Origin of the sequence: Actinomadura scrupuli (assembly GCF_050971785.1) — a bacterium.
GTDB classification, from domain to species: Bacteria; Actinomycetota; Actinomycetes; order Streptosporangiales; family Streptosporangiaceae; genus Actinomadura_E; species Actinomadura_E scrupuli.
On the sequence record NZ_JBPCCU010000010.1, the window covers coordinates 1 to 110,542 of the forward strand.

Here is a 110,542-nt window from a genome sequence, read left to right on the forward strand (position 1 = left end):
CTGGTCGATGAACCGCCTCAAACCCCGCTCGACACCCAACCGGACCCCGGCCGCCACCCCACCCTGCAACCGGCGCTCGAACTCCGGCACACCCCGCCGCACCTCCTCCACGATCTCCCCGGCCACCTGCACCAACTCACACCGCAACGCACCCGCCAGCTCCTGCGGAAGAACCCACCGATGAACAGCCGTCTGGCCCACAGCAACCTTCCGGATCTCGAAGAGCCCCGAATCTGAACCTGACATTTGTTCCAGAGGTTACGGGCGCCCCGGTCCCCCGTCAACGACCTCAGCCCGAGGAGTCGACGACCAGCACTTATGTCGGGACAAATAGTTGGTTAGCTCTAGGATGAGGACGTGGAGCCGCCCGTTCAGGCCCAGGTGTGGCGCCGCCTCTCGTATCGCAGCCCCCGGCACACCGCCTGGTCGGGCGGGCCAACGACGCGAACGTGCCCGGGCACCGGCGTCTGGAGGACCGGTCGCCATCCTCGCCGAGCTGCCGTGCTACATGCGGGCAAGGCGGCTGGCGCCCGGATCACCCCTCCTGGATCTGTGGCCTCACCGGCCCCAGGTGGGTTCGCTCCCCATCGTGGTCGAGGATGCACAGGATCTCAGCCGCGCCGTCGTGCGCGCCGAAGGCGTGCGGCACCATCGTCGAGAACTCCGCCGCCTCGCCGGCCTCAACCCGGATCGTCCGCTCGCCGAGCCGTAGCACCACGGTGCCGGACAGCACGGTGAACCAGTCCCTGCCGGGGTGCACGCGCAGCTCCGTGGGGACCGTCCGGGTCACCCGCAGCTTCGCGACCGTCATGCCGTGTGGTGCACCGTCTCGCGACAGCAGCCAGGTGGTGATGCCACGCACCTCATCGCGGTGCGGGCGGATCACCACTTTGTCGTCGTTGTCCGACTCCACCAGCTGATCGAGGGTGGTGCCCAGCGCTCGGGCGATCGGTGTCAGCTGGTCGAGCGCGATCCGCCGGTGGCCGGTCTCGATCCGGCTCAGGGTCGACGGACTCAGGTAACTGCGGGCCGCCAGTTCGTCCAGCGACCAGCCGCGCGCCACCCGCAGTCCCCGGATCCGCTGCCGGACCAAGGTGTCCAGCTCCCTGTCTTGCTTCATACGCAAGATGCTATGCCAAATACGCAAGGACTGGGTAGCGTCAGCGTCATGACCCATTCCCCGCTTGCCGAAATCCTCGACCTCGACGCCGACGTCCTGCACGAGCACCACCGTGACCTGATCACCTGGGTCAGCTCCCTGACCGCCGACCGGCCGCTCATCATCGACCTGGGCGCGGGCACCGGCACCGGCGCCGTGGCGCTGGCCCGGCAGCTACCGGACGCCCAGGTGGTCGCGGTGGACATCTCCGAGCCGATGCTCGAACACCTCCAGACCAAGGCCCAGGCGCTCGGCGTCGCCGACCGGATCCGCACCGTCCAGGCCGACCTGGACCAGCCCTGGCCGGCCCTCGGCCCCGCCGACCTGGTGTGGGCGTCCGCCTCGCTGCACCACCTGGCCGACCCCGACCGCGTACTCACCCAGGTCCTCACGACGCTTCGACCGGGCGGTGTGCTCGCAGTCACCGAGCTGGACTCGTTCCCGCGCTTTCTCCCGGACGAAGCCGGGGCCGCTCTGGAGGAGCGCTGCAATGCGGCTCTCGCCGAGATCCGGGCCGAGGCGGGAATGCACATCGGCGAAGACTGGGGCGTCCGTATGACCAAGGTCGGCTTCACCGTCGAGGCGGAACGGCGCTTCGACATCGCCCTGCGAGCCCCGCTGCCCGCAGCCACCGGCCGCTATGCCCAGGTCTGCCTGCAGCGCATGCGGCACGGGCTCGACGGCCGCCTCGGCGCCACCGACCTCGCGGCTCTCGACACGGTCACGGCAGGCGTACTCGGCCGCGACGACCTCACGGTCCGAGCCGCCCGGACGGTCTGGCTGGCCCGGCGCCCCCACACGAGCTGATCATCCACTGAACCCGGCTGCCGCTGGTGCTCGTTGCCGGCGGTCAAAAGTCGATGAGCTCGACGGTCACGGTCGCGACGTCACCCACGTCGAGGGCTTCGGCCATGCGGACGGCGCGCTTGACCGGCAGCACGTAGCCGCCACGCGCGCTGTCCGGGAAGATCGAGGTCTTCCACGAGCTGCCGCCGATCGTTACCCGAACCCGCACCGAACCGAAGCCGCGATGTTGTCCGCCGACCAGGTCACGGATCTCCTCCGATGCCACGACGGGCAGGCTGACGAAGGTCCAGGTGTCGGCGCGCCGGGCATCCCAGATCCACAGCTCGGCCTCGAAGACCACCACCATGGACTCAGCATCACACAGGGCACTGACAGTCCCTGGTGATCTACGACCGCGTGCGCTCTCCGCCGCGAGGAGCGCCTGCCGAACGCACTGACCTGCCGCTGTGAGCGCGAACGCCGGCTCCCTGACGGCCGATAAAATCGTCGTGTCGGGGGGTGCGGAAGGTGGTCGCCGGACTCCCCATGATTCGGCCCCGGCCCTGATGAAGTCCGATGGATCTCGTCTGACACTTCTGTGATCGGAGGGACGCGATGGGAGACCAGGAGACCCGAGCGGCGCTGGACCGGCACTTGGCGGCGTCTGCCGCCGGAGACCAGGACACCGAGCACGAGATTTATCACGACGACGTCGTCACCGACTATCCCCAGTCGGGTGAGCGCATCCACGGCCGCCGCAACCTACAGGCGCTGCGCTCACACCACCCGGCCAAGCTCGACTTCACCATCCGCCGGATTCTCGGCGGCGGAGATCTCTGGATCACCGAATATGTCATCGACTACGACGGAAGACCAACGTCCACTATTAGCATCATGGAATTCCACGACGGCAAGGTCGCCCACGAGACCCAGTACTTCGCGGATCCGTTCACTGCCCCGGCCTGGCGCGCCGAATGGGTGGAGTCGATGCCCCGCTGACGCCTGCTTTGCGATCCACTCGCGTACCAGATCAGGACGGCATAGATCCTCATCGCAGGAGTGGTGACGGAGAAGTCGAGCGCCGGGGCATCGTCAGGCGTGTCGTCGTGTGCTCCTATGAACCTCTTACCCCAGCGGGAGGTTCGCTGCGGGCCTGGCTAGGGAGCAGCGATGTTGCAGACCTTGGTGGGTGTGATCGTCGGCGGGACTCTCACCATTCTCAGCCAACTGATGGTCGGCGTTCTTCAGGCGAAGGAACAGCGGCGCAAGGAGCGAAGCACGGCAATTGCGATCCTGCGAGTGCAACAGTTCCACTTTTATGCCGCACAGCACCTGCTCAAAGAGTCACTGGAGACGGGGCGCTGGTGGACGCGCGAGCTTGTTTCGTTCTCCCTGCCGACCGACCACGAACTGACCGCTTTGACGATGCTGCTGCCCATCCACGCCTGGCGCAGCTATACGGCGGCGGTGCGGCGGCTCACTGGCTGTGCACACCTGCGCGAGACGGCCGGTAATGGTGCCGAACCGATCGATACCGCGATGCTGCAACGGCTCATGGGCACCTTCGTCACTCTGGACTACGCCAGGCGGACACTGGGACCGGTGAGCGGTGTCAGCGCGAACGAGGTCGGGCTGGGGACGGTCGCCCTGTCCCCCGGTCAGATCGATGAGGCCCTGCGGTTGTACGCCAGTAACCAGGTGCCGTTGGAGGAATGGTCCAGCAGGCGGGCGAGCACCCAGAGCCGGCAGGCGCGGGGCTAGGCGATGCCGTTCTGGTGCGCGTAGATGACGGCGTGGATGCGGTCACGTAGGCCGAGTTTGGTGAGGATGCGGCTGACGTGGGTCTTCGTGGTGCCCTCGGTGATCAGCAGGGCGTCGGCGATCTCGGCGTTGGACATGCCCTGGGCGATGAGAACGAGGACCTGGTGCTCGCGCGGGGTGAGTGCGGTCGGGATCCCGGGACCGGCGACGCGCGGGGCGGTGCCGACGAAGTGGCGGATCAGCCGGCGGGTGACGGTGGGGGCCGCGACGTTCTGCCCGTCCGCGACCGCTCGGACGGCGGCGGCGAGGTCGGCGGCCAGGGTGTCCTTGAGGAGGAATCCGGCGGCACCCGCGTGCAGGCCCGCGTAGATGTACTCGTCCAGGTCGAAGGTCGTCAGGATGATGACGTGCGGCGGGTCGTCGGGTCCCGATCGTGCGCGTAGCCGCCGGGTCGCCTCGATACCGTCGATGCCCGGCATCCGGACGTCCATGAGGATCACGTCCGGTGCGGTCTGGGCGGTGACGGCCAGAACGTCCAGGCCGTCGGCGGCCTCGCCGGCCACCTCGATGTCGCCGGTCTCCTCGAGGATCATGCGGAAGCCGGTGCGGACCAGGGTCTGATCGTCGGCGATCACCACCCGGATCATGCGGGCGCCGCCAGCGGAAGCTCGGTGGTCACTTCGAAACCGCCGTGCTCGGCGGGGCCCGCGTGGACGGTTCCGCCGAGCGCGGCGACCCGTTCGGTGATGCCGCGCAGGCCGTTGCCGTACACCGGGGTCCGGACCGTGGTGCCCGTGTCGTGCACGCGGATCCTCACCCGGTCGCCGGCGAAGTCCAGTCCGACGCTGCAGGAGCAGCCGGGTTCCGCGTGCTTCAGCGTGTTGGTCAGCGCTTCCTGGACGATCCGGTAGACCGACAGTTCGATGCCCGCGGGGAGTGTCGCCGGATCCCCCGTCACGTCGAAGGCGACCGGCCTGCCGCTGGCCCGGACGCCGTCGATCAGCTCGGGCAGCGCGGCGAGGCTGGGCTGTGGGGCCAGTTGTCCGCCGGGGCTGACCAGCCCGAGCAGGCGGCGCATCTCGGCGAGCGAGGCCCGCCCGGTGGTGATCACGTTGCGGAGGGCGGTCTCGCTGCGCTCGGGGTGACGGTGCAGCGCCGCCTGCGCGCCCTGGGCCTGGATGACCATCACCGACAGGCCGTGTGCGACCACGTCGTGGAGTTCGCGGGTGATCCGTCCCCGTTCGGTGGCGACGGCGAGGGCGGTGCGCTGCTCCTGTTCGCGTTCGAGATCCGCGGCCCTGGCCTGGAGCACGGCCAGGTGCGCACGCCGTGTCCTGGCGTTGTCGCCGGCCGCCCAGGCGATGCCGGCCACCAGCGCCGGGATCGCCATGTCCGACAGCCCTCCCCGGAGCGCGTCCTTCCAGACCGCGGCGCCCTGCGCCTCCCCTTCCTTCGTGTTCCCTATGTTCCCGACGTCGCCCTCCTTACGCGGCCCGAGGTCGTGGCGGGCGGCGTTCAGCGGCTCGATCATGGCGATGACGCCCAGCCCGGCCTCGATGGTGAGCAAGAGTGCGATCGACAGCCGCCGCGAGGCCAGGGAACCCGCCACCGTGTAGATGACGACCAGGACGAGCAGGTCAAGGGGAAGCAGGGGCAGTTCGTGGCCGAGTCCTGACCCCGGTTTCAACGGAGTGGTGAGCTGGGATGCGGGCCAGCCGGACAGGTGTGAGGCCGTCCCGGCCACGGCGAGGACGAGGGCCGTCAGCGGCCGGTCTCGTCGGACGAACGCGGCGGCGGCCAGCAACCCGGCGGCCAGCCACCAGAGGCCGATGTGCAGCCGCCATTGGTCCGCGCTGCCGAGATAGCCGACCATCTTGTCGTGGATCGCGGTGTGCGGGAAGGGATCGGCGCCGAGGAGCACGCTCGCCATGGCCAGTGCGGCGACCAGCGCGAGGTCGAGCACAAAGGTTCGTAGCCGGGGGTGCATGGCTGCAGGGTAATCGGGCCCAGGCCGGGACGGATCTGTCGGAAGATGTACGCCGGGGTCTGTCTCGTGCCAGATGTGGCGGGCGCCGTCCGCCGCGCAGCCTGTGGTGCATGAAAATTCTCGCAGTGGCGCCCCTGGTCCTGGCCTTGGCGCTCGCCGGATGCTCCTCCGGCAAGGGGGATCCGTCCCCGTCGGCCTCCGCCGGCACACCCGGCACCCAGGAACTGCTGACGCTGGGGCGGCAGATGGCCCAGTGCGCCCGCACGCACGGGTACCCGAACTTCCCCGATCCGACGATCGACAACAGCGGCGACCTCAGGTTCAACCCGCCCGGCGGCGGTGACGAGATGAAACGGACCTTCGGCGCGCTGGAGAGCGTCCCGGAATGCAAGACGGTCCTGGACCGCATGGTGTCGACCTCCAAGAGGCGGGAGAAGGACGATCCGCAGAATCCCGGGCCGAAGGACGTTCCGGCACTGAAGAGGTTCGCCCAGTGTCTGCGCCAGCACGGCCTGCCGGAGTGGCCGGATCCCAAGGCAGACGGGTCGTTCCCGCTCCAGGGGACGCCGGTGCAAGCCGAGGGCAAATCTCAGCGCATGCTCCAGGCGACCGATGCCTGCAAGCAGTACTGGAGTAAACGGATCGCGGTCTCATGAGGGTGAGGGCCGGGGCCGTGGTGGTGGCCGGCGTGCTGGTCGCCGCCGGGTCCGCCGGGGCTTGGAAGGCGACGCGGCGGGATCCGCAGCGGAGCTCCGGTACCCCCTCGGTGAGGGTGACCTGGGCCCCCGTCGGCCGCGGCGACATCGTCGCCCGGATCCCGCTGTCGGGGACGCTCGGCTACGACGGGAGCTTCTCGGTCACGAACCAGCTGCCTCCGGGAGTGGTCACGTCCGCGCCGAAGCCGGGCGCGGTGATCAGACGCGGGCAGCGGCTGTTCTCCGTCGGCGGCACGCCGGCGCTCCTGCTCTACGGATCGGTGCCCGCCTACCGGGCGTTCACCTGGGGCATGGCCGCCGGCCCGGACGTCCTGGAGCTGGAGCGCAATCTCTCCGCGCTGGGGTTCGCGCCGGGCGCCGTCGACCGCCGCTTCTCCGGCGCCACCGCGGCCGCGATACGGCGATGGCAGGCCGCGCGCGGCCTGCCGCTCGCCGCGCGGACCGGAGAGCTCGGGCTCGGCGAGACGGTGTTCCTGCCCGGGCCGGTACGGGTCTCCCAGGTGGTCACCGGCGCGGGCGCCTCGGCGGGACCCGGCACCCGGGTGCTGGCCGGGACGTCCACCGCCAAGGTCGTCCAGGTCGCGGTGACGACCGACCGGCGCGCGCAGGTACACGCCGGCGACAAGGTACAGGTCACGGTGTTCGGCTCCGATCGTCCCGTCGAGGGGCGCGTCCAGACCGTGGGGGCGGTCGCCACGACGGCCCAGTCCCCTCAGAACGGTCCGCCCGGCCCGGCGACGGTGACGGTCACGATCCGGCTGGTCAGGCCGCCCCGATCGCTCGCCGACCTCGACCAGCTGCCGGTGCAGGTCGCCGTGGAGAGCTCACGGCGCAGGAACGTCCTGACGATCCCGGTGACGGCGCTGCTGGCCCGGCCCGGAGGCGGATACCAGGTGGCCGTGCTGGACGGCGCGGCACGGCGGCTCGTCCCGGTCACTCCCGGCCTCTACGACGATGCCGGCGGCACCGTCGAGGTGACCGGGGTCGCCGAGGGCGCTCAGGTCGAGGTGCCGGTCTCATGAGCGCGGTGGTGCTGCGGTTCGACGGCGTCGTGAAGACCTATCCGGGAACACCGCCCGTGGAGTCCCTGCACGGGATCGACCTCGAGATCCGTTCCGGGGAGATGGTCGCCGTCGTCGGCCCGTCGGGGTCGGGCAAGACGACCCTGCTCAACCTGGCCGCGGGGCTCGACCGCCCGACGGCCGGCTCGGTCTCGCTGGCCGGGGAACGGATCGAGACGCTCTCGGACCGGCGGCTGTCCGGCCTGCGCGCCCACGCGATCGGAGTGGTCTTCCAGCAGTTCTTCCTGCTCGACCACCTCACGGCCGCCGCCAACGTGGCGGCCGGACTGCTGTATCGGGGCCTGCCGCCGCGGCAGCGCCGGGCGGCGGCCCAGGACGCCCTGGAAAGAGTGGGGTTGTCCCATCGCGTCCACCATCCGGCACGGCACCTGTCCGGTGGAGAACGGCAACGGGTCGCGATCGCCCGCGCACTGGTCGGGCGGCCCGCTCTCGTCCTGGCCGATGAGCCCACCGGCAACCTCGACTCGGCCACCGGCGACCAGATCCTCACCCTCCTGCGCGATCTCAACACCGAGGGGGTCACCCTGTTGATCACCACTCACGATCCGCACGTCGCGTCCGCCTGCTCCCGCCGTGTCGAGATCCACGACGGTCTGATCCGGCACCCCGGCGGAGTCGCCGCTGTCTCCGCGGAGAGGCCGGCATGAGGGCGCGGCTGCGGGGAGCCGATCTGGTGCCGCTGGCGACCATCGGGCTGCGGAGCAGGCGACTGCGGACGGCTCTGTCGATGCTCGGGATCGCGATCGGGATCGCCGCCGTCATCGCGGTGCTGGGCATCACCCGCTCCAGCCAGTCGGAACTGCTGACCCGTATCGACCGGCTCGGCACCAACCTGCTGACGGTGGCGGACGGAAACGACCGCGGCGGCATCGAGGTGCCGTTGCCGCCGACCGCCAGGACGAGCATCGCCCGCACCGACGGCGTACAGCAGGTCGCGGCCACCGCCGAACTGCCGGACCTGGGAGTCTTCCGCAGCGATCTCATCCCGGACCGCCAGACCGGAGGGATCGAGGTCCGGGCGGCCGAGACGGCGTTGCTCGGAACGCTGGACGGGCGGCTCGCATCCGGGACCTTCCTGACCGAAGCGACGGCACGGTATCCGGTGGTCGTGCTCGGGCACGCGGCCGCGGAGGGACTCGGCATATCCCGGCTGGACGCGCCGACCCGCGTCTGGCTGGGCGAGCGCTGGTTCACCGTCGCCGGGATCCTGCAGCCGCTGGAGCTCGCACCGGAGATCGACCGGGCGGCGCTCATCGGAATCCCGGTCGCCGGCGAGTTCGGGTACGCCGGGCATCCGACCCGTCTCTACCTGCGGGCCGACACCCGCCAGGTGAACGCGACCTCGGAGCTGCTGGCCCGAGCCGTCAACCCCGAGGCACCGGAGACCGTCGAGGTCACCCGGCCGTCCGACGTGCTGGAGTCCCGCCTGCTCGTGGCCGACTCGACGACCTCCCTGCTCCTCGGCCTCGGCGCGGTCGCGCTGCTCGTGGGCGGTATCGGGATCGCCAACGTCATGGTCATCTCGGTACTGGAGCGCCGCGGCGAGATCGGGCTGCGCCGGGCTCTCGGCGCCACCCGCCAGCACATCGCCGCGCAGTTCCTCCTGGAATCTCTCCTGCTGTCCGCGCTCGGTGGCCTCCTCGGAATGCTCCTGGGCATCCTCATCACACTCGGGACCGCCGCCCAGCGACACTGGCCTCCGCAGATCCCGGCCACGGCGATCGTCATGGGTCCCGCGGCCGCCGTCCTCATCGGCGCCCTCGCCGGCCTCTACCCCGCCGCCCGCGCCGCACGTCTCTCCCCCACCGACGCCCTCCGCTCCGTCTAGAGGTGCCATCACCTGAGATCGGTACGGGCACCGTCGCGGTCACCGGTGCGAGGTGTGGCTGCGAACGAAGTCTTCCACGACCTTCGCGCACAGCTCTTCGTCCAGCGGTTCGGAGGTGATGAGGCGGCGGTACACCAGCGGCCCCGTCAGTTGAGCCAGCGCGATCCCGATGTCCAGGCCCGGCAGCGAGCCTGCCTCGACGGCCTCCTGCAGCACGGCTCTTATGGGTGCCTGCCGGTCCGCGACGAACTGGGCCGTCACCGTGGCGATCTCGGGTTCCAGGCGGGCCGCGTCCAGCAGTGCCGGTACGGCGTGCGCCCATGGTTCGACCTCCATCTGCCGTGCCAGTTCACCGAGGACGGATGTCAGGCGCTGGGAGAGCGTCCCGGCGACCGTCGTCTGCGGCACGGGTGGTGGCAGGAGGTGCCGCAAGCCCGCCAGGACCAGTGCTTGGCGGGTGGGCCAGTGCCGGTAGACGGTGGCGCGCGCGACGCCGGACCGGGCCATCACTGCTTCCACCGTGACTCCCCGGACGCCCTTTTCGACCAGCAACGATGCCACCGCGTCCAGCACTCGGGCTCGGCTCCGCGTCACCCGTGGGTCTGTCTCACCGATTGTCGACGCCATAACGAGATGCTAGCATCTCGTAACAAGACATTACTGTCTCGTAACGTGTCGGGGCGTGGGAGGGAGGCATGGCGTGACCGAGCGACTCGCGCGGCGCCTCACCGGGACCCCCGTTCGTGCCCTCACCCTCGCCCTGGTGGCCGTCGCGTTCCAGGTGGTCATGGTCTCCGCGAACGTGTGGCCTGCCGCGCGTATCGAGCCGCGTGACGTACCGGTCGTCGTGGCCGGTCCGGAGCCGGCGACATCGACCTTCGCCCAGCGGCTGGAGGGCCGGTCTCCCGGGGCCTTCGAGGTGGAACGGCTTCCCAACGAACAGGCCGCACGGCAGGCGCTGGCCGATCGCCTCGCGTACGGCGCTTATGTCGTCGGACCGGCGGGCCATCACCTGCTCATCGCCACGGGCGCAAGCCCCGCGGTCGCACAGACGCTGGCCGATGCGGGCCGGCAGTTGTCCGGGCGGCCGGTGGCCCTGCCGCTGGATGTGGCGCCTTCCGCCCGTCATGATCCGAGGGGAACCGGAGACGCCGCTCTCGTCCTGGCCCTGGTCCTTTCGGGGATCGGCGGAGCCGCCTTGCTGAGTTTCGGTGTGCGGTCCGCGCTGTGGCGAACGGCCGGCCTGCTGGTGTTCGCGGCCGGCTCCGGCCTGACCTCGGCGCTGATCGCCGACTCCGCGCTGTCGGTGCTGCCGGGCTCCTTTCCGGCCGTGGCCGGGGCGATCGCGCTGTCCACCTTCGCGGTGTCGGTGAGCGTCGCGGGGCTCACCGCCGCCATCCCGCGAGCCGGGCTCGGCCTTGGGGCCGCGGTGATGATGTTGCTGGCCAACCCATGGTCCGGTGCCGCCTCGGCAGCGGAGATGCTGCCACGGCCGTGGGGAACGGTCGGCCAGGGCCTTCCGGCAGGGGCGGCCGCGACGCTGCTGCGGTCGGTGACGTTCTTCGATGGGGCCGGTGCCGGTGCGCCGCTTGCGGTCCTGCTCATCTGGATCAGCTACGGCCTGGTCCTGCTCGCCGCGGAACAACGACTCCGCCGGGCGTCCTCGGCGACCGTACCGAAGCCGGCGCCCAGGCACGCCAAGCCGGCTCATAGGCTGCCCGCCACTCTCTTCGGCACCCGGTACGGCCCGTCGCGGTGATCGTCAATGGTCGCTGCCCGGCCGGCCGCTCGCGCATGCCCGCCGCCACCCGGCGACGGCCGGCGGATCGAGCGACTCCCGGCGAGCGCTTGTGCCGTACGGGCGGGGGCTCCCCCACCACTGTGCCTTCCTGATCAATCGATTCATCGGGCGTTCGGCCTGCCCTGCGAGGGCACCTGGGCGCCACCGGCCGTCTCGCCGCGACGGTCCGGTGCGCTCAGGGTGAAGAGCCGCAGATGGATCAGCGGTGGTTCGCCATCACCGAAGCCGCCGCGTGCCCACACCGCATGTACGGTCAGGCGCACCAGCCTGCGTGCCGCGAAGAAGCACAGACCGGCCAGCGGCAGCTCGCCCAGCAGGGCGGTCGCGACGCTCAGCGCGAACTCCTTCGACCCCCACGACAGCAGCACATCGAACCACGCGTCACAGGTCAGCAACGTCCCCGTGATGATCACACCGATGATCGCCACCTGCAGTCGCCGCCAGATGGCCAGCAGTGTCGCGGTGAGGGTCATGAGCAATGCGACGTCGAAGCCGGCCCACGTGACCGACCACAGCTCTGCCGTGTGGTGCCGGGGGAGCTCGAACGCCAAGAAGAAGGTCCACGGGATCAGCCATGCGCAGCATCCCAAAATGAGGATCATGACGATCTGGCGTCGCCGGAGATTCACCGGATCCTCCAGCGGATCTTCCCTGCTCAGCTCTGACAGGGCATGCAGGAGTGCCGTCCGTTCCTCGGGCCGCATACCCTGTAGATCCTCCATGCTCCACTCCATCGGCCTGCCGCCGTTCACTTGGCCGCCCCTTGAACTCCAACGGTCGATCGGTGACCGTTCCAGCGCGTGCGCGCCCATCGGCGGTTCGCGAGAGAGGGGTGGGCAGCACAGAGCGCTGTGGTCGAACGACGGTCGTGAAGTGGGCGTGATCGCCCGATTGCCGTCATTGCGAATGGCGGCGTTTCACCGCTGAGGGGCGGACGGAGTGACGACGAAGACCGACGGTGCCTCGCGACCGTACGCGCCGTGTCCGCCGTGTTCTGATGCCGTCTTCGCCGGCACAGGCGCCGATGGTCGTTGGTGACGCCGTGTGCCCGCGGCGAGCATTATCAGACCGTAGCTGGTCCAGATGAGCAGAACCGCAAGCGGCCTGCCGGCACCCGCCCCGTCGAAGAATGCCACCGACCGCAACAGCGTGACGGCCGCGCCCGCAGGCATGTCCTGGCCGATCGTCCCCCACGGCCGCGGCAACATCTCCGCCGCCGAGGTGGCACCCGACCACGGATTGGCCAGGAGCATCATCACGGCGGCGCCCAAGCCGAACCCGGCCCGGGGAATCGCGGCGCCAAGTCCCGAGACACTCGCCGAAACCGTGAGTGTGACCAGCGCGATCGTGCCGGCCAGGGCCAAGAACGAGCCGGGTAGTACCGACAGCGCGGACTGCATGATCGCAGCCGACGTCACGCCGGCACCGGCGGCGAACACCAACAGCCCGACCGTCCGCCACAACGCGGACTTGACATGAAAGCCCAACAGGATGGCACCGGCTATCCCCGAAAGGATCAAAGCCAGGACGAGCACGCTCCCCCCGGCCCCCCTCGGGTCGTGGCGGGCGGCAGGCGCCACATCCTCGGGGGCGGCCACGGGTTGCTTCGACAGCTGTTGCGCCATTTGGCGCAACAACTGCGCGATCACGGGGCTGGCGCCAGAGGCGAGGAGCACATGGGGCCCCGTCGGCGCGACGACGACCGCACCGTAAGCATCGCGATCGGACAACGCCTGCCGCGCGGCCTGCTCGTCCGGCACGCGCTTCACCACGAACGCTCCCGGGGACTGGGCTTCCACCCGTCGCGCGACGGACTCCGCCGCCGGGTCCGGGCCGGCCACGACCAATGGAACATATCGTGGTTCGATCCTGGCGGCCGGCCATACGTTCGCGGTGACCATGACCGCCTGGAACGCGACCGCCATCAGGGCAAGAAGAAGAGCACGGTGGGGGGTTTTCACAAAGAGCTCCGCAAAGTCGGATGTTCATCCATAAGAATCCGTGGGCGCCAAAACAACGGTCGACGGTTATGCCATGGACCTCAAGAAAAGTGATCTTTCGTGGTCGCGCGGGCTGCCGAGATCAGCCGGGCTTACGTCATCCGCCCCGCCCTACCGCCACTTCCGACCCGCCTGGAATCTCAAACTCGCCCTTCTCGGGCATGTAAGTCCTTTCATTAGATCGCCCGATCTCACCACCAGGCGCTGCAGAGGCCGGCAGGCCTTGACCGCCACGCTCACGCTCACGAGACGATAGCGTCTCCTTACGAGATAATACTGTCTCGTTAGACCCTCTACAAGTGGAAGTCGGCTTCGTGATCGGCGGGCGCATACGGCGTGCAGTCCTGGGTGTGGCTGCGGTCACGTACCAGGATTCAGCGAGGCGGGCTGCGGCCGCCCCGGCCGCCCCAGGCTTGCGTGCCCGGCGGGGGCGGTCAGGGGCAGCCGCATGATGAAGCCGGCGCCGCCGATCGCGGCCTGCTGGACGTCCAGGGTGCCGTGATGGGCGGTGGCTATGTCGCGGGCGATGGCCAGGCCCAGGCCGGTGCCTCCGCGGTCGCGGCTGCGGGCGTCATCGAGGCGGACGAACCGCTGGAAGATTCGTTCCCGGTCGGCCGGCGGCACTCCCCCACCGTCGTCGCTCACCGTGAGTTCGGCGTGCGATCCTGCGCGGCGCAGCCCGACCTGTACCTGACTGGTGGCGTGCCGTTGCGCATTGTCCAGCAGGTTCGTCAGCACCCGGGCGATCTGCTCCGGTACGGCATCGACGACGATCCGCTCCGGCAGGTCCAAGACCGCCGGGTGGCGATCGTCGCGCCGGCCAGTCTCGGTACGGACCAGGCCGGCCAGATCGACCTCCTGGGTGGCCTTGGGCGCGGTGGCGCCCAACCGGGCGAGCAGGAGCAGGTCGGTCATGATGCCCTGGACCCGATCCAGATCGTCCAGCGCATGCCGGACCAGGTCGGACAGGTCGGTGTCGTGGGGATACATGTGGGCGTCCTCCAGGCGCACGCGCAGGCCGGTCAGCGGGGTGCGCAACTCGTGCGAGGCGTCGGAGGCGAACTGGCGTTGCCGCTTGAGCGCTTGTTCGGTGGAGGCTTTGGCCTCCTCGAGCCGTCCGAGTGTGTGGTTGATCGTGCGCACCAGTTGGGCGACCTCACCGCGGCCGGGGGGCTGCGGGATGCGGGTGCTCAGATCTCTGACGTTGATCGCGGCCAACTGCGCGCGCAGGAGAGGGATGGTGCCCAGTGTGCGCCCGGCCATCTTCCACGTCGCCGCGGTGGCCAGGAGGATCAGCAGCCCGATCTGGGCGGTCCAGAGCAGAAGGAAGACCCCGGACGACGCCATCGGCGGGACCATCCGGCCGGCGTAGACCACCGGGGAAGCAGGGGACGGTGAAACCCGGACGGCGGCCAGACGCAGACACGCTCGGCCGGCGCCCGTGGCGCACACCTCGACGTCTGCCTGAGCTTGGGCGGGCGAGGGCCGCACCTGGCTCAGGGGTCCTCGCCCGCGTGCCGCGGGCGAGGCGGCGATGACACGCTGATCCGCACCCACCACCTGGATCAGGTCGATGCCGGGAACGTGCGGCTCGACGGTGCCGGGCAGATTCCGCAACCGGGCCGCGGTGGCGGTGAGCCGGGCCTGGTCGCGTACTCCTGACCAGCCGGGCGTGGCCGAGGCCCGCGATGCGGCCGATGCCCCCACCAGGCCGAGCGGCACCAGCACGGCGAACGCCCCGAGCATGGCCATGACGGTAAGCCGGCTCCGCGTCGAGCCGAGGCGGAGCCGTCGCGATGGCAAGCCCGCTCTCACGGCGTCACCTCACCGCTCGTCAAGCCGCCGTGGGCGCCATTCGGGTGCGCCGGCCCGCTGGTCAGTGCCGCCGGACGAGGTAAGCGGGCGGTGGCCCGCCGGTGGCGGAACTCCTCCTCGTCGATCTCGTCGCGCGCGAGCATGACGAGCAACTGCCGCTCCTGCGGCGAGCAGGCCCGCCCCGGGACCGACGTCCGCCGGTACAGGAAGACTCCGGCCAGCGCCGCAGCGATGGCCGCACAGAACAAGAGCTCGCTGACGATCAAGGACATGGTTCTCCCTCCCGTCCGGTGGCGGATCGGGCAGTTGGTATTGAACGATACTATCGTGGATGATACTATCGTGAATGTGACGGAGTTAGACGAGGCAAGGTCGAGCTGACGGGGAGTTGGACGATGTTGGACGTCTATGAGGCGGTCACGAGCCGACGGGCGGTGCGGGGCTTCACCGATCGGCCTGTCCCGAGGGAGATGCTGGAGCGCGTGCTGTCCGCCGCGGCCTGGTCGCCGTCCGGATCGAACCTCCAGCCATGGCACGCCTACGTGCTGACCGGCGAGCCGCTGGCCGAGCTCAAGAAGCGCGCCGGTGAGCGCGTGGCCGCCGGTGACCCCTGGGACGAGCGGGAGTACGAGATGTACCCGTCCGCACTCAAGTCGCCGTACCACGAGCGCCGATCCGCCTTCGGCCAGGAGCGCTACAGCGCACTGGGTATTCCGCGGGAGGACTGGGAGGCGCGCCAGAGGGCCGCCGCCGCGAACTGGGACTGTTTCGGCGCGCCCGCCGCCCTGTTCTGCTACATCGACCGCGACATGGGCCTGCCCCAATGGGCCGACGTCGGCATGTTCCTGCAGACCGTCATGCTCCTGCTCCGCGCCGAAGGGCTGCACAGTTGCCCGCAGATGGCGTGGTCGGTGTATCGCAAGACCGTCGCGGAGATCCTGTCACCGCCGGACGAGCTCATCTTCTACTGCGGCATGTCGATCGGGTTCGAGGACGTCACGGCGGATCACGTGCGTACGGGCCGGGCGCCCCTCGCCGAGACGGTCACGTTCGTCGACGGCTAGCACGCGGGAGCAGGTCACCAACACCGAATGAGTCGTCGTCATCACCGGAGCGCGACGGCGGCAAGTTCATGCCTTGAGAGGAAACGCAGTGACATACAACGTTGGTTACATCGTCGGAAGCCTTTCCCTGAAGTCGATCAACAGGGCGCTCGCTCTGACCCTGAGCCGTCTCGCGCCGCCGGAACTCCGCCTCACCGAGATCCCCATCGGCGAACTGCCCCTGTACAGCCACGACCACGACCCGAACTACCCCGCCGTGGCCCAAGAGTTCAAGGACGCGATCAAAGCCTCCGACGCCCTCCTGTTCGTCACCCCCGAGTACAACCGGTCCATCCCCGGCGCGCTGAAGAACGCCATCGACTGGGCGACCCGGCCCTATGGATCCAACGTGCTGGACGGCAAGCCGGCCGCGGTCATCGGAACCTCACCCGGCGCGATCTCTACCGCGGTCGCACAACAGCACCTCAAGACCATCCTGTCCTTCACCAACTCCCCGGTGCTGGGCCGGCCCGAGGCCTACATCCAGTTCACCAAGGGACTGATCAACGACGAGGGCGACATCCAGGTGGCGTCCACCGCCGAGTTCCTGACCGGGTACCTGCGGGCCTTCACGGCACACATCCGCCGCCACCACGACGTCCCGGATCTGTAGACCACACCGGGGGTGAACGCGCGTCATCGCCGGTGTCGCGCCCAGTCGCCTGCCCACGCGGCAGGCAACCGGCGCGCTTACGCCTCGCCGCCTGCGGGATGGGCGAAGCGGGTCAACAGATCCGTCAACTGCTCGGCCTCGCCGGGCCCCAGCTCGGCGACCAGACGCTCAGCCTGCGGCACCGCCGCCGCATGGGCGGCATCGAAAAGCTCGACGCCCTGAGGTGTGATCTCCACTGCCCGCACCCGCCGGTCCCCTGGAACGGTCTTGCGTACGACCAGTCCCCGGCGCTCGAGGTCGTCCACGACCCGCATGATGGCCGCCTTGTCCGTTCCCGTCGCCGCCGCCAAGTCCCGCTGCACCGTGGGCCCGTGGTCGACCAGCACGATCAGCACGGCGAAATGCCGCAACTCGATGCCGAGCGGCCGGAGCGCCTCCCCCGCCGCCGCCGCCGCGCGCCAGTGCGCCCGGCGCAGCAGCAGGCCGAGAGCGAAAGGAGAGGCGTCCCCGCGGCGGTCGGTCGCACGCGAGACGGTGCTGCTGTGCGGAACGTCGCCGGTCATGAAACGATATTACCAGGCATCATTTCACTCGACATAGTATCGCGTGAAACCAATGCGGGCTCGGACCTCACCGCGCAGGCCGGCCCCGCGCGATCGACCGATCGCGCGGGGCGGCCCCTCCAAGCCTCGAGACCCCTTGAGGAGCACATCGGCGCGGCCTTGTGGCGTGGCGACCCCACGGCCTTCATGACGCGGGCTATCGGCGGATGACCCCCGGGTCGGGTTCGAGGCTGATGGAGTCCAGGTTGACGTTGCCGTTGTCGCCGGAGCCGAACACGAAGTTCAGCGGGGTGGCCTTGCTGAGGGAGAGGCTGACCTGGTGCTCCGACCAGGCGTCCCAGTTCTGCAGGGCAGGTAGCCGGAGCTGGACGGACTGCGTCCCGCTGGCGAGGGTCATGGTCTGGGTCGCACCCATGCCGTTGGCGTAGCGGAGGCGGACGGTGTACAGGCCGTCCACGGCGACCGGGGCGGTGAACCGCACGCCGCTGTCCTTGGTCTTCAGGCAGGCCACGAAGCCCGTGCCGGTGTAACCGGTGTGGTCGGTGCGCAGGCACGCGCCGCTGATGAGCTGCGCGGACTCCGCCTCGATCCTACGGGGCCCGGCGGTGAGCCCCCCGCTGACGGCCAGCAGGTCGGCAGCGACGTCCGGGGCGATCTGCTCGGCCTCGACCATGGCTGTGAACCGGTTGAGGGCTTCGCGCATCCCCGCCGGGTCGTTCGCGACCACCGCGGCGATCGCGGCTTTGACCTCGGAGGCGAGCCTGCCGGACAGGGCCGGGTCGATGGCCCCCTCGTCGGTCGCCAGCCGTACCTTCAGCGCGAGGGAGAAGAGCCCCGCCGGTGCACCGAGCCGGGTGGCGAGCAGGTCGTCGATGGCGGTGCGGGCTTTCGCGGTCACCTCGGCGAGAGGGAGACCGTAGACCGCCAGCCGTACGTCCTGGAGGGAAAGGAGGCGGCCGGTCTCGTCGCCCTGGCGGAGCGCGGTCTCAGCCTTGGTGATCTTGGGCTGGAGGAGCGCCATCGCCGACGACGTCACATCTCCGGACTTCCGCAGCTCCCGGACGAGCCCGAGCAGTGAGCGCGTCTGCGCCACCCGGACCGACCTGCTGCGCTCGCCGCCGGGTGCGCCCACCGCGACCCCGAAGTCCTGGTCGGGCACCTGGGACGCGGGCAGTCTCCACTCGACGATCCGGGTTCCGCCGCCCGCGACGCGGATGCGCTGGACTTCGCCGGCGGCGTGGCCGTCGAGGAACACCTGGCCCTGGAGCTCGGCCACGGTGCTGCCCGTGTTGGTGAGCGGAGCCTTCACGACGAGCTGCTGGGTGGCCGGGTCCAGTACGGCTTCGGGGGTGCCGAAGTCCGCGCGAGGCGGGGCGTACCGGGGCAGGTCACCGCGCTCCTCGGCGGTCGCGGGCCTGATCCTGACCGCCTGGCCGCCGGCGGCGACCAGCGACATGGACAACCGGGTGGACGATCTGACCAGCGTCTTGCTGATCTCGATGGGCAGCGGGTCGCCCTTCCAGGTGGTCCCCTGGGCGTCGGCGTAGGTCTCCGCCACGAAGGTGCCGTCGGGCAGGAACGACAGCGGCACCTGGAGGGTCCGGTCGTTCTCGTCGGTGATCGCGCCGAGGTACCAGGTGTCGCCGCTCCGCCGGGCCGTCGTGGTGTAGTCCCCGATGACGCTGTCCAGGACGCGGGTCTCGTCCCAGGTGGCGGGCATGTCCTTGAGGAAGGCGAATCCGGGGTGGGCGGCGTAGTTCTCGGGGGTGTCCGCGAGCATCTGCATCGGGCTGAAGAACGTCGGATACAGCGCGAGCTGCGCGGCCGAGGTGGTCTGGACCCGGGTTCCGAGCTTGCCCGGATCCCAGGTGACGTTCAGGACGCCGGGCGTGTAGTCGGCGGGCCCGCCCATGAACCGGGTGAAGGGCAGGATCGTGGCCTGCGCGGGCGGGTTGCCGTTGGCGCCCATGTAGTTCTGCTGCTCCATGCCCGCGACGCCCTCGCCGGTCATCATGTTCGGGTAGGTGCGTCCCAGGCCGGTGGGCTTGATCGCCTCATGCGCGTCGACCGTGATGTGGTGCCGCGCCGCCGCGTCGATCACCCGCTGGTAATGGCGGACGGCCTCCTGGTCGTAGTGGCTGCGGTTGACCCCGCCGAGCAGGAACTTCGTGGCATAGCCGGTCTTGATCGCGTGGATGCCGAGCTCCTCGTACCGCGAGAAGATCTTCTCCATGTTCCGGTCGTAGTAGTCGACGTCGCCCCTGGTCTCGTTGTGCGCGATGTACCCGACGCCGTTGTCCGCGGCGTACTTGAGCACCTCGGGAAGGTCGAAGTCGGCCTGCGGGGTCAGGAAGTCCTGGCCCGCCCATTCACCGCCGGACTTGGTGTTCCAGCCCTCGGCCAGCACGAACTTCGCGCCCGCCTGCTTGGCCAGGTCGATGTACTGCTTGAGCCGCGCGGTGGTCGCGCCGTGCTTCGGCCCGGCGGTCCAGGTGGTCTGCCGGCGCTGGAGCTCCCACCAGACGCCGACGTACGTCGCGGGCTTGATCCAGGAGGTGTCGTCGCAGATCGCGCAGGGGTCGTTGAGGTTCTCGATCAGATGGGATTCGCCCAGGTCGCCGGGGCGCTCACCCACGGTCAGAGTGCGCCAGGGCGTGGAGAACTCGCCGTTCAGCCTGGCCTTGGTGCCGTCGGGGAGGCCGATCAGGTCGCTGGAGAACGTGCCGGGCCGTCCCGGCACCGACTTCAGCGTCATGCTGGGGTAGTCGGTCAGGTCGGCCTCGTGCACCACCACGTAGGAGTCGGCGGCGGGCGAGGCGGTGATGGGCGTCTGGGCGGTGGGGACCGCGGACAGGGGCAGGTCGCGATAGTGCTGCTCGTCGGCGGTCCAGGTCTTGCCCGCGGCGATCGACCAGCTCCGCGCGGCGGGATCGAGGGCGAACTCGGTCTGCTCGGCGGTGACGGTGTAGGCGTCAAGACCGGGCTGCTGGGGGAAGTGGTAGCGGAAGCCGACCCCGTCGTCGAAGACCCGGAACACCAGGTCGAGCTTGAACCCCGTGTCGGCTTGGACCGCGTGGACGGTGAGCTCGCTCGCGTGGTTCCTGACCTTGCTCGACGTCCCCCAGACGGGCTTCCACGTCTCGTCGATCGTGCGCCGCCCGACGGACTCGATGCTCATGCCCTGCGTGAGGCTGGTCCGTCCGGCGAGATCCACGCCGAGCCCGGAGGCTCCGACGAGGGTCTTGCCGTGCTTCGTCACGCTGTAGGTGAGACGCCCGTCCACGGTGGAGACCGTGGCCCGCAGATCACCGTCCGGCGACTCGACGACCTGGGCGCCCTTCCCGGCGACCTCGGCGAGGCCGCTGGGAACCGGCTGCTCCGCCCGGGCCGGCGCCGCCACGATCCCTCCGGAGACCAGGACTGCCGCCGTCATCATGAGCAGTCCCGCCCGTCTGCTTCTCCACGCGGCGTTGTTACGTTCCATATGTGCCTCTTCTACGGGGGGTGGTGATCAATCTCGACCTGTGCCGTGACCGTAGAGGCCAGGAAAGACTCTGGTCAACACTCTTAATTAGATCTAATTAGAGTGTTCAATGTTAAAATTCGATACACTCCGCCGGTGTCCCCCACACCGAACCAGCGGATCGAACGCAGCAGGCGCGTGATCCTCGACGCGCTGAACCAGTCCTTCCCCACGACCCGGCAGGAGCTGAGCCGCCGGACCGGCCTCGCACCGAGCACTGTGGCAGGGATCGTCCGGAGCCTGGTGGCCGATGGGCTGGTGCACGAGCACGAGCCCGCCGACCACGTCGGACGCGGCAGACCATCGTCACGGCTGTCGCCGCGCCGCCCTCCGGGGCATCTCGTCGGGATCGACTTCGGGCACACGCACATCTCGGTGGCACTCGCCTCGACCGCGCAGCGGATCATCGCCGAGGGCCGGGTGCCTCTCGACGTGGACGCCTCGGCGAGCAACGCGCTCGACCAGGCGGCGATCCTGGTCGCTGACCTGCTGGACCGGGCGGGAGTCCCGGCCGGTTCGGTGCGGCGCACGGCAGCGGGAATCCCGGGGCCGATCAACCTGGCGACCGGCCAGATCCAGTCGGCCACGATCCTCGCGGGCTGGGCGGGGGTCAGGCCGCAGCGGGAGCTGACCGCCCGGCTCGGCGGGGAGGTCGTGATCGCGAACGACGCGGATCTCGCCGCGCTGGCCGAGCACACGCACGGGGCCGGGCGCAACGTGTCCGACCTGATCTATGTCAAGGCGTCCCATGGCATCGGGGCAGGGCTGATCCTCGCCGGAAGGCGGTACACCGGAGCGTACGGAGCGTCCGGAGAGATCGGGCACACGCTGGTCCAGGAGGGCGGGACGCAGTGCCGGTGCGGGCAGCGCGGCTGCCTCGAGTCGGTGGTGTCGATCGGCGAGGTGTGGAGGCAGCTCATCGCGGCGGGCCTGCCGCCTGCCGAACGGCCCGCCGACCTCTCCCTCGAAGCCCTGGTCGGCAATCCGGTCGTGGCCCGGATCGTCGCCGACGCGGGACGTCGGCTCGGACGGGTCCTGTCCGACCTGTGCAATGCCCTGGACCCCGCGATGCTCGTCATCGGCGGCGAACTCGTGACCGGAGGAGAGCCCCTCCTGGAGGGGATTCGTGAATCCCTGCACCGCTTCGCCCAACCCGCGATCAGCGACCGCGTCCAGGTCCGCTCCTCCTCTCTGGGCACCCGCGCGGCCCTGGTAGGAGCCCTGACCCTCGCCGCGACGGAGTCCAGCCCCTGACAAATCGTCCGGCGGCCCGGGTGAACCCGTCGGCCGGGTGTTGCGGCGGCGTACGGCGGCTCCGCGTGGTGACCGGCCGGCTATCCGGGCTCCTGCCGGAGAGCGTCGAACGGGACGGGCGGCGGTGGTGTGCCGAGCAGCCGCCGCGTCGTCTCCAGGCCCCAGCCGTCCAGCTCGGCGATGCGGTCCGAGGAAACCCGCAAGCCCCCGTAGTTCTCCATCGTCGCCGCCCACTCCTCACGTCTCTCGACCTCCGGCCGGACGATGAGGCAGTCGGGATCGTTCACCCAGAACCGCCCGTGCTGCCATGCTCTCCCGATCGTCGTCAGCGTCGCCGCGTGCTGCGATGGGCGTGAGAAGTCACCGGACTCCGGTTCGTAGCGGAGCCCGATGTCGGGTGAGACGCGCATGGCGTCGACGAGCCCGACACTGGGCAGGATCGGGGCGCCGGAGCCGATCAGGTGGCTGTGCGGGCCGATCGCCTCCCGGATCAGCGCGAGTCCCTGCCGGTAGGCGGTGACCGCCTGGACGTGGCCGGCGTGCCGTCTGCCCTCCAGCGCGCCGGCGTAGAGGAAGTCGGCTTTGAAGTAGTCGAAGCCGTAGGACCGGAGCCTGGCGAAGACGTCCCGCAGGTAGGCGGCGGCCGCGGGGTGGGTGGTATCGAGCGCGTACAGGTCCTGGCCCCAGTTGTGGCCGGCGTCGGCACCGCCCACCAGCCATGCGGGGCGCGTACGGGCCAGCTCGCTGCGGGCTCCCACCAGGAAGGGGGCGATCCAGATGCCGGGGCGCCGTCCGGCGTCACGGACGCGCGCGCAGAGCCCGGTGAGATCACCGAATCGATCGGACCGGGCCGTCCAGTCACCGATCTCGGCCTGCCAGCCGTCGTCGATCTGTACGACGTCGACGGGGAGGTCCAGCGTGGCGATGGCCTCGAGGTTCTCGATCACGTCGGGTCCGGTGACGTCGCCGAAGTAGTGGTACCAGGAACACCACGCCGTCGGTGCCGGCCGCGGCGGGCTCGTCCCGGCACGTGCGGCGAAGCGGTCCGCCCAGCCTGCCAGGGACTCCCCCAGCGAACCCTCGTGGCTGGACTGTTCCACCGGCCCGTCGGCGGTGATCACCAGCCGCCGCTCTCCGGTGAGCACGGCCCGGATGGACGGTATCTCCGTGAGGCCGTCCACCGGTGTGAACAGCCGTACGGCTTCGCCGGTGCCGGGATCGACCGCCAGGAGCCCCTCCCCCTGGAAGCCGCGGGCAGGCGCCGGGCGACCGGGCCGGTAGCACATCGTGCCCAGTACGGCCTGTGACGGGCGGTGCCCGGTGCCGGTGACCGGGTAGGTGGCCGACGGGCTCCAGCTCTGCCAGCCGTGCTCGTACACCCGGCCGCGGTCCGGATCGACCATGATCTCGATCATCCCTTGGTCGCCCCTCCGGTGAGCCCCTTCACGAAGTGCCTCTGCAGGGCCAGGTAGAAGACCAGCACCGGCACGGTGGCGAGGAACATGAGTGCGAAGACGGCGCCGAAGTCGGACTGGTGCTGGCCGATGGCCCGGTAGATGCCGGTCGTCACGGTGGTGCCCTGGCTGGGCCCGAGGATGACCAGCGGGTCGATGAAGTCGTTCCAGATCCAGACGCCCAGGAAGATCAGCACACTGGCCGTGGCCGGGCGCAGTAGCGGAAAGACGATCCGCCAGAAGACTCTCATCCGGCCGGCCCCGTCGATGGCGGCGGCCTCTTCGAGCTCCAGGGGGATGGAGCGGACGAACCCGGTGAAGACGAAGACGCCGAAGGGGATGTAGTAGCCGACGTTGAACAGCACCAGCCCCTGGACGGTGGTCATCAGGTGTACGGCGCGCAGCACCTGGGTGATGGGGATCAGGATGACCTGGGGCGGGATCATCAATCCGGACAGCAGGAGCACCGTGAGCAACTGGGCGGCTCTCCCCCGGGCCCGTGCGAGGTAGTGACCGAGCATCGCCGACAGCACGGTGAGGATGATGATCGACGCGGCCGTGACGATGACGCTGTTGGTGAGGCTGACCCAGAACAGCCGGTCGGGCCGGCTCAGCACCGCGGACAGGTTGTCCAGCGTCGGCGGGATCGGCAGCCCGGCGGGCGAGCCCGCGATCTTCGGGCCCGGCTTGATCACGTTGACGCAGAGCACGTAGAGCGGCACCGCGAAGACGGCGGCGATCGCCAGGGCCACCAGCGGGCGCAGCCAGGGCAGCCGGTTCACAGGTCCACCTCCCGCCGCTGCAGGATGCGCAGCGCGACCGCCGACACCACTGCCACGATCGCCAGCATGACGATGGCCATTGCGGATGCGTAACCCTGCCGGTCGGCGACGACGCCGGTCTGCAGCACGTTGAAGGCGATCGTCGCGGTGGTTCCGGTGCCGGGGCCACCGTTGGTGATCACCTGTACGTGATCAAAGATCTTGAAGCCGGAGATCAGCATCATGACGGTGTTGATGGTCAGCGCGGGCGCCAGCAGCGGCCAGGTGATCTTCTGGAACCGGCGGAAGGGGCCGGCCCCGTCGATGGCCGCCGCCTCGTGCAGTTGCTGCGGTACGCCCTGGAGCCCGGCGAGATAGACGACCACGCAGAAGCCGAGCATCTGCCAGCACACGATGATGCCGAGTGAGTAGACGGCGTAACGGGGGTCCGACAACCAGCCTGGCGGGTGGCGCACGCCGATCCCGCGCAGCGCCTGGTTGATCAGGCCGTCGTCGGCCATCAGACGGGTCCAGATGATGCTGACCACGACCGAGCTGAGCACGATCGGCACGAAGAAGACGCTGCGCAGCGCGTTGTAGAACCAGCCGCGCCGGTCCAGTAGGAGGGCGATTCCCAGTCCCAGCACGTTGGGGATGATCACGACCATGAGCGTGAGGACGGTGGTCACCCGCAGCGACAGCAGGAATTCGGGGTCCTCCACCAGCAGCCGGTAGTTGCGCAGGCCGACGTAGCGCAGCGGCGGGCTGAACGGGTTGTAGTTCGTCAGGCTGTAGCCGAAGCCGATGGCGATCGGCGCCAGCACGAAGCACACGTAGACGGTGAGCCCGGGAGCACCGAAGGCCGCGAAATGCAGGAGCCGAGGGGTCCATGACCGGCGCCGTCCTCGTCGCACGGCAGGCCGGGAGGACGCCCGGCCGAAGCGCGCCTCCGAGGAGTGCTTCGGCCGGGTGGCTTCGGCGGCCGGCCCGGCCCCGACCGGGCCGGACCCCCCGGTCAAGAGTTCTTCTGCCATTCCGCGTCGAGGCTCCTGGTCACCGCCGCCGGGCTCTTGCCGGTCAGCAGATCCTGCATCGAGGAGTCCCACTTGGGCACCACTCCGGGGAGCATGCCGTCGTCACCGGCCTCGAATCCGAAGGCCGGCACGACCGCCTTGGCCGCCTCGGCCCGCCGGAACTGGTCGTAGCCGTCCTTGTAGACGGGACCGACATCGGCCGGTGGGGTGTAGCCCCTGACCGCCGGGATCAGCCCGTCGGCCTTGGTGGAGACGTCGAGGTTGCTCTTGTCGAGCTGGAAGGCGAGCGCGAACCTCTTGGCCGCGTCGAGGTTCTTCGCCTTCGCGCTGACCAGCAGCCCACCGCCGGTGAAGGCCGGTACGACCTGCCCGCCGCCGTCGGAGGGCCAGAAGAACTGGCCGATCGGGAACGATGGCTTGGTCTTGGGGTCGTCGGCCGCGGCGGCGAACCAGTTGCCCATCGGGTACATCGCGCCCTTGCCGCCAAGGAACGCCGCCTGGGTGGCGGGATAGTCGTGGGCGATGTTCCGCTTGTCGATGTAGCCCTTGGCCGCCAGATCGGCGAGCTTCTGCGCGGCCCTGGTGTACTCGGGGCCGGAGAACTTCACCTTCCCGGCCCGCCGGTCGTGCATCCAGCCGGCATTCCTCGCGTACACCTCGGTGCCGAGGATGCCGGCGAAGGCCGGGCCGAGCGCGTCGTGCCCACCGCCGGTGACGAAGGGAGTGATCCCCTTGGCCTTGAGCGCGGCGGCGTCGGCGAGCAGTTCGGTGTAGTTCTTCGGCGGCCCGGAGAGCCCTGCCTTGGCGAAGAGATCCTTGTTGTAGTAGACGACCGGGATGGTCTGGGTGTTGGCGGGCAACTGGTAGACCTTTCCCCCGACGGCACCGTTGGCGGGATACAGGAAGTCCTTCAGCTCGTCCGGCCGCCAGGGGTACAGGTTGCCCGACTCGGCGAAGCCCGCCGGCGAGACCGCGATGAGCACGTCGGGGAACTGTCCCGAGGTGAGCAGCTGCTTGGCGTAGGCGGTGCGGTCCTGGGTGGGGGACACCAGTTTCTTCACGGAGATGTCGGGATACTTGTCGGTCACCCGCTTGATCGCCGCGTCCCAGTACTGCGGAGTGAGGTTGGGAGTCTCGAACGTCAGAAAGGTGATCTGCTTCTTGCCCGTCGCGCCGTCTCCGGAACCGGCGGTGTCCTCGACCGAGCACGCGGCCGGTCCGAGGCAGGCGAGGAACGCGATGGCCACCACGGCCAGTCTTCTTCTCATGACGATGCACCTCTCGGTTGTGATGACCGCCACATCCACTGGTGGAGTCATTAGATCCGATGTATACGGGCCCGTCAATGCATATTCCGCCACTTTGGTTCCATTGCAGGTCCAGACATTGGATGTATGAACCGAGCGCTAGAGGTGTGCATACTGTGCGGCATACATCCGATGTCCGGGGGAGAACGCCATGGCCGTCACGGACGAAGCGATCGAGCAGATCAAACAGATGATCGTCTCCGGCCGGCTCCGGCCCGGCCAGCGACTGCCCAAAGAAGCCGACCTCGCCGCCCAGCTCGGCCTCTCACGCAACTCACTGCGCGAAGCGGTCAAGGCCCTGTCCCTCATACGCGTCCTGGACGTACGCCAAGGCGACGGCACCTACGTCACCAGCCTCGAACCCGCCCTCCTGCTCGACGCCCTCAGCTTCGTCGTCGACGTCCACCACGACTCCTCCGTCCTGGAGTTCTTCCAGGTCCGCCGCATCCTCGAACCCGAAGCCGTCGCCATGGCCACCACCCGCATCACCGACACCCAGATCGAGGCACTGCGCACCCACCTCACCCAGGTCACCGCCGAATCCACCACCGACGAACTCGTCACCAACGACCTGGAATTCCACCGCACCATCACCGAAGCATCCGGCAACACCGTCCTGTGCTCACTACTGGAAAGCCTCGCAGGACCCACCATGCGCGGCCGGATCTGGCGCGGCCTCACCCAAGAAGGCGCCTGGCAACGCACCCACACCGAACACCGCGCCATCCTCGACGCCATCGCCGACCGCCGGCCCGACGTCGCCCGCGCCTGGACCACCGTCCACATCGCCGGCGTCGAACAATGGCTCCACAACGCACTCTGACCCCACCACGGCCTCACCCGGCCGCTCCACGGCCCGCCGGGTGACCCCATCCGACGTTGATCTCGTCGATGGCCAGCTTCCGGTAGTGGTTCGGCACGCTCTGCGCGGCCCAGGTGGTGGTGACCTCCAGCTTGATGTAGCGGGTACGGGCCGTGTCCAGGTCGATGAAGCGCACGCCGCGGGCGCTCTCCAGGACGCCGGCCTTGACCGGCGCGCCCCAGGTCACCCCGTCGTCGCTGAGGGAGACGCTGTAGTCCTTGATCCGGGCGGAGTCCTCCTTACGGCCGAACGTCTCGCGGTTGTGCGTGGGCGAGTTCTCCCGCTGGTTGAGGGCGAGATAGCGCACCCTCCCCGGACGCCCGAGGTCGAGGGTGATCGACACCGGCAGTGTGGCGTCGTTGTCCCACCAGGTGAGGTGGCTGCCGTCGGTCAGGTCGCTCGCCGGATGGCCCTCGGCGGAGACGGTCGCCGAGGAGCCGACCGTCCGGGACGGGTAGATCCCCTCGCGGCCGGCCGTCTGGACCCGCAGAACGGTGTCGTACGGATCCCAACCGGTGATGCCGGTGACGGTGAGGTACCCGCCCTGCTGCGTGAACGCCAGCCGTCGGCCGGTGCGCACGTCGCTCACCCGCGACACCTTGTGGCCGTTGTCGCGGATCCGCAGGACGTCCGTGGACGGCCTGGTGGTGACGTGAACGTACTGCGTACCCGGCCTGGTCCTGCTGACGGTGACCACTCCGAAGGCACCGTCGTTCCACCAGCCCGGTTGCAGGCCGCCGTACATGTAGCCGCCGCCCTCGGTCAGGTGGATCGACTCCCAGATCTTGGGGAGGTAGCCCGCCATGAAGTCGTTGAAGGCCTCCTGGTTCGGCGGGAACCGCCCGTTGACCATGGCGGTCTCGTCCATCAGGGACTTGATCGAGGAGCCGGCGTTGGTGATGTAGCGCCCGACGTTGAGCGGGTAGTCGACGAGGCGGTCCTTCCCGTCGTACCACCAGGTCCCGCCGGTCGGGAGCTTGTAGTCCCCCTCGGTGATCCGCGGCATCGGGGTCCACACGGCGGCCGGGTAGTCGTACGCCGGGTTCATGCCGGTCTTCTGCTCATGGCTGACCGTGTCCATGATCGGCGTGTCCTCGTTGTTGTTGGACAGCAGCATGTCCGGGCGCTCCCGGCGGATCCGCTCGTACAGGCCGTTCTGCTCCCAGTACTCGTTGTCGTTGTCGATCCAGAACCCCGACAGCCCGGGGTACGCGCGCATGACCTCCGCGAAATTGTCGTAGGAGAACTCGCCGAACCCCGGGCGCGTGGTGAGGTCGACCTCCTTGCCCTTGTAGGCGGAGTACGCGGCCGAGTCGAGCCACTCGTGGCCGCCCTCGCCGTGCCACTGCGGGTCGTCGGTCATGTAGAGGATGACGTGCAGGCCCTCGGCCCTGGCCGCCTTGATCAACTCGCCCAGGAAGTCGCGGTGGGTGCTGCAACTTCCCGGGATCGCCGACGGCCAGGGCCGGGAGTAACCGAGGCGGCTGTGGAAGCTCGCCAGCACGAGGTAGGAGGCGTGCAGTTTCCGTGCCTCGCCCACCCAGTAGCCGGGGTCCCAGCCGCCGTCGGTCACGGCCTTCTCCCACGAGGCGCAGTCGGTGTACCCGGGGCTGGTGCGCATGCCCCAGTGCAGGAAGAGTCCCGCCGTGGAGTTGCGCAGCCAGATCTGGCGAGGGTGGAACAGGTCCGCCCGCGCGGGCGAGATCACGCCCATGCCGAGGACCAGGGACAGAGCCGCCAGACAGGCGGTGAACGCCTTTCGCATCGCTTCTCGCTCCAGGGTCGGTGAGCAGTGCCGGGGTCATCTGACGGAGGCCGTGCGGCTACTGGGGCCGGGCGCGGATCAGCCGGGTCTCCCCAGGGCGGAGGGTCGCGCTGTAGGAGCCGCTGACGGTGCCGACGTTCCTTCCCGACCACAGGTCTGTCACGTTGGCGCTGCCGGAGAACCCGACCTGCGACCAGGTGACGCTCACCGTCTGGTTGCCGGAGGTGCCGGTGTTGAACAGTGCCACGACGTAGTCGCCGTTGCCCTCGCGCTTGCGCCAGACCTGCCGGGCACCGCTGTTGACGATGCGGCCGGCCGCCACGCCGTCCTGGTCGACGCCGATGAGCCGGTCGTTGGTGAGCATCGCCTTGTCGGTGGAGGTGAGGGCAGTCAGGTCGGTGCCGAGCAGGAGCGGCGAGGCGGCCATCGCCCACAGCGTGAACATCGAGCGGCGCTGGTCGGCGGTGAGCCCGACCTGGTCGCCGTTGCCGACCTGCAGGGAGTCCAGGTCGTTCCAGCCGCCCGGTCCCGCGTACTGCTGCCAGGCCGCGGCCGAGCCGAACCTGCCGGCCACGTGCGACCAGTCGGTCAGCGGGTAGCCGCTGCCGTTCTCGCCGGAGCCGCAGTAGCACTCGACGTCACCCTGGGTGCGCCAGCTGTTGGCGAGCCGCCGCCAGGTGGCGGCCTCGGCGATCGGCAGGTTGTTGGAGAGCGCGTAGGTGATCGGCCGTCCGGTGGCCCGCAGCGCCTTGTCCCAGGCCTGGACGTCGGGAATGTCCGCGCTGCCCACTCCGTCGATCTTGAGGTAGTCGATCCCCCAGGAGGCGAACTGCCGGGCCCAGGAGTCGATGAACTCCTGGGCGCCCGGCTTGGAGTAGTCGACGTAGTACATGTTGCGGCAGTTGTAGTTCTTCTCGGTCCTAGTCGTGTCGGCGATGTCCTTGGCGTGGTATGAGGTGCCCTCGATCGGGGTGTTCTTCGTGACCGCGTTCTTGGCGATGCCGGGCGTCACGTAGAAGCCGAACTTCAGGCCCTTGGAGTGGACGTAGCTTGCGAGCGCCTTGATACCGGAGGGGAACTTGGCCGAGTCGACCGCCCACCGTCCGTAGGAGTCGACGACGAAGCCGTTCGAGTCGCACTTCTGGTAGAAGTCGTCGAGGTTGACGTGGACGAAGCCGTGGGAGTCGAGCCCGTTGCTCACCAGGGCGTCGGCCTGTGCCTTGATCTTGGCCTCGGTGGGCCATCTGCGGACGAAGCTCCAGCTGCTCCAGCCCATGGCGGGCCGGATCGCCTGGCCGTTGTCCGAGGCGTGGGCGGTACCGGCCACCTTCGAGGCAGGCATCACCGACGCGGTCGCCACCAGCAGGGTCGCCGCCAGGGCCAGGACGGCCGGCCGGGCCCTCACCGGGCACCCGAGCAGGACTGGATGGAGCCGGTAGCGCTGACGCGGAGGGCGCCACCCGGGGTGTTGGCACTGGAGGCCACGCAGTAGCCGGTGACGTTCCGGAAGATCAGGTCGGCGGGGCTGTCGCTGCCGCGCTGCGTGGTGAAGTGGTCGAAGTAGTCGCCATTGTCTCTGGGCACGCCGGTGCTCATCGTGTCGTTCCCTCCAGGGACGGTCAGGTTGACGTTGGTGAAGGTGACGCCGTTGACGGAAGTCTTCGCCCTGCGTTTCTACGCGTAGCCGGAGCCGAGCCAGAGCTCGTCGATGAGCAGCTTCTTGGCGAACTTGGTGGCGGAGGAAGCCGCCCAGGTGCTGTCGACCTCGAGTCGTACGTAGCGGGTGGAGGCGATGCCGAGGTCGATGAAACGCACGCCGCGAGCGCTGGCCATGGTCCCGGTCTTGACGGTGGTCCAAGTGCTGCCGTCGGTGCTGGTCAGGACCTTGTACGCCTTGATGCGCGCGGAATCCTCGGTGCTCGACCGGGCGTAGCTCACCGACCATTCGCGCTGGTTGACGCCCAGGTAGGCGACCTTCTTCGCCGAGCCGAGGTCGAGCGTGATCGTGACGGGCAGGGTGGTGTTGTTGTCCCACCACTTGAGGTGGCCGCCGTCGACGAGGTTGCTCGCCGGGTAACCGCTCTTGGCGGCGCTCGCGGTCGCCGTTACGCCGGAGTGAATGCCGGTACGCCCGGAGGTCACCACCTTGAGGACCGTGTCGTAGGAGTCCCAGCCGGTGATGCCCGTGATGGTGAACGAGCCGCCGGACTGGGTGACGTCGAGTGCGGCGCCGGTGCGCAGGTTGGTCACCCCGGAGACGTGATAACCGTTGTCACGGACTTTCAGCGTGCTGCCCGCCGGCTTGGTGAGCACATGGACGTAGTGCAGGTTCGGATCGGTCTTGCTGATCGTGGTGACGCCGTACGCCCCGTCGTTCCAGGAGCCGGGCTGCAGGCCGCCGTACATGTAGCCGCCGCCCTCGGTCCCGTTGATCGAGCTCCAGATCGGGGCGAGGTAGCCGTTCAGGAAGTTGTTGTACGACGCCTGGTTGGCCGGGAGAACGCCGTTGACCTGCGCGGTCTCGGCCATCAGCGACTTGATCGAGGAGCCGGCGTTGGTCACCAGACGCCCGACGTTGAGCGCCTTGTCGACCGGGGAGTTCGACCCGTCGTACCACCATGCGCCGGTCGAGGGGAGCTTGTAGCAGGCCTCGGTGAGCCGGGGCGCGGGCGACCAGGTCGCCGCCGGGTAGTCGTAGGGCGGGGTCATACCGGTCTTCTGCTCGTTGCTGACCGTGTCCATGATCGGCGTGTCCTCGTTGTTGTTGGACAGCAGCATGTCGGGGCGCTCTGAGCGGATCCGCTCGTAGAGGCCGTGGTCGATCCAGTACTGGCTGTCGTTGTCGATCCAGAACCCGGCGAGGTCAGGGTAGTTACGCATGACCTCCACGAAGTTGTCGTAGGAGTACTCGCCGAAGCCGTCGCTGGTGGTGAGATCGACGCTGCGGCGCTTGTAGTCCGAGTAGGCGGACGAGTCGAGCCATTCGTGGCCGCCCTCGTCGTGCCATTGCGGGTCGTTGGTCATGTAGAGGATGACCTTCAAACCCTTGGCCTTGGCGGCCCTGGTCAGCTCGCCGAGGTAGTCGCGCTTGGTGGAGCAGCTTCCGGGGATCTTCGATGGCCAGGCCCGGGCGTAGCCGAGACGGCTGTGGAACGACGCCAGTACGAGGTACCGGGCGTGCAGCTTCTGCGCTTCGGCGACCCAGTAGTCGGCGCTCCATCCGCCGCCGGTGACGTCGTTCTCCCATGCGCCGCAGCTGGTGTGGGCAGGGTTGGTGCGCAGGCCCCAATGCAGGAACAGGCCGGAGGTGGAGGCCCGCAGCCAGTCCTGGCGCGGGTGGGTCAGCTCGGCGCGGGCGGGGGTGACGGGGGTGGTGAGGGTGAGGGCCAGTGCCGCCAGAGCGGCGGCGCAGAGACCAGGTGTTCGTCGTGGCATGGCGGGTTCTTCCTGGAGGGGCTAGGCGGCCGGTGTGCCGGTGGTGGTGCCACTGACCGGGATCCGCCACAGCCGCGACGTGTCCGAGGCCAGGCCGCTGATCGTGGTCGAGGTTCCGGTGACGATCGCCGTGCCGCCGCTGTAGACGTCGTAGCCGTCGACCGCGTTCTTCGCGGCGTAGCCCGAGCCCCCCTCGGACGACGCCGTCACCGGTCTGTTCTGGCTCAGCAGACTTGGCGCCGCCCCTTGCGCCGGTACGGCTCCGGCCGGCAGCCCGGCGCTCAACGCGCCGCCGCAGACCACAGAACGGGTGCTCTTCATGATCCTCCTTGGCCTTGGGCCGCGGGGTGGATGGCGGCAAAGGTTGGATCTATGCCCAGGAATGTAACATCGCCGTTTCGCGTGTCAATGGGTTGTTGGAATTTGGTGAATTGCCGCTGGAGGGGTGTTTCTTCACGGAAAAGGCCCTCGCAAGAGCGGTCGTCACTTCAACATTGATCGCCGATACGTCGGACGTATGAGTCGGACGCGATCCCGGCGTTGTACCTGCCCTTGGCCATCAAGCGAGTACGTCGGCTCGCGTGGGGTGAGGGCGGTCAGGCGGTGAACGTGGCAGCCGTCGGCCAGTAGCCGCCCGACCTCGTCAGGGTCGGGGGCGGTGCCGCCCGCGGCGAACCGGGCCGGCGCGTCGGCGAACTCGGCCACGTCGGCGACCCGGTCCTTGGGCAGGTAGCCCGGTGTTGACGAGGGGTCAGGTCGTGGCCAGCAGTAGGCTCTCTCCGCTCGACGGACAGAGGCCGTCGGCGCGATCGGTGAAGTAGCGGTGGGCGAGCGAGGCTCCCGACACGTGTCGGGAGTCTTCGAAACCGGCTTCGCGGGCCAGCGCCAGCATTTCCTGCGGGGTGTAGAAGCTGATGAACGGCGTTCCGGATGCTTGCGCACCTTCCTTGCTCGCCCGGAGGCCGGAGCGATCGGCGTCATCGACGAGTTCGAGCGGCAGCAGGAAGCTCATGGCGAGCGTCGAGCCGGGTGCGAGCCCGGCGATCTGACGCAGGGTGGCCGCGTTGGCGTCTTTGGTGAGGTACATGGAGACGCCGGTGGAGACGATGACCGCGGGCCGGTCGGGATCGAAGCCGGCAGCGGCCAGCTGCTTCAGCCAGTCTTCGCTCGCCTCGAAGTCGACCGGCACCAGGTGCAGCCGGTCCGGGATGCCGTAGCCGAGTTCGACCAGGCGACGGCGCTTCCAGGCCTGCGGGCCGGGCCGGTCGACCTCGAAGACCTGTAGGCGGGCGGCGAGCTCCGGCTTGCGCTGGGCGAAGGTGTCCAGGCCTGCTCCCAGGATGACGTACTGGGTGATGCCGCGGTCGGCCTGATCGGCGATCAGATCCTCGATGAAACGAGCGCGGGCGACGATGGCGGCCCGGAATCCGCTGGTGGCCTGCGGGTCCATGTCCGGGCGGTCGCGCCAGCCGTCCTCGGGGGCCGCCAGCCGCATGCCGAGCTCGTCCTCGACCACGTAGGGCGGCGTGTCGACCAGGAGGTGCATCGCCCGCCAGAGGGCGGTCCGCACCGCGGTGCCGTCCGGTGCCTCGCGCCGCTCGCCCGCCATGGGCGCTCCCCTTTCGTTGCGGTTCACTTCGAGGCGGGAGCCTGGAGGCTCCACAGACGCCCGTCCGGGTCGCGGACGGTCATCTCCTTGGTCCCGTAGTGGGTGTCCTCGAACGGCGTGACCACCTCGACGGCAGGATCGGGACGGAACGCATCCGCGTCCGGCACCTTCAGCGCGATCCGCGTCTGGGGCTCTCGATCCTCGGGGATCTCGGCGATGAAGACGTACGGCCCGTCGCCGTTGCGGAGCTGGCCGGAGTTGTGGTCCGTCGCGAACTCCAGCTCGTAGCCCAGCGCCTGGAAGAACTTCGCCGCCTTACCCCAGTTGTGGGTCTCCAGGAACACCGCGTCGATTCCTTCGGTCGCCATGTCAGGTCTCCTCCTCCGTCGATTGCCGATCTTGCGTATGAGCGTCATCGAGGTAGGCACGCAGCGCTTCGGCGACCAACGCCGACAACGACATGCCCGACTCGATGGCGCGGTACTTGACCTGCTTGATCAGTCCGATCGGCAGGTACACGTTGAACTGCTTGACGTCCTCATCACCCACAGGGGCGATGCTAGCATCCTAGTAAGCTAGTGCATAGGTCGACCTGGTCACTGCAGGTGGCCGGCGAGCCGCGCAGGAATGCGCTCCGACGCAGAGGTGAATAACGGCCCGCCGGGGGTAAAGGGCCGTGGGAAGTCCCGTCTGGGGAGACGGATGCTCCGGTGAGGGCGGAAGGTCCGTGGCGTCGTGGGGACGTCACGGACCTTCCGCATGTGGGCCGGGAGGCCGGGAGGCTGCGAATTCGACCAGCGCGTCGGCACTGACGCAGCCTGAATGGGGTGCCGCCGTGGGCATGGTCTCGCTCGGTCAACGCCACCACGGTCATGCCTGGCGTGAGCGGTGCCGTACTCGGCTACAGGTCGGGTTGCCGCCTCGTCTCGGATCGGGCGAGCTCCCGTTGAGCCTCCGCGTGGTGAGTGCGGCTGGCGACCGTGTAGGGGTGGTCGGGGCCGAGAATACGGATGCGGGTCTGCAGAACGGTGCGGATCTCCTGCTCGGCCTCTTCGTATCTGCCCAGACCTCTCAGGGCGTTGGCGAGATGGTCGCGGCTGATCAGGGTGTCGGGGTGGTCCGGACCGAGAAGCCGGGTCCGGATCCGGACGACCATCTGGTGCTCTGCCATGGCTTCCTGGAACCTCCCGAGGCAGCGCAGGGCGTGCGCCCGGTTGTCGCGGCTGAACAGTGTGTAGGGGTGCTCGGGTCCCAGAACGCGGAGGCAGATCTCCAGTACGGCCCGATGCTCCGATTCCGCTTCGGTGTAGCGGCCGAGATCGCGTAGCACGTTCGCGCGATTGTCGCGGCTGATCAGGGTGTCGGGGTGGTCCGGGCCGAGAAGCCGGGTCCGGGCTCGGACGACCGCCTGATGCGCCGCCTCGGCCTCCTCGAATCTGCCAAGGCGCCGCAGAGCGCGAGCGAGGTTGTTGCGGCTTGTCAGTTCGGCAGGGTGCTCGTCTCCATCGTCGGTCCGGGGCTGGGAGGCGGTGCGCCAGGCGGTTTCGGCGAGTTCGAACCGGCCCTGGTCGTAGGCGGTGGCGGCGATGTTGTCGGCGTCGCCGGGTGGGCAGGCCTCCAGCGCCGTGCGCAGGACGTCCTCGGGGACCTGGTCGCCGGGCAGGGCGCGCTTCTGGATCGTATCGACGAGGTAGTCGAATACGTGAACATGGTGGTCATCGTGGGGTTGGAGCAGGGCGGTGGTGGCGCGGCGAGCGCCGGTGGCCCACTGCCACGCCTCGTCCAGGGGCTCGGGCCGCAGCCGGAGCCCGCCTCGCTCGGCGAGATAGTGCTCATGTACCTGTTCGAGCAGGCCGCGCGGCAGTGGCGAGGTATATCCGGCGCAGCGCAGGTCGACGGCCGCGGTGATGAGGGCTGCGGCCCGGGGATGGCTGGGTGCGTGCGGATCGGTGTTGGGGCTCCACGCGTTCTCCCAGTCGCGCAGTAGTTCGGGGCCGGCTGCGATGTACTCGGCGATGCCGTACTCCCCCGCGAAGTTCAGCGCGTCGGCGACGCGCGGATCCCAGTCCCGGGTACGGGCGCGTTCGCGTTCGGCCGCACTGAACATCCGTGCCAGTGGAATACGGTGAGCCTGCTCCAGAGTCTCCTGCGCGTCCTTGCGCGCTTGGCGTTGGTCCCTGCCGCCCTCGCCGGTGAAGCGGTGTTCCTCTGCCGATCGCAAGGTCGCCAGGATGATTCGGTGATGGTGGTCACCGCCGAGCAGCCGGCCGATGTCGGCCCGGCTCAACCCGCCCTCCAAGTAGATCTCCAGATCGTTCAACCACACCACGCAGCGGCGTGTGGCGGTGGCTCGCCCGATCGCGGCCGCGAGTACCTCACGGTTCTTCGGGGCGATCAGGGTGTGGTCCGGCAACATGGTGCGCATCGCCTCGTAGGCGGCGCGTGACTTACCCGCTGTGGAGTCGCCGACCACGAGCACGAATCCGCTGACCTCGAGACGGCGGCGCAGCTCGTCGTCGACGTCGCGGGGAATATAGGCCGGGACCCGGTCCTGCAGGCGCTCGGACACCGGAACCGACGGCGCCACGATCGCGGCCGGGTGCACCCCGAGGACGATGGGGTCCGCCAGCTCACGCACTTTGGGGAGAGCACCGTCCGGCAGGACGAGGCAGCCTTCCTGGATTTTCAGCGTCTCCTCATCACGGCGTTGAGCCAGGCGCTTGTACCGCTCCTGCCATACGGCCGCCACCGCAACGACCACCGCCGCCACGAACCCGGCGGACGCGACCACCCACGGATTGGTGATCTTGAAGGCGACCGGCAGGCCCGGGACGGTGGCCAGCAAAGCCAAGCCGACGACGACCAAGAGCGGTCGGCTCTCCCTCCACCTGCCCGCTCGCATCCGCATACCTCTCATTTCGGCCCGGAACCAGCCTTCCACCGAACACACACCAGCCATGCTCGCTCGGCAAAAGAGGGACGAAGCCATCATCGGCCTCCAGTCTGCGGTGCGCGGGATGAGCGCGGCGGAGGTCGGCACGATCCGCTGGGCGATGGCGCCGACGACTGGTGGAGAGGTCTCACTTCCATATGCAGGTAAATACCTGCATAATGGATCCATGACCGCACAGCAGGACGTCATCGACCTGGTGTTCAAGGCGTTGGCCGACCCCACCCGGCGCCTGCTACTCGACCGACTCCGCCAGCAGAACGGGCAGACGCTCACCGAGCTCTGCAGCAGCCTCGGGATGGCTCGCCAGTCGGCGACCCAGCATCTCGACCTGCTGGCGCAGGCCGACCTCGTCGTCGTCGTACGACGCGGGCGGGAGCGCCTGCACTACCTCAATCCCGCCCCGATCCACGAGATCGGGGAGCGCTGGATCGCGGCGTACGACACGCCACGACTGGCGGCCCTGAGCGCCATCCGAGACCGAGCAGAGGAATACGCCATGACCGAGACCACCACCACCATTCCGGCGTACGTCTACGTCACCTACATCCAGGCCACCGCCGAGCAGGTGTGGAAGGCGCTCACCGACGCCGACCTGACCGCGCAGTACTGGCACCACGCCAACGTGTCCGACTGGCAGGCCGGCTCGCCCTGGGAGCACCGCCGGATCGACGACTCAGGCGCTGTCGACGTCGTCGGCACCGTGCTCGAGGTGGAGGCACCGACCCGGCTCACCGTCACCTTCGAGACCTCCCCGCACGAGGAGCGGGTCAACGGGCCGTCGGTCGTCACCTTCCTGATCGAGCCGCACGCCGACATCGTCCGGCTGACCGTGACCCACGAGAACCTGCCCGACGCGGAGATGCTGAACCGCATATCGAGCGGCTGGCCGGCGGTGCTCGCCAACCTCAAGTCGCTGCTGGAGACCGGCACGGCGATGCCGACGGCGCTCTGGGAGATCCCGTCGGCATAGGGGTCTCCCGAGCCTGCGTGATCACGAATGAACCAATCATGGAAGAGGACGCACATGAGCGGCTTGCTGCTTGAGAACAAGAATGCCGTGATCTATGGCGGCGGTGGCGCTATCGGCGGCGCCATCGCACGGGTGTTCGCCCGGGAAGGCGCGAGGGTCTTCATCGCCGGGCGGACGCAGGCGAAGCTCGACGCCGTGGCGCGTGACATCGCCGCCGCGGGCGGAACTGTCGAGACCGCGCAAGTTGACGTTCGCGACCAACAGGCGGTCGAAAAGCACGCCGATGCGGTCGCGGCGACGGCGGGCGGCATCGACATCGCCCTCAACGCCGTGAGCGTCATGCACGACCAGGGGACTTTGCTGGCGGTCCTCTCGCTGGAGGAGTTCATGCGGCCGATCGATGGTTTTCTGCGGACGCTGTTCATCACGAGCAAGGCTGTGGCACGGCACATGGGCGGCGAGCGTCCTGGCGTCATCCTGACTTTGTCCGAGCCGGGTGCCAAGCTGGCCGTAGGCGGCATCCTGGGGCACGGCGTGAGCTCGGCCGGCAAGGAGGCGTTCTCACGGCTTCTGGCCGCGGAGCTGGCACCCGGCAACATCCGGGTCGTCGGCATCCGTCCACACGCCGTCATCGATGCGCCGACAGCGGGTTCCTACACCAAGGACCTCTTCGAACCATCCGCGACAGCGGCCGGGCAGTCGGTCCAGGAATTCCTCGAAAGCGGGGGGATGGTGCAGGGGACGCTGCTGAAAAGGCTGCCCACGCTCTCTGAGATAGCAGAGACGGCCGCGTTCCTGGCTTCAGATCGCGCTGGAGCCATGACCGGAACGGTTGCCAATCTGTCCGGCGGTGCACTTGTGGACTGAGTTTCGGCTTGAGATGTGACTTCCTGGCAAGTGGCAGATACTGACCCACCAGCAATGCCTCGGCTATCAGTCAGTGGGTGCGGGGGCTCTGCGCGCCAGGACGAGGCGGCCACGCGCGCTGTCGTCCTGGCGTCGGCCCAGGTCCGTCAAGGGGACCGTCGTCACGGTGAATCCGGCCGCCGTCAGGTCGTCGCGGACCGCGCTCAGCGGGCAGGTGCGGTAGTACATGACGAACGGAGGACGCCACACGGCATTGCGGACCCGCATGGCCAGGTCGAAGCCGAGCAGCGCCCAGTACGAGGCCGACGTGAAGGACGGCGGCGCACCGACCGGGAAGGCGAAGAGCCCGCCGGGCCGCAGTGCGCGGTACACCCCGGCGAACAGCGCGGGCCGTTCAGCGGGCAGGAAGTGTCCGAGCGCTCCGAAGCTGACCGCGAGATCGAAGGACTCAGCGAAGGGCAGGGCCCGGACATCGGCCCGTACCCACTCGGCGTCCGGCTGTGCTCTGCGCGCCTGCGCGAGCATGCCGGCGCTGAAGTCGACGCCCGTGACCCGTCCCTGGCACAGGGGCTTGAGCATCCGCGTGCCCGCGCCGGTGCCGCAGCACACGTCCAGTCCGTGGCCGAACGGCCCGAGCGGTCGCAGCGCGTCCGCGGTCGCGGCAAGAACGCTGTCGGGGGTGCGAAAAGGTGTGTGGTCGAACTTCGGCGCGAGCAGGTCGTAGCCGCGCTCGACCGACGAGAGCGCCTGGATCGCCAGTTCACGCAGAGACGGACCTTGAGGCGAGAACACCGGCCAAGGCTACTTCTCGGACGCCAGAGGAGTTGTCGGTTCCGGGATCGCGCATCCCAGTGCGAGCACCGTATAGCGGACTCCTGGTGCTCACGCTACGCGGCGTCGGAGCTGAGGATGCCGGCCACTGAACGTCGGGCGCCGAGCTTGGCGGGGACGGCGGTGAACGCGGCAACGGCGAGCAGGGTGCCCAGCAGCACCGCGAGCAGTTGCCACAGCGGTGGCAGGGTGAGCTGCTCCTGCGTCACGGCGCGGTACAGGAAGAGGCCGGCAGGCAGGCCGATCGCCGTACCCAGCAGCGCGGGGAGCAGTTGCGCGGCTGAGAGGCCGGCACTGATCTGCTGCGGCGTTGCACCGAACGCCCGTGCGAGCGCCGTGGTGTGGCGCGCGTCGGTCACCGTCGCCCAGGTCATGAAGACCGTGTTGACGGCGGCCAGGACGAGCAGCATGACCGTGATGGTGGTCATCACCTGGTCGATCCGTTCGGCCCGCAGGTTGTGTATCCCGGCGGTGTACCGGCTGGTGACGGTGGCGCTGGTGAGGATCGTCACGAGACCGGTGACGGTGACCGCCGTACTGAGCGTGTGCAGGATCGCGCGGGGCGGCCGGCGCGCGATCAGCCGCAGGCCGAGGAGCAGCGGCACCGGCAACCGCGCCGAGACGGCGATCAGCCGGGCGCCGCGCCGGGGCGGGCGGGCCGGGTCGTTGAGCGCGCTGACGGTGGTGGTGCCGGCCGCCCGGAAGGCGGGGACGAGCGTCGCGGCGACCGCGACGGCCAGCGCCGCCGCCACGACGATCCCGACCGTCTGCGGGGTGAGGTTCGGTGCGCCCGGTGCGCCGACCAGGCCGGCCCCTGCGCCGGTGAACCGCGGCGCGAGCACCCGGCCGGTCGCTAGCCCGATCACCGCCGCGAGCGATGCCAGGGCCAGGTGTTCGACGAGGAGGACGGCCGCGACGAGCCCGGGGGTGCCGCCGACGGCTTTGAGAAGGCCGACTCGGCGGGTCTGTTCGACCATCCGCCGGCCGGCGAGCACGGCCAGTGCGGCGACCGCGAGAAGGGCGAGCAGCCAGCCGCCGACCTGCAGGGCCGCCTGCTCGGTCCGTACGACGCCGGTGTCCGCGTGCTGGATGGTCTGCCATGAGAGGAGGAACGGCGCGGCGACTCCCGGTCCGGGCCTGGTGTCGTGCGCGGCGGCGAACGCGGATGCGGCGGCTGGATCCGTCAGCCTGAGGTTGACGAGATAGACGACCGGTTCGCTCGCTTTGATCAGTGTGTGGGTGTCGGCCGCGGTGAGCCAGGCCAGGCCGATGTCGAAGGCCCCCGCGCCCGGTGTGACGGGGGCGAAGCAGAGAATATGGCACAGGCTGCTGGGATAGGCGGGCAGCGCGGCGGTGACCGCGGTCCCGGCGACCCGGAACGTCCGGCCGCCCAGGCCGACCTGGTCACCGACATGGACGCCGAGCGCATCGGCGAACCCGCGTTCCAGGACGACCCCGCCGTCGCGTACCCAACTGCCCTGCGTCACCTTCGGCTGGTCGATCGGGGCTGCGGCCTGATCTCGGCCCGCCACCTGTATCACCCTGGAGTGGCCACGCGCCTGGAGGGTGGTGTTGACGAGCGGGTACGGTCCGCTGTGGCCGGTGACACCGGGGGTGCGGACCAGCGCGTCGACGTCGGCCCGGTCGATCGGCCGGCCGTCTTCGCGCAGGAAGCCCGCCACGACATCCGGTCCGGCCGTCGCTTCCCGGGTCTGCCGGTACGGGTGGTCGGTCACGCCGTGCAGGGCGAGCCCCACGGTCAGCGTGGTGGTGGTCACGGCGATGACCAGCAGCACCAAGGCGGCCTCCAGCGGGCGGCGGCGCAGATCGCGGCCCGCGAGGCGGAGGATGAGAGTGATGCGTCCCACGGCGCTCAGCCCTCCGGCCCGGTAAGGACGTCGAGCCGGCCGCCGGGACCGCCGGACAGCACGGTCTGATCCACGAGGGCCCCGTCGCGCATCGAGATCAGCCGGTCGGCGATGGCCGCGATCCGGGCGTCATGGGTGACGATGACCAGCGTCTGTCCGGCCTGGTGCAGGCTGCCGAACAGCCTCAGCACCTCGACCGTCGCGGCGCTGTCGAGGTTGCCGGTGGGCTCGTCGGCGAGGACCACGAGCGGTTCGTTGCTCAAAGCGCGGGCGATCGCGACCCGCTGACGCTGACCTCCGGACAGCGCCGAGGGCAGGAACCCCGCCCGGTCCGCCAGACCCACCCGTTCGAGCAGGCTCAGGGCGAGTGCACGCGCCGCCCGTGCCGAGCGGCCGGCCAGCAGCGCGGGTACCTCGACATTCTCCACGGCCGTGAGCTCATCCATGAGATGGAACGCCTGGAAGACGAAGCCGACGCTGTCGCGCCGCAGCCGGGCCAGCGCCCGCTCGCCCATCCGATCGATCCGCTGTCCGGCCAGGTGGATCTCCCCGGCCGTGGGCCGCTCCAGCCCGCCGAGCAGGTGCAGCAACGTGGACTTGCCACAGCCGCTGGGACCCATCACGGCCACCGTCTCGCCTGGAACCACCTCCAGATCGATCTCGTCGACCGCATGCACCAATCCCGCACCTCTGCCGAACGACTTGCGCAGCCTGCGAGTGCGCAGCACTGACGTGTCGGTCATGAGTCATCCCTTCGTCCGATCCAGGTCCGTTCGCACGCCTCCAGCCACCGCAGGTCCGCCTCGAGCCGCAGTACGAGACCCTCCAACAGCAGCGCGGAGACGGAGCCCTCCGGTTCGCCCAGCGCGGCGCGCTGGGCGTCACGCAACCGGCGCAGCAGCTCCCGGCGCTGCGCGTCCACCAGGGCGACCGGATCGGCCAGGCGGGCAGCCTCGGCGGCCACCAGCTTGAGGTGAAACTCCGTCGGGGCGAGCCGGGGCCATGCCACCTCCGCCAGCCAGGCGGCGACCCGACGCTGCCCGTCGGGAGTGAGCGCGTACACCTTGCGGTCCGGCCGGTCCGGCAGGCCGTCCGACTGTGCCCAGCCCACCAGGCCGGCCTTCTCCAATCGGGTCAGCGTGACGTAGATCTGCCCGGCGTTCATCGCTTCCCCGACCGGCCCGAGCGCCTCCCGTAGCCGCGCCCGCAACTGGTAACCGTGCGAAGGCTCCTTGGCCAGCAACGCCAGCACCACGTCCTGCATCCCAACCCCTAACCGTTATCCATATAGATAACGGTTAGTCCCTACGCTGTCAACAGTACGGCGGCCCAGAGCGGCGATTCTCGGAACCCTTGATCAATCCGGCGGAAGGTCGCATCCTCGGCTCCCTGCCATCTCCCCCACGGCCACGGGGACCCACTCCGGGCACCTTTCCGCGTCATGGCCGTATTACCCGAAGATCTCCTCGACGGGAGCGGCCCGCCCAAAGCCCGGATGAGCTTCAGATCTGGGCAGACGGTGCGCTGATACCGATCGCACCGGACAGATCGGCTCCACGGAGATCGGCGCCGGCAAGGTCCGTTCCGGTGAGGTCCGCACCTTTCAGATCGGCGTTCTTCAGGCTGGCACCGTCGAAGGTCACCTTGGACAGGTCACAACCGGCCAGAGTGGCGCCGTCGAGGTTGGACCCGGCGAAACAGAATCCGCTCAGGTTCTGCCCGGCCAGTTCCGCGCCGCGCAGATCGACCTTCTCCAGCTCGATGCCGGTACCCGGAAGGATCATCGAGCGCCGGCTCAGGACGGCCATGGCCCCGCCCACGTCATCGCGGAGCCCGCCCGTGTAGCGCTCGCGTTCGGCATCCACCTCCTGAAGCGACCGGACCGGCGGCCACGGAGCCTGCTGCCTCACGAAGGAGGCCAACAACGCCCCGACATGACCGCGGTAGTGCGGTGCGGTCGAGGCGATCTGCTCCATGGCGTACACACCGCCGTGCCGCACGGCCACCTGATCACTCGACAACTGCTCGCAGGCCTTGGTGAACAGGTCGATGAACTGCCCCTCCCGATGGACCAGGATCTGACGTCTGGTCATCACCGCGCCCACCGCAAGCCCGCCCAGCGCGACCAGCGCGGCCAGGCCCTGCAGCAGGGTCCCTCGTACGTCATTGATCGCCTTGAGCCGATCGACGGCCGACACCGAAGACGCACCTCGACCGAGATCGTCGTTGACGATCCACGCGGGAGCGAAGCCCACGCACACGACCAGGACAACGATCACCACAGCAACGATCAGGACCATCAGCCCACCGAACCGTCTCATGTCCGAATGATGGCGCAACCGTCCAACCCCGAGCCCGACTGACGCGGCATATGTCGCCGATTGGCGTACGGGATCATCTACACCGCGGACGCGACCGAGAACGTCCCGGCTTTTCGGTACTGACCTTTCACGTTTCAATCCGCGTGCCGACGGGTCGCAAGGCTGAGTTCGGCGGTCAGCTCCGCCACCCTCGCGGCTCCCGCGGCCGCATCGGGTGCGCCGAGCATGGCCTTGACCAGCGCGGACGCAACGATCACGCCGTCAGCGAAGCCGGCCACCTGGGCAGCCTGGGCGGCGTTGGAGATCCCGATTCCGACGCAGACGGGGAGTTCGGTGGTCGCCCTGATACGCCGCACCAGCGAGCCGGCGGCCGTACTGACAGCCTCCCGGACGCCGGTGACTCCCATCAGCGAGGAGGCGTAGACGAACCCTGTTCCTGCTGCGGTGAGCTCGCGTAGTCGCTCGTCGGTGGTACTCGGCGCGGCCACGAAGATGGTGGCGAGGCCATGCCTGGCCGCGCTCTCGCGCCACAGCGCGGACTCCTGCACGGGCAGGTCCGGCAAGATACATCCTGCGCCGCCCGCCTCGGCCAGCTCGCTGCTGAAGCGCTCGACGCCGTACTTGTCGATCGGGTTCCAGTAGGACATGACCAGGACGGGCTTGCCGGTGGCCTGGTACGCCTCCCGCACGGTGCGGATGAGGTCGGCGATCCGGACGCCGCCACGCAGGGCGATGTCGGCGGCGGCCTGGATCACCGGGCCGTCGAGTACCGGGTCGCTGTGCGGCAAGCCGACCTCGACGATGTCGGCTCCGCTGTTCAGCATCGCCTGGATGGCGGCGATGCCCTCGTTGACGGTCGGGAAGCCGGCCGTCATGTACGTGATGAGCGCGGCGCGGTTCTCTTGCCTCGCCCGGGCCAGTGCGCCGGCCAGAAGCCGCAGGTTCCCGCTCACCTCTGGGCTCCCACTGCCCTGGCCGCGCCGGCGTCCCGGATGACGCCCTCGGTCGACGCGAGCAGCCGGAAGGCCCGCAGCGCAGCGCCGTCGGTGACCGGACGGCATTCGCCGCCGCCGGTCCCGTGGAGGTATGCCCTGCACTTACCGCCGAACGCACCGAAGTATTTCTCCCCGTCAGAGGATTCGCCCGGCAGCGCCGGGAAGAAGAATTCGCCGTTCATCGCACCTGCGCTCCTGGCACGGGACACGCCCGGCCTGAGGTGGCTGGAAAGGAAGGTCGAGTAAGCCTCGTCGTCCCGAATTCGAGGCGAACGACGGAATCGAGCAGAGCGATCCCGCTCAGATACCCCGCACGGCACAGGGGACGCCGAACCACCGCATCCCGTTCACCTGACCAGCCTCGGCACCCAACGCATACCGCACCCTGCGCCCGAGCACACGCCGCGCGGGGGCCCGGCAACCGCGCGGCCGGCACCCGGGAGCGAGACGGATGGCGATGGACACAGCTGGATGCTACCCAACGGCCAGAGGCCGGTCACGGTGAGGCCGTGGACACCGACCATTCGGTCACCGGGACAGCCCTGGGCCGCCTGGTTCTTCACCTGTCTGCGTGCGGGGCCATCGCGGGTAGTTCCACGGTGATGCGGATCCCGCCGGCGGGGCGCGGGGTGAGGGTGAGTGTTCCGTCGTGGGCCTGGGTGATGGTTTTGACGATTGTCAGGCCGAGGCCGACGCCTGAGTGGTCGGTGTGTATGCGCCCGGTGCCGCGCTGGAACGGTTCGGTGAGCGTCGAGGCCAGCTGTGGGGTGAGCTTCTCACCGGTGTTCTCGACAGTGAGCAGCACCGTCTTGGGGCGGACACTCGTATTGACCCACACGGTGCCCTGTTCAGGCAGGTTGTGGACGATCGCGTTCTGCACGAGGTTCATGGTCAACTGCAGCAGGAGCGCTTGCGATCCGATCGTGGGGGTGATGTCGCCGGAGGTCTCGAGGGTGACGCCATGCTTTTCCGCGAGGGGGAGGAGTGTTTCGGTGGCTTCTTCCGCCAGGAGGGACAGGTCGACGTATTCGCGGGTGAAGGACCGCTGGTCAGCGCGGCTGAGCAGGAGCAGTGCCTCGGTGAGGTCGATCGCTCGGGTGTTGACGGCGTGGAGGCGGTCGATGACTTCGCCGGCGTCGCGTGTCGGATCGGTGCGGGCCACGTCGAGAAGTGTCTTCGAGATCGCGAGCGGGGTGCGCAGTTCGTGGGAGGCGTTGGCTGCGAATCTCTGCTGTTCGGCGACGAGTGCTTCGAGCCGTGCGAGCATGGCGTCGAAGGCGTCGGCGAGTTCGCGGAACTCGTCCTTGCGGCCCGGTAGCCGGATCCGGTGGGAGAGCGATCCGTTCGTGGCCATGCGGGTGGCGCCTGTGATGCGGGGCAGGGGGGCGAGCATGCGGCCGGCGAGGATCCAGCCTCCCAGCAGCCCAAACACCAGCAGGAACACCAGCACCCCGGCCGTCGCCGGGGCGTAGGCGCGCAGGATGACGGAGCGGAGAGGCACGAATTCACCGGGGCGGCTCGAAATGACCCTGAAGTCGCGCAGGAGGAACACCCACACGGTGGCGAGCAGCAAGGCGCCCGCGACCATGAGGAATCCGGCGTAGCTGAGGGTGAGTTTGAGGCGAACGCTCAACCCAGGTGCTCTATCCACGCTCCCCTCCCTCGCGTCCGGCCTCTGGTCGCGTGTCGATGCGGTACCCGACGCCGGCGACGGTGGCGATGATCCAAGGTTCGCCGAGCCGTTTGCGCAGTGCCGAGACGGTGATGCGCACGGCGTTGGTGAACGGGTCGGCGTTCTCGTCCCACGCCCGTTCCAGCAGCTCTTCGGCGCTGACGACCCCGCCTTCGGCAGCGACGAGGACCTCGAGCACGGCGAACTGCTTCCGGGTGAGCGCGACGTAGCGGCCGTCGCGGTAGACCTCGCGGCGGAACGGATCCAGACGCAGACCTGCGATCTCCCGCACGGGAGGTCTGCTGTGGAAGCGCCGGCGGTCGAGCGCCCTGAGCCGCATGACGAGCTCTCGAAGCTCGAACGGTTTGGTGAGGTAGTCGTCGGCGCCGAGTTCGAACCCGGTGGCCTTGTCGTCGAGCCGGTCGGCCGCGGTGAGCATGAGGATCGGCATGCCGCTGCCGGAGGCGACGATGTGTTCGGCGATCTCGTCACCGGACGGTCCGGGGACGTCACGGTCGAGGACGGCGATGTCGTAGGTGCCGATGCTCAGAAGTTCCAGAGCGGTGTCGCCGTCACCGGCGATGTCGGCGGCGATCGCTTCCAGGCGTAGGCCGTCGCGGACGGCTTCTGCCAGATAGGGTTCGTCCTCGACGATCAACACACGCATGCTCTCGATGCTATGAGCCGTCGCATATCGTCGGCATATCGAAAACCGCATACGTGCTGGCAACACCAGGCCGCCTTGACTGGCGGTATGACTCGAATCCCGCCGTCAGCACGAATAGGGACCCGCCGGAATCGCCGGCCCCTTGTCGTCGGTCTGATAGTCGTCATAACAGTGATCACCGCAGCGCTCGTCTATCAGATGCCGAACTTCTCGTCCTCCGCCTCCTCCGGGTCACCCGCGTCCTCCGCGTCCTCCGCGGCCGAATCGCCCATCGGCACTCCTCCTGGCGACCACAAGCGTGCAGGCCGCAGGGGTGCCCATGGCGAGGCTGACGGTGCCCTCCCTGACGGCGTGACGGTGTTCGACGACGGGTATCCCGCCGTCGCCAAGCTCGACCCCGATCTGCTTCAGGCCCTGCAGGAAGCGGCGACGGATGCCGCTGACGACGGCGTCAAAATCTACGTCAACAGCGGCTGGCGCTCCCCCGAGCGCCAGAATCAGCTTCTTCGTGAGGCGGTCTCGACGTACGGCTCGAAAGAGGAAGCAGCCCGATGGGTGGCCACAGCGGACACGTCTCCTCACGTGTCAGGAGACGCGATCGACATCGGGCACTCCAATGCCACGGCGTGGCTGTCCGAACACGGCACCGAGTACGGGCTGTGCCAGATCTACCGGAACGAACCCTGGCACTACGAACTGCGCACCAGTGCGATCGATCACGGTTGCCCGCGCATGTATGCCGACCCGACCCAGGACCCGAGGATGCAGCAGTGACCAAAACTTTCAGTACGGGCAACGCCGACAGTGAGCAAGGACGGCCGATGGCGCAGGTGGACACGGCGGAGACCGGGCAGGACGGCATCCGCCGGGACACCGGCTCCGGGAACTGGCGCGCGGGCATTCGCCGGGCGATCCGCAGCGGCTCCCGGCCGGAGCCCTGGAAGCGCGGCCCGATGCTCGCTGCGCTGGCGCTGCTGCTCGGCCTGCTCATGCTGCTGCACGCGAAGATCCCGAACCGCATCGGGAACCTCGGCAGCCTGGCGGAGACCTTCCTGCCGTGGTTCGGCCTGTTCATCCCGGCGCTGCTGGCCGGGGCGCTGTGGCGCCGCTCCGCCTCCGCGGTCGTCGCGCTGCTGGTGCCGGTCATCGTGTGGCTGAACCTTTTCGGCGCGCTGCTCGGCGACAAGTCCCACCCGGGCGGCGACCTCACGGTGGCCAGCCACAACGTCGGCGCCGGCAACCCCGACCCGGCCGGCGCCGCCCGCGACCTGGCCGCCTCCGGCGCGGACGTGCTGGCCCTGCAGGAGATCACCGAGCAGGCCCGGGGCACGTACGAGAATGGGCTGGCGAAGGCGTACCCGTACCACACGGTGCAGGGCACAGTCGGGCTGTGGAGCAAGCTGCCGCTGTCGGACACCCAGCCGGTCGACATCAAGACGGACGCCGGGCCGCTGGGGGACACCAAACCGGCCGACATCAAAATGACCTACAACCGGGCGCTGCGCACCACGGTGGCCACGGACCAGGGTCCGCTGGCAATCTACGTCGCCCACCTGGGGTCCGCCCGGGTGAATCCCAGGGCGGGCTTTTGGACGGACTCGCGGGACAGAAACGCGCAGGCGCTCGGCAAGGCCATCGCCGCCGAGCAGAACGAGCGGGTGGTGCTGCTCGGCGACCTGAACGGCACCATGGACGACCGCGCGTTCGCCGACCTCACCTCTCGGCTGCGCTCGGCCCAGAACGCGGCCGGGGACGGCTTCGGCTTCACCTGGCCGGCGTCCTTCCCGGTGGCGCGGATCGACCAGATCCTGGTCCGCGGCGTGGAGCCGGAGAGCTCGTGGGTGCTGCCGGCCACCGGCAGCGACCACCTGCCGGTGGCGGCGAGAATCAGCTGGTGAACACCACGCCGCACCGGAAGGGAGCCCCGCCCGGCCCCGCGGCAAGACCATCGGCGGTGCCGGCGGCGCCGACGAGAGAGTGCGGCGAACCCACCCGAGGGTTCCCCGCACTCCGACTCGAGCAATGGTCAGACTCCGGCCTCTTCCCCGACCACGGCCCGTGCAGCCGGAGTCGCCTTCGGTGCCCGGCGTCCGGGCATCCACCAGTTGGCCTTGCCGCACAGTTCCATCACCGCGGGGACGAGGATCATCCGGACGATGGTGGCGTCGATGAACACTGCGACGGCCATGCCCAGACCTATCTGCTTGACCGCGACGTCGGAGCCGAGCAGGGAGGTCGCGAAGACGGCGATCATGATGGCGGCCGCGGCCGTGATCACCTTGGCGGTCCGCGCCAGCCCGCGAGTGACGGCCATCCGGGTGTCGCCGGTGCGCTCGTACTCCTCACGGACTCGCGAGATCAGGAAGACCTCGTAGTCCATGGACAGGCCGAACAGGATCGGGAACATCATCATCGGCACCCAGGTCGTGATCGGCATGGCGGTGGGGAAACCGAGGGCCGAGCCGAACCATCCCCACTGCACGATCGCGACCAGCACGCCGTAGGCGGCGCCGATCGACAGCAGGTTCATCACGGCGGCCTGCAGCGCGATCGTGACCGACCGGACCAGCGCGATCAACAGCACCAGGGACATCGCGATGACGACCGCGATCATCAGGGGAAGGCGCGAGCCGACGTCCTCGGCGAAGTCGATCGTGGCGGCGTTCGGGCCGCCGACGTAGACCTGTTCTCCGCCGGGTGCCTTGGGCAGCACGTCGTCGCGGAGCTCGTGCACCAGGTCCGCGGTCGCCTCATCCTGGTATCCGGTCTTGGGGAAGGCCATGAAGATGGCGGCCCGCTCGTCCTTGCTGACCCGAGGCCGCGTGACGTAGGCGATGCCCTCGGTCCTGTTGACCGCTTCGACGACGGGACGCAGATCGGCGTCCTTGGAGTCGACCTCGGTGGCGAAGATCAGGGGTGCGCCGTAGCCGGGACCGAAGCCCTCGGAGACGATTTCGTATGAGGTGTAGCTGCTCCTGTCGTGCGGCTGGACACTGGCGTCGGGCAGGCTCAGCCGCATCGACAGCGCGGGGGCGGCCAGTACCAGCAGGCCCGCGCCCGCCAGCACCGCGGCGACCAGCGGCCTGCGCTGCACCACGCCGGCCCAGCGCTCGGCGGGGGTGCGGCGCTCCCGGGACGGTGCGTCGCCGGGCTCGTGCCGGCGGTGCGTGCGACGGGGCAGGCGCAGCGCGCTGATCTTACGGCCCGTGAAGCCCAGGAACGCCGGCAGCAGGGTCACCGCGGCGACCATCGTCACCAGCACGGTCACCGCCGCGCCGATGGCCACGCCGGTCATCAGCCTCTGCCCCATGGCGACCAGGCCCAGCAGCGCGATCACGACGGTCGTGCCGGCGAACAGCACCGCGTGGCCCGCGGTGGTGATGGCCTTGACCGTGGCGCTCTCGGGCTCGTCACCGTCCTGCAGGCTCTCCTTGTAGCGCGTCACGATGAACAGTGCGTAGTCGATGCCGACACCGAGCCCGATCATCGCGGAGACGAGCGCCGTGAAGTCCGGCGAGGGGACCACGTACCCCACGAGCTTCATCAGGGCGATGCCACCGATGATCCCCATCAGCGCGGTCACGATCGGCAGGCCTACCGCCACCAGTGACCCGAAGGCGATGAACAAGATCACCGCTGCCGCCAGGACGCCGACGCTCTCGGTCGGACCCGGCTTGGGCGTCTCGGCCTTGGCCGCGATATCCCCGCCCAGCCCCAGCGTCACGCCGTCACCAGAGGCTTTCTTGACCCCGGCCACCAGGGGCGCGACCTCGGTCTTCTTCACCGTCCTGTCAGTCAGCGGGATCGTCGTCCGGGCGATATGACGATCCGCCGTCACCAGATCCTTGTCCTCATATGGCGAGGTCAGCGGGCCGGTGAGGGGTGAGGCGGCGAGATCGGCGATGACCTTCTCGATCTTTTGCCGGGCAGCGGGATCATCGATCCCCTTTTCCGCCTTGATCGCGAGAGTCAGCGTGTCCCCTTGCTGCTCGGGGAAGTGCTTCTCGATCAGTGCCTGCGCCTCGGCGGACCCGGAGTCTCCGCCGGAGAAGTCGTTGTCGGAGGCGGCACCGTAGCCGAAGCCGACGAACGCCACTGCGATCACACCGACGATCCAGACCAGGAGCACCAGGCGGCGGCGCCGGTAACAGAACCGGGCCAGTCCCGCCAAAGCTCCATCTGCCGGCCGCCGTCCGGCGGAGCCCTCGGGCGAAGCGGGGTTCGATGCCCTCATATCCCTCTCCTTCGTATATCTGTCTTTCCGATGGCTGGGATCATGTCCGCGGGGAGCACCGGGGGGCATCCAGCGGACGCATGCACATCGCGCTGCCACCGATGGGGCATCCGGTTGCCGCGGGCACCGTAGATTCCGCGAAAGTACTGCCGGGGCGGTAGGCGGCCACTCGTCCGTGGGCAGGATTCGCCCGCAGCGCCACCCGGCTAGGGTGCGCACATGAGCACAGATCGGGCCGGCGTCAGAGACTGGGCGATCGCCGCCTGCGTGGCGGCGATCCAACTGGTCGCCGGGCTGACCGGACATCACCCCGGCACGGATCTCGACCTACTCGGCTATGCGCTGATGGCGATCAGCGGCCTGGCGCTGGCCGGGTCCCGCCGTGCTCCGGTTCCCGTTCTGGCCGTCACCGGGCTGTGCTCGGTGAGCTGGCAGGCGGCCGGTTTCGAGGTGCCCGCCGTCGCGTTCCTGTTCGCGGTATACGCCGCCGTCCGGGCTGGACACCGCAAGATCACGGCGGCGGCGAGCGTGACCCTGCTGGTCACTCTCCCGCTCGCGGTGCTGGCCTCCCCACTCGACAGGACTGTGAGCGAGGCGCTCGCGCAGACCCGAGACACCCTCGGGCTGGCCTGGCTGATCGCCGCCGCCGCCGCGGGTGAAGCGCTGCGGCAGGCCGAGAAGCGTGCCGACGAAGCCGAACGCACCCGGGAGGAGACCGCGCGACACCGTGCCAGCGAGGAGCGGCTGCACATCGCGCGGGAACTGCACGATTCGCTCACCCACCAGATCTCGGTCATCAAGGTCCAGGCCGAAGTCGCCGTGCACCTGGCCCGCAGGCGCGGAGAACAGGTGCCGGATTCCCTGCTGGCGATTCTGGAGGCGGGCCGCGAGGCGACCCGGGAACTGCGATCGACCCTGGAGGCGCTGCGCGACGACGACAACACCCCGCCGCGTGGGCTCGACCAGATCCCCCACCTGGTGGAACGCGCCCGTGCGACCGGCCTGGACGCGACGCTGACGATCGATGGGCAACGACACGACGTGCCGACCGCGGTGGACCGGACCGCCTACCGGATCGTTCAGGAGTCGCTCACCAACATCGCCCGTCACGCCGCCGCCGCCACGGCGTCGGTCCGGATCGGCTACCGTCCTGACGCCCTCGCCATCCGGGTCGATGACGACGGAAAGGCCACGCCCGACACCGCCCCGATACCCGGCGTCGGGCTCGTCGGGATGCGCGAACGAGTCACCGCCCTCGGCGGTCGCCTGCGCGCGGAACCGCGAACCGAGGGCGGCTTCACCGTCCAAGCCGAACTCCCGATGGTCCCAACGCCGTGATCCGGGTCCTGCTGGTCGACGACCAGCCGCTCCTACGCAGCGGATTCCGCGCACTCCTGGACATCGAAGACGACATCCAGGTGGTGGCCGAGGCCGCCGACGGGAAGGAGGGCCTGGCACTTGCCAGGCAACACCTGCCCGACGTCGCCCTCATCGACGTTCAGATGCCCGTCGTCGACGGCATCGAGGCGACCCGGCTCATCGCCGCGGACCCGGCCCTGGCCCGGGTGCACGTCATCATCCTGACCAACTACGGCTTCGACGAATACGTCTTCGACGCGCTGCGCGCCGGCGCCGCCGGATTCCTCGTCAAGGACATCCAGCCAGAGGATCTCCTGCACGCCGTACGCGTCGCCGCGCGCGGCGACGCCCTGCTCGCACCGTCGATCACCCGCAAACTGATCGACCGGTTCGTCGCCCAGCCGCTCCACCCACGCGCAGGCACGGAACTGAAAGGGCTGACCAACCGCGAACGCGAGGCCGTCGCCCTGGTCGCCCAGGGCCTCTCCAACAGCGAGATCGCCGACCGTATGGTGATCAGCCCCCTGACCGTGAAGACCCACATCAACCGGGCCATGGCCAAGCTCTACGCCCGCGACCGCGCCCAACTCGTGGTCCTGGCCTACGAATCCGGCCTGGTAGCCCCACCCAACCGCTGACATCGACGGCCCGCGGCCCCGCCCGTGCGATTGACGCCGGGCGCCGAGGCCGACGGCGACTTCGTGACATCGATCTGCCTTTTGGCGAGCCGGCCGCGATGGACCCCCGGAGCGAGCCGACACCCACCGTCAATGCCTGGATCCGCGAGACGCATGAGTACGACGCCGTCCTCGACCTGACCCACGCGATGGACGACGCCCTCGAACCCGCCCAAGATTCCGGCGACCACCTGCACCATTTAGATCTGTAGTAGATAGTCTGCTAGCCAACCATCTACTGCAGTCGGTCTCGACGACGGCTCCACCGCGAAGGGAACCACCTCCATGACGGGAACGAACTTTGACCAGACGGTCCGCACGATGCTGGACGGCAGGAACTTCGCCACCGTCGCGACCGTCGGACCGGGCGGCGCGCCCCACTCCTCGGTGGTGTGGGTCGAGCGGGAGGGCGACACCGTCCTGTTCTCCACCACCGCGGGCCGCCAGAAGGCCCGCAACCTCACCAGGGACCCGAGAGTCAGCGTCTCGCTCTTCGACCTCGAGAACCCCTACTCCTCCGTCGAGATCCGCGGTACGGCCGAACTGATCACCGACGAGGACAGGCTGCTACCGCACCGCCTCTCGCACAAGTACCTCGGCGAAGACCCGCCTCTGGCCGAACCGGACGAGATCCGGCTCATCGTGCGCGTGACGCCGACGAAGATCCTCCGGTTCGCGGCCTGACCGCCCGCCGGCGCCCACTTCGCGCACCTGTCCAGCGCGAACCCAGACGGTTGACCCGCGAGTTCTTCGGCCGGTCCCCCGCCGGCATCGGCCCCGGCAGGTTCGCCGCAGCGCTCGGCGGCATCGAGGGCATCCACGGAGTGGACCCGCTACCGCTCAGCCGGTCGCCCGGCCCCCGCCTGAGCCGCCGAACCCGGGACTCCGGGCGCACCGCCCGGGCCGGCGTCCAGGCGCTCGTAGCAGTCGTAGTTGCGCTGAGCGGTGATCCTGCCGTCGTGGATCTCCAGGAAGGTCGCGATGTGCGCCCGCAGCACATGCCCTGCCGGGAGCGGCCCGTACGGCACGGCCAGGGTGCCAGACCAGACGACCTCCATTGCCACCTGGTCGCCGGCGGCGACCGCGTTGAGCACGTCGAAGCGCTGGTCGCTCACGCCCTTCCCGCCCTTGACCGCCGCCTCCAGGATGGCACTCAGATCACGAACGACCCCGTCGGGGAACAACGCGTTCGGCAGCTCGTGGTGGACCAGGCCGGGAGCGAGGAAACGCGCGAGATCCTGGCCGGTGGCGCCTTCGGAGACGGCACGGTGGTAGCGCAGAGCAAGATCGACATTGAGACGTTCTCTGGCGTCCGACATAAACACAACCATAGTTGCACAACCTTGGTTGTCAAGTGCAGACTGGGGACATGCCCGCACCCGATCCGCCCACGGGGTCCCCCGCCGACCTCGACACCGGGAGCCTCGCCCTGTTCGCCGGCCTCGCCGCCGCCGACGAGGTCCAGCGGGAGCTCGACCGCCAGGGGTTCACGGGCCTGCGGTTCTCACACGGCTATGTCTTCCAGCATCTGATCGACGCCGAGCCCACCATCGGAGAGCTCGCCGGCAAGCTGGCGATGACACAGCAGGGCGCCTCCAAGGCCGTCGCGGAGCTGCAGAATCTCGGCTACCTGGAACGCGCCGCCGACCCTCGCGACGCTCGCGTCCGCAAGGTCCGCCTGACCTCCCGCGGACGGGACGCGGTCGCGGCCGCCCGCCGGTCCCGGGCCGCCCTCGACGAGCGTCTTGCCGGCCGGTACGGACCCGAACGCCTGGCGGCGATCCGGGCCGTGCTCGTCGACCTCATCGACGACCTGGGCGGGACCGACGCCATCCGCCGCAGAGAGGTCCGCGCCCCTCGATGACCCCGTGACCTCATGAATATCGGACGCTCGTCGTTCCACGCGGCGAAGCCGACCCCGCGATGAGGGCACCGGCCGACACGGCGCCCAGGCCGACCGGCATTCTCGAACGCCTGGTCTTCATCGCGACGGTGTGCTGCGGCGGCGCCGCGTGGGTCACGGGGTCCGGCTGTGCATGAGCACCGCCGCCACGATCGCCGCCGGATCGTCCCTCGCCGATATCGCCCGGCCAGCACGTCCGCGCACCGTGGCCGGCGATCCTCCCCACGCCATGAGGCGCTGATCGTGCGATCGGTCAGCGGGGCCGGGGCCGGACCAGGAGCGCCACCACGGCCGCGACGAGGGCCACGACACCCGCGACGAGCAGCGCATTCTGCCAGGCGTCCACGAGGACGGTCATCAAGCCACGGACCGAGGCGCCCGGGAACCCCGGGCCGGGTTCGGACGTCACCGAAGAGACACGGGACGACACCATCGAGCCGAGTACCGAGCTCGCGAGAATCCCGCCGAGAGCCAGCGCCGCCTGCTGGAAGCCCGCCGCGACCGCGGGCAACTCCTGTGCGGCATCGCCGATGGCCGCGAAGGCGCCGGCCACCGCGACCAAGCCCAGCCCGAGGCCGAGAACCGCCAGGCACACCAGCACGAACGCAGGAGTGAGGCTCCCGGCGTCGACCAGGGCGAACCCGAATGCCGGCACCGCGATGAGCAGCGCTCCGGCGACCAGCGGTGGCCGAGCCCCGAACTGCCGGGTGAGCGCGGCGGACGCGATCGAAGCCAGCAGGAACGTGGCCCCCATCGGCAGCAGGCGAACCCCCATGCCGGTCAGGTTCATGCCATCGACCGTCTGGAGATGCGCGTTCGCGAAGGTGAGCGTGCCGAAGCCGGTGAAGAACCCGAGCAACGTCACCAGCCCGGCCGCTACGGTCCGCGATGCGAACAACGCCGGCTGTACCAGCACCGAGACGAGCACGAAGGCCACGCCCAGACCCGCCGCGGCGACCAGGGGAAGCAGCGTCAGGGGAGTCGACCAGCCGTCCGCGATCTCGTTGGCCAGCCCGAAGGACAGCAGGAACAACGTCACCGTGAGCAGCGCGACCCCCACCACGTCCAGCGGCCGTGGGATCCCCGTGCGGCGAGAGTCACGCATCCCCACCGCCCCGAACACCAGGGTCAGCAGCGCCGGCAGGACCAGACCGTAGAAAGGTATGCGCCAGCTCTCCCGCTCCGCCAGCAGCGCCAGGATGAGGGGCCCGCCCCCCATGGAGAGGGCGAGCGCGGCACCCCAGGCGCCGAACGCCCAGGGCAGGCCGCCGACCGGGAAGAGATCTCGCAGCGCCCCGAGCCCGGCGGACAGCAGGGCGGCGGCGGCCAGCCCCTGCAGTGCCCGAAGCCCGATGAGCATGGTGGTGCCGGTGGACAGCCCCATCAGCGGCAGGGTGATCATGAGCCCCGCCGCGCCGATCAGGAACACCTTCTTGCGCCCGACCAGGTCCGCGATCCGGCCGGCCGGGATCAGACCTGTCAGCAGGGCCACCGAGTAGGCGTTGAGGACCCATTCCAGCGAATCGAAGCCGGAATGGAAGCTGGCCCGGAGTATGGGAAGGGACGGGGTGAGCGCGTTCGAGGCGAGCCCGACGGTCAGCGCGCCGAGCACGACCGCGACCAGCGCCAGAGCCGGAATCCCTCCGGTCGCCGGGCGACCCATGACCGGAGGCCCGGGAAACGGAGGAGGCCCCGGCCGGAACCCGGGCGGCGGCCCCTGGAGCGGCGGCCCCTGGAGCGGCGGCCAGCCTGCGGGGACTCCGAAGCGATCCATGCCACCCGGCGTCATACGATCTGCCATCCGTGGTCCTCCATCGAAGATCCGCCTTCGCATCGGGAGCCATCCAGATCTTCCGCTGGTCCCCGGCGAGGTTCGGTACGCCGGTCAGGTACCCGACGATGATCGGCCGTCCACCAGGATGCCAGGTTGGCGGAGTCCGGAGTCGAGCGAAGGGACCAAGCCCACAGAAATAGGTGCGTGAGATCTTGGTGCCCTGCCGGGGCCGGCGAAACCCGATCTTTTGATTCGCCGGTGTCACCCGTGGTCGGGCCCGTCGCGCGATCGCGGGCAGCCGGATCGCGCTGGTCCTCTACGCGCGACCGCTATCCGGGCTTGTCGACGACGGCCGGTGCGAGGAGGGAGAAGGGGCCTTCCCCACGATGGCAAACAGCTGAGTTGGCGACAGGGACCACCGTCGCCGGAAAACCGTTTGAGCCTTCCTTCCGCGTTCCGTAGGTTGCCTGCGGCCCCGTCGCAGTGAGGACAGAGGACGAACCGCGTGACCCCGCCTGCTCTTTAGACCTGACACCTTCCGCTCTCCTTCAAGCCGACCCTCCGGTCGGCTCTGCCGGGCTGCCCGTGCGCGCCCGGTCGTACGGCGTTTGAGGCCGCGCGCAATCGGCCTCGTGTCAGGTCAGAGAGATCATGTCTTCACAACCTCATACCGTGCTGCCGTGGATCGTTCGTCGGACCAGGCTGCCTCTGCTGTCGCTGCGGTGCGTGGACTGCCGGTCGGAGTCGGCCACCACCGGCGAGGGCAGGTTCCGCGTCAACGCCAGCGGCAACCTGCTGGACGTGTGGCTGCTGGTCCGCTGCGTGTCCTGCGATCGGACGAGCGAGCTCACCGTGCACGAGCGAGCGCCGGTCAGATCCTTCGATCCGGCCGAGCTCGACGGCTATCACGCCAACGATCCGGAGCTGGTGGCGTCCAGGCTGTTGGATCCGCTGCTCGCCCGGCGCAACCGCTTCACCCTGAACTGGAAGGAGGCCTGGCGGCTGGACACCCCGTCGGCATGGCGCGCCGAGGCATGGCCGGTCAAGGTGCAGGTCGTCTTCGAGGATCCGGTGCCGGTGCGCCCAGAGCAGCTCATCGCCCAGGGACTCGGCCTCAGCAGGAACGAGGTGCTGCGCCGGATCAAGTGCGACATTTCGCTGCGCCGTCCGACGAGCACCGGGTTCACCTTCACCATGATGGCCGGGGACTAGCGGGGATGTAGCCGCGGCGCGCGATCCCCTCAAGCATCCGTGCGAGACAGGCCTCATCCGGGGGCGGCTCCGGCATGGAGTCGCCCCCGGCGGCCACGGTGTGCGCGACACGGGTCGCCCCCCGCCTCCCGCGCTCGTAGTGCCAACGCCGACTCGGTTCGCGGAAGACCCAGCGGACCCGACACGGATTGTGGGGTCGCATGTCCCTGTCAGGGGCTCTGGCGCCGATCGCCGGATACATCGTGCCCCAATGGGTTTCGAACTGCGCGAACATCGGCGACACCGCGGTGACGCAGTTCCGCCAGGTAGGTCATCCACTGCTGGGCGCCCTCACCGCCGGTGCCGGCCCACTCCCCCAGGACATCACGTTCACCGTGGCAGTTGATGCCCAGCGCGATGTAGATCGGCCGGTTGGTCACCAGACCTTCCCGGATCTTCAGACAGTCCCCCGAGGCGGTGTCGTACCGGATGGTTGATGGCCCGGGCGCGGTCGGAGCGGTACGGGCCATCGGGGAGGGTCAGGAGGTCTGCAGAACGGCTTCTATCTCCAGGGTGATCTGGACCTTCTCGCCGAGGGCTACGCCGCCGCCGGGGATGGGGCCGTTGTAGCTGACGCCGAAGTCCGTGCGGTTGATCTCGCCGATGGCGGTGAAGCCGGCGCGGCCGCCCTTGGCGGGATCGGGCGCGAACGGGTCGGGGCCGAAGCCGTTGGCCTCCAGCTTCAGGGAGACGGGGCGAGTCACTCCTTTGAGGGTCAGTTCCCCGTCGAGGATGTGGTCGTCGCCGTCGCGGCGGACGCCGGTGGAGCGGTAGGTCATGGTGGGGTAGGTCTCGACCTCGAAGAAGTCGGCCGAGCGGATGTGGTCGTCGCGCTGCTGGTTGTTGGTGTCGATCGAGGTGAGGTCGATCGTCGCGGTCACGCTGGAGTCCAGCGGGTCGGCTCCGGTGACGATCTGGCCTTCGAAGGAGCCGAAGCGGCCCCGGGCCTTGCTGACCATCAGATGACGGACGGCGAAACCGACCTCCGAGTGCACCGGATCGATGGTCCAGGTGCCGGCGACATAGCCCGGGATCTCGACAACCTGCGCTGTCATGGTGTCTCCTTGGTTCCGATAGGTAAGGCGGTTCTCTTCGATGTTCTGGTTCCGTTGAGGAACCACTCTCATCCTGGGGTGACCGCCTCCACCGGCACAAGAAGGCACTTTTTTCTTCCTAGGTCACCTGGAGAGAACCATGGGCACCGAGCTGGCCGACTGCCGGGCACGCGAGAACCTCGACCGCATCGGGGACAAGTGGTCCCTGTATGTGATCTCGCTGCTCGCCGAGGGGACCAAGCGGTTCGGCGAGCTCAAGCGCGAGGCCGACGGGATCAGCCAGCGGATGCTCACCGTCACCCTGCGCGGGCTGGAACGGGACGGGATCGTGACCCGCACCATGTACCCGGTGATGCCGCCGCGCGTCGAGTACGCCCTCACCGACCTGGGCCGGGACCTGCTGGGGGCCGTGGCTCCCTTCATCGCCTGGCTGAACGCGCACGTGCCGGAGATCGAGGCGGCACGCCAGGAGTACGACACCCGGGCCGAGCAGGAGGCCGCCGCCTTCAAGTAACGTTCCCGATCGACCTACGCGGGTTTCGGGCAGTTCTGCGAACCCGACCAGGCCGCCCCTGAAGCGCTCGGCTTCCAAGGGTGGTCATTCGGCCAGGGCGCCGCCGACGAAGGTTCGTTCCGGCGGGGACGCCACGAGTTCGACCATGGTGCCGGTGCGGAAGTCCTCGCCGAGGACGCGCGTGATCGCGTCTGTGAGGGCGGCGCCGAGACGCGCGGTGATCTGGGCGGCGTCGGGGCGGTCGAAGACGCCGGCGCGGACGCCCAACATCACCGAGGCGTTCGTTTCCACGGCCTTGCCGCCCTGCGCGAAGCGGCCCGCGGGGACTCCGGCCAGGCGGATGCTCACGAGGTCGCGGGCCCATTCGCCGTAGACGTCGACGATCGCCTCGGTCAGGGCGGTGACGAGCTCGGGTTCCTCGCCGGCCAGTCTGTCCTCTGGAAGGTGGACGGTCAGATGCGGCACAGTGGACCTCGTTCCCTTTGACTCCAAAGGCTTTGAAGTCAAAGGTACCTGGGAGGTGTCGTCGATGTCCACGGAAGCGGACGGTCCGGCCGTCGACGAGGCCGTCCGCACCCTGCTGCTGCTCATGCCACGGCTCGTCGGCCGCGCCAAGCGCCTGCCCATGCCACCTGTGCTCCGGGGTCTGGATCTCGCGCCGCGCCATCTCGCGCTGCTGGCCCACCTGGAGTACGACGGTCCCGCCGGCGTCAACGAGCTCGCCGCCCGGTTGGAGGTGGCCCCGACGACCGTCAGCCTCATGGTCAGCGAACTGACGCGGCCGGGCGTCCTGGAACGCACCGTCGATCCCGCCGACCGCCGCCGCCGCATCATCGCCATCGCCCCTGACTTCGCCGCACCGATCGGCGAATGGCTGTCCGGCAGCGCCTCCGCCTGGGAACGCGTCATGGGCGACCTCGATCCAGCCGAACGCGCTACGGTCATCACCGCCCTGCGCGCCTACGAGACCGCCTTGGAGCAGGCGGGCGGTCCGCCCGAGCGAGGACTGGGTGGCCGGCACGACCGGGGATCTGTTGAAACAAGCGGAACCGAGCGCCCTGCAGAAACCGGGTGAACTCATCGAGCAGTGGCCGAGTTCGTCCCTCACGCTTCGGCGAGCGCGGCGCCGGTCTCGGCGTCGGCGATCTCGGCGGGCGCCCGGTCGCGGTCCAGCAGGGCGACGGTGCGGTCGATGGCCAAGACGTAGGCGGGGTGGGTTTGGTGATCGACTCACATATCCGCCTGGACTGCATGGATGAGATTTCGGCAGGCGCAGGGCTGGCCGCCCGTCCGGCGACGATGGGCCTGATGGTGCCGTGGGATACCGACGGGACCTTGCGCGCGCTACGTGCCGTCACCGGCGCTGGACCCATGGACCATACGGCGGCGCCCCAGGACGCCTCCTACTCCCGCGTAGGAGCACTACGACACCACCTACCTCCAGCAGGGCAAACCCGAACTCGACCAGGCCTCCTGCACGGGACCCTTGCCGTCGACGTGCTGAGCGGCGAAGTCGACTCGGCCCGCTGCCTCGGCCATGTTTCCCGCCTCGTCGACGACCTCGCCCCGTGCCGTTATCACCCGGAGTACGCGCGTTCCTCGACCGCAGCAGACCTTCACTCACGGCGACCAGCCGATACCCGACTACCTGACTGAAGGCTCGTGCGGCTCTGCTCGAGCTCCTACGACGCAGCGGGTGTCCGTCACAGAACCTCCACAGGATCCGCACTTCTCCCCCACCGATCGCGCGGTTCACGGCTGTATCCAGTTCTTGGACGGATTTGGAGGAAGCCCATGCGCGTGAAGATGATCCTGCCTGCTCTTACCGAGGCCACGTCCCCGTTCTTCCGGCCGATCAAGTACTCGCTGTTCCCGCCCCTTGGGCTGGCCACCCTGGCCGGCTACCTGGATCCCGGTGACGAGGTGACGATCAGCGACGAGCACGTACGCAAGGTCGACACCTGCGACGAACCCGACCTGGTGGTGATCCAGGTCTACATCACCTCCGCCCGCCGTGCCTACGAGCTGGCCGATCACTACCGGCGCAAGGGTGCGTACGTCTGCCTCGGTGGGTTGCACGTGACCTCGCTGCCCCAGGAGGCCGCGGCGCATGCCGACACGATCTTCTGTGGCCCCGGCGAGGACACCTGGCCACGGTTTCTGGCCGATCTTCGAGCGGGACGGCCGGCGCCTCGCTACGACTCCGCCGAGCGCACGCTCGCCGCGCTCCCCCCGATCCGCCGCGACCTGATCGATCGGCATCTCTATCTGGTGCCGAACTCGATCGTGGTCTCCCGCGGCTGCCCGCATGTCTGCGACTTCTGCTACAAGGAGGCGTTCTTCGAAGGGGGCAAGTCCTTCTACACCCAGACCGTCGACGCCGCGTTGGCGGAGATCGACCGGCTACCGGGACGCCATCTGTACTTCCTCGACGACCACCTGTTCGGCAACGCCCGGTTCGCCTCCGCGCTCTTCGACGGTATGCGTGGAATGGGACGGCTCTGGCAGGCCGCCGGTACGGTGCAGGCGGTACTGCGGCCCGGGCTGCTGGAGAAGGCGGCCGAGTCCGGGCTGCGCAGCCTCTTCGTCGGCTTCGAGACGGTCAACGCCGGCAACCTCACCGAACAGCGCAAGTGGCAGAACCTCGACCGCGACTACGACGCGGTCATTCGCCGGCTGCACGACAACGGAGTGATGGTCAACGGCAGTTTCGTCTTCGGAATGGACCAGGACGACACCAGCGTGTTCGACCGCACCGTCGAATGGGCGATCGGCAACGGCGTCGAGACCGCCACCTTCCACGTTCTCACCCCCTATCCCGGCACCCGCCTGTATGAACGCATGGCGAAGGCGGACCGGCTCCTGCACAGCGACTGGGACCACTACGACACCCGAAACGTCGTCTTCAAACCCGCCCGGATGACCGCTCGCGAACTCGAGGACGGCTACTGGCGCGCCTACCGTGACTTCTACCGCTGGGGCTCCATCGCGCGCGGGGCCGCCACCAAGCCAACGCTGCGGGGCAAGCTGCGTCACGCCGCGTACGCGGGCGGCTGGAAGAAGTTCGAGCCGGCCTGGAACCTGGTCATCCGGGCGAAGAAGGCAGGCCGCGCTCTTCCCGCCCTCGAAGCGATCCTCGCCGGCTTCGGTACCCGGCCGCCTCACGGCGAGCACCCTCGGCGCGGTTGGCGGAAGCGGCAGTCCTGAAGGTCGCTGAGCGCTGAGGTCCGCGCCGACGTGTAGCGGATGCCGGTGGTGGATGCGGGGTTGGGGATGACCCGGCTGGAGTGGCTGGTCACCCCCGGCCCTGGACGCTTCGGCGACCTCGGTGAAGACCGCGATCGACGCCCACTCCGCCGCTCGAGACGGTTCCGTCGGCGTCGTGGGTGAGGACGGCGACGGAACGCTGACCGTTGATCATCGCTGGTGTGCCGTGGGCGCGGGCCGGTCACGGCATCACGACGAGTCGCCTGCCTTTGAGGTCGGTTCGCTGCCAGGCGGTCTCGATGTCGCTCAGCGGGACCTTCTCCAGGTCGAAGGTGAGCTCGCCGGACCGCGTCCACGCCACGATCTGCTGGTACGCCTCGTCCATGGTCTGCGGGTCGAGCCCCTTGGCCGCGCCGTAGATCTCCACGCCGGAAGTGCGCAGGCTCGACCCGGCGAGGGCGAGCTCAGCGCCGGCCGACTCGCCGATCTGGACCACCCGGGTCGGCTTGCCGAACGCGAACGACCGCGGCACCAGTGCGCGCAGCAGGATCTCGCTGGGCCTGCCCCACAGGTAGTCCACTACGACGTCGTAGCCGTCTCCCCTGGCGTCGAGGTACGCCTGCGCCAGCGCCTCGTCGGAGACCGCGGTGTTGATCACCGTGTCGGCCCCGATGGCCTGTACCTCGCGCAACTGGTCGTCGTCGCGGCCGGTGGCGACGATCCGGCCGGCGCCCAGCAGCCGGGCCACCTTGACCGCGAGCCGCCCGGCCACCCCGGTGGCGCCCTGCACCAGCACCGTCTCCCCGGCAACGAACCCCGCGGCCGCTTTCATCGACATTGCGGTGATGGCCGAGGCCATCACGGTCGCCACGGCCGGGTCGATGCCGTCAGGGATCGGCACGTAGGAGCCCTGGGGCACCACGGCCTTCTCGGCGAGCGCGCCGTAGGGCAGGCGGATGTTACCGAACCCGACGAGCGTGCCGTCTGGGAGGGCGCCGATGCCGTCGAAGGCAGGAATCGCCGGAAACCGGCCGATGTACTTCTCGCCGGCGTAGTGTGTACCGGCCGCGATCGCCTTGTCGACGTTCTCCACGGCGACCGCCTTGACGTTGATGATCACCTCGCTGTCGCCGGCCACCGGATCGGGGAAGTCCTCATAGCGTGGGATGCCGCCGGCCTCGTGGAGCACTGCCGCCTTCACCCCGGCTCCTGACCGAACAAGCGGGCGATCCGCGTCTGCCACGCCACCAGCACGCGAGGCGGACGGGCCGGAGAGTGGTTGAACCCGTGGTGGTGTGAACGGTGGTGCGTGAGCGAGTGCCGCCACTCATGGCCGTGGCGGCCCTGGCCCTGGTGGCCGGCCGGCCGCTCGGTGTGCGCGGGAATCCCCGGAATACGATGGGTCGCCCAGTGCAGCAGGTCGCGGAGCGAGTGCCGGTGTCTCATCGTTGCCTCTCCTGGTGCATAAGTCTCTATCACTGATAGAGGACTCTATCAGTGATAGAGGCCTGAGGGGAGGTGCCGGAATTGGCTCTGGACAAGCAGCGGATCGTCACCGAGGCCGTCGCGCTACTGGACGCCGAGGGTCTCGACGGCGTGACCACGCGCAAACTGGCCGCCCGGCTCGGCGTACAGTCGCCGACCCTTTACTGGCACATCCCGAACAAGGCGGCGCTGGTCACCGCGATCGCCGAGGCGATTCTTGAGCAGCAGTTCCCCGAGCTGGCGTCGCCCGCGCCGGAGGAGTGCTGGCAGGACTGGCTGATCGGCCTGGCCGAGCGGCTGCGGCACGCGTTGCTGGCCCACCCGGACGGAGCCCGGATCATCGCGGCCTCCCAACTGTCCCTCAAGATGGCCGCCATCTCCGAACTGGCGATGAGCACACTGGTGGGGCGGGGCATTCCTTTGCGGCAGGCTCGCCTGATCGTGTTGACGGTGTTGCGCTTCACTGTCGGCTACGTCCTGGAGGAACAGGTCGGCCCCCCCGACGCGGACGCCCTGGACGGCTTCGACATGGCCGCGTACGCCAAGGCGTACCCCACCGTGACGGCCGGTGTGGTCGAGTACTTCCAACCCGGCCGCACCGTCGACGATCTGTTCCGCGATTGTCTGGAACAGATCATCCATGGTCCTGCCGCGCAGTCCGGCCCCACGGCTCGGCCGCGGCCTGGCCCTGGCTGAGCTCGCCGAACAACTGCGCGCCACGGGCGTACGCCTGCAGTTCCTCACCGGCGAGCTCCAAGGCAGCCACGATCCGTCCGGCGTGGTGTTCACCGTGCCGGCCGCCGGCATGCTCCCGGGCTCCTCGACCGAAGTCGCCGGGGTCTGGGCCACGCCTGGCCTGGCCTGGCCTGGCCTGGCCTGGCCTGGCAGCAGCTGATCGTTGGTCAGAGGCGTAGGTAGGCCATGAGGGCCTTGCCGCGGGGAGAGAGGCGGTAGCCGGTCTCCAGGCTTTCGGTCAGACCCAGGGCCTTGAGGCGGGAGACATCGGCCTTGAACGGGAGCTTGTCGCGGTCCAGGCGTGCGGCCAGGTCCACGGCGCGCACGCCGGGGTATTCCTCGATGAGGCGAAGGACGTCGCGAGTCCAGGGAGCGCGGCGGCTGCGGGCGTCGATGGCGTCCAGGGCGGCTTTGAGCTCGGCCAGTTCCTGGTCGGTCAGGTCAGCGTTTCCGGCCAGTTCTGCCTCGGGGTCGGGACCGCCGAGGTGCAGCATGACGCGGTGGTAGCCGCCCTCCTTGGTGCTCTTGGACAGGGCGGTGAGCAGGGCCGCGCGGCCTTTGAAGCCGGAACCGAGGGCGTCCTCCTCGGTGATCTCCTCGGGGGTGACGGCCGTGACCGAGTCGATGACGATGACGCCCGCCCAGGTGCGCTGGGTGCTCCCCGCGCGGACCGGGGGCTTGGCCCACACCCGGAACACCCGGTCGATCCGCCCGCCCGCGATCCCCTCGAGGACCTCCCGCCGAAACAGCATCGTTCTCCCTGAGTGATACGCCTCTCCCTTCCGCAATCTTCTCTGGAAGAACCTAAGAATGACCACCCGGAGGGGAACAAGCCTGCGCCGTCGCCGCGAAACTGTCGTGTTGTCGGATCGCTGACGACCGGCGTCCCGGAAATTTCTGCGAAGAAATCCGGGAGGCGGTGTCGGATCGGGGCGGTGGTGTTCGTAGCGGTGGTGAGGCCGCCCACAAGGGGCGGCGCCAAGGCAGAGGAACCGCGATCATGAAGCTGACGACCGTGACTCAGGTCAGCATCGATGGAGTGATGCAGGGAAACGGCGGCGCGTCGGATGAGGACCGCAGGAACGGATTCGAGCGCGGCGGATGGGCCCTGGGGAAGGGCGACAACGAGACCCACGCGTTCATCAACCAGACCTACCAGCGCGCCGAGGCGTTCCTGTTCGGGCGGCGGACCTACGAGCTGTTCGCCGGCTCGTGGGGGACCTTGACGGTCCAGGATGCCCCTGGCTGGGAGGGCGTCGTGGAAGCGTTGAACACACGGCCCAAGTACGTGGCGTCGACCACGCTCACCGATCCGGCGTGGTCGGACACGACCGTCCTGTCCGGAGACCTCGCGGCCGCCGTCCGAGAGCTGAAGGCCGAGCCGGGGGGTGAGCTGCAGGTGCACGGCAGTGGCATCCTGACCCGGTGGCTGCTGGGCAACGATCTGGTCGACGAGATGACTCTGTTCACCGTCCCGGTGGTCGTCGGCCAGGGCGCGCGGCTGTTCCCCGACGCGGGCCCGGATCTCGCGCTCGACCTGGTCGAGTCGCGCGTCGACTCCAAGGGGGTCACGATCCAGGTCTACCGGCCGGCCGGGCGCCCGCAGTATGCGCCCACGGTTTGAAGTCCCTGACCACCGACCACGCTGTCTTTGACACCACAGGAGATGATCCGAGATGCAGTATCTGGTTTCCGTGATCGATGACAAGAGCAATCCCGGCAGCACGGACAGGCAGCCTGCCATCAGCGCGTTCAACGAACGACTGATCGCCGAGGGCCACTGGGTTTTCGCGGGCGGACTCGCGGACACCGACGCGGCCACGGTCATCGACAACCGGGGCGAGCAGGCGGTGTTCAGCGACGGGCCTTTCGTGGAGTCGAAGGAGTACCTCGCCGGCGTCTGGGTGTGGGAGGCCCCCGATCTGGATGTGGCGCTCAAGCTCGCCGCCGAGGCGTCGAAGGTCTGCGATCGGAAGATCGAGGTGCGTCCGTTCCAGTGAGCGGCATCGACGTCGAGAAGGCGATCACCCGGGCCCACCGCGAGGAGTGGGCGCGGGTGATCGCCGCCCTGACCAGACGGTTCGGTGACCTCGACATCGCCGAAGACGCGGCTGCCGAGGCGTACGCGACCGCCGTCGAGCGGTGGCCGGCCGACGGCATACCTCCCAACCCCGGCGCCTGGCTGACCGTCACCGCCAACCGCAAGGCCATCGACCGAATCCGGCGCGAGAACAAGCGCGAGGCCAAGCACAAGGAGGCCCGGATGGTGTACGACGACGACCCGCCCGAACCTGTCGGCGCCATCGACGACGACCGGCTCCGGCTGATCTTCACCTGCTGTCACCCGGCGCTGGCGATGGAGACCCGGGTGGCGCTGACGCTGCGCATGGTCGGCGGCCTGACCGTGCCCGAGATCGCCCGTGCCTTCCTGGTGCAGGAGACCGCCATGGGCCAGCGGATCACCCGCGCGAAAGCCAAGATCAAGGCGGCCCACATCCCCTACCGAGTGCCGTCCGAGCAGGATCTCCCAGCGCGCGTATCCGGCGTACTCGCCGTCCTCTACCTCGTCTTCAACGAGGGCTACCTGGCGACCGGCTCCGACACCGATCCCCTGCGCCACGACCTGACCACCGAGGCCATCCGGCTCACCCGCCTGATCCATGCCCTCATGCCGGACAACGGCGAGGTGGCCGGACTGCTGGCGCTGATGCTCCTCACCGAGGCCCGCCGCACCGCCCGGGTCTCGGCCGGCGGCGAACTCGTCACCCTCGACCAGCAGGACCGCGGAGCCTGGGACGCCGCGTTGATCGCCGAAGGTCATCGGCTGGTACGCGAACGCCTCGCCTCCGGTGCGGCTCCGGGCCGCTACCAGATCCTCGCAGCGATCAACGCCGTCCACACCTCCGCCCCCGACGTACGCGACACCGACTGGTCGCAAGTCGTCGCCCTCTACGACCAGCTCCTCCGCCTCGACCCCTCACCGATCGTCGCGCTCAACCGGGCCATCGCGGTCGCCGAACTCGACGGCCCACAGGTGGCGCTGGCAGCAGTCGACCGTCTTGCGGACAAGCTGGCCGGCTACCACGCCTACCACGCGACCCGCGCCGACCTACTGCGCAGACTCGGCCACAGCCAGCAGTCACGCGCCGCCTACGACAAAGCCATCGAACTGGCCGGCAACACCGCCGAGACCGCCTACCTGACCCGCCGCCGCGACCAACTGCGATAGCGCCCCACAGCTCCCAATCCAAATCTCGCGCAGCGGCGGCCGACCCAGGGCGCCCTGCCGATGCATTCCGCAACCTGTCGCGCCAGCGACGGGTCCGCTTCGTCCGAGCTTCGAATACCAGGTCGCGAGTACGCATTTCGCGACGCCGAGCGCGCAGACGATGCCCCGGTAATGGCAGTCAGATCGGCCTAATACCTGCATGAGGTCGTTCAACTTCTGACGGTCAGCAAAGCACTGTCATCGGCGTGTGCTGTCCTGGCCGCATCCGCGCTGCTCACCGCGTGGCTGCGGGCACTGGTCGGGTCACTGGTCGAGACTGTTGCGGTAGCGCGTCCACATGCGCCGGATCCACTCGCCGGCTTCGGGGTGCGGTTCGGTGTCGATCCGGAAGGTCGGGGCCGACTCCACGAGGTGCAGCAGCGTCCAGGCCAGGCCGTAACAGTCGTCGACGCCGAAGCAGCCGACCAGCAGGCGTGCCTCCTCGTCGCTGACCGGCGAGGTGATCCGGCCGAGCCGTCGCTCCCGTTCCTCGATGTCCTCCTGGCTGATCACGTCCTCGGCGGGGAAGGGCCCGAGCTCGAACAGATCACGCACTGTCGGCCGGATCGCCGGCTCCATGGCGGTCCGGCCTGGCCGGCCCACGCTCGTCCAGTCGGTGGGAGCGGCCGCGACAAGGTCACCGGCCTCGTAGCGTTCGAGCCGGTGCAGGATCTCGGCGAGGTCGTACACCGGGAAGCACACCTGCATCAGCCGCAGACCGAACTCCGACTCGCGGGTCTCCTCCCGCATGGCGACGTCGTACGGCTTGACCGAGACGGCCCAGGCGTCCGGTGCGGCCCAATGCGTCATCCGCACGTAGAACGCGTCGCGGGGGCCCGCCTTCGCGATCGCGGTCAGGAAGGCCAGCCCGCTGTCAACCGGAAAGTCGACGAACGCCCAGCCTCTGCGCGACTCGACGTAAACGGCCATGTGCGGCAGAAGGTCCACCCAGCCCGCGTTGCTCTCACCGGCGTCCTGGCAACTCGTCAAGGTCGTGAACCCGTTGCGCCACAGCGCCTCCACCACCGGCGCGAGCTGCTCGTCGATCTCGGCGCACATACCGCCGACACGAACCGTCCGGACCGGATGAATGTTGTCCGTCTTAGCCACCCGGCGAGGGTACTCGGCAAGGAGCCACCAACCCTCAATCGAGCCGCCGACGCAGACCCGGCCAAAGACGGGTCAGCGGCGCAGCGCCGTACTCGGCGTACTCACTTCGGCACGAGTGCGCGTCGCTGATGCGGCCACGATCACCACCGGAAGATCACCAACCAGTCGTCGCTCTGATCGCGGCATGAAGCACGTTCACGAGCCGATCGTCATAAAGTCGTCCGAAGGGTGCAGACCGGGCTGCCGACCTCCTGACGGGGCATCATGCCCGATCTGGGGCAGGATGGCGGGTGCTTGAGTGCCCTTGATCCTGGTTCAGGTGGCAGTGAAGATCACTGGGCGTTCCGCAGTGGCGGCTCGATCGTAGAACGCCCGAACATCGACGAAGTTGTCCCAGGTGTACTCGAAATCCCCGTTATCGTGCGCGCCGTTGTAGCCAGGGCCATCGATAGCCTCAAACCGGTGGCGTAGCCACGTCCGGTCTACACCCCGCAGGGCGTCGGCCACATCCCGCACCTCCGCGGCGCTTGCGTACACGACGTAGTAGTCATCGTGCAGGTGCCGCCCACCGAGCACCGCGTGCGACAAGGGATACACACCACCGTCTGGGTCGCGCGTGCCATCGGTCAAGCAGCGGTGGATGACGTCCCAGGCCTTGTCAGTGTCGACCTTCAACGCGTCGTCGTCCCAGGACTCCTCGATTTCTTCGAGGAGTTCGGCCACCGCGTCGCTGTCGCCGTCTGCCGCTAGCAGCGAGCGCTCCTGCTCCGATGTGATGGCGAAGTGCACCCCCAACATGCCGGCAATCGTACGGGTGCAGTGGGAGTTTCAAGGAAGATCTCGAGCGGCCGGTCCGGTAGGGCGACCCGTAAGATTCCGGACGTGTCCGATCTTGCAGCACGGTTCACCCAGCTCGCTTCCGAGTACGACTCCCGAAAGAGAGCGGCGACCGCACTCGTCGAGCGCTGGGATTGGTACACCTGGCCGGGCCTTGATCTTCCTCCATTGCGCTTCGAACGGGACCTGCTCAAGGCTGGCCGCCGACTGGAGGCCCGACCGCCGGTCGATCGGGATGTACTGCGCATCGGGTTCGACGCCGAGGGCCGCGCGGTGGTGACCGAGGAGTACAGCGGCTTTCTGCACGGTCGTCTGTACTACGAGACGTTCGTCCGCCACGACGGCGACGTGGTCGAGGCGGCGCACTTCGATACCGACGGGCCCATATACCTGCACGAGTACCGCTTCGTGGACGGGTTGATGCGCTCGGCCGACATGGCCGCACGGCGCGGTTCGGGGCGGGAGGCGTACGCATATACCGAGGGGAGGATCAGCCGCATCGAGATCGAACACGACGGCCGGGCGCATTCGGTGCTGACGGCCGAGCACGACGACCGCGGCCTGGTCCGTGTCGTCGAGGTCACGGGCAGCCGGTCCGAGGTGCGCTATGAGCGGCCGCCGGCCGGATTCGATCTCGACGCGGCGTGCCGCACCCTCCAGGACGCATTGCTCACGCTGATCCCGGACGCCGTGGCGCGCCTGGTGGTAGACGGCCCCGCCGCCTGTGTCGCACTGAGCTACCACCGATCGAAGGACGCGCTGTCCTTCGAGGTCCACGCGGCCACGCAGGACGAGCGCGCCGCCCTGGCGGCGATCGACGCCCAGGCCGCATGGTCGCCAGAGGACTTCGATGCCGGCACCCACCTCGACATCGACGACGCGGCATTGCTGCGGCTGGTAGGACAGGAGCTCGCCCTGCTCGACGCCGGCGACGTCGATGCCGCCGCCGGATCCGAGGTCTGCCGGCGACTGTCGTGCGCGGTGGCGGGTCGGCTCAACCTCCGCGACTGGTCAGAGACACTGCCGGTCGCCGACGACTTCGTGGTGTACGCGGTGGACCTTGAGCTGGTCGACCTGGAACGAAACCTCGCCGATTGCCTGCCGCCGGACCGGCTCGCCCGGCTACGCGAGCGCGGCCTACTGTGATGGCTGCCGCCGAGGGCCCGATCTTTCCCCAGTACTATGGGGGACCCCCACCTCGACATCGAGGGTGTGCCTGACCCGAACACCTCCCCTGGATCAACCCCGACCCATCCGGCCTGACGAACGGCCCGATGTCAGCGGCTTCACCGATCAGAAATCCTCCGCCACGTCGTCAGTTCTGGTAGCCCCTCGCCACCCGCGGAAGGATTGACGACCATGACCGACGCCAGACTGCTAGGCGCCGACAAGGCCGCGTTCATTGCGGCGGCCCGCTCAAATGACACAGCACAGTTCGCGCTCATCACGGAGCGCTACCGGCGTGAGCTGCAGGTGCACTGCTACCGGATGCTCGCGAACTACGAGGACGCCCAGGACATGACGCAGGAGACGTTCCTGCGGGCGTGGTACAAGCGGGAGTCGTTCAAGGGCCATGCTGCGCTGCGGACCTGGCTGTACCGGATCGCGACGAACGCCTGCCTCGACTTCCTGGAGAAGCGCAACGACCGCACACCCGTGCCTGCCGAGCTGCCGGACCCCGGCTCCGAGGTGCTGTACCTGCAGCCCTACCCGGACCGGATGCTCCCGGAGGACCCGCAGGAATCGGTGGTGGCGCGGGAGACGATCGAGCTGGCGTTCATCGTCGCCGTCCAGCACCTGCCGCCGCGGCAGCGGGCGGTGTTCATCCTGCGCGACGTCCTCGGCTGGCCGGCGTCGAAGGCCGCCGACGCCCTCGAGCTGACCGTCGCATCGGTGACCAGCGCACTACAGCGGGCGCGCGTGACGATGCGCGAGCAGCTGCCCGACCGCCGCCTCGACTGGCGGAGCCCCGCCACCCACGAGCTGTCGAATGACGAGCGCGGCGTGGTGAAGTTGTACATCGACGCCCATGAGCGCAACGACCTCGACGGGCTGATGTCCCTGCTGCGCGACGACCTGCGCTTCGCGATGCTGCCCGAGCCGGGAACCTCGGTCATCACGGCCAAGGACGCGGTGGACGGCTGGGTCTCCGGTGGGCTCTTCCAGCGCGGCCACGACGACTGGCGCTGTATCACCACGACGGTCAACCACATGCCTGCCGCCGTGCTGTACCTCCGCACCCCCGACGACCCGGAGTACCGGCTATTTACCATCGCCGTCCTGCACATCGTCGACGGGAAGATCGCCGAGCTCACCGGATTCGACGCCTCCGACAAACCATGGCTGGGCCTGCCCCCGACACTGTCATCAGACAAAAGCCCCATCGTCGACGAGTCCAGCGCACGGGCCGGCGTCACCGAAGTCACCGCGGAATGAGCACCCCGACCAGCTGAACACCAACGCGGCAACGCGAACACCACCGCCCCGCCGGCGTTGCCGGCGGGGCATCTTCATGCCCGAAGAACATCGTCACGATCAACGACGTCGTCGCCCTCATCTCCAGCAAGTCGGTCGACAGCTCACTCGGAACGCGAGGAAGGGCCCGGGAAAGGTTCCCTCATAGCCGAGGGTCACGGTGAGCACGCCAGGAAGGACTTCGACCTGGCCTCACGAGCCGAGCATCTGGCCCGTGCTCATCGCCTCGTCTCGTATCGGGACAGCACTATGCCGCCGGGAAACGTCCGCGTCTCCACCAGGTTCAGGTTCACCCAGCTGTCCAGGGCCGTAAAGAACGGCGTGCCGCCGCCTACCAGGACCGGGTGGGTGACCAGCACGTACTCGTCGATCAGCCCGGCCCGCATAGCCGCCGCGGCAAGTGTGGCGCCGATGATGTCCATGGGGCCGCCGTCCCCGGCCTTGAGCCGGGTGATCTCGGCGACCGCGTCGCCGGTGACCAGACGGGTGTTCCAGTCGACCGTGCTGGTCGTCGAGGAGAACACCACCTTCGGCATGTCCCGCCAGCGGCGGGCGAACTCGATCTCCGCCGGCGTGGCGCCAGGCTGCTGATCGGCGGTCGGCCAGTGGGAGCTCATCGTCTCCCACAGTTTGCGCCCGTACAGCGCCAGGCCGGTCGCCCCCACCCGGTCGGACCACCACTGGAACAGTTCGTCGCTCGGTACGCTCCAGCCGAGGTCGTCGCCGGGCGCGGCGATGTAGCCGTCCAGGCTCAGGTTCATGCCGAAGATCAGTTTCCGCATCGTGCCAGCCTTCCGTGAGTCGATCTCACACGTACAGACGGGCACGGCGCGGAAACCTAATCGGTGCGCGATCTGCGTCCGCAGGTAGTCCTCGCGTTCCGGACTCAGCACGGCGTACTCGGCGTGCTCGAGCACCACCGACCGCAGCCGCGACCACCTCGCCAACGCACTGAGAGGTCGGGGCAGATACGAAGAGGCCGAGCAGGAGAGCCGCACCGTTCTGCAGACCCGCATCCGTATCCTCGGCCCCGACCACCCCGACACGGTCGCCAGCCGCACTCACCACGCAGAGGCTCAACAGGCGCTCGCCCAGTCCGAAACGAGGCGGCAATCCGACAGGTAAGTGAGTACAGCCCGTGGTTCGAGTTCTCCCCAGTACGGAGCCGCTCGCGGATGTGGTCGACCTTGGATGCAGCTGATCGCGGTCTCAGCCGAGGCCGGGGACACCGGGGGTGGTTGGGCTGTCGTCGGTTCGATCGAGCCATTCGGTCAGCAGGGCGCGCTCGGCGTCGGTGAGGATCGTCAACTTCGGCGCGACGGCCCGGAACGCGACAGCCGCCTCAGCCACGCTGTCCGCGGGAAGCGTCGGCACGTCGGTGAGGATCGATCGCATCACCGCCTCGTACATCGCATCCGCAAGGTTGGGATCGCGGTGCTGCGGCGGGGTGGAGAGCAAGGTGAGCACGGCACCGGTACCGGCGGCGTGGATGAGTTCGACGGCGCGCCGTTCGGGGACGCGAAGCCGGCCGATCGCGGCGACGCGGTGCACCCGGGCGCGCAGAACCTCCAGGCCGGCGGCCGCCGCCGGTGAACGAGCCCCGCGGCTGGGGTCGGTGAGGAGACCGAAGAGCGCTGCGTTGGCAAGACCGAAGCCGATATGCACGTCCCACCCCGCCCGAAGATCTGCAACCGGGTCGCCACTGTCCTCGGCGAGGGTCTTCCCGGCGACGTAGGTGGCGAAGACGTGTTCGGCAACGGCGTCGAGCAGTGCGTCCTTGTCCTCGAAGAACCGATAGATGGTCGGCGCCTGCATGCCGGCCGCCTGCGCGACCGCACGGGTGGTGACCGCGCTCGCGCCCTGCTCACGCAGGAGTTGCGCCGCGCACTCCACGATGCTCGCGCGCGTCTTGAGCCTACTGGCGCTATCCGGCCGGGCCTCTGCCACGTTTCCAATGATAACGCACACTTGCTATCTTGGTTGCTAACGCTGTTAGCATGCCTATCGTTCCAATGTTAGCGCGAGAGGACTGAACGTGATCATCATTACCGGCGGTACCGGCCAGCTCGGCTCCCAGATCGTTGATCGGCTGCTCGATCGAATCCCGGCGGACCGGGTCGGCGTGAGCGTCCGCGACACCGACCGCGCCGGCGACCTGGCCGCACGCGGGGTGCGCGTGCGGCGCGGCGACTTCACCGACCCGGGCTCCCTCGCCGATGCGTTCGAGGGCGCAAGGCAGGTGCTCATCGTCTCGACGGACCAGACGGGCGAAGCAGCGGTTGCCCAGCACGTCGCGGCGATCGACGCCGCTCGCGATGCCGGGGCCAAACGCATCCTCTACACCAGCCACCAGGGCGCCGCCGAGGATTCGGTCTTCGCGCCGATGCCCGACCACGCCGCCACCGAGCGCTACCTGTCCAAGACGGGCACACCGTTCACGGCGCTGCGGAACGGGTTCTACGCCAGCACCGTCCGGCACCTGCTCGGCCGGGCGCTCGAGACCGGCGAACTCGTCGCACCGGCCGATGGGCCCGTGTCCTGGACGGCGCACGCCGACCTCGCCGAAGCGGCAGCGATCACCCTCGCCGACGAGGGCCGGTTCGATGGGCCGACCCCGCCGCTGACCGCACCGGAGGCGCTCGACCTCGCAGACATCGCCGCCATCGTCACCGACCTCACCGGACGCACCATCCGCCGCGTCGTCGCCGACGACGCCGAGTGGACGGCCACAATGATCGGACACGGCGTACCCGCAGATCAGGCAACCATGCTGCTCGGCATGTTCCATGCAGCACGCCGAGAGGAGTTCTCCACCACCGGACGAGAGCTCGAAAACCTCCTCCAGCGCAAAGCCACACCCGTCCGCTCGATCCTGGCGGAATTCGTCACCCAGCCGTGAACTCACCCCCTTCCCGATGCGACCGCCCAATAGGGGCGGCCACACCGCACTCATTCGGCAAGAGCGTGCATTCGTTCCGTAAGATCGAGAAAGCGGTAGTTGGCTCCCTCGACCAGCGAGTAGAGGACTTCCCGGTAGCGGGAGTCGTTGGACCTGCGGTATTCGGGCACCTGCCGCTCTATCTCCTGCACCGCTTCCAGCGAGACCTCGGGGATGTGCTCGCGGAGAACGCCGACCAGACCTTCCACGACGCCGGGATCCAGTTCAAAGCGCACACGGGTCTCCTTATCCGCTGCCTTGTTGCTGAGGACCTGGTGCTGAGGAAGATCCGTCACGCCGCCTGTCTCGTGCGGCGGCAGTGACTCGGCGGGGCGGTGCGTCGCGAGTTTCCCGGCCCGACCGGCGCCGATGCGGGGAGAAAGGGCCGCGTGTTCGGCGCGGGTGAGTGGCCTGGTCTCTGGGGGCCTAGTGCTGGCCTGCCTCCTGGTCCGCGTCGCTTGCGCCCGCAGTGGCGGGGGCGCTCGGATGGTGGGGTCGACGTCTGGGACGAGGAAGCGGGATGAGGTGGTTGCGGAGGTTGCGCAACGCCACTGCGATCGTCCGGTGCAGGCGGGCGATGGGGTTGGCGGATGGTCCACAGACGTCCGCGCGGCAGCGCAGAGGTGGTCGGGGTGGTGGGGATGCTCGTCTACTACGGCGGGGTCATGAGCGCGATCGCCTGGGTGAGGGACGTCAGATCGAGGTGGCCCGAGGGCGGGCGGGTTGCGATGTGGCCGACGTAGCCGTCGGGCCGGATCAGGATCAGCGTGTCGGAGGTGATGCCGTAGGCATCCAGGCCAAGCCGCTCGGCCGATCGCGGGTTGCCGGGGTGGGCCTGATGCCGGTGCAGGGCTGCACCGCGTGATGGCCATGCGACCTGCTGAGACGCGGTGGCCGCTTCTCGCCCGAAGGCCAGCAGCGTGAAGTGCGGGCCGCGTGTCAGGTCGAAGATGCGGCCGTCCAGGGCCGTTCCGTCAGGAGCTCGATCACCTGCTCGGAGGGTCAGGGTCGTCGCGGAGCCTGCGGACAATGGCCCGTCGGCGTAGGTCAGGGCGAGCTGTCGCTCCTCGTCGCCGCGCTTGAACGCTGTCGGCCGGACGCGCTTGGCGCCGTTGTACAGCTCAGAGGATCGTCCCAGGACGCGGGCGGCGATCGGGCGGCGCTCGCCCTCGTAGGTGTCCAGAAGCGCACCCGGCGCTCCGGCGAGGACCTGGGCGAGTTTCCATCCCAGGTTGTAGCCGTCCTGGATGCCGGTGTTCAGGCCTTGTGCTCCGGCGGGGGTGTGCACGTGCGCGGCGTCCCCGGCGAGCAGGACTCTGCCGCGCCGGTATCCCTCAACAAGCCGGACGTTAGGTCGGAATACCGACGCCCATCGCACCGACCGCAGCCGGACCCGCTTGCCGACGATCTTCGCGAACAGGTTCTGCAACGCGGGTTCGGCCAGGTCGATCGGATCACGCCGCCTGACCTTGATCATGATCTGGAAGTCGTCGCCGTCCGGCAACGGGCAGGCGGTGGCGACCCGGCCGTTGAGCCGGGGGAAGACGTGCCACCGGTCGCGGGACAGGTGGTCGATCTGTCCGTCCACGATGATCAGCCGATCGGTGTCGTTCGTGGAGCCCTCGAAGGCCAGGCCGGCGGAATTGCGGACGATGCTGCCGCCTCCGTCGGTGCCGACGAGATACCGGGCTCGTAGCCGCGCGCCGTCGGCCAGGATCGCCGACGCCGATTCTGCGTCCTGGACGATCCCGGTGACTTCGGTACCGAAGTCGATCCTCACTCCGGCGTCCTCGACCGCCCGCCGCAGGATCGCGGTCGTGGCGTACTGCGGAAGCATCAGGGCGTTCGGGTACGGGACTGCCGGTCCGGGTTCCGCCGTTGTGACCGGCCGCCAGGTCGCGGTCCACGGCCCGAGGTGCAGGCCGATCGGTGGATAGGCGCCGCCCGCCGCCTGAGCGGCGGCCAGGACGCCCAGGTCGTCGAAGACCTCCAGGGTCCGGGGCTGGACCCCTTTGGCACGCGATCCGGGGAAGGTCCCGTCGTCGCGTTCCAGCAGCCGTACCGGGACGCCGCGGCGGGCCAGGTCGAGGGTGAGCGTCAGCCCTGACGGGCCGGCGCCCACCACCAATACCTCGGCGGCGCCGTCTCCGCGTGCTGCGCCCATGGTCTACTCCCTCGCTGGCGGTTATAGAGGAATCCGGGCCGACGGACGGCTCCGGACCGGGCGCGATCAGAGGGCGGCGCGGGGGTCGCGCTTGGCGAGCCGGTCGAGGAGGAGATCGACCTCGGCGCGTTCGGTGCCGGTCAGCGATCGTCCGGGCGTGCGCTGGGCGGGGCCGGTCAGGAGGCCGCGGCGGTGCATCACGTACTTGCGTACGGCGAGGCCGACGCCGGCCTGCTGCTGCTCGTAGCGGATGAGCGGCAGATGGGCGTCGAACAGGTCGTGGGCCTCATCGGTGCGACCCTCGGCGGTGAGAGCGACGACGTCGACGAGGAGCTCGGGGTAGCAGTAGCCGGTCATGGCGCCGTCGGCGCCACGCTGCATCTCGAAGTCCAGGAACAGGCCGCCGTTCCCGCACATGATCGACAGGCGTGGCATGTCACCGGCCTCGTGCGCGGCACGCAGCGCGCTGATCTTCTCCAGGCCGGGCCAGTCCTCGTGCTTGAGCATGACGACCGTCGGGACCGTCGCCGCGATGCGGCGCAGGACCGGCACCGACATGACGACGGAGAAGGTGAGGGGGTAGTCCTGGACGACGATCGGCACGTCGGGGCCGAGCCCTTCGCCGACCTGGCTGTAGTAGCCGATGATCTGGTCGTCGGTGCGCAGGGTGTGGGGCGGGCTGACCATGACCCCGGACGCGCCCAGCGCCATGACGTCACCGGTCAGCGCCTGCATCGACCCCAGTCCCGGCGCCGACACCCCGACCACGATCGGCAGGCGGGTCCGTGCGAGGACCGTCTCAACGATCGTGATGGATTCGGCGTGGGTGAGTTTGGGGGCCTCACCCATCTGCCCGAGCAGGGTGAGGCCGTCGACGCCGACCTGCTCGTAGAAGTCGACGAGGCGCCGCAGGGAGTCCAGGTCGAGCGCGCCGTCGGGGTGGAACGGCGTGGGCGCGATCGCGTACACACCGCGGGTGGTTCGGGCGATGGGCTTCATGGCCGTCCTTCTGCGTCCGTCTGCAGGTCAGATGCTGGGGATCAGTCCTCCGTCGACGCGGATCACCGACCCCGTCACGTAGGAAGCGGGCGCTCCGGCGAGGAAGGCGACCACGGCGGCGTATTCGGTGGGCTCGCCGTAGCGGCGCAGCGGGATGGCAGCGGCGCTGGCCTCAGCGACCTCTTGCCTGCTGCGGCCTTCGCTTTCGGCCTTGCCGACGTCCAGGGCGTGGACGCGGGCGGTGGCGATCCGGCCGGGCACGACGACGTTGCAGGTGATCCCGGCGTCGCCGACTTCGTTCGCGAGGGTCTTGGACCAGGCGAGCAGCCCGGCGCGCAGCGTGTTGGACAGGGCCAGCGCGGGGATCGGCGTCACGACGCCGGAGCTCGCGCTGGTGACCACCCGGCCCCAGCCGCGGTCGCGCATCCCCGGAACGATCCGGTCGGTGGTGGCGATGACCGACAGCAGCATGGACTGGAAGTGGCCGACCCACACCTCAGAAGGGGTGCCGAGAGCGAGGGCGCGGGGCGGCCCGCCGGTGTTGTTCACCAGGATGTCGACCGGCCCCAGCTCGTTCTCGATCTGGGTGACGGCCGGCTCGACCCGGTCGAGGTCGGCAAGGTCCCAGCCCAGCGCCAGGGCGGTTCCACCGGCTTTGCGGATCCGGTCGGCGGTGGCCTGGGCTGCTTCTTCCCGCAGGTCCGCGACCGCGATCAGGGCGCCTTCGGCGGCCAGCCGCTCCGCGATCGCACCGCCCAGCCCGCCGCCCGCGCCGTGCACGAGCGCGACCCGCCCGCCGATCTGTAGATCCATCGCTGACCTCCTCGGGGCCGTCCCAGCGACGGCCGATATGTCGTCGGCCTCTCACTGAACCTGCCGAAGCCGCCCGAGCGCCAAGACCAATTGCCCGCCCTCCCCATAGGCGCTGCCTATCCGAGAGGTCGGATAGGCGGCGCCTATGGAGGGAGGTGGCGAAGCGTCTTGGACAGCTCGACGGCATCCTCGCCACCCTCAAGAGGTCACGTTGGATAAGAGCGGGAACTGGTGATGACGGTGATTCCGGACATGATGAGGGCCGCTGCGCTGGCTGAGCCCGGACGGCTGCGCGTCGTCGAGCTACCGGTCCCGGCGCCGGCCCCTGAGGAGGTGCTGGTGCGGGTGCATCGGGCGTCGCTATGCGGCACCGATCTGAAGATCCGCAGCCACGCGTTCTTCACCTGCGGGCCGCCGCAGGAGGATTTCGTGCCGGGCCACGAGTACGCCGGCGTCGTGGCAGCGGTCGGGGCGTCGGTGACGGAGTTCGCGGTCGGGGACCGGGTGGTCACCGAAGCGCACCGCGGCTGCATGCGCTGCGCGAACTGCCTGCGCGGCGGCTACACCGACTGCCTCAACTTCGGGAACCGCGGCAAGGGCCACCGGGTCCAGGGGATGACGGTCAACGGTGGGTTCGCCGACTACGCCCTGAACCACGTCTCGACCCTTCACCGGCTGCCCGATGCGGTCGGCTTCGACGATGCCGTCGTGCTGACGACGGTCGGCACCGTCATGCACGCCCTGGACGTCCTGGGCAGCCTGCTGGTCGGCGCGAAGATCGCCATCGTGGGGCCGGGCCCGATCGGGCTGCTGGCCGTCCAGGTCGCCCGGCAGGTCGGAGCGGAGTTCATCGCCCTGTCCGGAACACGGGAGTCCCGGCTCGCGCTCGGCAAGGCGTTCGGCGCCGACCTCGTGGTGAACGTCCACCACGACGACCTGACAACACGGGTACGGGAGGCGACCGGTGGGCTCGGCGTCGACGCCGTCCTGGAATGCTCGGGAGCGCCGACTGCCGTGGACGAGGCGCTGCGGATCGTCCAGCGTGGCGGCGCGATCGTGCTCGCCGGGTTCTTCGCCCAGCCGGTGACCGCCGACCTCAACCACGCCGTCATGAACGGCATCACCCTGCACACCGTGCGCGGCGAAGGAGCCGGCTCCGTCGCCCGCGCCGTCTCCCTGGCCGGGCAGGGCCGCCTGACCACCAGCCCGCTGATCACCCACCACTTCCCGCTGGAGAAGGTGACCGAGGCGTTCGACACCTACGCCGAACGGCGCGGCGAGGCCATCAAGGTGATGCTCGACATCGCCGGACCCGGCCCGACGGGCCCACAGTGACCGGCGTCGGAACGGGAAGCGAGGATCCCGGCAGCGTCGAACCGGGAGACGTCCTCGCGGCGGAACACGCCGCCGTCGCCGCGATGGCGGACATCGCCGGCCAGCTGGTGGACTCCCTGCCGGCGGCGGCGGTCGCCCGCGCGGTGATGGTCCCGTTCGGTGACCCCGCCGTCCAGGCCGAAAGGGTCCGCTGGTTCTACACCCCCACCGACCACGGCGGCCTTCCGATCGGCGTACTGCCGCCGCGCTGCCAGGGTCTGGTCATGCGACTGCTGGCCAGCGGACTGACCCCCGCCGCCTACGCCACCGCCTGCACCGTCATCGGCCTGGAGAACGTCCTGGACCAGCTGGAGGGCTGGCGGGTCGACTGGGGGCGGGAACGCGGCCGTGATCCCGGCCTGTACTGGGTCCGGATCTTCGGTACGCCGGGTGACCCGTTGTGGGGGTGGCGGGTCGGCGGCCACCACCTGTCGGTGAACCTCCTCATCCACCGAGACCGGATCGCGGCCGCGACACCGTCATTCCTCGGCGCCGACCCCGCCACCTCACCGCTGCTCTCCGGAACGCTCCGTCCCTTAGGCGGCACCGAAGACCTCGCCCGCACCCTCATGACCTCCCTCCCCGCACCGCAACGCGCCACGGCGCTGCTGCATCCCCGCGCGGTCTCCGACATCGTCTCGGGCAACCGGCCCCGCATTCAGGGCGGCGAACAAATGATCCACATGCAAGATCTGTTCCGCGGACCGCTCCCGCCACCGCGCCTGTCGGCGCTCGTCGACCACATCGACGAAATCGCCGAGCAGGGCTCCGGCTACACCGCCGCCGACCACCAGACCATGGCCCTCCCGGTCGAGCCGTCCGGGGCCAGCGCCCGCGACCTGACCGCCGACCAGCGACGCTTGCTGCGCGACCTGATCGCGGCCTACACCGACCGGTCCCCGGCACCGATCGCCGCCGCCTACCGCCGCCACTACCTCGACGACGATCAACTCGACCAGGTTCATTTCGGGTGGGCCGGCAGCAGCACGCCGGGCGAGCCCCACTACTACCGGCTCACCGGGCCGCGGCTGCTAGTCGAATACGACAACACCCAGCGCGGCGCCAACCACGCCCACTCGGTGTGGCGCGACCCCGACGGCGACTTCGGGCTCGATCTGATCGCCTCCCACCGGACCTCCCTGCCGCACTGACCGGCCGGCCCAGCAGACCAACCGGCCCAGCCGACCTAGCAGGTCACGGCTCCGGACGGCAGGCCCATGCTGCTCGTCAACGGCAGGTTGGCCGCTTTCAGCTCCTCGATGAACCGTTCGGTCAGCTGTGTGGTCGAGCCGCGCGCGAACGCCACCAGTTCCCGGAACAGCGGCGGGTTCAGGGCGCGCACGTGCGGGTTCCAGCCGGGCGGCACGGCGTTGGCGGGGACCAGCGCCAGCCCAACGCCCTCGACGGCCAGGTTCAGCGACGCCGCCACCTGCGCCACCCTGGCGACCGTGCGCGGCGTGAAGCCGAGGGAGCGGGCGGCCCAATCCAGGACCTCCGACATCCCCTGCTCCGGTTCGAAGTGGATCCAGTTCGCTGCTGCGAGCTCGCTCGCCTGGGCGGAGGCGCCAGAGCGGTAGGGGCCGCGGCCGGCGACGACCATGCTCTCGAACCCGAGCGAGACGACGGTTCCGTCCCAGTGGATCGGTCGCGGGCCGATCGCCAGGTCGCCGTGTCCCGTGCGGGCCGCGATCTCAAGGTCGCGGCGGTGGGAGTAGTCGTGCAGCCGGAGCACGGTGGCGGGGTAGGCCTGGTGCCAGCGGGCGATGCCGGCGGGCAGGACGCCGGAGGCCACCGACCGGACGGTGAGGATGCGCAGCTCCCCGACCAGGCCGTTGACGACGTCGGCCACGGCCTGGCGGGCGGCGGCGACCTCGGCGAGCGCGGCGGCGGCACGCGGCAGGAACGCCCGACCGGCGGCGGTGAGCACGACGCCGTGCCGTCCCCGTTCCAGGAGCGTCGCGCCGACCTCCCGTTCCAGCGCCCGGATCTGCTGCGACAGCGACGGCTGGGCGACCAGGAGCCGGTCGGCGGCGGCGCTGAACGAGCCGTGCTCACAGATCGCGATGAAGTACTCCAGCTGACGCAGACGCATCCGGGGCCCACTACGTTCGCGGGACGGGGACGTCAATGTTGCGGCCGTCCTGGTCGAAACGGCGCTGCCAGATCTTGAGCCGCAGGTCGTCTCCGGAGATCCGGGCGCCCGCGTTCAGCGTCGCCGTCACCCTGATCAGGTAGGACCCGCCAGCGGGAAGGTACCGGTCGCCCCGGTCGACGATGAGCCGTCCCGACGGACCCAGGCGGGCGATGACCTCGCTGGAGGTCTTCGGAGTGCAGTAGGGCTTCTCGACCACGCCGCGGGTGGCGCAGGCCGTCCGGTCGGCGTCGGGGAGCTTGGTCGACGGCAGGAACAGATCCCCTGGATAGGGCGGCCCGAGGAACGCGGGTTTGGTGCCGGTGTTGGTCAGCACGTAGTCGACGGACGCGGAGATCTGGCCCGACGGCGATGCGGTGGCCGACGCGCTCGCCATCGCGATGCGGTAGGTGAAGCCGTCGGAGCTGGTCAGGGAGACCGGTGATCCGGTGACCGGCATCGGCTGCGCGGGGAGGTCGTCGCTGGCCGCCGCGCTGGTGGAGCGGTTTTTGGCGAGGACGTTCTTGGCGATGAGGCTCGTTGCCAGGGTGAGTGCACCGATGGTCAGGGCGGCCGCCGCGATGAGCACGCGGCCCCGCCCTCTTGCAGGGACCTTGCGGTGTGTGCCCGAGGTCCGGGCTGAACCGGGTGGGGCGTTCATGGAACCCTCCTTACGGGGTGGGGGGCGGTTCGTGAGACGAAGCCGTCAGCGACCCTGCTTGAGCCGCCGCGGCAGTATGCGACCGTGCCGAACTCTTCTCGGCGAAGACGCTGGTACAGGCAGGATGTCCACGACGGCCGCCCTCACCGGGGGCGGTTCGACGGTGACGGCGCACGGACGGGCCCGGAGGCCTTCGTGCGGGTTAGGCGGGTGCGGCGAGGGCCAGGAACTGTTTGATCCCGGTGGTGGTGCCGTCCCGGTCGATGGCGGCGATGTAGCCGTCGGGCCGAACCAGCACCAGCGTCGGGCCGGTGATGCCGTAGATCTTTTTGAAGCCGGGGCCGGGGTCGGGAACCGCAAGCGTCTCCAGGGACTCGGCGCTCGACGGCCACAGCTCCACCGCGTCCGCCCCGGCGCCGCTTCCGGAGACGGTGATCAAGGTGAAGTGGGGTCCTCGGAACACCTCGTGGAGTCGTCCGGGCCGGCCCTCGGCGTCGATGTAGTGGGCGTCGGGGGCGCGGTCGCCCGCGCGCAGCCCGGTCTCGGGCTCGTCGGCCGCGGCGGCGAGAGGTCCACCGGCGTAGCTGAGGGTGAGCTGGCGTTCCTCGTCGCCGCGCGTGGTTCCGGCGAGCGGCCGGTTGCTCATGGCGGCGTAGATCTCGCTCGACAGGCCCAGAACGCGGGCGGCGACGGGCTGCCGTTCGTCCTGGTAGGTGTCCAGGAGGCTGTCGGGGGCTCCGGCGAGGACGTGGGCGAGTTTCCAGCCGAGGTTGTAGGCGTCCTGGATACCGGTGTTCATGCCCTGGCCGCCGGTGGGCGGGTGCACGTGGGCGGCGTCGCCGATGAGCAGGATACGGCCGAGCCGGTACTTCTCGGCGAGCCGGATGTTGGGCCGCCAGACCGACGACCAGTGGATCTGGTGGATCTTCACCTTGGCCTTGCCGATGAAGTCCTTGACCAGCTTCTCCACGGCGGTCTGATCCAGGTCGGCCTTCTCCTCGGGGCGGAGTTTCAGCATCAGCTGGAACGTGCCGCCCGGCAGCGGGCACAGGGCCATGAACCGGCCCGCGTGCCGCGGCCAGATGTGCCACCGGTCGCGGCTGAGCCCGTCCAGGGTGACGTCGGCGACGATCATCCGGTCGTTCTCATCCGTCGTGCCGGGGAAGTCGATCCCGCTGCCGGTCCGCACCGTGCTGGCGCCGCCGTCCGCGCCGACCATGTACCGGGCCCGGATCTCCTCGACCCGGCCGCCGGGGTGCTCCACCGTCGCGACCACGCCGTCCGGGCCGTCGGTGAAGGCGGTGAGACGGGTATTGAACTCGACGTCGCCGCCGAGTGCGGCCAGGCGGCGGCGGAGCGCCGCGTCGGTTTCGTACTGGGCCACCAGCAGCGTGTTGGGGTGCGGGATGTCCTCGGTGACGTCATGCGTTTTGATCATTGTCTTGGGGACGGTGAGGGGCCCGACGTGCAGGCCCAGCTTCGGGTAGAGGGTGCTGTGCCGCTCGATCTCGGCGAGCACTCCGAGATCGTCGAGGACCTCCAGGGTCCGCGGCTGCACCGCCTTGGCCCGCGACCCCTCGAACCCGCCGGCCGCGGCGCTGATCACGCGGTAGTTCACCCCGCGCCGCTGGAGGTCGCAGGCCAGGGTCAGGCCGGCGGGCCCTGCGCCCACAACCAGGACGTCGATGCCGGTGTTCTTCATCTTCTCTCCTCCGATCCACTCCTAATTTCGACTACATCGTATCCGAAACTAGCCAGGCCTGCGGAAACGGGCGATCACGGCCACTTGATCCAGGCGCGGACGCCGCGGCCCATGACGAGTTCGAGGTCGCCGCCGGTGAGCCAGGGCAGTTCCTCGGTGAAGCTGGTGACGCACTGCCGCCAGGTGCACCTCATCCGGGTGACGTCGGTGCCCCAGAACATCCGCTCGGACCCGAAGGCCTCGAAGGTTCGGCGGAGCAGGTCGTGGGTGCTGGCGAAGGGGTAGGGGTCGGTCGCCATGCTCGGCACCCCGGTCGCCTTGACAGCGATGTTTGGGTGCTTGCCCAGGTCCAGGAGGGCGTCGAAGTGGTCGCCGGCTTCGGGGAGGGTGAAGAACGGCAGGACCGCGAGGTGGTCGATGAGCAGCCGCATCCGTGGGTAGCGGACCGCGATCCCGCCGAGCAGCGGCAGGTGCTCGGGGAAGACCATCAGGGCGACCGGCATCTCGCGTTCGTCGGCGGACTGCCACAGCCAGTCCAGCCCGCCCGTGGTCAGCGCCGCGATGAGGTCGGGTGAGGCGAGCACGAACCGCAGGCCGAGCATCCCCGGCCTGGCCAGCAGCGCCTCCACCGCCGCCGGGTCGGGGGCGGTGGTGAGCGGGAACCAGCCGAGGGTGGCGAACCGGCCGGGGTGGCGGGTCGCGGCCTCGACGGCGTAGTCGTTGGCGTCTGCGTCCCAGATGGCGGGGCAGTTGACGACCCGGTCGACGCCCGCCTCATCCATGCCGGCGAGGGCGTCCTCGATGAGGTAGGGCTGCTGCCGGTGGTGCGGCGGGGCGCCGTCGCCCTGCCACAGGTGGATCTGCGCGTCCACGATCTCCATGGTGTTCCCGGTCTTCATGGCGTTTGCTCCGTCCTTCAGTTCCGGCCGGCGACGAGGCGGGCGCGCATCCAGTCGGCGACGAGCAGGTCCCGGTCTTCGCGGTGGTTGTAGATGCAGTGGTCGCCGTCGGAGAACACGACCATCTCGCGGTCCTTGGTCGGCACGAGGTCGAGGACCATCTGCGCGAGGGGGTCGGAGACCAGCGGATCTCTGCCGCCGTGGACGACGAGCAGCGGGTAGCCGGCGTTGGGGCCGTCGGCGGTGGGGTCGACGGTGCTCCAGATCGCGGTGGTCTCCTCCGCGGTGTCGCGGTCGCAGAACGCCATCATCTTGGTGAAGAAGGTGCCGATCTCCGGCGGCACGAGTCCCGGTGTGGCGATGCCGCCGTTGTCGCAGCAGGCCGCGATCCGGGTGTCGGCAGCGGCCAGCGCCATCGCGAACGACCCACCCATGCTGTTGCCGATCATGCCGATGGGACGGCCCGGTGCCCGCGACTCGACCTCGTCGACGACGCCGCGGTAGCCCTCCAGCCAGCTCGGGGTCAGGTAGACGCGTTCGGCCATGCGGGACTCGCCCTGTCCGGGGGCGTCCAGCAGGTACGCGTCGATGCGGCGGGCCGCGAGGGCCTCGCCCATGGTCATGAAGTCCAGCGACCAGCCCTCGACGCCGCCGACCACGATCGCCGAGCCGATCGCGTCCGGACCGGCCGGGAGCAGCCAGCCCGATAGCGGGCCCTCGCCGGTCGAGACCGTGAACCGCTCGCGATCACCGGTGATCTCGGCGGCGCGCGTGTAGAGGTCGAGGGCTCCGGTGTAGATCTCTCGCCGCTCGGCCGTGTCGGCGAGCATCATCACCTGGCTCATCCGCAGCAGCGCCGACGCCCGCCGCAGATACGCGGCCCGCGTGAGCGCGCCGTGCGCACCGTCGGAGGTCTCCGCCCGGTTCAGGCAGACCCGCGCCAGGGCGGAGGCGGCGTCCCTCCACCCTTGCCCGTCCAGCACCCGCGCCCGGAGTTCGACGACATCGGAGTACTCGACGCCGTAGGCCAGCATTCGCTCGAAGGAGAACTGGCGCAACGCCGCCTGCGACTCCACGCTCAGGGCTCCCACGACCTCGTCGGCCTCCACGCGCCGCCCGAGGAAAGCACGCCTCTCCACCGCCACGTCCAGAGATGCATCACCAGGGTGGTTCATGCTGCCTCCCTTTCACCTGATCAAGGGCGTGCGCCGACGCCGGCGGCCTCGCCGTTCTCATGCGCGCTCTCCATCGAGTGATGATTTTGGCTACAACGTAGCCGAAACGAGGAGGGGGGTGCAATGCATCTCCGTCAGCCGGGGAGGGGCGGAGTTCGGCCGATGCCGCCACCAGCCGGACCACGAGGAAGGCGGGATACTGGCGACATGCACCCGAGCAGTGATTCCGCCTCCGCCTCGGGGCCAGGCGAGACCCGCAGGCCGACCAGGAGCCCCGGACGGCCCAAGATGCCGTTCGAGCGCATCGTCGACACGGCCCTGGAGATCGTGGACGCCGAAGGCGCGGACGCCCTCACCTTGCGCGCCCTGGCGCAGCGGCTCGGCTCCAGCACCGCCACCCTCTACCGCCACGTCGACAACCGCGCCGATCTGCTCGGCCACGTCGTGGAACGCGTCTTCGGCGAGATCAAGATCGACGCCGGGGCGCTGGAGGGAGCCGAGTGGCCGCACGCGTGCGAACTGCTCGCCACCGCCATGTTCGACGCCATCGCCCGCCACCCCCGCGCCGTACCACTCCTGATGGAGACCGTGCCGACCGGCCCGAACGCCATGGCCTACCGTGAACTCGGCCTCTCGATCCTGCTCGCCGGAGGCTTCTCCCCTGCCGCTGCCCGGACCCTCCTCGCCACCCTCGGCCGCTTCGTCATCGGCTTCGCCATCCAGCTGCGCGACGACCCTGACCATCAGCAGGCCGACGTGCGGGCGGGCGACACCCTGCATCGCGCCGACCCCACGCGCTACCCCTCCATCAGCCTGACGGCGGCCGCGGCCACCGTGCCCCTGGCCGAGGAATTCGCCCTGGGCCTAGACCTCCTCATCCGAGGAATGCGCAGCTTCGAGGCCGACCACCGGCATGGCGGGCCGTCCTGACGGCACGTTCACACGCGCGAGCCGCCGCCGACCTTTGCCGCATAACGACCACACCGCAGCCGATCTGACAATCGGTAGTCATATGCAATGCTTCCCGGTGGCACGAGAGCGGGCGACAGGGTGGAGGGCTGCGGCGACCTTCGCTCGCTTCCTGCGACCCGGCGCAGCCCGCGACCTCGTCGGCGGCCGGATCCCCACCACATGGACGACTGGCCCGCTCCTGGCCGAGGCCGCCTACCCCGACGTCCTGGTCGCCCGCGTTGGAGACCGCGCGGGAACGCCAGCGCAACGCCTTCCGGGCCAGGGCGACCCGGCGCCGGAGCATGTGGGTGAGGCCCTTGGACGCCTACGTCGGCGCTGAACGCCCCTCCAAGGTGATGGTCTGGACACCCGAGCACACCGGCGTCTTCCTCACCCACGCCCGGCGTCACCGGCTTTATGCCCAGTACCACCTCATCGCCTTCCGCGGCCTGCGACGAGGCGAATCCTGCGGGCTGCGCTGGCCCGACCTCGACCTCAAAGAAGGGACCATGACCATCCGCTGGCAGATCACCACCGCCACCGGCGGCACCGAACAAAGCCGACCCAAATCCGAGGCGGGCGACCGTCAGGTCATGCTCGACCAGCACACCATCGCCGAGCTCAAAGCCCACCGCACCCGCCAGAACAAAGAACGCCTCGCCGCCGGAGACACCTGGCAAGACACCGGCTTCGTCTTCACCACCCCCACCGGCCAACCACTCCACCCCGCCGAGGTATCCGACCAGTTCCTCCGCCTCGCCATGGACGCCGACCTGCCACCCATCCGCCTCCACGACCTCCGCCACGGAGCAGCAACGATCCTGCTCCACGCCGGGCACGACATGAAAGTCGTCCAGGAAACCCTCGGCCTGTCCTCCATCACCATCGCCGCCGACACCTACACCAGCGTCCTGCCCCAACTCGCCAGACAATCCGCCGAAGACGCCGCCGCCATCCTCATCAACGCCACCAACAAAACCCGAACCCCAACCCGATAACAGCAACCGCCGGTTCAGCGGCCAGTTCCGCGGTAGATCCCACAGGTCCGGAGCAGCGTGCGCCATTGCTAGTCGAAATATCCGCTTGCGTTTCTCGCGTTCGCTCTGACACGATCACTCAAGATCTTCGGAGGAGTTCCGGGATGAAGGGAGGACTGACCATGGCTGCCATCACGCTGGCCCATGCTTTCTTCCTCCCACCGCGCGTCTGAGGCAGGCCGGTGGGGCCATCCGATTACTGGAGCCATCCCACCGATGCCCAAGCAGTATCGTCGCAAGAATCGCCTTGACGAGGCCGATCTCTACTACGCCAACACCACCTACGAACCACCCTCGCCGGACTACTTCGATTTCGCAAAGCACGCCGGCGACGATTCCACCCTGGACGGCCCACCGGCAGGCGATCGCTGGTCCACGTGGGACCAGAGCACCCCGACCGAACGCGGACCAGAGCCGCACCCGTCCTGGTTGGTGACCGAGCTCGCCGCGGTCGACACCGAGCACGGCGTGCTCAAGACCGGGAAGGAAGCCGACGTCTATCTGATCACTCGCGGCGTCCCGGACACGGCCCGGTCCTGCCTACTCGCGGCCAAGCGCTACCGCTCTGGTGACCACCGACTGTTTCATCGCGACGCCGGCTACCTGGAGGGCCGCCGCGTGCGGGAGAGCCGGACCAACCGGGCGATGGCCGCCAGGACCGAGTTCGGCAAGAAGGCCATCGCCGCCCAGTGGGCCAACGCCGAGTTCAACACTCTGTGCCGGCTGTATCTCCTCGGGGCGCCCGTCCCCTACCCGGTGCAGATTCTGGGGACCGAGGTGCTGGAGGAATTCATCGGGGACGCCGAGGGCTATGGCGCGCCACGCCTGGCACAGGTCGGGGAGAACCTGCCGGACCTGTGGGATCAGCTGGTCGAGGCGATGGTGCTGCTCGCCAGGGATGGCCTGGCCCACGGCGACCTGTCCGCCTACAACATCCTGGTTCGCAACGGGCGGCTGGTGATCATCGACCTGCCACAGATCGTCGATGTGATCGCCAACCCCGACGGACCCGCCTTTCTCAACCGGGACGCCTACAACGTAGCCACCTGGTTCTCCAGTAAGGGCGTCACCGAGGCCGACGGTGACGAACTGGCAGCCCTGCTCCGCGCCGAAGCCCGGCTGACATGAAATGCGGCCTGGCTGGAGTGCGGTGAGGCCACCGCGCTCCAGCCCAAGTCCGCCACACCGTGTCCGTCCCATCGGGAACGGCCGCCAGCTGCTGTTCCTGACCGGCATGACCCGCCTGCACGCAGGCGGATACCGACTCGGGCCGCACGTCCCGTCCTCTCCAACCTAAGCACGATCACGACCAGCAGCAGAACCGCGCGGCCTCGCACCGACGTGCTGCCACGCCATAGCCGCGATCCGCCGCTCCGAACCGGCGATGGACCGCGCTAACCCGGCCGAGGATCCGTTCTGGCTTGGCACCTTCACCTCAGCTCGGTGATGCATGCGCTGCGCGACCTTGGCCAGTACGACGAGGCGGTCAAGCACGCCGAGGTCGTGCTCGACTTGCCGGCAGCGAATGTGCGGACCAAGGCACTCCACCAGACCTTGCTGGCAACTGTCCACTCCAGACGCGGCGATCTTGATGCCGCCTGCGATACCTCAAGCCAGGCGCCACCGCCTGACCACCTCAGTCACTCACTCAGAAGGAACTACTCCTTTCGAGGACTGCACCCACCCCGCTGCCCTCACCAAGGTGCGGACCGCTACCCTTTTCCCGGGCCTTTGGGGGCAAGACACAGGACGTAGCCGGAACCCGCCCGGCCCTTCCAGAAGAAGCGCGTCGTGGTGGGATAGGCTGCGCACGCTCGACTCCTGCTGCCGTCAAAGTCGTCGCTGTAGACGTTGTCCACCTTGCCGATCACCTGGAACGTGGCCTCGCGGTCGGAGCAGGACACTACCTTTATCAAACTCGCGTTCTCCGCGTCATTCACACAACTCCCGACCTTCGCAACGGCGCCCAGTGGCCGACATCCCCCTGCTCTTCCGTGCCCCTTCGAGAACGTGCGGACGGTGTACCGGGACCGGGATCACGCCCCGGGGCCGCGCCGTGGGGGCGCGCGGCGTTCCGGGTCCGCGAAGGGCATGAGCGGTTCGTCCGTCCGGCCGGTCGACGCAAAGGACGGGCGCGGCGCCCGCTCACGCCGCATCTGCGGCGCTACCTCCGGTCATTGCGGCAGCACATTCACCGATCACCCCGGGAGGTCGATCGGTTACCAATGGAGTGAACCATGCGGCCGCTGTCTGACATTTATTATAAAGAAGCACGACGATATTGTTATTTGATTATGAGATCACATGACTCAGCACTCAAGCATTGACCGCCAAATCATCACAACTTATCGTTGCCGTAGAACGCGTTCTGTTCGCAGGAAAACCCTCGCGTCAATGTGGACATGATGGCTCTCGCCTCACCAATCCACGATTCACCACATCTGCTACACCCTTCCCCAGATAGGTAGAGCGGTGCGTGGGACCATCGGCTACCACCCACCCCGTTGGGCAGCAGGCAGATGCCCGACTTCGAAAAGAGGGCCCCCTTGTACCCGCTCCCCCGGACTGGCCGCTTGACCCCCAAGATCTCCGGCTTCCTTCGCTCGTCCCCCGCCACCATTTCCGCCGTGTGGATTCATTCATGCAGGTGAGAGCCCATGCGGGCCGTCAATGGGAGATCACACGATCCTGCTTGCGCGGTCGCGACGCTCACCGGCAGACCGTGCAAGGACCGCGTGCGGGCCACCCGTGCGCGGAGACAGCAGAATCCCTTCGAGGAGGAACCCTCGTGAAGGCTCCCGCACGACTCGCCGCGCCGGCAGCCGCCGTGTGCGCCGCACTGGCGGTCACGGCCGGCCCCACGTCCGCCGCCACCACCACAATCCGCCAGGACACCGCGGCGGGCGCGCCCTATTCCGGGAACTGGCAGGTCTCCACCGTCGGCCCGCTCGCGTTCTCCAGCACGTTCCTCGGTGCCAACGTCACCGGGACATGTGACAGCGCACAGTTGCAAGGCGACGCGACCTCCGCCGGCGCCGGGGAAGTGACCGCCGCCTCGGTCGGCGCGTGCCGAATGTCCAACGGCTTCACTTCGCCCCCCACCGACCTCGACCTGAGCGGCGTGTCGGACAGGAGCGGCCAGATCACCTACAGTCCCGTCCAGGGTGGACGGGACGGCGTCATCGCCATCAACCCGGGCCTGCGGATCACTCTGACGGGCCAGATACTGGGCATCACCGTCACCTGCATCTACGGGTCCCGTACCGGAAGCGGCAACGGGCTCACCTTCGACGTCTACAACCGCGACAACCCCAACCGCCCGCTTCCCGACGACGACCTGCAGGCCAAGGCGACCACGATCTCGTTCGTCCGGCAGCCCGGCAGCAGCCTGCTCTGCCCGGGCAGCGCCACCGGAAGCGGTACCGCCATCGGCCGCGGCGAGAGCACCCCTGGATCCGGCGTCTTCGACCGCAAGCTGTACCTGACCTCGTAGCCGGACAGTGGTCGTGGCGACCAGAGAGGCGTGGTGATCGATCTCGTTTCGTAGTCAGCAGTGCCGAGGTAGCCGAGGGCTCGAAGCCGTCGTAGACGTGTGGCCTGAACGGCGCCACCAGGACCGCGGCGTGGCCGACCGTGTGGTCGCGGAGATCGAGCGCGACGGAGGGGTCGCGCTCGCGTCGCACGAGTCCGTGGCCGACCCGGAAGGCGGAGAGGCGATAGTGCGCGGCGCGGTCGAGCGGTTCGGCCGCCTGGACGCGGTGGTGAGCAACGCGGGCATCTTCCACACCTCGCCCTTCGACCGGTTGTCGCCGGACGAGTGGCGGCGCATGCTCAACGTGCATGTGGACGGGGGGTTCTACCTGAGCCAGCCGGCGTTCCGCGTGATGAAGGCGCAGGGTTACGGCCGGTTCGTGTTCATCTCCTCCTCTGCCGGAATCTTCGGCCAGGCCGAGGCCGCACACTACGCGGCGGCGAAGGCCGGCCTCCTCGGCCTGACGAACGTCATCGCCCTCGAAGGCGAACCTCATGGCGTCCTGGCCAACACCGTGCTGCCCACGGGCTTCTCGCGGATGGTCACCGCCACCGTCGGGGACCGGGAGCAGTTCCCCCAGGAGACGGCGTTCTACGACGCCATCCGGCCCGAGCTGGTCGTCCCCATCGTCGTCTACCTCGCCGGCAGGGCGTGCGACCGTACGCATCAGAACTACTCCGCGAGCGCCGGACGCTATGCCCGGGCCTTCGTCGGGCTGGGCGACGGCTGGTTCGCCGGGCCCGGCAGCACCCCGAGCGCCGACGACATCGAGGACCATCTCGCCGAGATATCGGGGACGGAGTCCTTCACCGTCCCAGGCTCGATCTACGACGAAGTGGCGGACGTCTGCGCGCTCCTGGGAATCGGCTGACGGTACGTCACCGGACCTCGGCGGGATCACCTCGACAGCGGCTACGCGAAATCCCCCTGGGTAAGGAACTCTGACGCCCGGTGAAGAGGACACCGAGGCGTCAGCGAGCCGCCGGGCTTCGCCAGGTCGGCGTGCCACAACCGCGATCAGAGCGGACCTGTACGAACGGATCATCCAGCAGGAAGACCGCTCGTCAGCCTCCACAGCCCGCCGGACGAGGCGGATCAGATCCCCGGCCAGGACCGCACGGACTGACGCCGGGGCGACTCCGCGCGCAGCCGCCCCGGCCGTGTCCAGGCTCGATGGAACGGCTTGGAACGGCTTGGAACGCCTTCTCACCAAGAAGGTCCGGACGCCCAACGGGGACGACGTGCGACTCCGCCTCAGACCGGCCGTCCTCGTCGGCGCCGCGATGACCTCGAAGGAGATCGCAGTGTCGAAGGAGGATTCATGCTCGCACGACCGGCAAGGTTCATCGTTGCCGCATTGATGCTGTCCCTGCTGGCTCCGGCTGGTCCGGCGTTCGGCCAGGCCACCCGCCCACGAGTGCTGTACGTGACGAACCTCGGGTCCCCGGTGGTCGCCATGTTCACCGTCGATCGTCAGACCGGGGGCCTCACCCCGCTCGCCGATCCCGTACCGGCCGGCGCGGGGCCTCGCGGTGTGGTCGCCACACCCGACGGCCGATTCGTGTACGTGGCCGACACCGACTCAGGGCGGGTGCTGATCTACCGCGTGGCAGAGTCCGGGGCACTGACCGCGCTCGACGAGGTGCCGGCAGATGGCGACCCGTTCGGTCTCGCGATGGCGCCCAACGGGCGGACGCTGTACGCCGGGGCTCAGGGCACCAGCCGGGTGACACCCTTCTCCGTGGGCCGCGACGGCCGGCTGACCCGGCTGGCGTCCGTGCCATCCGGCGGCACCAACCCGCGCGGTGTCGCGGTGTCACCGGACGGCCGCTTCGTGTACGTCACCAACGGCCTACGCGACCCGGCCGTACCCGGCACGCTCTCGATCTTCGTGGTGACCGACGGCGGCGGACTCAAGCTCCTCAAGTCGATCGAGATCGGCCGGTTCGGCGCCGGCATCACCATCTCGCCCGACGGCATGCTCCTCTATGCCGAGAGCCAGGCGACCAACCAGATCCGCGGATACCGGCGGAGCACCGACGGCCTGCTGACCGAACTGCGAGGCTCGCCCTTCACCTCGCCCAACGACCCTGAGGGCATCATCATCACGCCCGACTCGGGGCACGTCTACGCAGCGGCCACCGGCCAGATGCCCGACGGCACCCCCGGCGGCCCCGGAAACGTACAGGCATTCAGAGTCCAGCCCACCGGCACCCTCGGCCCCGCCAGGCCGGTCGAGGCCGGAGCCCTGCCGACCGCTCTCGCCCTGTCACCCAGCGCCCGATTCCTCTACGCCGCCAATAGCGACTCCAGCGACATCACCGCCTACGCGATCGGCTCGGACGGCGCCCTTCGCCAACTCCCGGGCTCCCCCTTCGGGGGGCTTGACGAGCCCGGATTCCAAGCGATGGCGATGCTCCCCGACCAGGGCCCCACCGCTCGGTTCTCCTTCAGGCCCGGCGCGCCGGCCCGTTTCGACGCCACCGCCTCCGACGACCACGACGGCCGCGTGGCCCGCTACGACTGGGAGTTCGGCGACGGCACCGTCCTGCCGAACGGCGGCCCCACTCCGACCCACACCTACACCCGCCCGGGCACCTTCACGGTCAAACTCACCGTCACCGACGACGAGGGCTGCAGCGACCACCACATCTTCACCGGCCAATCCACCCTCTGCAACGGCTCACCCACCGCACGCACATCCCAAACAATCACCACCTGAGACTCGTACCGAAGCTCGCGGCGCACCACAAGCGGCGCTGCTCCGTCAGCGGGAGAGAAGGTGCGGCGGTGAGGAAGAACGACGAGCCCACCGCCGCACCATCTCGGCTGCCTGGGGGCGCCATGTGATCGCCTCGTGGGTCCTGGAGCGGTGCGGCCGCTTGGGCGCGTGCCGGCCGTCGCCCGCGCCGGAGGAGTGCTGGCAGGACTGGCTGATCGGCCTGGCCGGGCGGCTGCGGCGCGCGTTGCTGGCCCACCCGGACGGAGCCCGGATCATCGCGGCCTTCCAACTGTCCCTCAAGGTGGCCGCCATCTCAGAACTGGTTGAGCACGCTGGTCGGGCGGGGCGTTCCCTTGCGGCAGGCTCGCCTGATCGTGTTGGCGGTGTTGCGCTCCACCATCGGCTACGTCCTCTAGGAACAGGTCGGCCGCCCCGACGCGGAACCGGCCAGCCGTCAGCGGCCACCGCCTCCGCGACAGCCGTCTCCCCGAGCACTTCCGCAGCCGTCTCCAGTATCGGACCATTCGGGTCCAACGACCGGGTGGAACGGTACCGATGCCCGGGCCGCGGCGGGACCTTCGGCACTGGGGGCCCCCGAGCGCATGCGGAAGGTTGGGAGACCTGGGCAGCGGATGGGAAAGGAGAGCAGAACCGTGACGACAACACCGCAGGACGAGACCGAGCCGCAGGAGCACGCCGGGCTGGCGGAGTTCCGCCTGGACGGCGTCGCGCTGGCAGCGGTCGACGGGGAACTGGATCTGGCGACCGCGCCGCTGCTGGCTGAGCGGCTGCGTGGTCTGCTGGCGGCCGGCTGCACCCGGATCGTGCTGGACGTGGCGGGCGTGTCGTTCTGCGACTCCAGCGGCCTGAACGTCCTGCTGGACATCCAGCGGCGGGCCTCCCGCAGGGGCGGCTCCCTCACCCTGGTCGGTCTCAGGCCGAACCTGGCACGCGTTCTGGACGCCGTCGGGCTGACGGGACGATTCGACCCCGCCTCAGCGCAGAACACGACCTGACCTGCCGGACGAATGCGCTCGAATCCTTCGACGCCCGGACCCGCAAAACAGGTCGGACCCGCTTCCCGACCGCGGCAGCGGCGCTCCATTACGTCTACACGGCGCCGACGAGTCTGGACCCGCCCGGGAAGGGCCGCAAACGCTGGACCATGCGCTGGAGGGCGGCACCGAACGCCTTCCCAGCGGCCCACTGACCAGCCCGGCAATCAGGATCAGCCGTTGAATGGACGGTCCTTCGGCACCGTAGGAACACCGCCCTTGGACGCCGGTTTAGGGTCGGATATGGCCCCGAGGCGAGGAGTGCGGCATGGCTGAGGAGCAGATGCCGGGGTGTGCCGCTCGAAAACTCGATTTGGTGGCGTGACCTGGGGTTCCGCTGCGGTTATTCGCCGGGGCTGAGACCATCTCGTGGTGCTGCTGTCGCCGACCGATCGAGCTCGCGGTCGCGCTGCGAGAGTCGCCTCCTCAGCTCGAACGCCCGGCTCCGGCGCTCCACGATTCGCCTCCATCGTCACCGCAGTGGTGAGACGCCTACGAACACGCCCTCCGAGGGGACGTTGCGCTTCGTGCAGGCGAACAGCAGGTAGTAGCCGGGGATCAAGATGTCGGAGGAGGGCGCGACAGCTGTGAGGGCATCGCCTTCGTGCACTGGCTTCAGTCCAAGAAATCGCTGGTCGGGGTTGAATGAATGCGTGCTGCTGCCACAACGCACCAGGGCCAGCCGCGTGACTTCTTCCTTCGACTTCACTCTTACGGTGAAGCGCTCACCGGCGTGCACGGTATCCGGAGCAGCCGTGATCAGGGGGCGTTCGGCACAAACGTACCAAGGCTCGTAGATCTCCATTTCCAACCTCCTCACCGCTTCCGGACCAGGCAAAGCATTCCGGTTGGAACCGGCGGTCCAGACCCTCCCATCCGGCATCAGGAGAGCGGTGGAGTGGTAGTTCCTGACTATCGTCGATGGCGCCAGTCTCCTCGTCGACCATGCCCAGGTTCCACTCGCGCGGCTGAGCAGCTCAGGATCATGAACTGCCGTGTCATCGTCGTCGGACTTCTCGACACCGCCGACCAGGATGACCTCGCACGACGGCAGTATCACGGCGTTCAGATTGATGCGTTGGCGGCCGTTCAGGTGCGGTGCCCGTGGCATCAGCTCCCGCCACTGCGGGTCGTCGAAAGGCGTACGGGGCGTTCCAAGGTCAATGATGAAGGCGGCGGTGTCTCCTGCGAGCACCACTCGCATCCGGAATTCCTCTTCCTCCAGCATCGGTAGCACTACGGCACAGGAGTTGTACCAATCGTAGAGACCCCACCCGCCAGGCGGGACGTCGGCGACATCCTGCCAGGCGGCGCCGCCGCCCGGTGTCCAGCGACCGCTCTTGCCGCTGAGCATCGGGGTCGCGCTGAAGACGTCGCCTCCGGGCGCTGCGAATATCCGGGGATACAGATAGCCGGAAGTGAGGGAAATGATCGACGGGGAGGCGCCGGCGAACTGCCAGTCGGGTTCCAGGTAGAGTTCGAGATCATTGTTGTTGTGCCAGCTATCGGAAAATGACGGATGACCTGATAGCGCGAGTACCCGTCCATCACGAATCGTCGACAGTGTCGGATACCAACGTCCTCTGTGCATGGAATGTGTCTTCGACCAATACTTTGCACCCGAAGTCGGCGCCGGGTTGAAGATCCATGCATCGGGCAATCCCGGAAAATGGTCGGGATGCGGAGCCGTTGGGTCGGGCGGTTGTAGCCACTTTTCAGTGCCGCCCGCCACGAGCAGTCGTCCGTCTGGGAGGAAGGCGTGTCCTGAGCAGAAGACGTCCGTGGTGGGTGCGTCGATCTTCTCCAGCTCCAATGTCGCACAGTCGAACAGCTGGCAGTGGTCCAGATCCTGAGGGCGGGCCTGGTGCTGTTCTCGGCTGTGCTGGTTGCCGCTGAAAATCACGATCTTGCCGGTGTGCGCGAGCGCGGCGTGAATCGCGAATGCCCGGGCCGGCAAGTCGTCACCGTTACCGTCTTCGACCACGAACCAGCGGCCCCTCCTGGCGGCGGCCGCGAAGTAAGGGCGCGACATGTCGCTGACGATTCCGCAGAGTTCCTGGCGCGCCCGAATCGCAGCCGGTAGTGGTACGTCGATGTCGACGGGCAACGAGCCCCCTGGCGCCTCCCACCGGCCGATCTCGGTCGTATCGCTGTACAGCCGGACCGTCGCACCCGGCTTCAGCCGCGAGACGGTGACCTGCCGGGGACCGGCGCACAGCGGGCCGTCGATGCGCGGGCGTTTGAGCGCCGTCAACGGGGTCACCGTCACCGTGTTCTGCGCGGACGTGTCCAATTTGCAGTCCGGCATCGACTGTTCGGCTGAAATCTCCTCTCCCGCTTGCAGGGGGCCGGACAGCACCCCACCGTGGTTGAGCGGCATCGCGTCATTGTAGATCGTGTGACCATTTCGCATGATTCTGACCACCGCGCCCGGCACAGTGTCGTGCACACTGATCGTATTCTGGCACTCCTCCAGCGGCTCATCGATGGCGGGCGGAGACAGCGTTCTCGGCGGAGCAAGCGGTAGCGGGCTCGTCGTCACTTTCGACGCGGTGGATCCGCAGACGATCTGAGAAACCTTGAGGGGCCGTCCGCCGAGGATTCGCTTTCCCGGGTCCAACCTCACAATCGCAAGGTCACCGACCGCCGTGCCGTGGCCGAGAAGCTGGCTGTTCTGGCGGACTTCTATCCGGGCGCCAGGACTGCACGTGGTGAGCATGATGCTCTGCCCGCAAATGTAGAGCGGCGACGCGAACTGCACCAGACCATTCGCCACGGCCTCGACGAGCTGCCCTTTAGGTGAGGGACCACTTGTCTCCGAACCGACGCGTTGCGTCGCCACGAGACGCTGTCCCTGAACGAGCCGGGTGCGGTCAATGGGAATGTACGTGTCGGCCCGGTCGACCTGGACGTCACCTATGGGCGTAGGATCTCCCTGGATGTAAATCTGGACTTGCGAGTCAGAGAATTGGCCCTGCACTCGTACCATTTCGCTGCAGGTTGTGACGGGACTGACGATAGCCGGTGCTCCCAGTGGCATCTCATGAGCCTCCAGATTTCATCATCCAGGCACGCTTTCCGGCATTATCTCCTTCACCTATCAGGCCGAACCTCAAGTGCACGCAAACTCGCGGATCGTCAGCCTGGATCTGGTGACCGCCCGGCCGACCGCCCCTATGCCCGCCGGCACATCGCCCCACGTGTTCCTGGCTGGGCGTGTCCTCCCACAGCACCTCGTTCAGCGCCTGGCTGATCGAGAGCCCGGAGCGTCAGGTGTCCGGCTGGTCCGGCGCGGCCGGCTTCCCGGGCCAGGTGGGCTTCAAGAACAGGGTGGGCAGGCGCGAGGGGTCCGTCTGCCACACCTCGGTCGGCCGGATGCCCGCGGGCCAATCCCGGCGGCGCCGGGGCTTGACCGTGGGCAGTCCCTCCCCCGGGCCCTCCAGCGCGAGGAACGCCAGGCCCTGCTTCAGGACGGCCCGCGGTCCCGGGGCGAGGTAGGACGCCCAGGCCGGTGCGGTCGTCTGGCCGCGCATCCGGCAGTAGCAGGCCAGGGCGTACCCGAACTCGCGCTCCCTGAGGTAACCGAGCCGAAAGTAGCCGTCGCTGCCCGCGCCGTTGAGTGTCCGCTCGTCCAGATAGCCGAGGGGCTGGATCGACCACGAGCGGGCGGCCTTCGCGTAGCTCATCGCGGCGTTGGTGGTGAAGATGCCGAGCCCGAGGTAGACCGTGACGAGATCGGTGAGCCGTTCGTGGTCGCCGCGCCGGGAGACGCGGTTCTCGCCCAGCAGCCGGACGTGACCGAGTTCGTGCGCGATGATGGCCGTCAGGTAGGCGGGATCGGCCGCCTGGTCCCGGTCGAGACTGATCACCGCGCGGCCGTTGCGCCGTGTGTAGTGACCCACCGTACGAACGCCCGAGGCGCGGCCCTTCTCGGCCCCGTCGAACAACTCCACGATGAGGCCGGCGGGATCGACCGACATGAGGTCGCACACCCGAGCGGTCAGTTCCTTGATCTGTGCCAGCGTCCCGGTGTAGGAGGCGGGGAAGAAGTCCTGTGTGGGCAGCGCGATGTCGCCGAGCTCCGCGGGGCCTCCGAACTGCTCGGCGCACCAGTGCATCCGGGTCTCTATCCAGCTCTGCTGCTCGAACTCGACCGGGCATTCGGTGCTCGGCAACCAGGGCGGCACGTCCGTCTCGTGCTCCTCCTCCATGGAGCCTCCATAGATCGCCGCTGCCGGAGATCAGCGGTCATCATATGGACGAGGGCCGGGCCCGGACTGGTTCCACCCAATCCCGGTCAGAGTCCCGAGCAGCGGGCCGACAGCGAGGTCCGTAGAAGGCATTCGCGCCGATACCGATCATGGCGACGAGCCGTCCACTCTCGATGCTGCCCCGAAGGATCGTGGCTTCGGCACCTCCACGGAAGAGAACACCGTGCAGAGCGACCGCCGCGCCTCTATCCGTCGGCCACATCCACCGCGAACCTGGCGGCGTTGGTGAACAACGGCGCGGCAGGTCGCGTAGCGGAATCAGAGTTTTCGAGCCCCCCAGGCTCGACGAGCAAGCCGCCATCACCGCGGCACGGCTGCGGAGCACGCGTGGCTGAGCCTGAACGACGCTATCCGGACGCCCGCGGTCCGTATCTTCGTCTGCCTACTCAAACAGGGCACCCATCCCCGCCGCCGCGTGGCCTTGCCCGGCCACCGGGCACCGGCGAACACGGCACTGTCGCAGGAGAGGATGTGCGCCGGTTCTGGACGGCGTACGCGGTCAGCGCGCTGGGCAGCGGCATTGGCGCGGGCGCCCTTCCCCTGGTGGCCATCGTCGTGCTGCACGCCTCGGACTGGCAGGTGTCCCTGCTCGCGGTGCTGGGCGGCCTCGCCGGCGTCGCGGTCGCCGTCCCGCTGGGGCCGTTCATCGAGTTCCACCACAAACGCCCGGTCATGTTGTTATGTGGCCCCTCTGGGTCTGGGCGGCAGGACAAGTCGCCGGCCCAGACCCAGAGGAGATCTTCAGTGGACTTCGGCGCCTAGGGCGAGGTTGAAGCCGGCGCCGTTTCGCGCCAGCCCCATCAGCAGGATGCCGGTCCATTCAAGGACCGAGGCCATCTGGAGTCCGCCCGCGTCGAGGGGCCGCAAGTCGATGCTCTGCAGAAACGCGGCGACTTGTGCCTTCGCCTCGGTGCTATCGCCTGCGAGGAACGCGTCGAGCGGTTTGTCTTGAGCGAGGACGTGGCCGAAGATCGTATTCAGCGCTTTCACGACGGATGTGTCCTCGGGAGCGGCAGCGGCGATCTCCTGGGCCGCCGAGTTGCCTGGGGTAGTCACGAGTCCGCTGGCGTCGGCGTTGAACGGGTTGGAGATGTCAACGAGTATCTTGCCGGCGAGTGACTCACCGTAGTTCGCGACCGCGGAAACCGTGTCGCTGTATGGGATGGCCACGATGACGATGTCACCGAGCGGTGTTGCGCCGAATGTTGCGCCGGTGGCTCCGTTGCCGATCTGGTCAGCGAGTGCCTGAGCCTTGGCGATGTTGCGGCTAATTACCTCGATGGTGTGACCGTGCTGGGCCGCTCGGGTGCCGATGGCGGTGGCCATGTTGCCCGAGCCGATGATGCTGATGGTGGTCATGGTGCGTGTTCCTCCGTCGTGTCTGGGTCGGTCGGCTGAGATGGTTTGGTCGCCGTGATGGGTTGCACCAAGAGCGTTGGCCGCAGGTGCGACTACCACGCGCGTTATTTACGCCCGCGGGCGACGTGATCGCGTACGGCAGGGATCGTTTCGGCGGCGAAGCGTTGGAGTATGTCCGGGTCGTCGCTGGCCAGGATGAAGATGCTGACGCCGTCCTCGAGGGTCATCTGGGCTAGTGCTTCCGCGGTCTGCTGGCCCGGGAAGATGTTGAGCAGACGGGTGATGTCGCGGGGGTCGCGGCCTGCGGCTCGTGCGGCGTCGTCGATGATGGCGTTTCCTTTGGGCAGGCCGCCAGGTTCCATGACGGGCAGCGACGGCAGCCAGCCGTCGGCCTTGCGTCCGACCAGGTCCTGCATCTTCGGCTTGTGGGCGCCGAGCCAGATCGGGATGTTGTGTGCGGGGGCGGGGCCGCGCTCGGCGCCGCGGACCTTGTAGAACTCGCCCTCGACATTGAGGGTCCCGGGCCCGTCGGCGTCCCAGATCCCGCGGATTACGTCGATTGCCTCGCCCAGGGCCGTCAGGCCCTGCATTGGGGTGAGCCGCCGTCCGCCGATTGCCTGCACGGCGTCCCAGAAGAAGCCAGCGCCGAGCCCGAGGCTCGTTCGTCCACCGGAGAGCAGGTCGAGGCTGGCTGTCGCGCGGGCGAGCACGGCGGGGGGCTGGCGCAGCGGCAGGTTCAGCACGTTGCCGGACAGGCCGATGCGCTCGGTCCGCGCGGCCACCCAGCTCAGCAGAGTCCAGGTGTCGAGGAAGTCGGCCTTGTAGGGATGATCTTGGAAGGTGACGAAGTCGAAACCGAGCCGCTCACTGAGCTGCGCCAATTCGACTGGACGGTGCGCTGGGGAGTTGGCGGGCGAGATGAACGTGGCGAAACGCAGAGGATGACCATAGTCAGGCATCGGTGTCTCCTTCAGTCATTCGTGTGCGGCCAGCCACGACCAAACGTCGTCGCCGACCTGGGTTCGGCGTGCCCGGGGTGACGGTGCCGGGTCTGGGTTCGGCGTGCCCGGGGTGACGGTGCCGGGTGAGGCACGGCACTTGAACTCGAGGTTGTTCCCGGCTGGGTCGCGGACGAAGACCGCGTAATAGTCCGGCCCATACTCTGACCACAGCCGAGGCTCGCGGAGGACCTCGATGCCGAGCGCCGCGGCGAACTCGCTTGGCGTTAGATCTGGCTGAACCCGCCGTCGACGACCAGGTTCGCGCCGGTGACGAAGCTGGCGTCCGCCGAGGCGAAAAACAGCGCAGCGGACGCAATCTCCTCGCTGGCCCCGAGCCGTCCTAGCGGTATGGCGGAGGTGATCTGCTCCCGAAATTCGGGGCCGACGGTGCTGAAGAGCGCGGTGTCGATCGAGCCGGGACTGACGACGTTGACCCGGATGCCGCGGTCCTTCAGCTCGGCGGCCCAGGTGCGCGCGAGTGAGCGAACGGCCGCCTTGCTCGCCGAGTACACCCCGGCACCGGGGATGCCCTTGGTCGCGCTGGTCGTGCCGTTCAGGATGATCGACGCGCCGTCGCTCATCAACGGCAGCAGGTACTGAACGGTGAACACAGTGCCTCGGAAGTTGACACCCACGAGCGCGTCGAACGTATCCGGGGTGATGCTGCCCAGCGGGTCGGACACCGAGGCGAGGCCAGCGCTGGCGAACAGGACGTCGACTCGTTCTTGCTGCTCCCGCACGGTCTCGGCCAAGCGGGCCAGGTCGTGCAGACTTCCTGAGTCCGCCTGCACGCCCGTGACGTTGTGGCCGATGGCGGCGACCGCCTCGTCCAGTCTGGCCTTGTCTCGTCCGGTGATGAACACGTGGGCGCCTTCGGCGACGAACAACTTGGCCGTCGCTAGCGCCATCCCGGACGTCGCTCCAGTGATCACTGCGACCTTGCCATCCAGTTTGGGCATGGTGACCGTTGCCTTTCTGTCGGCCGCACGGCCGATCGGTGTGCGAGGCCACCGTCTTCGAGGCATCCGCGTTGAGGGCGGATGACCTTCGTGAGACAAAGCGGACCTCGGAGGTACGTAACGCCGGCGGGTTGACGCCGGTCCTGGCAGAACTCTGCGAACGAGGCTGATCTCCCCTTCCGCAATTACGTACCCACCGTAGCAGATGCGTGCGCGCGCATCTAGATGGGAGGGCATCCAGTCTTGAGGTATGCTGCTTGGTGTGAAGGCACCCGTGTCACAGCCGCAGATCATTTCCCCGGACCAGGTCAAGGGCTGGTTTGCCCTACTGTTTACTCACGCCACGGTCACCGGGCGGATCGACGCTGTGCTGACGGAACAGCACAAGATCTCCTTCAGCTCCGTCGAGATCCTGTGCTGGCTCCTGGAAACCGAGCCTCAGTCGGTCCGAGCCCTGGCCGGCAAACTTGTCAGCGTCAGCCCTACCAGAGCATCACGGCTGGTCCAGGACCTCATCGACGCCGGACACCTCCAGCGCAACGCCGACCAAGGCGACGGACGGGTATCGCTCATCAGTTTCACCAAGAGCGGACGGCACTTCGCCGAGACAATCAGGCGAACGTTCGAAGGATCAGTGAAGAAATATTTCGTCGATCCCCTCGATGACGATGACATCGCCGCCATCACCCGGATATGGGCCAAGCTCGAAAAGCAGTAGGCGGCAGCTGAGGAACTGCGACTTGACCTGATCGCTGTACGTCTCCCGGTAATCATCGGCCTGGCGGTGACCCGGGAGGGCATCCCGGTCCGCTGCTGGTGCTGGCCGGGCAACAGCAACGACCAGTCGGTGCTGGCCGAGGTGAAGGACGACCTGCGCGGCTGGAGGCTCGGCCGGGTCCCGTCAGGGATCGGCGCCGGCTCGATGCTGGCGGCGGCGCGTGATGCCGGATGGGCCGTCGGCAATGATGTCGGCGTGGAGTATGTATCCAGGGTGCCCGGTCCGCCGCTGGACGGGCTGATCGACGACCTCTACTACCTGGAGGGCGCCCCGCCGTACTCCCGGTTGATGCTGCCGGCGGCGCCCGCGCCATTGCTCATAGTCAACCTCGGGGCGCCGTTTCTCATCCGCGCAGGCACCGACGTAGACGCCGTGGAGTACGCCGACGGCTGCGCGGTCACCACGCCCACGCGTGCGTGGGAGTTCAGCTACCCAACCCCGACCCGGTCCGTGGGCGTCCACTTCAGGCCGTGGGGGCTGGCGCCGTTCCTTCCGATGCCCGCGGCCGAGTTGTGCGACCGACCTGCGACGGTGGAGCAGATCTGGGGACAGCCCGCTATCGCTGAATTGCGACACCGACTGACCTTGGCGGACGCACCGCACGAAATGCTGATGTTGCTCGAGGAGGAACTGGTGCGACGGCTGCGGGTGATCGACGGTCTTGACCTGGTCCGCCGAATGAGCAGCGCCGTCGCGGCGACAGGCGGGACAGTGCCGATCAGCGACATCGGTGTGGCGGCCCGCGCCAGCAGCACGTATTTGGCGAAGCGGTTCAAGGCCGTAGTCGGTGTCACGCCAAAACGGCTGGCTCGCAGCTACCGCTTCAGCTCCGCCGTGTTGGCGCTCGACGTCGCTGCACCGATCGACTGGGGAGACGTTGCCGCTGGCGCGGGCTACTTCGACCAGGCCCACTTCGTGCGCGAGTTCCGGGAGTTCACCGGGCTCACGCCGACCCGGTACGCCGAAGTCCGGCGGCGATTCCTGCGCGATCATCCCGACCACGTCCTGGACGGCTGGCCGCTCCCGGCCGATTGATTTCGTACAAGAGCGACAGCTCACGCCGCACAAGACTTGGGACTCCAAACAGAGGAGGAATCCATGGGGAAAGTGGTCATGAACGCATCGGTTTCGGTGGATGGTTACATCGCGGCTGAGAACGACGATCCAGGTCCGATCTTCGAGTGGCTGGTCAGCGGTGACGTGCCGTTGGACGACAGTGGCGTTCTGAAGGTGTCGCAGGCCTCGTTCGACTACGTCCGGCCGTACTGGGACGAGGTCGGGGTGACCATTGCCGGCCGTCACGCCTTCGACATCACCGACGGCTGGGATGGGACGCCTCCGAGTGGGATCGACCATGTGGTCGTGGTGAGTCACCGTGGTGCGCCCGAGGGCTGGGACCTCCAGGCGCCGTTCCACTTTGTCGACGGCATCGAGGCGGCCGTGGCCAAGGCGCGGGAGCTTGCGGGTGACCGCACTGTCGAGTTCGCTGCTGGCGACGTCGGCGGCCAGGCGCTCGCCGCAGGTTGGGTCGACGAGGTACGTATGGACGTCGCACCCGTCGTGCTCGGGTCCGGTAAGCGTTACTTCGGCTCCGTCGACGCGCAGCACCTGCTGGAAGGCCCAGACATAGTTGTCCAGGGCAACCGGGTGCTTCACCTGCGCTATCGAGTGCGCCGTTGACCGATCTGAGTGGGTACGCGAAGAAGACCGCTGCGACGGTGACACGAGATCGGGCGTCCGTGACCCGGGAGCTGGCCCACGAGCCGCTGGGCTGGCGGCCGACGACGCTCGTGGTGACCGTGCGGCGCTACCGGTGTACCGGTTGCGGTCACGTGTGGCGCCAGGACACCAGCCTCGCAGCTGAGCCGCGAGCGAAGCTGTCGCGTCGCGGGCTGCGGTGGGCACTCGAGGCGATCGGGGTAGACGAGCACGTGTGGCGCCACACCCGCCGCGGCGACAAGTTCGTCACCGTGATCATCGATCTCACCGCCGTCCGTGATGGCACCGGTCCCGCCCGGCTGCTCGACATGGTTGAGGGTCGCTCCAAGCAGGCTTTCAAGTCCTGGCTCGCCGACCGCGACGAGGCTTGGCGCGACGCCGTGGACGTGGTCGCGATGGACGGGTTCACCGGCTTCAAGACCGCCACCGCCGAAGAGCTCCCCGACGCGACAGCGGTCATGGATCCCTTCCACGTCGTGCGCCTGGCCGGCGATGCGCTGGATCGGTGCCGCCGCCGGGTCCAGTTGGCGATCCACGGCCACCGCGGCATGAAGAACGACCCCCTCTACTCCGCGCGCAGGACCCTGCACACAGGTGCCGGGCTGCTCACCGACAAGCAGGCCGCTCGGCTCACCGCGCTGTTCGCCGACGACGCGCATGTCGAAGTCGAGGCGACCTGGGGCATCTACCAGCGAATGATCGCCGCCTACCGACACGAGGACCGGCGCCGTGGCCGCGAGTTGGCTACCGCTCCTACATGGCGATCGCCGAATGGATCGACGACGTCCCAGCCGCGACCATGCTCGCCTTGGGTATCAACCCTGATCGCAGGCCGTCCGAGACGATGATCCGCCGCCTGCTGCAAGCACTCGATCCTGACCTACTGACCGAGGCGATCGGTGACCGGCACACCGGCCGGGCCACGACCACAGAGGAGTCGGCCACGAGACAAGCGATCGCGGTCGACGGCAAGACCCGCACTACTCAAGGTAGTGGATGCGGTCACCCGGGGATACGGGCGGCGGCTGCGGCGACGGTTGCCAGGTCTTCGCTCGAGAAGCCGGCGCGACTCAGCACCGCCAGGGATTTGTTCGTTGCCAGCGTGCACAACGCCAGCTCTGCCGCCTCCTGCTCATCGGCCCCCGCCGCCAGCAACGCCTGCTCCAGCATCGCCCGCAAACCGTCGATCATGGCGCGGACCATCGCCCGGCCCTCCGCGTCGAGGGCCGGGAACTGCGTTGCCGACACCGTGAGCAGGCAGCCATCCGGGACCGTCGGGTCGGCGATGCGGTTCAGGGTGACCTGCAGGTAGGCGGCCACAACGGCGCTCGGGCTCGGGTGAGGGCCGGACAGTGCCTGGTCGTACAGCGGGTGGTAGGTCTGCGCGTACCGTTGGAGGCTTTCCCGGAAGAGGGTGCTCTTGTCGCCGAAGGTGCCGTAGAGCGAGCTCCGGCCCAGGCCTGTGCCCTCGGTCAGGCGGTCGATCGAGGCCTCCGAATAGCCCCAGCGCCAGAAGACGTGCATCGCGCGTCGCAGCGCCTCGTCCACGTCGAATTGCTTGCGGCCCGCCATGGTTCGTCAGCCTACACATCTTGCACCGATCGTTTCAAGATGTGTATGGTCGCCGGCATGACAAGTTGCACTGATCGTTCCATGATGAGTACGGCCGACGGCACGACAAGCTTGAGTTCGCTGCGGCTGCCCGACGGGTTCACCGACGTCTTCACTAGCCGGCTCGTGGAGCTGAACGGGCTGCGGCTGCACGCGGTCACCGGCGGGGACGGCCCGCCGCTGCTGCTGGTCGGCGGGTGGCCACAGACCTGGTACGCCTGGCGGGAAGTGATGCCCGCGCTCGCCCGCGAGCACACCGTCGTCGCCGTCGACTCGCGCGGGGCCGGGCTCTCCGACAAGCCCGACGACGGTTACGACGCCGGCACGCTGGCCGCCGATCTGGTCGCTCTGATGGCCGCGCTCGGGCACGACCGGTTCGACGTGGTGGGCCACGACATCGGCATGTGGACCGGATACGCCCTCGCTGCTGATCACCCCGAGCGGGTGGGCCGGCTCGCCGTCGTCGACGCCATTATCCCCGGTCTCACGCCGACCCCGTCGGTCTTCAGCCCGGCCGCGGTCAACCAGCGGCTCTGGCACTTCGGCTTCAACCGGCTCACCGACCTCAACGAGGAGCTGGTCCGGGGGCGGGAGCGGCTCTTCTTCGGCCACCAGTTCGCCAAGAAGGCAGCCACCCCGGACGCGATCCCCGCGTACGCCGTCGACGTCTACGTCGATGCGATCGTCGCGGATCCTCGCGGGCTGCGGGCGAGCTTCGCGTACTACCGGGCGCTGGACGAGACGATCGCGCAGAACGAGCGGCGCAAGAAGACCCGGCTGACGCTGCCGGTGCTCGCCATCGGCGGCGCGCGGTACAGCGGCGCGATGGTCGCCGAGACGATGCGGCTGGCGGCCGACGATGTCACCGGGGTGGTCCTCGACGATTGCGGCCATTACGTGGCCGAGGAGCAGCCGGCGCGGTTTACCGAGATCCTGCAGGACTTCCTCGGTGGCAAACCGATAGCAGGCGTGCCGCACGGCTGACCCATTCCTGGCGGAGGATCGCGGCGTTGCTCTGCGCGGGCGCCGCCGTGGCGGGGTCCCCCCCGGCCTGGGCGACGGCCGCCATCCCACCGTCCAAAGTCATGGCCGCTCTGCGCAACGCCGCCATCGGCGCGTTACACACCGCCGGAATCACCACGATCGCCGCCGGCACCCGACATCACGCCCGCGACAGCCGCCGCCCACTGGCCCTCCTCGGCATCACCTAACGACTTTGCCGGGGCCCTGCTGACCAACCCGGCCAACGTTCATGGACAGAGCACTAGCCGAGGAGGCGCCGTGGCATCGCAGGCCGAGAAGGTCGCGTTGTATGCGGCGATCCGCCGTGATTCGGCGACGGGGATGTCGGGGCGGGCACTGGAGCACAAGTACGGGGTGACGCGGCGGACGGTGGCTAAGGCGTTGGCGTCGGTGTGGCCGCAGCCGCGTAAGAAGATGGCGCC

The 110,542-nt window shown here is 68.8% G+C and carries 112 protein-coding genes and 4 pseudogenes (1 of these 116 cut by a window edge); 52 read left to right on the forward strand and 64 right to left on the reverse strand.

Features of this window, described 5'->3' with window-relative positions:
* Both ACRYCC_RS44010 and ACRYCC_RS34275 read right to left on the reverse strand, forming a co-directional pair.
* Positions 1-246 (reverse strand): PucR-like N-terminal domain-containing protein (locus ACRYCC_RS44010; RefSeq protein ID WP_490885258.1); only part of this gene is annotated, 246 nt, incomplete at its 3' end.
* Between the two features lie 289 nt (positions 247-535).
* Complete coding sequence (locus ACRYCC_RS34275) at positions 536-1,120, reverse strand: helix-turn-helix domain-containing protein (protein ID WP_433818011.1); 585 nt, start codon at positions 1,118-1,120, stop codon at positions 536-538.
* A gap of 48 nt (positions 1,121-1,168) precedes the next feature.
* Here ACRYCC_RS34275 and ACRYCC_RS34280 point away from each other — a divergent pair, with 48 nt between their 5' ends.
* Positions 1,169-1,966, forward strand: a complete 798-nt coding sequence (locus ACRYCC_RS34280) for a class I SAM-dependent methyltransferase (protein ID WP_433818012.1) — start codon at positions 1,169-1,171, stop codon at positions 1,964-1,966.
* Between the two features lie 43 nt (positions 1,967-2,009).
* Here ACRYCC_RS34280 and ACRYCC_RS34285 read toward each other — a convergent pair whose 3' ends face one another.
* Positions 2,010-2,312 (reverse strand): DUF1905 domain-containing protein, encoded by a 303-nt coding sequence (locus ACRYCC_RS34285; RefSeq protein ID WP_433818013.1) that lies wholly within the window; start codon positions 2,310-2,312, stop codon positions 2,010-2,012.
* 248 nt (positions 2,313-2,560) lie between these two features.
* Between ACRYCC_RS34285 and ACRYCC_RS34290 the strand changes: the two genes are divergently transcribed.
* A complete protein-coding gene (locus ACRYCC_RS34290) occupies positions 2,561-2,944 on the forward strand; it encodes a nuclear transport factor 2 family protein (protein WP_433818015.1) in 384 nt (127 codons plus the stop codon).
* Between the two features lie 171 nt (positions 2,945-3,115).
* Complete coding sequence (locus tag ACRYCC_RS34295; RefSeq protein ID WP_433818016.1) at positions 3,116-3,706, forward strand: hypothetical protein; 591 nt, start codon at positions 3,116-3,118, stop codon at positions 3,704-3,706.
* On the opposite strand, the gene ACRYCC_RS34300 is transcribed toward ACRYCC_RS34295, so the two are convergent.
* Together ACRYCC_RS34300 and ACRYCC_RS34305 are read right to left on the reverse strand one after the other, a co-directional pair.
* A complete protein-coding gene (locus tag ACRYCC_RS34300) occupies positions 3,703-4,341 on the reverse strand; it encodes a response regulator (protein ID WP_433818017.1) in 639 nt (212 codons plus the stop codon). The two genes, ACRYCC_RS34295 and ACRYCC_RS34300, sit on opposite strands and share 4 nt — an antisense overlap.
* An 8-nt stretch (positions 4,342-4,349) precedes the next feature.
* Complete coding sequence (locus ACRYCC_RS34305; RefSeq protein WP_433818019.1) at positions 4,350-5,693, reverse strand: sensor histidine kinase; 1,344 nt, start codon at positions 5,691-5,693, stop codon at positions 4,350-4,352.
* 110 nt (positions 5,694-5,803) lie between these two features.
* Here ACRYCC_RS34305 and ACRYCC_RS34310 point away from each other — a divergent pair, with 110 nt between their 5' ends.
* From ACRYCC_RS34310 to ACRYCC_RS34325, 4 genes are read left to right on the forward strand one after another with little or no spacing between them, the layout of a single operon-like run.
* Entirely contained in the window at positions 5,804-6,349 is a 546-nt protein-coding gene (locus ACRYCC_RS34310; RefSeq protein WP_433818021.1) for a hypothetical protein, read from the forward strand.
* Entirely contained in the window at positions 6,346-7,431 is a 1,086-nt protein-coding gene (locus ACRYCC_RS34315) for a peptidoglycan-binding protein (protein WP_433818022.1), read from the forward strand. The genes ACRYCC_RS34310 and ACRYCC_RS34315 overlap by 4 nt, the downstream gene beginning before the upstream one ends.
* Positions 7,428-8,138 (forward strand): ABC transporter ATP-binding protein, encoded by a 711-nt coding sequence (locus ACRYCC_RS34320; protein WP_433818023.1) that lies wholly within the window; start codon positions 7,428-7,430, stop codon positions 8,136-8,138. Before ACRYCC_RS34315 ends, ACRYCC_RS34320 begins: the two co-directional genes overlap by 4 nt.
* Complete coding sequence (locus ACRYCC_RS34325; protein ID WP_433818025.1) at positions 8,135-9,319, forward strand: ABC transporter permease; 1,185 nt, start codon at positions 8,135-8,137, stop codon at positions 9,317-9,319. Before ACRYCC_RS34320 ends, ACRYCC_RS34325 begins: the two co-directional genes overlap by 4 nt.
* Positions 9,320-9,358: 39 nt before the next feature.
* Here the strand turns inward: ACRYCC_RS34325 and ACRYCC_RS34330 are convergent, their stop codons facing one another.
* Positions 9,359-9,946, reverse strand: coding sequence for a TetR/AcrR family transcriptional regulator (locus tag ACRYCC_RS34330; protein ID WP_433818027.1), 588 nt, complete (start codon positions 9,944-9,946; stop codon positions 9,359-9,361).
* Between the two features lie 73 nt (positions 9,947-10,019).
* Here ACRYCC_RS34330 and ACRYCC_RS34335 point away from each other — a divergent pair, with 73 nt between their 5' ends.
* Positions 10,020-11,078 (forward strand): hypothetical protein, encoded by a 1,059-nt coding sequence (locus tag ACRYCC_RS34335; RefSeq protein ID WP_433818028.1) that lies wholly within the window; start codon positions 10,020-10,022, stop codon positions 11,076-11,078.
* A gap of 143 nt (positions 11,079-11,221) precedes the next feature.
* Here ACRYCC_RS34335 and ACRYCC_RS34340 read toward each other — a convergent pair whose 3' ends face one another.
* From ACRYCC_RS34340 to ACRYCC_RS34355, 4 genes are all read right to left on the reverse strand, one after another.
* A complete protein-coding gene (locus ACRYCC_RS34340) occupies positions 11,222-11,842 on the reverse strand; it encodes a hypothetical protein (RefSeq protein WP_433818029.1) in 621 nt (206 codons plus the stop codon).
* A gap of 195 nt (positions 11,843-12,037) precedes the next feature.
* Positions 12,038-13,045, reverse strand: a complete 1,008-nt coding sequence (locus ACRYCC_RS34345) for a hypothetical protein (RefSeq protein WP_433818030.1) — start codon at positions 13,043-13,045, stop codon at positions 12,038-12,040.
* A gap of 435 nt (positions 13,046-13,480) precedes the next feature.
* Positions 13,481-14,866, reverse strand: coding sequence for a sensor histidine kinase (locus tag ACRYCC_RS34350; RefSeq protein WP_433818032.1), 1,386 nt, complete (start codon positions 14,864-14,866; stop codon positions 13,481-13,483).
* A 65-nt stretch (positions 14,867-14,931) separates the two neighbouring features.
* Positions 14,932-15,207, reverse strand: coding sequence for a hypothetical protein (locus ACRYCC_RS34355; RefSeq protein ID WP_433818033.1), 276 nt, complete (start codon positions 15,205-15,207; stop codon positions 14,932-14,934).
* Between the two features lie 123 nt (positions 15,208-15,330).
* Between ACRYCC_RS34355 and ACRYCC_RS34360 the strand changes: the two genes are divergently transcribed.
* Both ACRYCC_RS34360 and ACRYCC_RS34365 read left to right on the forward strand, forming a co-directional pair.
* The gene (locus ACRYCC_RS34360; protein ID WP_433818034.1) at positions 15,331-15,999 is read left to right on the forward strand and encodes a nitroreductase; all 669 of its coding nucleotides are present in this window, start codon (positions 15,331-15,333) and stop codon (positions 15,997-15,999) included.
* 88 nt (positions 16,000-16,087) lie between these two features.
* Complete coding sequence (locus tag ACRYCC_RS34365; protein ID WP_433818035.1) at positions 16,088-16,651, forward strand: NADPH-dependent FMN reductase; 564 nt, start codon at positions 16,088-16,090, stop codon at positions 16,649-16,651.
* A gap of 77 nt (positions 16,652-16,728) precedes the next feature.
* Here the strand turns inward: ACRYCC_RS34365 and ACRYCC_RS34370 are convergent, their stop codons facing one another.
* Positions 16,729-17,214, reverse strand: coding sequence for a MarR family winged helix-turn-helix transcriptional regulator (locus tag ACRYCC_RS34370; protein ID WP_433818036.1), 486 nt, complete (start codon positions 17,212-17,214; stop codon positions 16,729-16,731).
* A gap of 196 nt (positions 17,215-17,410) precedes the next feature.
* The gene (locus ACRYCC_RS34375; RefSeq protein WP_433818038.1) at positions 17,411-20,698 is read right to left on the reverse strand and encodes a glycoside hydrolase family 97 N-terminal domain-containing protein; all 3,288 of its coding nucleotides are present in this window, start codon (positions 20,696-20,698) and stop codon (positions 17,411-17,413) included.
* 135 nt (positions 20,699-20,833) lie between these two features.
* On the opposite strand from ACRYCC_RS34375, the gene ACRYCC_RS34380 reads away from it, so the two are divergent.
* Positions 20,834-21,991, forward strand: coding sequence for an ROK family transcriptional regulator (locus ACRYCC_RS34380; protein ID WP_433818039.1), 1,158 nt, complete (start codon positions 20,834-20,836; stop codon positions 21,989-21,991).
* 80 nt (positions 21,992-22,071) lie between these two features.
* On the opposite strand, the gene ACRYCC_RS34385 is transcribed toward ACRYCC_RS34380, so the two are convergent.
* Genes ACRYCC_RS34385 through ACRYCC_RS34400 form a run of 4 tightly spaced genes read right to left on the reverse strand, consistent with a single transcriptional unit; the run spans position 22,072 to position 26,508 of the window.
* Positions 22,072-23,394, reverse strand: coding sequence for a glycoside hydrolase family 36 protein (locus ACRYCC_RS34385; RefSeq protein ID WP_433818040.1), 1,323 nt, complete (start codon positions 23,392-23,394; stop codon positions 22,072-22,074).
* Positions 23,395-23,402: 8 nt separating this feature from the next.
* Positions 23,403-24,227 (reverse strand): carbohydrate ABC transporter permease, encoded by an 825-nt coding sequence (locus tag ACRYCC_RS34390; protein WP_433818041.1) that lies wholly within the window; start codon positions 24,225-24,227, stop codon positions 23,403-23,405.
* On the reverse strand, positions 24,224-25,240 hold the full coding sequence (locus tag ACRYCC_RS34395) for a carbohydrate ABC transporter permease (protein ID WP_433818043.1): 1,017 nt from the start codon (positions 25,238-25,240) through the stop codon (positions 24,224-24,226). The genes ACRYCC_RS34390 and ACRYCC_RS34395 overlap by 4 nt, the downstream gene beginning before the upstream one ends.
* A complete protein-coding gene (locus ACRYCC_RS34400; RefSeq protein ID WP_433818045.1) occupies positions 25,222-26,508 on the reverse strand; it encodes an ABC transporter substrate-binding protein in 1,287 nt (428 codons plus the stop codon). The genes ACRYCC_RS34395 and ACRYCC_RS34400 overlap by 19 nt, the downstream gene beginning before the upstream one ends.
* Before the next feature lie 190 nt (positions 26,509-26,698).
* On the opposite strand from ACRYCC_RS34400, the gene ACRYCC_RS34405 reads away from it, so the two are divergent.
* A complete protein-coding gene (locus tag ACRYCC_RS34405) occupies positions 26,699-27,370 on the forward strand; it encodes a FadR/GntR family transcriptional regulator (protein WP_433818046.1) in 672 nt (223 codons plus the stop codon).
* Between the two features lie 13 nt (positions 27,371-27,383).
* Here ACRYCC_RS34405 and ACRYCC_RS34410 read toward each other — a convergent pair whose 3' ends face one another.
* The 5 genes from ACRYCC_RS34410 to ACRYCC_RS34430 form a co-directional block, all read right to left on the reverse strand.
* Entirely contained in the window at positions 27,384-29,174 is a 1,791-nt protein-coding gene (locus ACRYCC_RS34410; RefSeq protein ID WP_433818048.1) for an alpha-L-fucosidase, read from the reverse strand.
* 58 nt (positions 29,175-29,232) lie between these two features.
* On the reverse strand, positions 29,233-30,579 hold the full coding sequence (locus ACRYCC_RS34415; RefSeq protein WP_433818049.1) for a glycoside hydrolase family 27 protein: 1,347 nt from the start codon (positions 30,577-30,579) through the stop codon (positions 29,233-29,235).
* On the reverse strand, positions 30,576-30,758 hold the full coding sequence (locus ACRYCC_RS34420; protein ID WP_433818051.1) for a hypothetical protein: 183 nt from the start codon (positions 30,756-30,758) through the stop codon (positions 30,576-30,578). The genes ACRYCC_RS34415 and ACRYCC_RS34420 overlap by 4 nt, the downstream gene beginning before the upstream one ends.
* A gap of 90 nt (positions 30,759-30,848) precedes the next feature.
* On the reverse strand, positions 30,849-32,609 hold the full coding sequence (locus ACRYCC_RS34425; protein ID WP_433818052.1) for a discoidin domain-containing protein: 1,761 nt from the start codon (positions 32,607-32,609) through the stop codon (positions 30,849-30,851).
* 21 nt (positions 32,610-32,630) lie between these two features.
* Positions 32,631-32,930, reverse strand: a complete 300-nt coding sequence (locus ACRYCC_RS34430; protein WP_433818053.1) for a hypothetical protein — start codon at positions 32,928-32,930, stop codon at positions 32,631-32,633.
* Between the two features lie 14 nt (positions 32,931-32,944).
* Here ACRYCC_RS34430 and ACRYCC_RS34435 point away from each other — a divergent pair, with 14 nt between their 5' ends.
* Positions 32,945-33,130: a hypothetical protein gene (locus tag ACRYCC_RS34435; protein WP_433818055.1), complete on the forward strand. Its 186-nt coding sequence runs from the start codon at positions 32,945-32,947 to the stop codon at positions 33,128-33,130.
* A 230-nt stretch (positions 33,131-33,360) separates the two neighbouring features.
* Here the strand turns inward: ACRYCC_RS34435 and ACRYCC_RS34440 are convergent, their stop codons facing one another.
* The 4 genes from ACRYCC_RS34440 to ACRYCC_RS34455 all read right to left on the reverse strand — a co-directional run bounded on the left by ACRYCC_RS34440 (position 33,361) and on the right by ACRYCC_RS34455 (position 37,084).
* Positions 33,361-34,218, reverse strand: a complete 858-nt coding sequence (locus ACRYCC_RS34440) for a class I SAM-dependent methyltransferase (RefSeq protein ID WP_433818056.1) — start codon at positions 34,216-34,218, stop codon at positions 33,361-33,363.
* A gap of 23 nt (positions 34,219-34,241) precedes the next feature.
* A complete protein-coding gene (locus ACRYCC_RS34445) occupies positions 34,242-34,586 on the reverse strand; it encodes a VOC family protein (RefSeq protein ID WP_433818057.1) in 345 nt (114 codons plus the stop codon).
* A 1-nt stretch (position 34,587) separates the two neighbouring features.
* Positions 34,588-34,767, reverse strand: a complete 180-nt coding sequence (locus ACRYCC_RS34450) for a hypothetical protein (RefSeq protein ID WP_433818059.1) — start codon at positions 34,765-34,767, stop codon at positions 34,588-34,590.
* 352 nt (positions 34,768-35,119) lie between these two features.
* The gene (locus ACRYCC_RS34455; RefSeq protein WP_433818060.1) at positions 35,120-37,084 is read right to left on the reverse strand and encodes a tetratricopeptide repeat protein; all 1,965 of its coding nucleotides are present in this window, start codon (positions 37,082-37,084) and stop codon (positions 35,120-35,122) included.
* Positions 37,085-37,337: 253 nt separating this feature from the next.
* Here ACRYCC_RS34455 and ACRYCC_RS34460 point away from each other — a divergent pair, with 253 nt between their 5' ends.
* Both ACRYCC_RS34460 and ACRYCC_RS34465 read left to right on the forward strand, forming a co-directional pair.
* Complete coding sequence (locus ACRYCC_RS34460; protein ID WP_433818062.1) at positions 37,338-38,141, forward strand: ArsR/SmtB family transcription factor; 804 nt, start codon at positions 37,338-37,340, stop codon at positions 38,139-38,141.
* Between the two features lie 54 nt (positions 38,142-38,195).
* The gene (locus ACRYCC_RS34465) at positions 38,196-39,008 is read left to right on the forward strand and encodes an SDR family NAD(P)-dependent oxidoreductase (protein WP_433818063.1); all 813 of its coding nucleotides are present in this window, start codon (positions 38,196-38,198) and stop codon (positions 39,006-39,008) included.
* A gap of 66 nt (positions 39,009-39,074) precedes the next feature.
* On the opposite strand, the gene ACRYCC_RS34470 is transcribed toward ACRYCC_RS34465, so the two are convergent.
* The 10 genes from ACRYCC_RS34470 to ACRYCC_RS34515 form a co-directional block, all read right to left on the reverse strand.
* Complete coding sequence (locus ACRYCC_RS34470; protein WP_433818064.1) at positions 39,075-39,800, reverse strand: class I SAM-dependent methyltransferase; 726 nt, start codon at positions 39,798-39,800, stop codon at positions 39,075-39,077.
* Positions 39,801-39,895: 95 nt separating this feature from the next.
* Positions 39,896-41,707, reverse strand: a complete 1,812-nt coding sequence (locus ACRYCC_RS34475) for an FtsX-like permease family protein (protein ID WP_433818066.1) — start codon at positions 41,705-41,707, stop codon at positions 39,896-39,898.
* A 5-nt stretch (positions 41,708-41,712) separates the two neighbouring features.
* Complete coding sequence (locus tag ACRYCC_RS34480) at positions 41,713-42,450, reverse strand: ABC transporter ATP-binding protein (RefSeq protein WP_433818068.1); 738 nt, start codon at positions 42,448-42,450, stop codon at positions 41,713-41,715.
* Positions 42,447-42,971 carry a PadR family transcriptional regulator gene (locus ACRYCC_RS34485; protein WP_433818069.1) on the reverse strand — a complete coding sequence of 175 codons (525 nt, stop codon included), beginning with the start codon at positions 42,969-42,971 and terminating at the stop codon, positions 42,447-42,449. The genes ACRYCC_RS34480 and ACRYCC_RS34485 overlap by 4 nt, the downstream gene beginning before the upstream one ends.
* Positions 42,972-43,209: 238 nt before the next feature.
* Positions 43,210-44,028: a pentapeptide repeat-containing protein gene (locus ACRYCC_RS34490; protein ID WP_433818070.1), complete on the reverse strand. Its 819-nt coding sequence runs from the start codon at positions 44,026-44,028 to the stop codon at positions 43,210-43,212.
* A gap of 134 nt (positions 44,029-44,162) precedes the next feature.
* Positions 44,163-44,981: a tryptophan synthase subunit alpha gene (gene trpA, locus ACRYCC_RS34495; protein WP_433818072.1), complete on the reverse strand. Its 819-nt coding sequence runs from the start codon at positions 44,979-44,981 to the stop codon at positions 44,163-44,165.
* Positions 44,978-45,205 carry a hypothetical protein gene (locus tag ACRYCC_RS34500; protein WP_433818073.1) on the reverse strand — a complete coding sequence of 76 codons (228 nt, stop codon included), beginning with the start codon at positions 45,203-45,205 and terminating at the stop codon, positions 44,978-44,980. Before ACRYCC_RS34500 ends, trpA begins: the two co-directional genes overlap by 4 nt.
* A gap of 118 nt (positions 45,206-45,323) precedes the next feature.
* Entirely contained in the window at positions 45,324-45,488 is a 165-nt protein-coding gene (gene trpM, locus ACRYCC_RS34505; protein WP_433818075.1) for a tryptophan biosynthesis modulator TrpM, read from the reverse strand.
* Between the two features lie 94 nt (positions 45,489-45,582).
* Positions 45,583-46,656: a sensor histidine kinase gene (locus ACRYCC_RS34510; protein ID WP_433818077.1), complete on the reverse strand. Its 1,074-nt coding sequence runs from the start codon at positions 46,654-46,656 to the stop codon at positions 45,583-45,585.
* A 10-nt stretch (positions 46,657-46,666) separates the two neighbouring features.
* The gene (locus ACRYCC_RS34515) at positions 46,667-47,362 is read right to left on the reverse strand and encodes a response regulator transcription factor (protein ID WP_433818078.1); all 696 of its coding nucleotides are present in this window, start codon (positions 47,360-47,362) and stop codon (positions 46,667-46,669) included.
* A 171-nt stretch (positions 47,363-47,533) separates the two neighbouring features.
* On the opposite strand from ACRYCC_RS34515, the gene ACRYCC_RS34520 reads away from it, so the two are divergent.
* Together ACRYCC_RS34520 and ACRYCC_RS34525 are read left to right on the forward strand one after the other, a co-directional pair.
* Positions 47,534-48,136: a M15 family metallopeptidase gene (locus tag ACRYCC_RS34520; RefSeq protein WP_433818080.1), complete on the forward strand. Its 603-nt coding sequence runs from the start codon at positions 47,534-47,536 to the stop codon at positions 48,134-48,136.
* Between the two features lie 179 nt (positions 48,137-48,315).
* Positions 48,316-49,260 (forward strand): endonuclease/exonuclease/phosphatase family protein, encoded by a 945-nt coding sequence (locus tag ACRYCC_RS34525; protein ID WP_433818443.1) that lies wholly within the window; start codon positions 48,316-48,318, stop codon positions 49,258-49,260.
* Between the two features lie 128 nt (positions 49,261-49,388).
* Here the strand turns inward: ACRYCC_RS34525 and ACRYCC_RS34530 are convergent, their stop codons facing one another.
* A complete protein-coding gene (locus ACRYCC_RS34530; RefSeq protein WP_433818081.1) occupies positions 49,389-51,596 on the reverse strand; it encodes an MMPL family transporter in 2,208 nt (735 codons plus the stop codon).
* A gap of 219 nt (positions 51,597-51,815) precedes the next feature.
* Between ACRYCC_RS34530 and ACRYCC_RS34535 the strand changes: the two genes are divergently transcribed.
* From ACRYCC_RS34535 to ACRYCC_RS34545, 3 genes are all read left to right on the forward strand, one after another.
* Complete coding sequence (locus tag ACRYCC_RS34535; RefSeq protein WP_433818083.1) at positions 51,816-52,934, forward strand: sensor histidine kinase; 1,119 nt, start codon at positions 51,816-51,818, stop codon at positions 52,932-52,934.
* The gene (locus tag ACRYCC_RS34540; protein WP_433818085.1) at positions 52,931-53,593 is read left to right on the forward strand and encodes a response regulator; all 663 of its coding nucleotides are present in this window, start codon (positions 52,931-52,933) and stop codon (positions 53,591-53,593) included. The genes ACRYCC_RS34535 and ACRYCC_RS34540 overlap by 4 nt, the downstream gene beginning before the upstream one ends.
* Before the next feature lie 324 nt (positions 53,594-53,917).
* Complete coding sequence (locus ACRYCC_RS34545) at positions 53,918-54,316, forward strand: PPOX class F420-dependent oxidoreductase (protein WP_433818086.1); 399 nt, start codon at positions 53,918-53,920, stop codon at positions 54,314-54,316.
* A gap of 149 nt (positions 54,317-54,465) precedes the next feature.
* On the opposite strand, the gene ACRYCC_RS34550 is transcribed toward ACRYCC_RS34545, so the two are convergent.
* Positions 54,466-54,951 (reverse strand): nuclear transport factor 2 family protein, encoded by a 486-nt coding sequence (locus ACRYCC_RS34550; RefSeq protein ID WP_433818087.1) that lies wholly within the window; start codon positions 54,949-54,951, stop codon positions 54,466-54,468.
* A 50-nt stretch (positions 54,952-55,001) separates the two neighbouring features.
* Between ACRYCC_RS34550 and ACRYCC_RS34555 the strand changes: the two genes are divergently transcribed.
* Entirely contained in the window at positions 55,002-55,496 is a 495-nt protein-coding gene (locus ACRYCC_RS34555) for a MarR family winged helix-turn-helix transcriptional regulator (protein WP_433818089.1), read from the forward strand.
* A gap of 292 nt (positions 55,497-55,788) precedes the next feature.
* Here the strand turns inward: ACRYCC_RS34555 and ACRYCC_RS34560 are convergent, their stop codons facing one another.
* On the reverse strand, positions 55,789-57,198 hold the full coding sequence (locus ACRYCC_RS34560) for an MFS transporter (protein ID WP_433818090.1): 1,410 nt from the start codon (positions 57,196-57,198) through the stop codon (positions 55,789-55,791).
* Positions 57,199-57,981: 783 nt separating this feature from the next.
* Here ACRYCC_RS34560 and ACRYCC_RS34565 point away from each other — a divergent pair.
* Complete coding sequence (locus tag ACRYCC_RS34565) at positions 57,982-58,521, forward strand: DUF1062 domain-containing protein (protein ID WP_433818091.1); 540 nt, start codon at positions 57,982-57,984, stop codon at positions 58,519-58,521.
* A gap of 269 nt (positions 58,522-58,790) precedes the next feature.
* Here ACRYCC_RS34565 and ACRYCC_RS34570 read toward each other — a convergent pair.
* Both ACRYCC_RS34570 and ACRYCC_RS34575 read right to left on the reverse strand, forming a co-directional pair.
* Positions 58,791-58,961 (reverse strand): annotated as a pseudogene (locus ACRYCC_RS34570) (transposase); the annotation flags it as partial.
* Positions 58,962-59,039: 78 nt separating this feature from the next.
* Positions 59,040-59,615 (reverse strand): YceI family protein, encoded by a 576-nt coding sequence (locus ACRYCC_RS34575; RefSeq protein WP_433818092.1) that lies wholly within the window; start codon positions 59,613-59,615, stop codon positions 59,040-59,042.
* Positions 59,616-59,754: 139 nt separating this feature from the next.
* On the opposite strand from ACRYCC_RS34575, the gene ACRYCC_RS34580 reads away from it, so the two are divergent.
* The gene (locus ACRYCC_RS34580; protein WP_433818093.1) at positions 59,755-60,129 is read left to right on the forward strand and encodes a winged helix-turn-helix transcriptional regulator; all 375 of its coding nucleotides are present in this window, start codon (positions 59,755-59,757) and stop codon (positions 60,127-60,129) included.
* 84 nt (positions 60,130-60,213) lie between these two features.
* On the opposite strand, the gene ACRYCC_RS34585 is transcribed toward ACRYCC_RS34580, so the two are convergent.
* Positions 60,214-60,666 (reverse strand): tautomerase family protein, encoded by a 453-nt coding sequence (locus ACRYCC_RS34585; RefSeq protein WP_433818094.1) that lies wholly within the window; start codon positions 60,664-60,666, stop codon positions 60,214-60,216.
* Here ACRYCC_RS34585 and ACRYCC_RS34590 point away from each other — a divergent pair.
* Both ACRYCC_RS34590 and ACRYCC_RS34595 read left to right on the forward strand, forming a co-directional pair.
* Positions 60,659-61,204, forward strand: coding sequence for a MarR family winged helix-turn-helix transcriptional regulator (locus ACRYCC_RS34590; RefSeq protein ID WP_433818095.1), 546 nt, complete (start codon positions 60,659-60,661; stop codon positions 61,202-61,204). The genes ACRYCC_RS34585 and ACRYCC_RS34590 overlap by 8 nt on opposite strands.
* Positions 61,205-61,923: 719 nt before the next feature.
* Positions 61,924-63,336, forward strand: a complete 1,413-nt coding sequence (locus tag ACRYCC_RS34595) for a B12-binding domain-containing radical SAM protein (protein ID WP_433818096.1) — start codon at positions 61,924-61,926, stop codon at positions 63,334-63,336.
* Positions 63,337-63,577: 241 nt separating this feature from the next.
* On the opposite strand, the gene ACRYCC_RS34600 is transcribed toward ACRYCC_RS34595, so the two are convergent.
* Together ACRYCC_RS34600 and ACRYCC_RS34605 are read right to left on the reverse strand one after the other, a co-directional pair.
* Positions 63,578-64,537, reverse strand: a complete 960-nt coding sequence (locus tag ACRYCC_RS34600) for a quinone oxidoreductase family protein (RefSeq protein ID WP_433818098.1) — start codon at positions 64,535-64,537, stop codon at positions 63,578-63,580.
* On the reverse strand, positions 64,534-64,782 hold the full coding sequence (locus ACRYCC_RS34605) for a hypothetical protein (protein ID WP_433818099.1): 249 nt from the start codon (positions 64,780-64,782) through the stop codon (positions 64,534-64,536). Before ACRYCC_RS34605 ends, ACRYCC_RS34600 begins: the two co-directional genes overlap by 4 nt.
* A gap of 81 nt (positions 64,783-64,863) precedes the next feature.
* Here ACRYCC_RS34605 and ACRYCC_RS34610 point away from each other — a divergent pair, with 81 nt between their 5' ends.
* Positions 64,864-65,517: a TetR/AcrR family transcriptional regulator C-terminal domain-containing protein gene (locus ACRYCC_RS34610; protein WP_433818101.1), complete on the forward strand. Its 654-nt coding sequence runs from the start codon at positions 64,864-64,866 to the stop codon at positions 65,515-65,517.
* Positions 65,462-65,716, forward strand: a complete 255-nt coding sequence (locus tag ACRYCC_RS34615; RefSeq protein WP_433818102.1) for a hypothetical protein — start codon at positions 65,462-65,464, stop codon at positions 65,714-65,716. Before ACRYCC_RS34610 ends, ACRYCC_RS34615 begins: the two co-directional genes overlap by 56 nt.
* Before the next feature lie 7 nt (positions 65,717-65,723).
* Here the strand turns inward: ACRYCC_RS34615 and ACRYCC_RS34620 are convergent, their stop codons facing one another.
* Positions 65,724-66,308 (reverse strand): ASCH domain-containing protein, encoded by a 585-nt coding sequence (locus tag ACRYCC_RS34620; RefSeq protein WP_433818104.1) that lies wholly within the window; start codon positions 66,306-66,308, stop codon positions 65,724-65,726.
* A gap of 248 nt (positions 66,309-66,556) precedes the next feature.
* Here ACRYCC_RS34620 and ACRYCC_RS34625 point away from each other — a divergent pair, with 248 nt between their 5' ends.
* From ACRYCC_RS34625 to ACRYCC_RS34635, 3 genes are read left to right on the forward strand one after another with little or no spacing between them, the layout of a single operon-like run.
* Positions 66,557-67,180 (forward strand): dihydrofolate reductase family protein, encoded by a 624-nt coding sequence (locus ACRYCC_RS34625; RefSeq protein WP_433818105.1) that lies wholly within the window; start codon positions 66,557-66,559, stop codon positions 67,178-67,180.
* Between the two features lie 52 nt (positions 67,181-67,232).
* A complete protein-coding gene (locus ACRYCC_RS34630) occupies positions 67,233-67,556 on the forward strand; it encodes a YciI family protein (protein ID WP_433818106.1) in 324 nt (107 codons plus the stop codon).
* Positions 67,553-68,785 (forward strand): RNA polymerase sigma factor, encoded by a 1,233-nt coding sequence (locus tag ACRYCC_RS34635; RefSeq protein WP_433818108.1) that lies wholly within the window; start codon positions 67,553-67,555, stop codon positions 68,783-68,785. Before ACRYCC_RS34630 ends, ACRYCC_RS34635 begins: the two co-directional genes overlap by 4 nt.
* Before the next feature lie 303 nt (positions 68,786-69,088).
* On the opposite strand, the gene ACRYCC_RS34640 is transcribed toward ACRYCC_RS34635, so the two are convergent.
* Positions 69,089-69,934: a hypothetical protein gene (locus ACRYCC_RS34640; RefSeq protein ID WP_433818109.1), complete on the reverse strand. Its 846-nt coding sequence runs from the start codon at positions 69,932-69,934 to the stop codon at positions 69,089-69,091.
* 315 nt (positions 69,935-70,249) lie between these two features.
* Positions 70,250-70,732, reverse strand: a complete 483-nt coding sequence (locus tag ACRYCC_RS34645; RefSeq protein WP_433818110.1) for a YfbM family protein — start codon at positions 70,730-70,732, stop codon at positions 70,250-70,252.
* A gap of 84 nt (positions 70,733-70,816) precedes the next feature.
* Here ACRYCC_RS34645 and ACRYCC_RS34650 point away from each other — a divergent pair, with 84 nt between their 5' ends.
* Positions 70,817-71,917 (forward strand): hypothetical protein, encoded by a 1,101-nt coding sequence (locus ACRYCC_RS34650; protein ID WP_433818112.1) that lies wholly within the window; start codon positions 70,817-70,819, stop codon positions 71,915-71,917.
* 213 nt (positions 71,918-72,130) lie between these two features.
* Positions 72,131-73,207 carry an RNA polymerase subunit sigma-70 gene (locus ACRYCC_RS34655; RefSeq protein WP_433818113.1) on the forward strand — a complete coding sequence of 359 codons (1,077 nt, stop codon included), beginning with the start codon at positions 72,131-72,133 and terminating at the stop codon, positions 73,205-73,207.
* Positions 73,208-73,464: 257 nt separating this feature from the next.
* Here ACRYCC_RS34655 and ACRYCC_RS34660 read toward each other — a convergent pair whose 3' ends face one another.
* Positions 73,465-74,028, reverse strand: a complete 564-nt coding sequence (locus ACRYCC_RS34660; RefSeq protein ID WP_433818445.1) for a dihydrofolate reductase family protein — start codon at positions 74,026-74,028, stop codon at positions 73,465-73,467.
* A gap of 169 nt (positions 74,029-74,197) precedes the next feature.
* Between ACRYCC_RS34660 and ACRYCC_RS34665 the strand changes: the two genes are divergently transcribed.
* Positions 74,198-74,371 (forward strand): tetratricopeptide repeat protein, encoded by a 174-nt coding sequence (locus ACRYCC_RS34665; protein WP_433818447.1) that lies wholly within the window; start codon positions 74,198-74,200, stop codon positions 74,369-74,371.
* Positions 74,372-74,455: 84 nt separating this feature from the next.
* On the opposite strand, the gene ACRYCC_RS34670 is transcribed toward ACRYCC_RS34665, so the two are convergent.
* Entirely contained in the window at positions 74,456-75,193 is a 738-nt protein-coding gene (locus ACRYCC_RS34670; protein ID WP_433818114.1) for a TetR/AcrR family transcriptional regulator, read from the reverse strand.
* A gap of 88 nt (positions 75,194-75,281) precedes the next feature.
* On the opposite strand from ACRYCC_RS34670, the gene ACRYCC_RS34675 reads away from it, so the two are divergent.
* Positions 75,282-76,145: an NmrA family NAD(P)-binding protein gene (locus ACRYCC_RS34675; protein ID WP_433818116.1), complete on the forward strand. Its 864-nt coding sequence runs from the start codon at positions 75,282-75,284 to the stop codon at positions 76,143-76,145.
* A gap of 50 nt (positions 76,146-76,195) precedes the next feature.
* On the opposite strand, the gene ACRYCC_RS34680 is transcribed toward ACRYCC_RS34675, so the two are convergent.
* The 4 genes from ACRYCC_RS34680 to ACRYCC_RS34695 all read right to left on the reverse strand — a co-directional run bounded on the left by ACRYCC_RS34680 (position 76,196) and on the right by ACRYCC_RS34695 (position 80,160).
* Entirely contained in the window at positions 76,196-76,420 is a 225-nt protein-coding gene (locus ACRYCC_RS34680; RefSeq protein ID WP_433818117.1) for a PucR-like N-terminal domain-containing protein, read from the reverse strand.
* 416 nt (positions 76,421-76,836) lie between these two features.
* A complete protein-coding gene (locus ACRYCC_RS34685; RefSeq protein ID WP_433818119.1) occupies positions 76,837-78,348 on the reverse strand; it encodes an FAD-dependent monooxygenase in 1,512 nt (503 codons plus the stop codon).
* A gap of 66 nt (positions 78,349-78,414) precedes the next feature.
* Entirely contained in the window at positions 78,415-79,347 is a 933-nt protein-coding gene (locus ACRYCC_RS34690; RefSeq protein ID WP_433818120.1) for a dihydrodipicolinate synthase family protein, read from the reverse strand.
* Between the two features lie 27 nt (positions 79,348-79,374).
* Complete coding sequence (locus ACRYCC_RS34695; protein WP_433818121.1) at positions 79,375-80,160, reverse strand: SDR family oxidoreductase; 786 nt, start codon at positions 80,158-80,160, stop codon at positions 79,375-79,377.
* A gap of 252 nt (positions 80,161-80,412) precedes the next feature.
* On the opposite strand from ACRYCC_RS34695, the gene ACRYCC_RS34700 reads away from it, so the two are divergent.
* Together ACRYCC_RS34700 and ACRYCC_RS34705 are read left to right on the forward strand one after the other, a co-directional pair.
* Positions 80,413-81,495, forward strand: a complete 1,083-nt coding sequence (locus ACRYCC_RS34700) for a zinc-dependent alcohol dehydrogenase (protein WP_433818122.1) — start codon at positions 80,413-80,415, stop codon at positions 81,493-81,495.
* The gene (locus tag ACRYCC_RS34705) at positions 81,492-82,685 is read left to right on the forward strand and encodes a DUF3500 domain-containing protein (RefSeq protein WP_433818123.1); all 1,194 of its coding nucleotides are present in this window, start codon (positions 81,492-81,494) and stop codon (positions 82,683-82,685) included. Before ACRYCC_RS34700 ends, ACRYCC_RS34705 begins: the two co-directional genes overlap by 4 nt.
* Positions 82,686-82,720: 35 nt before the next feature.
* Here ACRYCC_RS34705 and ACRYCC_RS34710 read toward each other — a convergent pair whose 3' ends face one another.
* The 5 genes from ACRYCC_RS34710 to ACRYCC_RS34730 form a co-directional block, all read right to left on the reverse strand.
* Entirely contained in the window at positions 82,721-83,626 is a 906-nt protein-coding gene (locus ACRYCC_RS34710; RefSeq protein WP_433818124.1) for a LysR family transcriptional regulator, read from the reverse strand.
* A 10-nt stretch (positions 83,627-83,636) separates the two neighbouring features.
* A complete protein-coding gene (locus ACRYCC_RS34715) occupies positions 83,637-84,254 on the reverse strand; it encodes a hypothetical protein (RefSeq protein WP_433818125.1) in 618 nt (205 codons plus the stop codon).
* Between the two features lie 274 nt (positions 84,255-84,528).
* Positions 84,529-86,028, reverse strand: coding sequence for an FAD-dependent monooxygenase (locus ACRYCC_RS34720; RefSeq protein ID WP_433818126.1), 1,500 nt, complete (start codon positions 86,026-86,028; stop codon positions 84,529-84,531).
* Positions 86,029-86,102: 74 nt separating this feature from the next.
* Entirely contained in the window at positions 86,103-86,927 is an 825-nt protein-coding gene (locus ACRYCC_RS34725; protein WP_433818127.1) for an amidohydrolase family protein, read from the reverse strand.
* Positions 86,928-86,944: 17 nt separating this feature from the next.
* Positions 86,945-88,102 (reverse strand): alpha/beta hydrolase, encoded by a 1,158-nt coding sequence (locus ACRYCC_RS34730; RefSeq protein WP_433818128.1) that lies wholly within the window; start codon positions 88,100-88,102, stop codon positions 86,945-86,947.
* Positions 88,103-88,309: 207 nt separating this feature from the next.
* Between ACRYCC_RS34730 and ACRYCC_RS34735 the strand changes: the two genes are divergently transcribed.
* The 3 genes from ACRYCC_RS34735 to ACRYCC_RS34745 all read left to right on the forward strand — a co-directional run bounded on the left by ACRYCC_RS34735 (position 88,310) and on the right by ACRYCC_RS34745 (position 91,218).
* On the forward strand, positions 88,310-89,032 hold the full coding sequence (locus ACRYCC_RS34735; RefSeq protein WP_433818130.1) for a TetR/AcrR family transcriptional regulator: 723 nt from the start codon (positions 88,310-88,312) through the stop codon (positions 89,030-89,032).
* Between the two features lie 338 nt (positions 89,033-89,370).
* Complete coding sequence (locus ACRYCC_RS34740) at positions 89,371-90,051, forward strand: site-specific integrase (protein WP_433818131.1); 681 nt, start codon at positions 89,371-89,373, stop codon at positions 90,049-90,051.
* Between the two features lie 255 nt (positions 90,052-90,306).
* Positions 90,307-91,218 carry a serine protein kinase RIO gene (locus tag ACRYCC_RS34745; protein ID WP_433818132.1) on the forward strand — a complete coding sequence of 304 codons (912 nt, stop codon included), beginning with the start codon at positions 90,307-90,309 and terminating at the stop codon, positions 91,216-91,218.
* Positions 91,219-91,802: 584 nt separating this feature from the next.
* Here ACRYCC_RS34745 and ACRYCC_RS34750 read toward each other — a convergent pair.
* The gene (locus tag ACRYCC_RS34750; protein WP_433818133.1) at positions 91,803-92,030 is read right to left on the reverse strand and encodes an LppU/SCO3897 family protein; all 228 of its coding nucleotides are present in this window, start codon (positions 92,028-92,030) and stop codon (positions 91,803-91,805) included.
* An 848-nt stretch (positions 92,031-92,878) separates the two neighbouring features.
* Between ACRYCC_RS34750 and ACRYCC_RS34755 the strand changes: the two genes are divergently transcribed.
* The 4 genes from ACRYCC_RS34755 (at position 92,879) to ACRYCC_RS34770 (ending at position 97,360) form a co-directional block, all read left to right on the forward strand.
* Positions 92,879-93,583, forward strand: coding sequence for a hypothetical protein (locus ACRYCC_RS34755; RefSeq protein WP_433818134.1), 705 nt, complete (start codon positions 92,879-92,881; stop codon positions 93,581-93,583).
* A gap of 97 nt (positions 93,584-93,680) precedes the next feature.
* The gene (locus tag ACRYCC_RS34760) at positions 93,681-94,493 is read left to right on the forward strand and encodes an SDR family NAD(P)-dependent oxidoreductase (protein ID WP_433818135.1); all 813 of its coding nucleotides are present in this window, start codon (positions 93,681-93,683) and stop codon (positions 94,491-94,493) included.
* A gap of 450 nt (positions 94,494-94,943) precedes the next feature.
* A complete protein-coding gene (locus ACRYCC_RS34765; protein ID WP_433818136.1) occupies positions 94,944-96,344 on the forward strand; it encodes a beta-propeller fold lactonase family protein in 1,401 nt (466 codons plus the stop codon).
* Positions 96,345-96,997: 653 nt separating this feature from the next.
* Positions 96,998-97,360, forward strand: a complete 363-nt coding sequence (locus ACRYCC_RS34770) for an STAS domain-containing protein (protein WP_433818138.1) — start codon at positions 96,998-97,000, stop codon at positions 97,358-97,360.
* A 511-nt stretch (positions 97,361-97,871) separates the two neighbouring features.
* On the opposite strand, the gene ACRYCC_RS34775 is transcribed toward ACRYCC_RS34770, so the two are convergent.
* Positions 97,872-100,241, reverse strand: coding sequence for a galactose oxidase early set domain-containing protein (locus tag ACRYCC_RS34775; RefSeq protein WP_433818140.1), 2,370 nt, complete (start codon positions 100,239-100,241; stop codon positions 97,872-97,874).
* A 427-nt stretch (positions 100,242-100,668) separates the two neighbouring features.
* Entirely contained in the window at positions 100,669-101,610 is a 942-nt protein-coding gene (locus tag ACRYCC_RS34780; RefSeq protein WP_433818141.1) for a hypothetical protein, read from the reverse strand.
* A gap of 531 nt (positions 101,611-102,141) precedes the next feature.
* Here ACRYCC_RS34780 and ACRYCC_RS34785 point away from each other — a divergent pair.
* Complete coding sequence (locus ACRYCC_RS34785; protein ID WP_433818143.1) at positions 102,142-102,432, forward strand: hypothetical protein; 291 nt, start codon at positions 102,142-102,144, stop codon at positions 102,430-102,432.
* Here ACRYCC_RS34785 and ACRYCC_RS34790 read toward each other — a convergent pair.
* The 3 genes from ACRYCC_RS34790 to ACRYCC_RS34800 form a co-directional block, all read right to left on the reverse strand.
* Entirely contained in the window at positions 102,412-103,029 is a 618-nt protein-coding gene (locus ACRYCC_RS34790; RefSeq protein ID WP_433818144.1) for an NADPH-dependent F420 reductase, read from the reverse strand. The two genes, ACRYCC_RS34785 and ACRYCC_RS34790, sit on opposite strands and share 21 nt — an antisense overlap.
* Positions 103,030-103,133: 104 nt before the next feature.
* Positions 103,134-103,988, reverse strand: coding sequence for an LLM class flavin-dependent oxidoreductase (locus ACRYCC_RS34795; protein ID WP_433818145.1), 855 nt, complete (start codon positions 103,986-103,988; stop codon positions 103,134-103,136).
* A gap of 266 nt (positions 103,989-104,254) precedes the next feature.
* Positions 104,255-104,989, reverse strand: coding sequence for an SDR family oxidoreductase (locus ACRYCC_RS34800; RefSeq protein ID WP_433818146.1), 735 nt, complete (start codon positions 104,987-104,989; stop codon positions 104,255-104,257).
* Between the two features lie 250 nt (positions 104,990-105,239).
* On the opposite strand from ACRYCC_RS34800, the gene ACRYCC_RS34805 reads away from it, so the two are divergent.
* The 5 genes and pseudogenes from ACRYCC_RS34805 to ACRYCC_RS34825 all read left to right on the forward strand — a co-directional run.
* Positions 105,240-105,707 carry a MarR family winged helix-turn-helix transcriptional regulator gene (locus ACRYCC_RS34805; RefSeq protein ID WP_433818147.1) on the forward strand — a complete coding sequence of 156 codons (468 nt, stop codon included), beginning with the start codon at positions 105,240-105,242 and terminating at the stop codon, positions 105,705-105,707.
* Positions 105,708-105,755: 48 nt separating this feature from the next.
* Positions 105,756-105,938 (forward strand): annotated as a pseudogene (locus tag ACRYCC_RS34810) (IS1634 family transposase); the annotation flags it as partial.
* Entirely contained in the window at positions 105,912-106,802 is an 891-nt protein-coding gene (locus tag ACRYCC_RS34815) for a helix-turn-helix domain-containing protein (protein WP_433818449.1), read from the forward strand. The pseudogene ACRYCC_RS34810 and the gene ACRYCC_RS34815, both read left to right, overlap by 27 nt.
* 63 nt (positions 106,803-106,865) lie before the next feature.
* A complete protein-coding gene (locus tag ACRYCC_RS34820) occupies positions 106,866-107,447 on the forward strand; it encodes a dihydrofolate reductase family protein (protein ID WP_433818148.1) in 582 nt (193 codons plus the stop codon).
* A gap of 50 nt (positions 107,448-107,497) precedes the next feature.
* Positions 107,498-108,229: pseudogene (locus ACRYCC_RS34825) on the forward strand (transposase); the annotation flags it as partial.
* A gap of 259 nt (positions 108,230-108,488) precedes the next feature.
* Here the strand turns inward: ACRYCC_RS34825 and ACRYCC_RS34830 are convergent.
* Complete coding sequence (locus ACRYCC_RS34830) at positions 108,489-109,058, reverse strand: TetR/AcrR family transcriptional regulator (protein ID WP_433818149.1); 570 nt, start codon at positions 109,056-109,058, stop codon at positions 108,489-108,491.
* An 81-nt stretch (positions 109,059-109,139) separates the two neighbouring features.
* On the opposite strand from ACRYCC_RS34830, the gene ACRYCC_RS34835 reads away from it, so the two are divergent.
* The 3 genes and pseudogenes from ACRYCC_RS34835 to istA form a co-directional block, all read left to right on the forward strand.
* A complete protein-coding gene (locus ACRYCC_RS34835; RefSeq protein ID WP_433818151.1) occupies positions 109,140-110,081 on the forward strand; it encodes an alpha/beta fold hydrolase in 942 nt (313 codons plus the stop codon).
* A 101-nt stretch (positions 110,082-110,182) separates the two neighbouring features.
* Positions 110,183-110,308, forward strand: coding sequence for a hypothetical protein (locus tag ACRYCC_RS34840; RefSeq protein ID WP_433818153.1), 126 nt, complete (start codon positions 110,183-110,185; stop codon positions 110,306-110,308).
* A gap of 70 nt (positions 110,309-110,378) precedes the next feature.
* Positions 110,379-110,542, forward strand: a pseudogene (gene istA / locus ACRYCC_RS34845) (IS21 family transposase); it runs 1,483 nt beyond the window's last position.

What these genes read in the sequence shown, in the direction of transcription:
- ACRYCC_RS34275 (WP_433818011.1), bottom strand. Translation starts at nt 1,120, where the DNA reads ATGAAGCAAGACAGGGAGCTGGACACCTTGGTCCGGCAGCGGATCCGG.
- ACRYCC_RS34320 (WP_433818023.1), top strand. Translation starts at nt 7,428, where the DNA reads ATGAGCGCGGTGGTGCTGCGGTTCGACGGCGTCGTGAAGACCTATCCG.
- ACRYCC_RS34480 (WP_433818068.1), bottom strand. Translation starts at nt 42,450, where the DNA reads ATGACCGACACGTCAGTGCTGCGCACTCGCAGGCTGCGCAAGTCGTTC.
- ACRYCC_RS34580 (WP_433818093.1), top strand. Translation starts at nt 59,755, where the DNA reads ATGGGCACCGAGCTGGCCGACTGCCGGGCACGCGAGAACCTCGACCGC.
- ACRYCC_RS34395 (WP_433818043.1), bottom strand. Translation starts at nt 25,240, where the DNA reads ATGGCAGAAGAACTCTTGACCGGGGGGTCCGGCCCGGTCGGGGCCGGG.
- ACRYCC_RS34805 (WP_433818147.1), top strand. Translation starts at nt 105,240, where the DNA reads ATGCTGCTTGGTGTGAAGGCACCCGTGTCACAGCCGCAGATCATTTCC.
- ACRYCC_RS34690 (WP_433818120.1), bottom strand. Translation starts at nt 79,347, where the DNA reads ATGAAGCCCATCGCCCGAACCACCCGCGGTGTGTACGCGATCGCGCCC.
- ACRYCC_RS34445 (WP_433818057.1), bottom strand. Translation starts at nt 34,586, where the DNA reads ATGGCGACCGAAGGAATCGACGCGGTGTTCCTGGAGACCCACAACTGG.
- ACRYCC_RS34345 (WP_433818030.1), bottom strand. Translation starts at nt 13,045, where the DNA reads ATGGCGGTCGCGTTCCAGGCGGTCATGGTCACCGCGAACGTATGGCCG.
- ACRYCC_RS34440 (WP_433818056.1), bottom strand. Translation starts at nt 34,218, where the DNA reads ATGGCGGGCGAGCGGCGCGAGGCACCGGACGGCACCGCGGTGCGGACC.
- ACRYCC_RS34340 (WP_433818029.1), bottom strand. Translation starts at nt 11,842, where the DNA reads ATGGAGGATCTACAGGGTATGCGGCCCGAGGAACGGACGGCACTCCTG.
- ACRYCC_RS34575 (WP_433818092.1), bottom strand. Translation starts at nt 59,615, where the DNA reads ATGACAGCGCAGGTTGTCGAGATCCCGGGCTATGTCGCCGGCACCTGG.
- ACRYCC_RS34735 (WP_433818130.1), top strand. Translation starts at nt 88,310, where the DNA reads ATGCACCCGAGCAGTGATTCCGCCTCCGCCTCGGGGCCAGGCGAGACC.
- ACRYCC_RS34355 (WP_433818033.1), bottom strand. Translation starts at nt 15,207, where the DNA reads ATGTCCTTGATCGTCAGCGAGCTCTTGTTCTGTGCGGCCATCGCTGCG.
- ACRYCC_RS34400 (WP_433818045.1), bottom strand. Translation starts at nt 26,508, where the DNA reads ATGAGAAGAAGACTGGCCGTGGTGGCCATCGCGTTCCTCGCCTGCCTC.
- ACRYCC_RS34555 (WP_433818089.1), top strand. Translation starts at nt 55,002, where the DNA reads ATGCCCGCACCCGATCCGCCCACGGGGTCCCCCGCCGACCTCGACACC.
- ACRYCC_RS34655 (WP_433818113.1), top strand. Translation starts at nt 72,131, where the DNA reads ATGACCGACGCCAGACTGCTAGGCGCCGACAAGGCCGCGTTCATTGCG.
- ACRYCC_RS34820 (WP_433818148.1), top strand. Translation starts at nt 106,866, where the DNA reads ATGGGGAAAGTGGTCATGAACGCATCGGTTTCGGTGGATGGTTACATC.
- ACRYCC_RS34430 (WP_433818053.1), bottom strand. Translation starts at nt 32,930, where the DNA reads ATGAAGAGCACCCGTTCTGTGGTCTGCGGCGGCGCGTTGAGCGCCGGG.
- ACRYCC_RS34405 (WP_433818046.1), top strand. Translation starts at nt 26,699, where the DNA reads ATGGCCGTCACGGACGAAGCGATCGAGCAGATCAAACAGATGATCGTC.
- ACRYCC_RS34800 (WP_433818146.1), bottom strand. Translation starts at nt 104,989, where the DNA reads ATGCCCAAACTGGATGGCAAGGTCGCAGTGATCACTGGAGCGACGTCC.
- ACRYCC_RS34460 (WP_433818062.1), top strand. Translation starts at nt 37,338, where the DNA reads ATGACCGCACAGCAGGACGTCATCGACCTGGTGTTCAAGGCGTTGGCC.
- ACRYCC_RS34720 (WP_433818126.1), bottom strand. Translation starts at nt 86,028, where the DNA reads ATGAAGAACACCGGCATCGACGTCCTGGTTGTGGGCGCAGGGCCCGCC.
- ACRYCC_RS34700 (WP_433818122.1), top strand. Translation starts at nt 80,413, where the DNA reads ATGATGAGGGCCGCTGCGCTGGCTGAGCCCGGACGGCTGCGCGTCGTC.
- ACRYCC_RS34325 (WP_433818025.1), top strand. Translation starts at nt 8,135, where the DNA reads ATGAGGGCGCGGCTGCGGGGAGCCGATCTGGTGCCGCTGGCGACCATC.
- ACRYCC_RS34730 (WP_433818128.1), bottom strand. Translation starts at nt 88,102, where the DNA reads ATGAACCACCCTGGTGATGCATCTCTGGACGTGGCGGTGGAGAGGCGT.
- ACRYCC_RS34280 (WP_433818012.1), top strand. Translation starts at nt 1,169, where the DNA reads ATGACCCATTCCCCGCTTGCCGAAATCCTCGACCTCGACGCCGACGTC.
- ACRYCC_RS34375 (WP_433818038.1), bottom strand. Translation starts at nt 20,698, where the DNA reads ATGGAACGTAACAACGCCGCGTGGAGAAGCAGACGGGCGGGACTGCTC.
- ACRYCC_RS34660 (WP_433818445.1), bottom strand. Translation starts at nt 74,028, where the DNA reads ATGCGGAAACTGATCTTCGGCATGAACCTGAGCCTGGACGGCTACATC.
- ACRYCC_RS34835 (WP_433818151.1), top strand. Translation starts at nt 109,140, where the DNA reads ATGATGAGTACGGCCGACGGCACGACAAGCTTGAGTTCGCTGCGGCTG.
- ACRYCC_RS34695 (WP_433818121.1), bottom strand. Translation starts at nt 80,160, where the DNA reads ATGGATCTACAGATCGGCGGGCGGGTCGCGCTCGTGCACGGCGCGGGC.
- ACRYCC_RS34370 (WP_433818036.1), bottom strand. Translation starts at nt 17,214, where the DNA reads ATGACCGGCGACGTTCCGCACAGCAGCACCGTCTCGCGTGCGACCGAC.
- ACRYCC_RS34290 (WP_433818015.1), top strand. Translation starts at nt 2,561, where the DNA reads ATGGGAGACCAGGAGACCCGAGCGGCGCTGGACCGGCACTTGGCGGCG.
- ACRYCC_RS34330 (WP_433818027.1), bottom strand. Translation starts at nt 9,946, where the DNA reads ATGGCGTCGACAATCGGTGAGACAGACCCACGGGTGACGCGGAGCCGA.
- ACRYCC_RS34550 (WP_433818087.1), bottom strand. Translation starts at nt 54,951, where the DNA reads ATGTCGGACGCCAGAGAACGTCTCAATGTCGATCTTGCTCTGCGCTAC.
- ACRYCC_RS34605 (WP_433818099.1), bottom strand. Translation starts at nt 64,782, where the DNA reads ATGAGACACCGGCACTCGCTCCGCGACCTGCTGCACTGGGCGACCCAT.
- ACRYCC_RS34765 (WP_433818136.1), top strand. Translation starts at nt 94,944, where the DNA reads ATGCTCGCACGACCGGCAAGGTTCATCGTTGCCGCATTGATGCTGTCC.
- ACRYCC_RS34385 (WP_433818040.1), bottom strand. Translation starts at nt 23,394, where the DNA reads ATGGTCGATCCGGACCGCGGCCGGGTGTACGAGCACGGCTGGCAGAGC.
- ACRYCC_RS34710 (WP_433818124.1), bottom strand. Translation starts at nt 83,626, where the DNA reads ATGCGTCTGCGTCAGCTGGAGTACTTCATCGCGATCTGTGAGCACGGC.
- ACRYCC_RS34830 (WP_433818149.1), bottom strand. Translation starts at nt 109,058, where the DNA reads ATGGCGGGCCGCAAGCAATTCGACGTGGACGAGGCGCTGCGACGCGCG.
- ACRYCC_RS34685 (WP_433818119.1), bottom strand. Translation starts at nt 78,348, where the DNA reads ATGGGCGCAGCACGCGGAGACGGCGCCGCCGAGGTATTGGTGGTGGGC.
- ACRYCC_RS34590 (WP_433818095.1), top strand. Translation starts at nt 60,659, where the DNA reads ATGTCCACGGAAGCGGACGGTCCGGCCGTCGACGAGGCCGTCCGCACC.
- ACRYCC_RS34535 (WP_433818083.1), top strand. Translation starts at nt 51,816, where the DNA reads ATGAGCACAGATCGGGCCGGCGTCAGAGACTGGGCGATCGCCGCCTGC.
- ACRYCC_RS34315 (WP_433818022.1), top strand. Translation starts at nt 6,346, where the DNA reads ATGAGGGTGAGGGCCGGGGCCGTGGTGGTGGCCGGCGTGCTGGTCGCC.
- ACRYCC_RS34485 (WP_433818069.1), bottom strand. Translation starts at nt 42,971, where the DNA reads ATGCAGGACGTGGTGCTGGCGTTGCTGGCCAAGGAGCCTTCGCACGGT.
- ACRYCC_RS34725 (WP_433818127.1), bottom strand. Translation starts at nt 86,927, where the DNA reads ATGAAGACCGGGAACACCATGGAGATCGTGGACGCGCAGATCCACCTG.
- ACRYCC_RS34615 (WP_433818102.1), top strand. Translation starts at nt 65,462, where the DNA reads ATGGTCCTGCCGCGCAGTCCGGCCCCACGGCTCGGCCGCGGCCTGGCC.
- ACRYCC_RS34350 (WP_433818032.1), bottom strand. Translation starts at nt 14,866, where the DNA reads ATGCTCGGGGCGTTCGCCGTGCTGGTGCCGCTCGGCCTGGTGGGGGCA.
- ACRYCC_RS34630 (WP_433818106.1), top strand. Translation starts at nt 67,233, where the DNA reads ATGCAGTATCTGGTTTCCGTGATCGATGACAAGAGCAATCCCGGCAGC.
- ACRYCC_RS34620 (WP_433818104.1), bottom strand. Translation starts at nt 66,308, where the DNA reads ATGCTGTTTCGGCGGGAGGTCCTCGAGGGGATCGCGGGCGGGCGGATC.
- ACRYCC_RS34795 (WP_433818145.1), bottom strand. Translation starts at nt 103,988, where the DNA reads ATGCCTGACTATGGTCATCCTCTGCGTTTCGCCACGTTCATCTCGCCC.
- ACRYCC_RS34840 (WP_433818153.1), top strand. Translation starts at nt 110,183, where the DNA reads ATGGCCGCTCTGCGCAACGCCGCCATCGGCGCGTTACACACCGCCGGA.
- ACRYCC_RS34560 (WP_433818090.1), bottom strand. Translation starts at nt 57,198, where the DNA reads ATGGGTCGCCCGGCGACCGGAGGGATTCCGGCTCTGGCGCTGGTCGCG.
- ACRYCC_RS34360 (WP_433818034.1), top strand. Translation starts at nt 15,331, where the DNA reads ATGTTGGACGTCTATGAGGCGGTCACGAGCCGACGGGCGGTGCGGGGC.
- ACRYCC_RS34465 (WP_433818063.1), top strand. Translation starts at nt 38,196, where the DNA reads ATGAGCGGCTTGCTGCTTGAGAACAAGAATGCCGTGATCTATGGCGGC.
- ACRYCC_RS34545 (WP_433818086.1), top strand. Translation starts at nt 53,918, where the DNA reads ATGACGGGAACGAACTTTGACCAGACGGTCCGCACGATGCTGGACGGC.
- ACRYCC_RS34530 (WP_433818081.1), bottom strand. Translation starts at nt 51,596, where the DNA reads ATGAGGGCATCGAACCCCGCTTCGCCCGAGGGCTCCGCCGGACGGCGG.
- ACRYCC_RS34295 (WP_433818016.1), top strand. Translation starts at nt 3,116, where the DNA reads ATGTTGCAGACCTTGGTGGGTGTGATCGTCGGCGGGACTCTCACCATT.
- ACRYCC_RS34745 (WP_433818132.1), top strand. Translation starts at nt 90,307, where the DNA reads ATGCCCAAGCAGTATCGTCGCAAGAATCGCCTTGACGAGGCCGATCTC.
- ACRYCC_RS34285 (WP_433818013.1), bottom strand. Translation starts at nt 2,312, where the DNA reads ATGGTGGTGGTCTTCGAGGCCGAGCTGTGGATCTGGGATGCCCGGCGC.
- ACRYCC_RS34310 (WP_433818021.1), top strand. Translation starts at nt 5,804, where the DNA reads ATGAAAATTCTCGCAGTGGCGCCCCTGGTCCTGGCCTTGGCGCTCGCC.
- ACRYCC_RS34525 (WP_433818443.1), top strand. Translation starts at nt 48,316, where the DNA reads ATGCTCGCTGCGCTGGCGCTGCTGCTCGGCCTGCTCATGCTGCTGCAC.
- ACRYCC_RS34625 (WP_433818105.1), top strand. Translation starts at nt 66,557, where the DNA reads ATGAAGCTGACGACCGTGACTCAGGTCAGCATCGATGGAGTGATGCAG.
- ACRYCC_RS34425 (WP_433818052.1), bottom strand. Translation starts at nt 32,609, where the DNA reads ATGCCACGACGAACACCTGGTCTCTGCGCCGCCGCTCTGGCGGCACTG.
- ACRYCC_RS34790 (WP_433818144.1), bottom strand. Translation starts at nt 103,029, where the DNA reads ATGACCACCATCAGCATCATCGGCTCGGGCAACATGGCCACCGCCATC.
- ACRYCC_RS34515 (WP_433818078.1), bottom strand. Translation starts at nt 47,362, where the DNA reads ATGCGTGTGTTGATCGTCGAGGACGAACCCTATCTGGCAGAAGCCGTC.
- ACRYCC_RS34595 (WP_433818096.1), top strand. Translation starts at nt 61,924, where the DNA reads ATGCGCGTGAAGATGATCCTGCCTGCTCTTACCGAGGCCACGTCCCCG.
- ACRYCC_RS34815 (WP_433818449.1), top strand. Translation starts at nt 105,912, where the DNA reads ATGCTGGCGGCGGCGCGTGATGCCGGATGGGCCGTCGGCAATGATGTC.
- ACRYCC_RS34490 (WP_433818070.1), bottom strand. Translation starts at nt 44,028, where the DNA reads ATGAGACGGTTCGGTGGGCTGATGGTCCTGATCGTTGCTGTGGTGATC.
- ACRYCC_RS34645 (WP_433818110.1), bottom strand. Translation starts at nt 70,732, where the DNA reads ATGTTGGGGGTGCACTTCGCCATCACATCGGAGCAGGAGCGCTCGCTG.
- ACRYCC_RS34780 (WP_433818141.1), bottom strand. Translation starts at nt 101,610, where the DNA reads ATGGAGGAGGAGCACGAGACGGACGTGCCGCCCTGGTTGCCGAGCACC.
- ACRYCC_RS34500 (WP_433818073.1), bottom strand. Translation starts at nt 45,205, where the DNA reads ATGAACGGCGAATTCTTCTTCCCGGCGCTGCCGGGCGAATCCTCTGAC.
- ACRYCC_RS34305 (WP_433818019.1), bottom strand. Translation starts at nt 5,693, where the DNA reads ATGCACCCCCGGCTACGAACCTTTGTGCTCGACCTCGCGCTGGTCGCC.
- ACRYCC_RS34410 (WP_433818048.1), bottom strand. Translation starts at nt 29,174, where the DNA reads ATGCGAAAGGCGTTCACCGCCTGTCTGGCGGCTCTGTCCCTGGTCCTC.